Source organism: Citrobacter sp. CK202 (assembly GCF_030333225.1).
GTDB lineage: Bacteria > Pseudomonadota > Gammaproteobacteria > Enterobacterales > Enterobacteriaceae > Citrobacter_B > Citrobacter_B koseri.
Window position 1 is genome coordinate 415,606 of the sequence record NZ_JAOWGI010000029.1, and the last position, 115,343, is coordinate 530,948.

Below are 115,343 nucleotides of genomic sequence, written 5' to 3' on the forward strand. Positions count from 1 at the left end.
GCGATTAAAATTATCAATTTCCGCTAATGATTCTCTCGCGCTATAGTCTGCGCTTAAGAGAAATAGTTCGGAATAATTATCGTGATATCTTATTATTTTCAAGGTCTTGCGCTTGGCGCGGCCATGATTCTACCGCTCGGCCCGCAGAATGCGTTTGTGATGAATCAGGGGATTCGTCGGCAGTATCACATCATGATTGCGCTGCTTTGCGCGATCAGCGATTTAGTGCTTATCTGCGCAGGCATCTTTGGCGGCAGCGCATTGCTCATGCAGTCCCCCTGGCTGATGGCGTTAGTGACCTGGGGCGGTGTGGCGTTTTTATTGTGGTACGGTTTTGGCGCGTTAAAAACGGCAATGAGCAGCAACCTGGAACTGGCCAGCGCCGAGGTGATGAAGCAGGGGCGCTGGAAAATCATCGCCACGATGCTGGCGGTGACGTGGCTGAATCCGCACGTTTATCTGGATACTTTCGTGGTGCTGGGTAGCCTGGGCGGGCAACTGGATATGGAGCCGAAGCGTTGGTTCGCTTTGGGAACCGTCAGCGCCTCTTTCTTGTGGTTCTTCGGTCTGGCACTGCTGGCCGCCTGGCTGGCGCCGCGACTGCGTACCGCCAAAGCCCAGCGTATCATCAATACTCTGGTAGGGCTGGTGATGTGGTTTATCGCTTTTCAACTGGCAAAAGAAGGGGTTGCACACGTTCACGCATTGTTCAACTAAGCGTTGTCTGATGGACAACGCGCAGATACCCGCTAAGCTTGCCTGCATGCGCCCTGAGTTTCAGGGCGATTAACGTAACATGGAGGAGCGACAGTGAAGTTCAAAGTGATGGCCCTTGCGGCATTAGTCGGATTTAGCGCAATCCCGGTACAGGCAAATGAGTTGCCGAATGGACCGCACATCGTGACTTCCGGGACGGCAAGCGTGGATGCGACGCCTGACATCGCCACCCTGGCGATTGAAGTCAACGTGTCGGCAAAGGATGCCGCTTCCGCCAAGAAACAGGCCGATGAGCGTGTTGCGCAATACCTTTCTTTCCTTGAACAAAATCAGATTGCCAAGAAAGACATCAGCTCTGCAAACCTGCGCACTCAGCCGGACTATGACTACCAGAATGGTAAAAGTGTGCTGAAAGGCTACCGCGCGGTGCGAACCGTTGAAGTTACGCTGCGCCAGCTGGACAAACTCAACTCCCTGCTGGATGGCGCGCTGAAAGCGGGTCTGAATGAGATCCGGTCGGTGTCATTAGGCGTTGCGCAACCGGATGCCTATAAAGATAAAGCGCGTAAAGCGGCGATTGACGACGCGGTTCACCAGGCTGAGCAACTGGCAGCGGGCTTTAACAGCAAGCTGGGGCCGGTTTATAGCGTGCGTTACCACGTTTCTAATTATCAACCGAGCCCGGTGGTGCGAATGATGAAAGCGGACGCGGCGCCTGCGGTGTCGGCCCAGGAAACCTATGAGCAGCCGACAATTCAGTTTGCTGATCAGGTCGATGTGGTGTTCCAGTTAGAACCAGCAGCAGAGACAAAAGCACAGTAAGCGTTGTTGAAACGTCTTATCCGGCCTACAAAATAACCTGTAGGCCTGATAAGCGTAGCGCCATCAGGCACGGCGCGTTAATCCTGCCTTAAAACCTTATGCCCATACTCCAGCAGCGCGTCAGTCACGTTGCGCATCATACGGCTTTCCGGCGCAAAACGGTGCCAGTAGAGCATCCTACGCTGGAACAGGCCCGGCGTTAAATCGATCAGCTCACCGCTCTCCAGCTCTTTCTCGATCTGCAAATGCGGGATCATACAGCAGGTGGTGCCCTGACGCGCGAGCTGTACGAAGGCTTCGGAAGAGTTAACGATATGGCACGGCACGCTGCCCGGCGGTAAATCGAAGTTCTGCTGTAAAAAGGCCTGGTGCATGTCGTCCAGATGGTCAAACGCCACTGCGGGCGCTTTCAGCAGCGCGGAACGGGTGACGCCGTTGGGGAAGTAGCGCTCGGCGAAGGGTTTTGATCCCACGAACAGATAGTCGAGTGCGCCAAGTTTGTCTACCAGGCAGCTTGGCAGCGCCTGGTGCTGAATACTCACCGCGCCAACCACTTCGCCGCGACGCAGACGTTCCTGGGTGCGGGTTTCATCTTCCACCTGCAAATTGAGGCGAATAGGCGAGTCGGCCAGAACCGGCGCCAGCGCCGGAAGCAGCCAGGTCGCCAGACTGTCGGCGTTGACCGCCAGCGACAGCAGCAGCGGCGTGGAGCCGGTTTGCTCATCGCCAAGCCACTCATCTTCCAGTAGCTCTACCTGACGCAGCAACGCCAGCAATTTTTGTCCTTGTTCGGTAGGACGCGGCGGAACGGTACGTACCAGCAGCGGTTGCCCAAACATATTCTCAAGCTGTTTTATGCGTTGTGAGACAGCGGATTGTGTGATGCACAACTTCTGTGCGGCGCGTTCAAATCCCCGTTCACGAATCACCGCATCCAGCGCTTGTAGTGTTCTGTAGTCTGGACGTTTCATTGCTCTGAGGTACTCCTGAAATTTTTCTTATCCCGCACTATGACATAAATTTCACTCAGGTACAGACGAAATCCGCCGCTTGCGAGCGGGGCCGGAGGGATTTTTTCGCACAATGATCTATAATGCGCCTGAATTTTCACACCACAGGCGAAACGATCATGACGCAGGATGAACTGAAAAAAGCAGTAGGATGGGCGGCACTTCAGTATGTACAGCCCGGCACCATTGTGGGCGTAGGTACCGGTTCAACAGCCGCGCACTTTATTGATGCGCTGGGCACAATGAAAGGTCAGATTGAAGGGGCGGTGTCCAGCTCGGATGCATCTACTGAAAAACTCAAGAGCCTCGGCATTACCGTTTTCGATCTGAATGAAGTGGACAGCCTGGGCGTCTATGTTGATGGCGCGGATGAGATCAACGGCCACATGCAGATGATTAAAGGCGGCGGCGCGGCGCTGACGCGTGAGAAAATCATTGCTTCGGTGGCGAAGAAATTTATCTGCATCGCGGATGCCTCCAAAGAGGTCGATATTCTGGGTAAATTCCCGCTTCCGGTGGAAGTGATCCCGATGGCGCGCAGCGCTGTCGCACGCCAGTTAGTGAAGCTGGGCGGTCGTCCTGAGTACCGTCAGGGCGTAGTCACTGATAACGGCAATGTGATCCTCGACGTATACGGCATGGAAATTCTTGATCCGATCGCGATGGAAAACGCGATTAACGCCATTCCGGGTGTCGTGACCGTCGGCCTGTTCGCCAACCGTGGCGCGGATGTGGCGCTGATTGGTACGGCAGACGGCGTAAAAACTATCGTAAAATGATCTGGCGAGGGTGATTCATCCCGCGTTAAAAAAATTTGGCAGGGCAAATTTGGTGACTTGTGTCACGTTTTGGGTGTTGCCCTGCCGATCTCTCCAAAGAAAATCTTATCCCCAGCATTTTCCTCTGCCATTTCACGCTGAATGATATTTCTTCAGAGTGGCGACGCAAACGTTCATATTGCCGCAATAGTTTTTTTTGATATGTTGAAAGGCGGATACAAATCCACATACAACACATCAGTTTCGATAAAAAGACAGGGTCGGGGAAATGGCAAAGGTATCACTGGAGAAAGACAAGATTAAATTTCTGCTGGTTGAAGGTGTGCACCAAAAGGCACTCGAAAACCTTCGCGCGGCAGGTTATACCAACATCGAATTTCACAAAGGCGCTCTGGATACTGAGCAGTTGAAAGAGTCCATCCGTGATGCCCATTTCATTGGCCTGCGATCCCGAACCCATCTGACCGAAGATGTGATTGACGCCGCAGAGAAACTGGTGGCGATTGGATGTTTCTGCATCGGCACCAACCAGGTTGATCTGAGCGCAGCGGCAAAACGCGGAATCCCCGTGTTTAACGCGCCGTTCTCCAACACGCGTTCTGTTGCGGAGCTGGTGATTGGCGAGCTGCTGCTACTGCTTCGTGGCGTGCCGGAAGCGAACGCGAAAGCGCACCGTGGCGTGTGGAACAAACTGGCGGCCGGTTCGTTTGAAGCGCGCGGCAAAAAGCTGGGGATCATTGGTTACGGCCACATTGGCACGCAGTTGGGCATTCTGGCGGAATCGCTGGGCATGCACGTCTTCTTCTACGATATTGAAAACAAACTGCCGCTGGGCAACGCGACCCAGGTACAGCATCTTTCCGATCTGCTGAACATGAGCGACGTTGTGAGCCTGCATGTGCCGGAAAACGCCTCCACCAAAAACATGATGGGCGCGACGGAAATCGCACTGATGAAACCGGGCGCGCTGCTGATCAACGCGTCTCGCGGTACGGTGGTGGACATCCCGGCGCTGTGCGATGCGCTGGCGAGCAAACACCTGGCGGGCGCAGCTATCGACGTGTTCCCGACGGAACCTGCGACCAACAGCGATCCGTTTACTTCTCCGCTATGTGAATTCGACAATGTGCTTCTGACGCCGCATATCGGCGGCTCTACCCAGGAAGCGCAGGAGAACATCGGCCTTGAAGTGGCGGGCAAACTGACGAAGTATTCTGATAACGGCTCTACGCTATCTGCGGTGAACTTCCCGGAAGTCTCCCTGCCGCTGCACGGCGGTCGTCGTCTGATGCATATCCATGAAAATCGTCCGGGCGTGCTGACCGCGCTTAACCAGATTTTTGCCGAGCAGGGCGTTAACATCGCCGCGCAGTATCTGCAAACGTCTGCCCAGGTCGGTTACGTGGTGATTGATATCGAAGCGGATGAAGATGTGGCGGAGAAAGCCCTGCTGGCGATGAAAGCGCTACCGGGTACGATTCGCGCTCGTCTGCTGTACTAATTTGTATACTGTGCCGGGTGGCGGCTATGCCTCACCCGGCCTGTGAGATCGGTTCGTAGGCCGGGTAAGCGAGCGCCATCAGGCAATTCACTGCGGCCACTCCCACACTTTTGACGGCGTCACCACCGCAGGCAGCGGGATATCCCACTCTTCGACAGGCAACTTTTCCACTAACTGACAATCGTGCGCATAACCCACCGGTTGGATCTTATGCTGTCGCCAGTTCTGCAACGTTCTGTCGTAGAACCCGCCGCCCATTCCCAGACGCTGGCCGTCTTCGTCGAAAGCGACTAACGGTGTAACCAGCACATCTAACTGAGAGAGCGGCAGCACGTCGCGCACGTCCAGCTTCGGTTCCTGAATTTTCAGACGATTCATCACCAGAGAGCTTTGCGGATGATAATGCAGAAACAGCAAATTGCCGGGGCTGAACGGATGGAGAACCGGTAAATACACGCGTTTTCCCGCGCGCCAGAGCTGCTCAATCAAGGGTTGCGTGTCCAGCTCGCCATCAAATGAAAGAAACACCGCGACGGTGTGGGCAAGAACCACGGGAGGATAAGCAAGCATTCTGGTGGCGGCCTGTTGACCGAACGCAGTTTGCTGTTGAGACGTCAGCGTACGGCGACGTTGCCGAATCATCTGGCGGATTTCTTGTCGGGATAAAAGAAGTTCAGGAAGTTGCGTCATGGCTGTCGCCAGGTAGAAGGGGAATCTCCGAGATGCCGCCGCAGGCTGTAACCCTTGAACCCTTGGTTCAAGGTGAATGCGTCGTCACGGTTTTAAGGCTTCTCGGACTAGCCGAGCATGCTCACCAACCATGGAGCGCCACATTCTTGTGGTATGAAATATCGGCTCAGGGGACTGGCCCGCTTGCAAACATCTCAGAGAAATTTTGTCTTCACGGTCACTCTACCATAGTAAACCGAAAAGTGTTATTCAAAGTTTTGGCCCGTTTTTTCGGTTATGCGACCCTGATCAAGCAACGCCTGTTCAATGGTCTGTTGAAGCATCCGAATTCGTTGTTCCATGCTCGCCGCGTAGTCGCGGGTCTTCGCTTTTTCCTGAGTTAATTCATAGCTGATGTTCAATGCGGCAATGAAAACCAGCTGCTCAGTATTTGTGACTCTAGTGCGAACTTTTAGATCTTGCAACCGCTGATTCAGATCGTCCGCAGCCTGATTCAACGCATCCCTTTGTTCAGGCGGGCAATTCACGCGGAGTGAACGGCCAAAAATTTGGATATCGACGGGTTGTGCAGACATGCCACCTTCCTGCTGATTGACTGCGCTGCCTTCGCCTCCAGACCCTGGGTCGGCGAAGGGGCGACACTATAGCTACCCCGGTGTGAAGATACAAGCCCTTTTCTGGTTCACCAGGGTCCAAAGTGGTAGCATATCATGAATATCCTCCCTTTGATGACGAATGCTTATGTCTATACAGAACGAAATGCCTGGTTACAACGAAATGAACCAGTTTTTGAACCAACAGGGGACGGGGTTAACCCCGGCCGAAATGCACGGTTTGATCAGTGGGATGATTTGCGGCGGCAACAACGACAGCTCATGGCAGCCGCTGTTGCACGACCTGACGAACGAGGGGCTGGCATTTGGTCACGAACTGGCGCAGGCGCTGCGTAAAATGCACGCGGCAACCAGCGACGCGCTGGAAGACGACGGCTTCCTTTTTCAGCTTTTTCTGCCTGAAGGCGACGAGGTGAGCGTGTTCGATCGCGCTGATGCGCTGGCCGGCTGGGTTAACCACTTTTTACTGGGGCTTGGCGTCACGCAGCCTAAGCTGGATAAAGTGACCGGCGAAACCGGTGAAGCCATTGACGATCTGCGCAACATCGCCCAGCTCGGTTATGACGAAGACGAAGATCAGGAAGAGCTGGAGATGTCGCTCGAAGAGATCATCGAATATGTGCGGGTTGCGGCGCTGCTGTGCCACGACACCTTTACGCGTCAGCAGCCGACGGCGCCGGAAGTCCAGAAACCGACTCTGCACTAAGAACGTAAACGCAATGGAGAGTGTTATGAGCGATATATCTCAGCAGGAGTATCAGCGTCGCCGCCAGGTATTACTGGCGCAAATGCAGCCGGGCAGCGCCGCGTTGATTTTTGCAGCTCAGGAAGCCACGCGCAGCGCGGACAGTGAATATCCGTATCGCCAGAGCAGTGATTTCTGGTATTTCACCGGTTTTAACGAGCCGGAAGCGGTGCTGGTGCTGATTAAAAGTGATGACACTCATAACCACAGCGTTTTGTTTAACCGCGTTCGCGATCTGACGGCGGAGATCTGGTTTGGCCGCCGCCTGGGGCAGGACGCCGCGCCGGAAAAACTGGGCGTGGATCGCGCGCTGGCATTCAGCGAAATCAACCAGCAGCTTTATCAGCTACTCAATGGCCTTGACGTGGTTTACCACGCGCAGGGCGAATATGCGTATGCCGACGAGATTGTTTTCGCCGCGCTGGATAAACTGCGTAAAGGTTCCCGACAGAACCTGACTGCACCGGCGACGATGACCGACTGGCGGCCAATGGTGCACGAGATGCGCCTGTTTAAATCGCCGGAAGAGATTGCCGTCATGCGTCGCGCGGGCGAGATCAGCGCGCTGGCGCATACCCGCGCAATGAAAAAATGCCGTCCGGGGATGTTCGAATATCAACTGGAAGGTGAAATTCACCACGAGTTTAACCGTCACGGCGCGCGCTATCCGTCTTATAACACCATTGTTGGCAGCGGTGAGAACGGCTGCATCCTCCACTACACTGAAAATGAAAGCGAAATGCGCGACGGCGATCTGGTGTTGATCGACGCCGGATGCGAATACAAAGGTTATGCTGGCGACATTACGCGTACTTTCCCGGTGAACGGCAAATTTACGCCCGCCCAGCGCGAAATCTACGATATCGTGCTGGCGTCGCTGGAAACCAGCTTACGGCTGTTTCGCCCGGGAACGTCTATCCAGGAGGTCACGGGAGAAGTGGTGCGCATCATGATCGCGGGGCTGGTGAATCTGGGCATTTTGCAGGGTGACGTGGAGCAGTTGATCGCGGAAAACGCCCATCGTCCATTCTTTATGCATGGTCTTAGCCACTGGCTGGGGCTGGATGTACACGATGTTGGCGTTTACGGGCAGGATCGCTCCCGCGTGCTGGAGCCGGGCATGGTGCTCACCGTTGAGCCGGGTCTGTACATCGCGCCGGACGCCGACGTGCCGGAAGCGTATCGCGGCATCGGCATCCGTATTGAAGATGACATCGTCATTACGGAAACGGGCAACGAAAACCTGACCGCCAGCGTGGTGAAAAAGGCGGACGATATTGAAGCCTTAATGGCGGCGGCGCGTCAGCTATGAGCGTGATTATTGTTGGCGGCGGTATGGTGGGCGCGACGCTGGCGCTGGCCCTTTCTCAGCTTAGCCACGGCAAACTGGCCGTGCACCTGATTGAAGCAAGCGCGCCTGAAGCTGCCGCGCATCCCGGGTTCGACGCCCGGGCGATCGCGCTGGCGGCAGGCACCTGTCAGCAACTGGCGCGGATTGGCGTCTGGCAGGCGATTGCTGATTGCGCAACGGCGATCAACACGGTACATGTCAGCGATCGCGGCCATGCCGGTTTTGTCACTCTGGACGCGCAGGATTACAGCATCGCTGCGTTGGGGCAGGTTGTGGAGCTGCATGATGTCGGTCAGCGACTGTTTGCGCTGTTGCGCAAAGCGCCGGGCGTGACGCTGCATTGCCCGGATCGCGTTGCCAGCGTGGCGCGAACGCAAGAAAAGGTGAATGTCACTCTGGAAAACGGTGACGTGATTTCTGGTCATGTCGTGGTGGCGGCCGACGGTACGCACTCCGCTCTGGCGACCGCCTGCGGCGTGGACTGGCAGCAGCAGCCTTATGAACAACTGGCGGTGATCGCCAACGTTGCGACCGCTACCCTGCATGACGGACGTGCGTTTGAACGCTTTACCCAACACGGCCCGCTGGCGATGTTGCCGATGTCCGAAGGTCGCTGTTCGCTGGTGTGGTGCCATCCGCTTGAACAGCGCGATGAGATCATGCGCTGGTCGGATGAACGTTTTTGCCATGAGCTACAGTCGGCGTTTGGCTGGCGGCTGGGACGAATCACCCATGCGGGTAAGCGCAGCGCTTATCCGTTAGCGCTCACCACGGCGGCCAAAGCGATAACCCATCGCACCGTGCTGGTCGGCAATGCGGCGCAGACGCTGCATCCTATCGCCGGGCAAGGGTTTAACCTGGGGCTGCGCGATGTGATGAGCCTTGCCGAAACGCTGGTGCAGGCGCATGAGTCTGGGGCAGACGTCGGCGAGTACGGCGTGCTTTCTGAGTACCAGTCGCGCCGTCAGGCTGACAGAGAGGCGACGGTTGGCATAACGGATAGCCTGGTGCATCTGTTTGCTAACCGCTGGGCGCCGCTGATTGCCGGGCGCAACGTCGGCTTAATGGCGATGGAGTTATTGCCTCCCCTTCGCGACACGTTGGCAAAACGGACGTTGGGCTGGGTCGCACGATAATTTACCGGTAGGTCGGAATAAAGAAGTAGGCCTGATTAGCGCAGCGCCATCAGGCAATGCCGCGGAAGTAATATAATGCCGGATGGTGGCTTTGCCTTATCCGGCCTACGGTTTTTGATTGTCCTATTTTCAGGAGTACACAGTGCAAAGTGTTGATGTAGCCATTGTTGGCGGAGGCATGGTAGGCCTGGCTGTCGCCTGCGGTTTGCAGGGCAGCGGTTTACGCGTTGCCGTTCTGGAACAGCGCGTTCCACAGCCGCTGGCGAGCGACGCTCCCCCGGCATTACGCGTGTCGGCTATCAATGCCGCCAGTGAAAAACTGCTTACGCGTCTTGGGGTCTGGTCAGACATTCTTGCTCGCCGCGCAAGCTGCTACCACGGTATGGAAGTCTGGGATAAAGACAGCTTTGGCCGCATCGAGTTTGATGACAAAAGCATGGGATACAGCCACCTGGGGCACATCATTGAAAATTCGGTGATCCACTACGCGCTATGGCAAAAGGCGCAGCAGTCAGCGGATATTACCCTGATGGCGCCGGCTGAATTGCAGCAGGTCGCCTGGGGAGAAAATGAAACCTTCCTGACCCTGAAAGATGGCGCGATGCTGACGGCAAGGCTGGTGATTGGCGCAGACGGCGCGAACTCCTGGCTGCGCAACAAAGCGGATATTCCGCTGACCTTCTGGGATTACCGTCATCATGCGCTGGTGGCGACCATCCGCACCGAAGAGGCGCACGGCGCCGTTGCGCGTCAGGCGTTTCATGGCGAAGGCATCCTGGCGTTCCTGCCATTAAGCGATCCGCATCTGTGTTCCATTGTCTGGTCGCTGTCTCCGCAGGACGCTGAGCATATGCAGCAGGCGAGTGAGGATGCGTTCAATCGGGCGCTGAACGTCGCGTTTGATAACCGCCTCGGCTTATGCCGCGTTGAGAGCGAACGCCAGGTGTTCCCGCTGACGGGACGCTATGCGCGTCAGTTTGCCGCACACCGGCTGGCGCTGGTGGGCGACGCCGCACATACCATCCATCCGCTGGCGGGGCAGGGGGTGAACCTCGGCTTTATGGACGCCGCAGAGTTGATCGATGAACTCAAACGTCTGCAACGCCAGGGCAAAGACATTGGTCAATACCTCTATTTGCGTCGCTACGAGCGCAGCCGTAAGCACAGCGCCGCGATGATGCTGGCAGGTATGCAAGGTTTTCGCGAACTGTTTGCCGGAGAGAACCCGGCGAAGAAATTGCTGCGCGATATTGGTCTGAAACTGGCCGATACTCTCCCGGGCGTAAAACCGCAACTGATTCGTCAGGCGATGGGATTGAACGATCTGCCTGAGTGGCTCCGCTAAGCATTTCCCTCCTGCTTCTGAGAGTTTGAAACCCGTCACATTTTCCTCTCCCGGCCTTCGCGCCGGGACGCTTTCCTCATTTGAAATAATCTAATTTCACCTCTCTTTTCGCATTAGTTTTTTTAATATTACGATTTTCAACTATCGTCATTTTTGACATTTTTTCCACATTTAATATTGATATGTGCGGGATGGTTGCGTATTTGATTATCGTTTATGGAGGTTTTTTGTTTATTTCATGGTTTTTTATGCTGAGGCGGGTTTGGCGTTTTTTGGTCATAAGCTAATGTGATGGTTAATTTTGCCTTATGGTTTAGCGTCTGCTTCGGTGGTAAGTTCAGGTAAAAGAGAACGTTTGCGTCGAAGCCCTGGAGTGGCTGCGACGCCGGGTTTCGTGGCGAAGATTTCACCATGAAATGGTTGTAAGCCCCGCTTATTCAATGAGGACAAGATGGCTCAACAGACTCCTTTATACGAACAACACACGCTTTGTGGCGCGCGCATGGTGGATTTCCATGGCTGGATGATGCCGCTGCACTATGGTTCTCAACTTGATGAGCACCATGCAGTTCGCACTGATGCCGGTATGTTTGATGTGTCGCATATGACCATCGTCGATCTACGCGGCAGCCGCACCCGGGAGTTTTTGCGTTATCTGCTGGCGAATGACGTGGCGAAACTCACAAAGACCGGTAAAGCCCTCTACTCTGGTATGCTCAATGCCTCGGGCGGCGTGATAGATGACCTGATTGTCTATTACTTCACTGAAGATTTCTTCCGCCTCGTTGTAAACTCCGCCACCCGCGAAAAAGACCTCTCCTGGATTACCCAACACGCCGAACCTTACGCCATCGACATCACCGTTCGTGACGACCTGTCGCTGATTGCGGTACAGGGGCCGAATGCGCAGGCGAAAGCGGCCACGCTGTTTACTGAAGAACAGCGCAAGGCGGTGGCAGGCATGAAACCGTTCTTTGGCGTGCAGGCGGGCGATCTGTTTATTGCAACAACCGGTTATACCGGCGAAGCAGGCTATGAAATTGCAATGCCAAACGAAAAGGCGGCGGATTTCTGGCGTGCGCTGGTGGAATCCGGCGTGAAGCCGTGTGGCCTGGGCGCGCGCGATACGCTGCGTCTGGAAGCGGGTATGAACCTGTATGGTCAGGAGATGGATGAAGGCGTCTCTCCGCTGGCGGCGAATATGGGCTGGACCATCGCCTGGGAACCGGCCGATCGCGATTTTATTGGTCGCGAGGCGCTGGAAGTCCAGCGTGAAAAAGGCACCGAACAACTGGTGGGTCTGGTTATGACCGAGAAAGGCGTACTGCGTAATGAACTGCCGGTACGCTTTACCGATGCCCAGGGGAATCAGCTGGAAGGCATTATTACCAGCGGCACTTTCTCTCCGACGCTGGGTTACAGCATTGCGCTGGCGCGCGTTCCGGCGGGTATTGGCGAGACGGCGATCGTGCAGATCCGCAACCGCGAAATGCCAGTAAAAGTCACTAAACCTGTTTTTGTGCGTAACGGCAAAGCCGTCGCGTGATTCATCCTTTTTTGGAGATTTATTGATGAGCAACGTACCTGTAGAACTGAAATACAGCAAAGAACACGAATGGCTGCGCAAAGAAGCAGACGGTACTTACACGGTTGGCATCACGGAACACGCTCAGGAATTGCTGGGTGATATGGTTTTTGTCGATCTGCCAGACGTCGGCGCCACCGTTGCGGCGGGCGATGACTGCGCGGTAGCAGAATCGGTAAAAGCCGCTTCTGACATTTATGCGCCGGTGAGCGGTGAGATTGTGGCGGTAAACGACGCGCTCAGCGACTCCCCTGAACTGGTCAACAGCGAGCCGTATGCGGGTGGCTGGATCTTCAAAATCAAAGCCAGCGACGAAAGCGAAATCGACTCGCTGCTGGATGCAACCGCATACGAAGCATTGTTAGAAGACGAATAAATATGCTTCATCCTTCACGCAGCAGGTGTGTTGGCTTCCTCGCTCCCCCAGTCACTTACTTATGTAAGCTCCTGGGGGGTCTCTGCGTCGCCGCCGTCCTGCAACGTGAATGATTTTGCGTATTCGTTTTCGCACGCGTAGGCCCGGTAAGCGTTAGCGCCACCGGGCAATTGAGCCAGAGACAATCACGATTCACTGCACGTTTCAGGAACCATCGCCCATGACACAGACGCTAAGCCAGCTTGAAAACAGCGGCGCTTTCATTGAACGCCACATTGGACCGGACGCCGCACAGCAGCAAGAGATGCTGAATACCGTTGGCGCTGAGTCGTTAAACGCGCTGATCGGCCAGATTGTGCCGAAAGACATTCAGCTTGCCACGCCGCCGCAGGTAGGTGAAGCGGCGACGGAATACGCCGCGCTGGCCGAATTAAAAGCGATTGCCGGTCGCAACAAGCGCTTCACGTCTTACATTGGCATGGGTTATACCGCGGTGCAGCTGCCGCCGGTTATCCTGCGCAATATGCTGGAAAATCCGGGCTGGTACACCGCGTATACGCCTTATCAGCCGGAAGTTTCGCAGGGGCGTCTGGAAGCGCTGCTGAATTTCCAGCAGGTGACGCTGGATCTGACCGGGCTGGATATGGCCTCTGCTTCGTTGCTGGATGAAGCAACCGCTGCCGCAGAAGCGATGGCGATGGCAAAACGCATCAGTAAACTGAAAAACGCCAACCGCTTCTTTGTCGCCTCTGACGTTCACCCGCAAACGCTGGACGTCGTGCGCACCCGCGCGGAGACCTTCGGTTTTGATGTGATCGTCGATGACGCGGAAAAAGTGCTGGATCACCAGGATGTGTTCGGCGTGCTGTTGCAGCAGGTTGGCACCACCGGTGAAGTCCACGACTACAGCGCGCTGATTAGCGAACTGAAATCACGTAAAGTTATCGTCAGCGTAGCCGCCGATTTTATGGCGCTGGTGCTGCTGACGGCGCCGGGTAAACAGGGTGCGGACATTGTGTTCGGCTCTGCGCAACGCTTCGGCGTACCGATGGGCTACGGCGGCCCACACGCGGCGTTCTTTGCCGCCAAAGATGAATTCAAACGCTCCATGCCGGGCCGTATTATCGGCGTATCGAAAGATGCGGCGGGCAATACCGCACTGCGCATGGCGATGCAGACTCGCGAACAGCATATCCGTCGCGAGAAAGCGAACTCCAATATTTGTACTTCGCAGGTGCTGCTGGCCAACATCGCCAGCCTGTATGCTGTTTATCACGGTCCGGTTGGGCTGAAGCGCATTGCTAATCGCATTCACCGCCTGACCGACATTCTGGCGGCGGGCCTGCAACAAAAAGGGCTGAAACTGCGCCATGTGCATTACTTCGACACCCTGTGCGTAGAGGTGGCCGATAAAGCCGCCGTCCTGGCGCGCGCGGAGGTCGCAGAGATCAACCTGCGCAGCGACATCCACAATGCTGTCGGCATCACGCTGGATGAAACGACAACCCGCGAAAACGTGCTGCAACTGTTCTCTGTACTGCTGGGCGACGACCACGGTCTGAACATTGATACGCTGGATAAAGACGTGGCGCACGATAGCCGCTCTATCCAGGAGAGTATGCTGCGTGATGACGCGATCCTGACGCACCCGGTGTTCAACCGTTACCACAGCGAAACGGAGATGATGCGCTACATGCACTCGCTGGAGCGTAAAGATCTGGCGCTGAACCAGGCAATGATCCCGCTGGGTTCCTGTACCATGAAGCTGAACGCGGCGGCGGAGATGATCCCCATCACCTGGCCGGAATTTGCGGAACTGCATCCGTTCTGCCCGGCAGATCAGGCGGAAGGGTATCATCAGATGATCAACCAGCTTTCTGACTGGCTGGTGAAACTGACGGGCTATGATGCCGTGTGTATGCAGCCGAACTCCGGCGCGCAGGGCGAATACGCGGGCCTGCTGGCGATTCGTCATTATCACGAAAGCCGCAACGACGGTCATCGCGATATCTGTCTGATCCCGGCCTCCGCTCACGGCACCAACCCGGCTTCCGCACAGATGGCGGGTATGCAGGTGGTGGTGGTCGCATGCGATAAGAACGGCAACATCGATCTGGCGGATCTGCGCGCTAAAGCCGAGCAGGCGGGTGACAATCTCTCCTGCATCATGGTGACTTACCCATCCACCCACGGCGTGTACGAAGAAACCATTCGTGAAGTGTGCGAGATCGTGCATCAGTTCGGCGGCCAGGTATACCTCGATGGCGCAAACATGAACGCGCAGGTTGGCATTACCTCTCCGGGCTTCATCGGCGCGGATGTTTCACACCTCAACCTGCATAAAACCTTCTGCATTCCGCACGGCGGCGGCGGCCCTGGTATGGGGCCGATCGGCGTGAAATCACATCTGGCACCGTTTGTTCCGGGTCACAGCGTGGTGCAGATCGAAGGGATGCTGACCCGTCAGGGCGCGGTGTCCGCCGCACCGTTCGGCAGCGCATCCATTCTGCCGATCAGCTGGATGTACATCCGCATGATGGGCGCGGAAGGGCTGAAGCAGGCGAGCCAGGTGGCGATTCTGAACGCCAACTATATCGCCAGCCGCCTGAAAGATGCGTATCCGGTGCTGTATACCGGTCGCGATGGCCGCGTGGCGCACGAGTGTATTCTCGACATCCGTCCGCTGAAAGAAGAGACCGGCATCAGCGAGCTGGATATTGCCAAGCGTTTGATCGACTACGGTTTCCACGCGCCGACCATGTCGTTCCCGGTGGCGGGAACGTTGATGGTTGAACCGACGGAATCTGAAAGCAAAATGGAGCTGGATCGCTTTATCAATGCGATGCTGGCGATTCGTGCGGAAATCGATCGCGTGAAAGCTGGTGAGTGGCCGCTGGAGGATAACCCGCTGGTTAACGCGCCGCACACGCAGAATGAGCTGGTCGCGGAGTGGAACCACGGATACAGCCGTGAAGTCGCGGTGTTCCCGGCGGGGGTAGCGAACAAGTACTGGCCGACCGTGAAACGCCTTGATGACGTTTACGGCGACCGTAACCTGTTCTGCTCCTGCGTACCGATGAGCGAATATCAGTAATCTCTCTGCCATGCTGTAGGCCGGGTAAGCGCAAGCGCTACCCGGCTTTTTTTTATTCGGAGACAGAACTTGTAGGCCGGATAAGGTATTAGCCGCCACCCGGCAAAAAATTACAGCTTCTCGCCGTTGCTGGCGATAACCTCTTTATACCAGGTAAAACTTTTCTTCCGCGAGCGTGACATATCGCCGCTACCGTCGTCATGCTTGTTCACGTAAATAAAACCGTAACGCTTGCTGTATTGTCCGGTCGTGAATGACACGCAGTCGATGCAGCCCCACGGCGTATAGCCCATCAGATCCACACCATCATACGTCACCGCTTTCATCATCTCTTCTACGTGAGCACGCAGATAGTCGATGCGGTAATCGTCGTTGATGCTGCCGTCTTCTTCCACTTTGTCGTAGGCGCCAAACCCATTTTCCACAATAAACAGCGGCTTCTGATAGCGTTCATACAGCTCGCACAGGGAATAACGCAGGCCGACCGGGTCAATCTGCCAGCCCCAGTCGGAAGCTTTGACGTGCGGATTCGGCACGCTGCCCTCGAAGCCGGAAATGGCATCGCCGCTACCGCCTTCCGCTTTTACTGCGTTAGTCATGTAATAGCTGAAGCCAAGGTAATCGCAGGTGCCTTCGCGCAGAATCTCCGCGTCGCCAGCGTCCATGTTGATGTTAAAGCCGCGACGTTCCCATTCGTTCAGTACATAAGACGGGTAGTAGCCGCGTAGCTGAACGTCGGTAAACACATAGCGCTCGCGCATGGATTCCTGCGCGAACATGACATCTTCTGGCTTACAGGAAAACGGATAGAGCGCGACCATCGCCAGCATACAGCCGACCTTCATCTCCGGGTTGATGCGGCGTGCCGCCTTCACCGCCAGCGCGCTGGCGACGAACTGGTGATGCAGCACCTGATACATGGTTTCTTCCGGGTTTTCATGCTCGGTATACACCACGCCGGAACAGCAGTAGCCAAACAGCGGCGCGCGCCAGTTGCGCTGGTTGTTGATCTCATTGAAGGTCATCCAGTATTTGACTTTGTGCTTGTAGCGCTCAAATACCACCTCCGCGAAGCGGACGAAGAAATCCACCACTTTACGGTTGGTCCAGCCGCCGTATTGCTGTACCAGATGCAGCGGCATTTCAAAGTGGGAGAGGGTGATGACCGGTTCGATGTTGTATCTTAGCAACTCATCGAACATATCATCGTAGAATTTCAGCCCTTCTTCGTTCGGCTGCGTCTCGTCACCCTGCGGGAAAATGCGGGTCCAGGCGATGGAGGTGCGAAAGCATTTAAACCCCATCTCGGCGAACAGCTTAATGTCTTCTTTATAGTGACCGTAAAAATCGACCGCTTCATGGTTCGGATAATATTTACCCGCTACGACTTGTCGGGTGATTTCACGCGGTACGCCATGCGCTCCGCCGGTCAGCACATCACAGATGCTCGGCCCTTTGCCGCCTTTGTTCCAGCCGCCTTCAACCTGATGAGCGGCAACTGCGCCGCCCCATAAGAAATCTTTTGGTAAGGTGAGTTTTTTCATTGTTGCTCAATCTCAAATTAATACAATCTGATTTTGAGTCTAACAAAGGAAGGCAAAAAGTCACGATATAACAAAATAGCGCTGGTGTAATTTGTTACGCCCAAAAAACAATTTGTTTTTTTACGCTAATTTTTTCGCCAGCTTACGGCCTAATGATTCAAGAATATAGATAACGGGGATCTGCGTTGTAATATCATAAACGCCAGCAATACGGGTTTGTGGTACATGCCAGGAGAGATTAAAATCGGCCAGCTTTGCCAGCGCCGAATGTTCATGGCTGGTAATCGACAGCACTTTGCAGTTGTGCAGGCTGAACTGGCTGGCAAAGCGCAGGATCTCCGCAGTCTCTCCCGATACTGAAAGCACAATCGCCAGCGCGTTTTTTGCCATATCGTTGGTGACCGGAAAATAAGGATCATCAATATGATTACTGAATTTCCCGACGTTAGAGAAAAAACGTGCGCCATATTTTGCCAGCGCGCCGGAAGTTCCTGCGCCGACAAATATAATACGTTCGGAAGATAAAATGATATCGACAGCCTGATCGAGTAATTTATCAAACTCATCGTTATTGACGCTTTTAAAGAAACTGATAATTTCGCTGGCGCCAAAATTAGCCTGTTGCGGCTCATCCTGCTCTAAATATAATTTAAAGCGCACGCGGAATTCAGAGTAGCCGTCACAGTGAAGTTTGCGACAAAAACGCAGCACGGTGGTGGTGGAAACGCCCACGGCATCAGCCAGTTCGCGAATGGTCATGTACATGACTTTGTCACGGTTTTTGATGACATAGTTGTAGACCAGCATCTCAAGATTGTTGAGACTGGCGATGGCAGCGTGGGAGAACATACTCACAATGGCAAAACTCACTCATCAGACTTCATCTACAGGGAATAATAACATGCAGCCAAATGACATCACTTTTTTTCAGCGTTTCCAGGATGACATTCTGGCCGGACGCAAAACTATCACCATTCGTGACGAGTCTGAATCACACTTCAAAGCCGGGGATATTCTACGGGTTGGACGCTTCGAAGATGAGGGTTACTTCTGCACAATTGAGGTTGTTGGCACTTCAACCGTCACGCTGGACACGCTGACGGAAAAACATGCCCGGCAGGAAAACATGACGCTTGAAGAACTTAAACATGTGATTGCCGGGATTTACCCGGATCAGACGCAATTTTATGTGATTGATTTTAAATGCCTTTGATTTTAATGAACAACTGTTAGTTGAAAAATAAGTTTCAACATCATGATTTAAAAAGATTAATCTTAAGTTGATATTTATTTTAGCTAACAGGTGTTCACTGGAACCATTCTCAGTTACGCTAGAAACGCTATCACGATTGTGAACGTTCTTTGGAGTAAGCTATGGTGCAGAAACCATTAATCGCACAGGGATATTCGCTGGCAGAGGAAATTGCCAATAGCATCAGCCACGGTATTGGGTTGGTGTTTGGTATTGTCGGTCTGGTGCTGTTACTGGTTCAGGCGGTAGACGCGAATGCCAGTGCAACGGCCATTACCAGCTACAGCCTGTACGGCGGCAGCATGATCCTGCTGTTTCTTGCTTCAACCCTCTACCACGCGATTCCGCATCAGCGGGCGAAGATCTGGCTGAAAAAATTCGACCACTGCGCTATCTATCTGCTGATTGCCGGAACCTATACGCCGTTTTTGCTGGTGGGGCTGGATTCGCCGCTGGCGCGTGGGCTGATGATTGTCATCTGGAGCCTGGCGCTGCTCGGTATTTTATTCAAGCTGACTATTGCCCACCGGTTTAAGGTTCTCTCGCTGGTAACGTATTTAACGATGGGGTGGCTGTCGCTGATTGTGGTTTATCAACTGGCGATCAAACTGGCGGCGGGAGGCGTGACGCTGCTGGCGGTCGGCGGCGTGGTCTATTCGCTAGGCGTGATTTTCTACGTCTGCAAACGCATTCCCTATAACCATGCAATCTGGCACGGGTTTGTGCTGGGCGGCAGCGTGTGCCACTTTCTGGCGATCTATCTGTATGTAGGGCAGGTCTGACACACTGTTGCCGGATGGCGGCTACGCCTTATCCGGCCTACGAGGGATGGGGCCTGAAACCCAACTGCCGGATGGCGGCTAATACCTTATCCGGCCTGCATGGCGCACTGAACCGTAGGCCTGATAAGCGCAGCGCCATCAGGCGTTATTCTTTTCACTCTTCCAGCGAATAGGGCAGCGGTACGATGTGCAGAGTATTCGCATCATCGCGTACGCGAAATACGCTGTCAGCTTCCATATCGTTGTTCATGACCACCTGCACCAGAATCTGGCCGTCATCCAGTTGCACTGCCGCAAGAACGGTGCCGGTACGACGCCAGTTCTCACCCATCTGCAACTCCAGATCTTCTCCGGTTTCCGGTACGCGGCTGGCTTTACCCGCCAGAGACCAGAGCGCGCGTTTGTTCGCACCGCGGAATTTTGCCCGGGCGACCATCTCCTGCCCGCTGTAGCAGCCTTTCTTAAAGCTGATGCCGCCCAGCGCCTGTAGGTTGGTTGCCTGCGGTATAAATTGCCCGCTGTTCGCGGAGTCAATGACCGGAATGCCCGCTTCAATATCCAGCGCCAGCCACTGCTGGCTGTTGTTCAGCGCCGCTTCGCCACGCAGTTTTTCAGTCAGGGATTCAGCCGTGGCGACATCCGTAATCAGCAGAAAACGTTCCGCCGGATGTTCAAACCAAAGCAGGGTGGACGCCCCTTCGCTCACGACCTGTTTTTCGCTGTTCGGTAACTCGCTAAAGATATTCGCCAGCGCTGCGCGAGCCTGAAAACCAGCGATACCGAGCAGAACGCGCTCATCGTCAGGCGCGATCGCGACTTTAGAGAACACGGCGTATTTTTTCAGCTCGGTCAGTTGGGCCTCGCGCAGACTGCGGCGTTCAATCCAGGCAAAACCGTCGCCGTCGCGGAACAGACGCAGGTTGCTCCACATCTTCCCTTTTGCATCGCAATGGGCGACCAGTAAGTGTTGCTGTTCGGTAAGCTGGTTGACGTCCGCAGTGACCTGACCTTGCATATACTTCTCGCTGTCGGCGCCGGTGATCGAGGCCAGCGCCCAGTCATCGAGAGTGATCAGCGTCAGAGGCAAACGGGCTGACGCGGACGGTTGACGAGGAGGAAAAGGTGTAAAAGCCATAATAATGTCCTGATTTGCTTAACGCAGTAATAGTGACTAATGGTAAAAGAGCTATAGCCCATTGCAAGCGGTTTAAACATCCCATTTGTGCCTTATCGCCCGCTTTGCGAGGCGCGATGCAAAATCGATGAACCCTTTGACTTAATGTGGTTTTATTTGCCGATCATGCTTCCGTTTATGGAGATTCCCGTAAAAGAACATGAAAAACACGTTACAATAGCCGGGTACTTCATTTTCGCGAGACAGGAAGAAGAACATGGATATTAATAACAAAGCACGTATTCATTGGGCATGCCGTCGCGGTATGCGTGAGCTCGACATTTCTATCATGCCGTTTTTCGAACATGAGTACGATAACTTAAGCGATGAAGAAAAATGCATCTTTGTTCGTTTGCTGGAATGCGACGATCCTGATTTATTTAACTGGTTGATGAACCACGGTAAACCGGGTGATGCAGAACTGGAACAAATGGTGCAACTCATCCAGACACGGAATCGGGAACGTGGTCCTGTGGCAATCTGATTTACGCGTCTCCTGGCGCGCACAATGGCTCTCTTTGCTCATTCATGGGCTTGTCGCCGCATTGGTTTTATTGATGCCCTGGCCATTGAGCTACACGCCGCTCTGGCTGATATTGCTTTCGCTGGTGGTGTTCGACTGTGTGCGCAGTCAGCGGCGGATTAATACCCGGCAGGGCGAAATTAAACTGCTGATGGATGGGCGTTTACGTTGGCAAGGGCAAGACTGGACGATTCAGGGGCCGCCCTGGATGCTTAAAACTGGCATGATGCTGCGTTTGCGCGCCGACAGCGGGAAGCGTCAGCACTTGTGGCTGGCGGCAGACAGCATGGATGACGCCGAGTGGCGGGATTTACGGCGGTTAATGTTGCAACAGGCGACGCAGGGGTAACGCCAACGAAGGCCTGATGGCGCGCAGCTTTAAGGCCTACGGTTCGGTGCGCCATGCAGGCCGGACAGGGCGTTCACGCCGCTATCCGGCAAAACGGTCAGCAGGAATAGTGCTCTGCCATCTCACCGAGAATTTGCTCGCACCAGGCCTGGATGCGCTCATCGCTGAGATCGTACTGGTTGGTTTCATCCAGCGCCAGGCCGACAAAAAGTTGCCCATCGGCAATGACCGGTTTCGGGCTGGTGAACTCATAGCCTTCGGTAGGCCAGTAGCCGACAAATTTAACGCCTTTGGTGACAAGTTTGTCATGCAGCATACCCAGCGCATCCAGGAACCACTCGCCGTAGCCCAACTGGTCGCCCATGCCGTAGAGCGCGACAATTTTGCCTTCCAGCTTGAGATCGTCCAGTTGATTCCAGACGGCTTCCCAGTCTTCCTGTATTTCACCAAAATCCCAGGTCGGAATGCCTAAAATGAGCACATCGTACTGCTCCATTAAGGTCGGAGAGTCATCCTTGAGGTTGTGTAATGTGACCAGTTCCGGGCCAATAATGTCGCGAATTTTTTCCGCTGCCATTTCGGTATAGCAGGTGCTGGAACCATAAAAAAGGCCGATATTCATGACGTACTGCTCTCGATTCTTGCGATGACGATGCGGCTAGTGTACCAGAAAGGCGTCGGCTTCAGGCATAATGGTGTTGATTTAACACGCAGAGGGGCCCGAGATGGATAAGGATCTGGCGCGTATCGAGCAGTTTCTCGATGCCCTGTGGCTGGAGCGTAATCTGGCGGAAAATACGCTGAGCGCGTATCGGCGCGACTTGTCGATGGTGGTCGAATGGTTGCATCATCGTGGAAAAACGCTGGCGACGGTGCAGAGCGATGATTTACAAACGCTGCTGGCGGAACGTATGGATGGCGGGTATAAAGCCACCAGTTCCGCACGGTTGTTGAGCGCTACGCGGCGCTTCTTTCAGCATCTGTACCGTGAAAAATTTCGTGAGGACGATCCGAGCGCGCAGCTCGCGTCGCCCAAACTTCCGCAGCGTTTGCCAAAAGATCTCAGCGAAGCACAAGTTGAGAGATTATTACAGTCGCCAGTTGTTGACCAACCGCTGGAATTACGCGACAAAGCAATGCTGGAAGTGCTGTATGCGACGGGCCTGCGCGTTTCTGAGCTGGTCGGGCTGACCATGAGCGATATCAGCCTGCGCCAGGGCGTCGTGCGGGTTATCGGTAAAGGCAATAAAGAACGTCTGGTGCCGTTGGGCGAAGAAGCGGTGTACTGGCTGGAGACGTATCTGGAGCACGGGCGCCCGTGGCTGTTGAACGGTGTGTCGATTGACGTTTTATTTCCCAGCCAGCGGGCGCAACAAATGACGCGTCAGACCTTCTGGCACCGCATTAAACACTATGCCGTGCTGGCGGGAATCGACAGCGAAAAGCTGTCGCCGCACGTTTTGCGTCACGCTTTCGCCACCCATTTGCTGAATCATGGCGCTGACTTACGCGTTGTACAGATGCTGCTTGGGCATAGCGATCTCTCGACCACACAAATTTATACTCATGTCGCAACGGAGCGCTTGCGTCAACTTCATCAACAGCATCACCCGCGAGCGTGAGTGCTGACAGGAAAGGATAGGTTATGAAAAAACGTTTTATGATGTTCACCCTGCTGGCGGCGGCATTTTCGGGAATGGTCCATGCGGACGATGCAGCCATTCGCCAGTCGCTGACTAAGCTGGGCGTGCAGAGCACGGAAATTCAGCCCGCGCCGGTTGCAGGCATGAAAACCGTGCTGACCAACAGCGGCGTGCTGTACGTCACCGACGATGGTAAGCATATTATTCAGGGGCCGATGTATGACGTCAGCGGCGCGTCGCCGGTAAATGTCACCAATCAGTTGCTGATGAAACACCTGAATGCGCTGGAAAAAGAGATGATTGTTTACAAAGCGCCGCAGGAAAAACACGTCATCACCATCTTTACCGACATTACCTGCGGCTACTGTCACAAGCTGCATGAAGAGATGAAAGACTACAACGCGCTGGGGATTACCGTGCGTTATCTGGCCTTCCCGCGCCAGGGGCTGGAAAGCCAGGCCGAGCAGGATATGAAGTCCATCTGGTGCGCGAAAGACCGAAACAAATCCTTTGATGACGCGATGGCGGGCAAAGGCGTGAAAGCCGCCACCTGCGATATCGATATCGCCAATCATTATGCGCTGGGCGTGCAGTTCGGCGTGAGCGGCACGCCAGCGATTGTGCTGAGCAACGGCTATGTGGTGCCTGGCTATCAGGGGCCGAAAGAGATGAAGGCGTTCCTTGACGCGCACCAGAAACAGACCAGCGGTAAATAATTCGCGTGAAACAACAGATACAACTTCGTCGGCGTGAGGCCGACGAGACAGCTGAGCTGCCTGCTGACCTGCCGCCGTTGCTGCGCCGTTTATACGCCAGCCGGGGCGTACGCAGCGCGCAGGAGCTGGAGCGCAGCGTAAAAGGGATGCTGCCGTGGCAGCAGCTTAGCGGCGTCGAAAAGGCGGTTGAGATCCTCTATAACGCGTTTCGCGAGGGGACTCGCATCGTCGTCGTGGGCGATTTTGACGCGGATGGCGCCACCAGTACGGCGCTTAGCGTCCTCGGTATGCGTTCGCTGGGCTGTAACAATATCAGCTACCTGGTGCCAAACCGTTTTGAAGACGGCTACGGATTAAGCCCGGAAGTGGTCGATCAGGCGCATGCTCGCGGCGCGCAGCTGATTGTGACGGTGGATAACGGTATCTCTTCTCATACCGGTGTGGAACATGCCAGAGCGTTGGGGATTCCGGTGGTAGTGACCGATCACCACCTGCCGGGCGATACGCTACCTGACGCAGAAGCCATCATTAACCCGAATCTGCGAGATTGCGATTTCCCGTCGAAGTCGCTGGCAGGCGTTGGCGTGGCGTTCTATCTGATGCTGGCGCTGCGCACTTTCCTGCGTGATAAAGGCTGGTTTGATGAGCGTGGCATTACGCCGCCGAATCTGGCGGAACTGCTCGACCTGGTCGCGTTAGGCACGGTGGCGGACGTGGTGCCGCTGGACGCCAATAACCGCATCCTGACGTGGCAGGGGTTGAGCCGTATCCGCGCCGGGAAATGTCGCCCAGGCATTAAGGCGCTGCTTGAGGTGTCGAACCGCGATCCGCAGAAGCTGGCGGCCAGCGATTTAGGCTTTGCGCTGGGGCCGCGTCTGAATGCCGCAGGGCGGCTGGATGATATGTCCGTCGGCGTGGCGTTGCTGCTGTGTGATAACATCGGCGAAGCGCGGGTGCTGGCGAATGAACTGGATGCGCTGAACCAGACGCGTAAAGAGATCGAACAGGGGATGCAGGCGGAAGCGCTGACCCTGTGCGAGAAACTGGAACGCAGCCGTGAAACGCTGCCTGGCGGCCTGGCGATGTATCATCCAGAATGGCATCAGGGCGTGGTCGGCATTCTGGCTTCGCGCATTAAAGAGCGCTTCCATCGCCCGGTGATTGCCTTTGCGCCCGCCGGTGACGGTACGCTGAAAGGTTCCGGTCGTTCCATTCAGGGGCTGCATATGCGCGATGCGCTGGAGCGTCTGGATACGCTGTATCCGGGGATGATGCTCAAATTCGGCGGCCATGCGATGGCGGCAGGATTGTCGCTGGAAGAGGCGCAGTTTGAACATTTCCAGCAGCGTTTTGGCGAGCTGGTGACCGAGTGGCTCGACCCATCGTTGCTACAGGGTGAAGTGGTTTCTGATGGCCCGCTGAGCGTGGCTGAGATGACGATGGAAGTGGCGCAACTGCTGCGTGACGCAGGGCCGTGGGGGCAGATGTTCCCGGAACCGCTGTTTGACGGACGTTTTCGCCTGTTGCAGCAGCGGCTGGTCGGCGAACGCCACCTGAAAGTGATGGTCGAACCGGTTGGCGGCGGCCCGCTGCTGGACGGCATTGCGTTTAACGTTGATACTGCCTGCTGGCCGGATAACGGCGTACGCGAAGTTCAGCTTGCCTATAAGCTGGATATCAACGAGTTCCGCGGCAACCGTAGCCTACAGCTGATCATTGATCACCTCTGGCCAAATTGACAACAGTATATTAATGAGAGCGCGAATCCGGTAGAATTCCGCTCTTATCACTGCATTTTGACTAGTCCAATAAAAGAAATCAGACCATGTTTGAAATTAACCCGGTAAATAACCGCATTCAGGACCTCACGGAACGCTCTGACGTTCTTAGGGGGTATCTTTGACTACGATGCCAAGAAAGAGCGTCTGGAAGAAGTAAACGCCGAGCTGGAACAGCCGGATGTCTGGAACGAACCCGAACGCGCGCAGGCGCTGGGCAAAGAGCGTTCCTCCCTTGAAGCGATTGTCGACACCCTCGACCAAATGACTCAGGGTCTGGAAGATGTTTCCGGGCTGCTGGAGCTGGCTGTAGAAGCCGACGACGAAGAAACCTTTAACGAAGCCGTAGCTGAACTCGATACGCTGGAAGAAAAGCTGGCGCAGCTGGAATTCCGTCGTATGTTCTCCGGTGAGTATGACAGCGCGGATTGCTACCTCGATATTCAGGCAGGTTCCGGCGGTACTGAAGCGCAGGACTGGGCAAGCATGCTGGAGCGTATGTATCTGCGCTGGGCAGAAGCGCGCGGCTTTAAAACCGAAATTATTGAAGAGTCTGAAGGTGAAGTCGCGGGGATCAAATCCGTCACCATCAAGATTTCCGGCGAATACGCCTATGGCTGGCTGCGTACCGAAACCGGCGTTCATCGCCTGGTGCGTAAGAGCCCGTTCGATTCCGGCGGCCGTCGTCATACCTCGTTCAGCTCCGCGTTCGTCTACCCGGAAGTTGACGATGATATTGATATCGAGATCAACCCGGCAGACCTGCGTATCGACGTTTATCGCGCATCCGGTGCGGGCGGTCAGCACGTTAACCGTACAGAATCTGCGGTACGTATTACGCACATCCCGACCGGGATTGTGACGCAGTGCCAGAACGACCGTTCCCAGCACAAAAACAAAGACCAGGCCATGAAGCAGATGAAAGCGAAGCTTTATGAACTGGAGATGCAGAAGAAAAATGCCGAGAAACAGGCGATGGAAGATAACAAATCCGACATCGGCTGGGGCAGCCAGATTCGTTCTTATGTCCTTGATGACTCCCGCATTAAAGACTTGCGTACCGGGGTTGAGACCCGCAACACGCAGGCGGTGCTGGATGGCAGCCTGGATCAATTTATCGAAGCAAGTTTGAAAGCAGGGTTATGAGGAACCAACATGTCTGAACAACACGCACAGGGCGCTGACGCGGTAACCGATCTTAACAATGAACTGAAAACGCGCCGCGAGAAGCTGGCTAGCCTGCGCGAGCAGGGTATTCCGTTCCCGAATGATTTTCGTCGCGATCACACCTCAGACCAACTGCACGCTGACTTCGACGCGAAAGAGAACGAAGAACTGGAAGCGCTGAACATCGAAGTGTCCGTTGCGGGCCGTATGATGACCCGTCGTATTATGGGTAAAGCGTCTTTCGTTACGTTGCAGGATGTCGGCGGCCGTATTCAGCTGTACGTTGCCCGTGACGATCTGCCGGAAGGCGTTTACAACGAGCAGTTCAAAAAATGGGATCTGGGCGATATCCTCGGCGCGAAAGGGAAGCTGTTCAAGACCAAAACCGGTGAGCTGTCCATCCACTGCACCGAACTGCGTCTGCTGACTAAAGCGTTGCGTCCGCTGCCGGATAAATTCCACGGCTTGCAGGATCAGGAAGCGCGCTATCGCCAGCGTTACCTGGATCTCATCTCTAACGATGAATCCCGTAACACCTTTAAAGTCCGTTCACAGATTATGGCGGGTATTCGTCAGTTCATGGTGGGCCGCGGCTTTATGGAAGTGGAAACTCCGATGATGCAGGTGATTCCTGGCGGTGCGGCAGCTCGTCCGTTTATCACCCATCACAACGCGCTGGATCTGGACATGTACCTGCGTATCGCGCCGGAACTGTACCTGAAGCGTCTGGTGGTTGGCGGTTTCGAGCGCGTGTTCGAAATCAACCGTAACTTCCGTAACGAAGGGATCTCCGTTCGTCATAACCCAGAGTTCACCATGATGGAACTCTATATGGCGTATGCGGACTATAAAGACCTGATCGAACTGACCGAATCGCTGTTCCGTACGCTGGCGCAGGATATCCTGGGCAAAACTGAAGTGCCTTACGGCGATGAAGTGTTCGACTTCGGCAAGCCGTTCGAAAAACTGACCATGCGCGAGGCTATCAAGAAATACCGTCCTGAAACGGATATGGCCGATCTGGATAACTTCGACTCTGCCAAAGCGATCGCTGAATCTATCGGCATCAAGGTTGAGAAAAGCTGGGGCCTGGGCCGAATCGTAACTGAGATCTTCGAAGAAGTGGCGGAAGCGCACCTGATTCAGCCGACCTTCATCACCGAATATCCGGCAGAGGTTTCTCCGCTGGCGCGCCGTAACGACGTGAACCCGGAAATCACCGACCGCTTTGAATTCTTCATCGGCGGCCGTGAAATTGGTAACGGCTTTAGCGAGCTGAACGATGCAGAAGATCAGGCGCAGCGTTTCCAGGATCAGGTTAACGCGAAAGAAGCCGGTGACGACGAAGCGATGTTCTACGACGAAGACTACGTTACTGCTCTGGAGCACGGTCTGCCGCCGACAGCGGGTCTGGGAATTGGTATCGACCGCATGGTAATGCTGTTCACCAACAGCCACACCATCCGCGACGTGATTCTGTTCCCGGCGATGCGTCCGGTAAAATAAGACGTGAGATGCCGGATGGCGGCTTCGCCTTATCCGGCCTACGTTTTGCACCTCTGTAGGCCCGGTAAGCGTAGCGCCACCGGGCACAAAGCCAGTAAATTAACCCTGGCTGTACTCCCGCAACAACTCACGCGCCTTGTCGTCAGACGTCTGCAACACCATCCACGGACTGAACGCCCACGGCGCCGCGCTCAATGCTTGCAGTACGGTTTCCAGGCCGCTCCACTGGTAATCCATCACTTCATCCGGGTTTACCTGTAGCGCGCTGGTCACCTGCGCGGCGTATACCGGACAGACCTCATTTTCCACGATGCCATTCGGGTCAGTTGCCCGATAGCGAAAATCTGGATAGACGGGCGTCAGGTTGGTAATTTCGACGCCAAGCTCAAAACGGCTGCGTCGGATAATTGCCGCTTCAGTGCTTTCTCCCTGCTGTGGGTGTCCGCATACTGAGTTGGTCCAGACTCCTGGCCACGCTTTTTTACTGAGTGAGCGGCGAGTGACCAGCAATTGCCCCTGCGTGTTAAACAACCAGCATGAGAAGGCGAGATGTAAAAGGGTATCAGAGGTATGAGCCGCATATTTCTCCAGTATGCCGTCAGGATTACCCTGCTCATCCAGCAATATGACATGTTCCCCGGTCATAAAAACTCCTGAATATGAAAATAGCCGCATACTGCTGCAAGCCATATACTCTGGCAACTAGCGTAGTCTATATAGGGTGGAAAGGCATTACCAAAAGTAGCGGTGGCAAGAAGGAGATATCGTGACGTCGATGGCAATACATTGGGCATCTGGCTTTTGGCTGCTATGATAAGGCGTTTGAAATGTTGCGAGGAATAGTTTTGAGTGCAGGACGCCTGAACAACAAGAGCCTGAGTATTGTGATGCTGCTTTGTGCAGGCTTGCTTTTAGCGGGCTGCTCCAGCAATCAATCTTCTGATTCGGGTTCCGTCTATACCGTTAAGCGGGGAGATACGCTCTACCGCATTTCGCGCACGACGGGAACCAGCGTGAAAGAACTTGCCCGCCTGAACGGTATTTCCCCGCCTTACACCATTGAGGTCGGGCAAAAACTGAAACTGGGCGGCGGGGCGAAGCGTTCCGGTTCATCGCGTGCGACCACGGCGAAATCCTCTACGAAAACGGCGGCAGTCAGACCGTCCTCTTCTGTGCCGCAATCTTCCTGGCCTCCGGTAGGGCAACGTTGCTGGCGCTGGCCTGCCAGCGGCAAAGTCATTTTGCCTTATTCAACGGCGGAAGGCGGCAACAAAGGCATTGATATTTCCGCCGCGCGCGGCACGCCGATTTATGCGGCAGGGGCAGGGAAGGTGGTCTATGTCGGCAACCAGTTACGCGGTTACGGGAACCTCATCATGATTAAACATAATGAGGATTACATCACCGCTTATGCTCACAACGACACGCTGTTAGTTAACAACGGGCAGAGCGTGAAAGCCGGGCAGAAAATTGCCACAATGGGGAGCACTGATGCGGATTCCGTTCGATTGCACTTCCAGATTCGCTACCGCGCAACAGCGATTGATCCGCTGCGTTATTTACCGCCGCAGGGGAGCAAACCAAAATGCTGACGGTGAATTAATCGCCAGTCAGTGAGCAAGCACCTTGTCAATAAGAGCGTAAGGTTTATAATGCCTTACGCATCTCGAAGCGGGCGTAGTTCAATGGTAGAACGAGAGCTTCCCAAGCTCTATACGAGGGTTCGATTCCCTTCGCCCGCTCCAGCTTCAAGTTTCCTGAACTCCGCATTCAACTCCCAACAGGATTAACTGCCCGCTATTATGGCGTCCGTGCCAGTAGTGCGGTCATTAACAGTCGTATCAACAATCTTCAATAATCAGATATACCGCCTTAACCGGGCCATGCACGCCGACCACCTTGATCAGTTCGATATCCGCCGTTGAGCTGGGTCCACTGATGATGTTAATACACGATGGCATGCGTTCACCGGCCTGCGATTTCTGATGCAGTTTTTCCGCCAGTTGTGCCACGCGCGGCAGAATGGTGCTCTTGCGTAGCACGAAAATCGAGGACTCCGGCAGCAGGCTTAATGAACGCCCGCGCTCAGGCGCGGAAAACAGCACCACACCGCCCGATTCCGTTAAGCCATATTCGGCATACACTACGCCGACTTTCGCTTGTTCGGCTTGGGTAACATTTTCTGCTCCCCGGGCCGGGGCCCAGACCACGGCGTTGCATTCCTGTTGCAAGCGTTCGGTGATGCCCAGTTCAACCAGTCGGCTATCGCCGCTGAGCACCACCGATTTATGCCCCAGTTCTTCACACAGGCGTAACGCCGCTTCCGGCGCCTGCGCTTCGCTGGTCAGTTCGCAGCGTACCAGCATGACATCGCTCGCAAACTGGATAAACGCGTCGCAGCGCTGCTGCTGGCTAAGTTCGGTCAGTCGCTCGTTCGCATAGTTGTTAACCGGCAGCGTATCTGCCTGCGGTTCGAATCGCAGCGGGCGGCCCAGCGCCTGGGCGATAGTGTTTAAAAACGCGCTACGGTTATCCATTCTTTTTCTCCTCTGCCTGATGTTTCTTAAACCAGCTACGGAAACTCTCTCCGTCAGCATCAGGGAGATCTCGCGCCTCCATCCAGTCACCAATAGCGCCGACTTTAAGCGGCGTTTTACCGCCATTAATAAACCAGCTTGCCGCATGGGCGCCCGCCATCATCCCGACTTTCCACAGCCCAGGATGGCTATTGGCATAAGCGAACATTTTGATCGCCCGTCGCTCGGCTTTCGGGGTAATGCCCTCTTCGGCCATCACTCGGCGATGGCGCAGGATCAGTTTTGACAGCGGAATGCGCACCGGGCAGACGCTGTCGCAGGCCGTGCATAATGAACAGGCATACGGCAGATCTTTAAAATCCTTATAACCGCCGAGCAGCGGGGAAATCACCGCGCCGATAGGGCCGGGATAGATAGAGCCATAGCCGTGTCCACCAATGTGGCGGTATGCCGGGCAGGTGTTCATACAGGCTCCGCAGCGAATGCAGCGCAGCACGTCGCGAAATTCAGAACCGAGTACCTGGGAGCGCCCGTTATCCACGATAACCAGATGGAACTCTTCCGGCCCGTCAACGTGGCCCGCCTCGCGTGGGCCGGTCAGCCAGGTGTTGTAACCCGTCAAACGTGCGCCAACGGCGCTGCGCGCCAGCATAGTGATCAGTACGTCCACGTCGGCAAAGGTGGGGGCGATACGCTCCATCCCCATCACCGCAATGTGCGTTTTCGGCAGCGTGGTACACATCCGCGCATTGCCTTCGTTGGTCACCAGGCACACCGAACCGGTTTCCGCCACGGCGAAATTGCAGCCGGTAATACCGATTTCAGCGCTGAGGAAATCCTCGCGGATCTTCTGGCGGATGAATAAGGTCATTGCTTCTGGCGTTTCCGGGCCGTTATAGCCCAGACGTTCATGCAACACGCGGCGGATCTGATAGCGATCCTTATGGATTGCCGGAACCACAACGTGTGAAGGCGGGTCCTGATCCAACTGGAGAATATACTCGCCCAGATCGGTTTCGATCACCTGAATTCCGGCATCCTGCAACACATGATTGACGCCAATCTCTTCGGTCACCATCGACTTGGACTTCACTACCTTGCGCGCGTTTTTACTTTGGGCGACCTGTAAAATGTAGCGGGTGGCTTCTTCTTTGGTTTTGGCGAAATAGACGTGCCCGCCGTTTTCCGTCACTTTCTCGGTGAGTTGATACAGGTAAGCGTCGAGATTGCTCAGAACGTGATCGCGGATCTGGCTGGCACGGTCACGCCATTCGTCCCAGTGCCCTAACTCATCGACCATTTTTTGCCGATTCGCGCCGATACGCTCCTGCGCATTGGCCACGGCTTTGCGCATGATCGGATCTTCAATTTGCTGACGAATGCGCAGTTTAAATTCTACATCGCTGGTTTTTATCGACATCTCTTTCCCCTCAGCGGCTCATCAGCACTTCAGCAATATGCATCACTTTGACCGGCTGGCCTTCCCGTTGCAGTCGACCGCCAATGTTCAGCAGGCAACTGACGTCTGCGCCAATCAAATATTCAGGCCGGGCATCCATCAGGTGTAAGACTTTCTCTTTCACCATCTCGCCGGATATTTCGGCCATTTTGACCGAGAACGTCCCGCCAAATCCGCAGCAGGTATCCTGATCGGCAAACGTCAACAGCTCCAGCCCGCGCACATTTTTCAGTAGCGTGAGCGGTTCTTCCTTCACTCCCAGCTTGCGGGTCAGGCTACAGGATGGGTGATAGACAGCTCTGCCCTGAAGGCTGGCTCCCACATCCACCACACCCAGTTTATTAACGATAAAGGAGGTGAGATCCTGCATGCGCGCGGCGACCTTTTCCGCACGTAACGCCCATTCAGGCTCATCGACCAGATATGTTGGGTAGCTTTTTACCGCGTAGGTACAGGAGCCAGCAGGAGAGATAATCGGGTCGTCGTTGTCTTCCAGCGCTGCGATCAGGTTTTTCATCCCCGGGATCGCTTCTTTGATGTAGCCGCTGTTGATGGCTGGCTGGCCGCAACACCCTTGCTTCTCAGGGAAATTAACGCGGCAGCCCAGTTTTTCCAGCAGCAATACGGAGTCTCGGGCCATCCGTGATTTCAGCGCGTCACCAATACAGGTAACAAAGAAATTTACATTCACAATCAATGCTCCATTGCTTCACTTCTATTTAGCCCCGATGGCAACCGGCCACCGGGTCATAAATCAATAATAAAAACGACCATTGTTTTTCGGTTTATCCTACTCCACGTTCATTTGTATGACAAAATAGAATAATCCACCAATCAATACCCATATGCAATACCCGGGTTTATTTATTTCGGCATCGCTCACATTTTTATAATGAAAACCACAGCGATGTGAACGTCCGAAAAATAGTTTCAAGTGATTACTAATTTCGTCACTATCATTATTAAACAGGTTGTTAAATAACTATTTATAGGTATCTGTCTTGCTCTTAAGTATATTTGCCTGGCATTGAATTTTAATTAAAAGATTACAATAGTTACAAAACTACAAATCATAATTACTTTATTCACTGAAGCGATTCAGTTTACATATTTCATTTGACCAGCAATGTAGCCTCCCCACCATAAATATAAATCAGGTTTAATGAACCAATCAGGAATAGTAATGAACGAATATTTTATGTTTGCCCTGGCACTCTCTCCTTTGCTGCTTATGGTATTTTTAATTCTGAAATTGAAAATGCCCATCCATTATTCAGTTTTGATTTCGCTGGCATTCACTGCCGCGCTGTCTGCAATATTCTGGGACATGCCAGTACAAAATCTTAAAGCCTCGATGGGTTATGGCGCACTGAAAGGATTATGGCCGATCGTGATTGTGATCCTCGGCGCTATATTCAGTTATAACGTCATGCAGGCGACCAAAGCGCTGGATATTCTCCGCGATATTCTCGCCAGTATTAGCGAAGATAAGCGTATTCAGGTACTGCTGATTTCGTGGTGTTTCGGTGGATTCCTTGAAGCGGCTGCCGGGTACGGTACGGCGGTCGCGATACCTATCGGTATTCTCATCGCGCTGGGATTCAACCCACTGAAGGCAGCAATTGCTTCACTTGTGGCCAACACCGTACCCACGGCGTTCGGGGCGGTTGGTATTCCGGTCTCTATCCTGGCTGAACAGGTTAATCTGCCGGTTTACACCTTAGGCGGAACGATTATTCTGCAATTAGCCCTTTTTAATATCCTGCTGCCGTTTGTCATAATTTGCATTATTGGCGGTGGCCTGAAAGCCATTCGCGGCGTGTTCCTTATTACGCTGCTTTGCGGTATCACAACGCTTGTTCCGCAGTATTTTGTCGCCATACATCTCGGGGCAGAATTACCCGCTTTTGCCGGCAGCCTGGTCAGTCTTTTTGCCGTCGCAATTGCCAGCCGCCTGCGCAAAGGGAAAACAGATCCCGAGTGGCGCATTGAAGTCAGCCACACCCGTGAAACGACGCCGCGCTCGGCGAAAGTGCTGTTCCGGGTCGGTTCTATCTATCTGTTTATTTTTGTCTTTATTCTGCTGTGCTCGCCGTTATTCCCAACGATAAAAGCGGCGGCTTCTCAGTTGGCTTCGGTGCTGCATTTTACGCTGGCCGATGGCAAAACGCTGGCGCTGAAAGTTGAATGGGTCACCACGCCCGGAATGTTGATTATCTTTGCGACCATTATTGGCGGTTTTATTCAGGGGGCATCAGCACGCGGTATGCTGGAAGTGTTTGTCAAAACCGTATTCCAGCTTAAAAATTCCATTGTTGCGATTATGGCGATCGTCGCTCTGGCAACGGTAATGGATCTCAGCGGTATTATCTCCACGCTGGCCCAGTCGATTGTCGATCTGACCGGAAGCTCGTACGTTTTTCTCGCTCCGGTGATTGGTGCGCTGGGAACGTTTGTTACCGGCAGCGACACCAACTCGAATATTCTGTTTGGCAAACTACAAACCATTGCCGCCAGTAAATTAAATATTGATCCAAACTGGCTGGCTGCGGCAAATACCTCCGGCGCAACGGGCGGGAAAATGATTTCACCGCAAAGTATCGCCATTGCGGTTTCGGCAACCAAAATGGAAGGACAGGCGAATCAGATAATGTCCGGCACCATGAAGTACTGCTGTGCCTATATTGTGATCCTTGGATTAAAAGTTGGTCTCTTTTATTACTGGTTTATGACTTAACGTTATTTTGCGCAACGACGACTTTTCATCAACTGGCAAATGCCTCTGTTTTCCTGTAGCCACGCCACTTTGACGGGGCTATGCTTACTAGCGAAAACATAACAATTACAGAGGCAATGTCATGGATCAGGAACTACTGGATGCGGGTTACCGGGCCTATACCGGCGAGAAAATCGATGTCTATTTCAATACGGCCATTTGTCAGCACTCGGGTAATTGCGTGCGCGGTAGCGCGAAGCTCTTTAATCTGAAACGTAAGCCGTGGATCATCCCGGATGAAGTGGATGTGGCAACGGTTGTGCGTGTTATTGATACCTGTCCGAGCGGCGCGCTGAAATACCGCCAGAAATAAGTGAGGAAATGATGGAGATACTCGAAGGCCACAACAAATTTTATGTGAATGATGCTGCGGGTAATCAGGTCGCCGAAATCGTATTTGTACCGACGGGCGAGCATCTGAGCATTATTGAGCATACGGATGTCGATCCCAGCCTGAAGGGGCAGGGCGTCGGTAAACAGCTTGTCGCGAAGGTGGTTGAAAAGATGCGCGAGGAGAACCGCAAGGTTATTCCGCTTTGTCCTTTCGCCAAACATGAGTTTGATAAAACGCGCGAGTATGACGATATCCGCGCCTGATGCGTTTTACCGGTCATCGACGTGGGTTTCTGCCCACGGTATTTTCCGGCGCTCCGCTGTTTATTATCGGTTTCTCATAAACCCAGCGATTACCGTGGTCGTTGATAAGCTCGTACCTGACGGTACGACAATGTCCTGCCTTCCCGGATAACGCTAGCGGTTGTGAAGACAGCGGAGCGATCATCAGCGGCGTTGCGCTGGTGTTGTCGCACGCCAGCGCTGCCAGCGTGATGTACCACGGCGTCGGGTTATTAACATAAAGCTGCGCCTCCTGCGGCTGGAATGTGAAGGTCAGCCGTTCGCCATCCTGTTCTCTCAATGGCCCAACGCCCTGTGGACGAATAAACACTTTCATGCGGATGCGCAGCGGCAGCACGAGTTTTTGCCGCGTTTTCGCATCCTGATCGGTCATCGGCGGGATCTGGTAGATATTCAGCCAGTAAAGCGACTCCCGCTCGCGCACTAACTCAGGCTTCTCTGCGAGCTGTAACTTTACCGTCCGAATTTCCGTCGGCTGCATTTTGAATACGGGCGGTATCGCGACGATGGGCGTGATGGTCTCAGCAGGCTGACTCAGCGGATCGCCTTCATCCGTCCAGATTTGAACCAGGGCAGGGTGCTGCGCTGAATTTGCCAGCGCCAGCGAATAATGGCTCTCTCCGGCGTTAAAAATAACGCGAGTCACTTCCGTATTGACCACGGCCCGTGCGGGGGGCGCCGTCCATCCTGTCCAGACGATAAGAAGCGTGTATGTGGGCCAGTTACTGAAAACTGACCACCACCTGGAGCTGTGCATAGACCGTTCCTGCTGTTACGTTTTCCCCCGGAATCGCTTCCAGAGAGGCGGTAAAGTCGCCGCTGTAGAGGCTGGTTGAGCCGCTGGCGGTTTGCGTGGTCAGATCCTGATAGCCGTACCAGCCGCCCGCGTTGCCCGTGGCTGTGGCTATTTGGTTGGGCAGAAGATTCAGCGCATTGCCATTTTGCTTGTCGCTGTAGAGGCGAATGCCAACGCCTGATGCAACGCCGTTTACGCCATAATGATTGTCGAGTAGCCATGTATAGGCGCCGGAGCCGGTCTTGAGGCCCAACTGAGAGGCCGCATTGGCTGCGGTGGGATTGCTGACCAGGAATCCCATCGCCACATATGCTCTTAAGCTGGTGGACGCCGTCGTGCCGGACAACGCCCCGGTTTCGCATTCAACGCTAATGCTAAAAGGAGCCTGACTGCTGCCGCCGCTGATGAGTTCGCCAACGCTGGCTGGCGGTAACCTGACAATGGCGGGGTAGTCGTTGACCCGGCAGGCGGCGCCGCGCACGAACACGGTCTGGCTGGTTAACGTCCAGCCGCCGGGCCACTGCGCCGCGCCCCAGCCGCTATAGTTAGTTCGGCTGTCAGCGCCCTCGAAAAGCCCTGAACTCATGCCGCCGCCGTGGAAAGCGATATAGCCTGCCGGTCCCGCGTAGGGATAGGTATAACGGTTGGAACCATCAACGCCTCTGGCGCTGTCATCAACCCGAAACAGTTCAACAAATACGTCGCTAAAGGCGCTGGCTGGGACGTAGATATAGGTGCCGTCATTGAACATTTCACTTTCCGGGATTGCGCGCGCTTTCCAGTAACGGGAGTAATATTCTCCGGTTTTTAGATTGGTCAGCCTGACCGCCACGTTTTTAACGTAGGTGTAGTAAGCGCCGTCGATTCCCGGTACGTCGACCATGCCTCCCCAGTAATCGTCGCCGTTGGTGGCATAGTATTCATATACCTGGCCGATTTCGGAAACGGTACAGCGAAACATAATCTGATTGGCCGTGACGCCCTGCGTTCGTCCGTTGGGGACGAAACTGGCAGCGGCGCTGCCCAGCAACGTGCCTTCGCTCTGAAATCCCGTCCCGTTGCTTAAGGTAATGACGCCGGGCAAGCCTAGTTTCCCTTTTACATCGCCATCCCCCACGCCGCCCCAACTGGCGCCCACATAGCCTGCGTCTTTCGCCGCCTGAGAAAGGGGGCTGGCTGACGTGACTTTGATGCAGGCGGACAGGGCAGGATGCGCAACCATGCCGCTGAATAACAGGCCGTAAAAGAGCTGTCTGATTTTCATACGTTATTCCTGACGACAAGGTAGTGTGAGCTGATACAGCGGCGCATGCGTTTTAGCCGGTAGTTGATACCAGACCTGGCACCGCTGCGTGGATTTTTGCCCCCACTGTACGAACAGCACGCCGGATTGTTCCGCCAGTCGGGCGTAAATTTGCCCGCCCTGGCCGACCATTCCCACGGATTCGCCGTGGCCGTCCGTCACGTCAGCGCCCATCGGCGGCTGCTCGCCATCGGGAAGCGTTGTGTTGATGAGCGCCGCTTTACCGCTGGTGGTCGTGAATTTCACGCGGGAAATCGCGCCGGCGTAGGGCACGATGCGCTTGCTGCCGCTCTGTAGCTCAACTTCGGCATTCATGTTTCCGCTGTCCAGGCTTACGGTGTTATAGCGATAGGGGGTCATGGAAGGGAGCAGGGCATAGCCGAAATAATCAACCGTTGCGCCTTGCCCGTTACGTACCGCCGCGCCGCGTGCGCCTGGCGCTTCGATAAGCGCAAATGTATCGCTGGTGTAGGGGCCAGCGGTGATCCCGCCGCGGTGCGCAACCAGCGTGCCGGACATCCCCAGACCATATTGCTGGTAATCGCTGCCGCGGGAGGCAAAGCCGCGAAACGCGCCGACGGCGGTTCGTTGCTCCACGTTGCCGCCCCAGGTTGCGCTGCTGCCGTCGTGCTTATCTCGCTCCAGGCCGCTATAAACGGCCCATGATGTGGCGCTGTTCTCGCCCGTGGCACCGCTTATCCCCACCGTGGCGGTGCGAACGTCGCGGCTGCGATTCATATCCAGATTTAGCTGCGTGCGGCTGGCGCCAACATCGAAGGGGATGGAGATCCCCAGTGAAAGCGTGTTTTCGGTGTATTTACGCTGGTTTTCGCGGTCAAAATCCTGGTCGTTTACGCTGGTGTCGTAGCGGCTGGCATAACTGCTGCGCTGCCTGGCGGCGCTAAGATTAAAGGTGATGTTGCGCCAGCTGTTGCTGTAGCCAAACTGGAGTTGGGTGATGCGCGACGCGTCGCTGTAGTAATCTGACGTACTGCCGGTGAAGCTAACCATGCCCCAGTCGCCCATCGGCTGGCTGAGCGTAGCGGAAAAGTTATTACGCTGGTGCAGCGTATCCGAATAATACGCCACGCTGTTTTTCTGCTGACGGCGCACGCCCAGCACATCCTGTAAATCACGATAACCGCTGGTGGAGTAACGATAGGCCGCCAACACCAGATTTGTGCCGGTGGTAAACGTTTTGCTGTAGCTGGCCTCAATGCGCCAGCCCTGCTCGTTATCGTCGTTTTCGACTCTGGCGTTTGAGTAAACGGTATTGAGGCCGAATGCTCCGACGGATGTTGCCATCACCCCGCCCAGCAGAAACGCCTGATAATCATCGGCCAGCCGTGAACCCAAATTGGCGGTTAGCGTGTTGCTCATCCCGCGCTGCAAAACGCCTTCGACAAATTTATTCTCCACGCTGTAGTAGTGGCGAACGTAGCCCATTGCCAGCTCATAGTTCCAGTTTCCCGGTCGAACGGAATCAGGAACCGCCGAGTAGGGAACGGTAAAACTTGAGATTTGCCCGTTCGCTTCGATGACATCGACGGCCAGATCGCCCTGGCCACGGGTATTGTAGAGATCGTTAATAACAAAAGCGCCGGGCGCGACGGTGGTTTCGTAAATCACTTTACCCTGCTGGCGTACCACCACGCGGGCGGTTGTGGTCGCCACGCCGCGCACTTCCGGCGCATAACCGCGTTTGCCCTGCGGCCACATCCGTTGATCGGTGTTCAGTTTTATGCCGTTGAATGAGAGGCTGCCGAACAGGCTGCTGTTGGTGTAATTGTCCCCAAACGCTATCACGCTCTCAAACTGAGGAAGAGGGCGCTGAATCGCAGTCGCTACCGCATTGTATTTGTAGTGGCTACCCGTCTGGTTGTCATCGGCATAGCGGAGGTTCCCCTGATGGCGAAATTGCCACAGCCCGATGTTGAAACCGCCATTGATATTGCTCCACAGGTAGTCGTAGCGCAGGTGTGAGTCTGTATTTTCCGTATGATAAAAATTGGTATTGTGGCGCAAAAACAGCGCGGTCTCTCCGGCGTCCCATTCGGAAACGGGAATATACCCCCGGGGAGCGTGGTAAAGCCCGGCCTGAGGAATCATCATATTCAGGCGCAGCTTCGCTATATCCACTTGCCAACTGATTTTTTGCCCGGTCTCGCTGATGCGCAGACAGTGCGGCGTTGAAGACGCCGCAGAGGAGCGCGTGCGAATCGCGCTGGCGCGAACCACCTCAAACGGCAGACAGGGTTCGACGGCGTTATCCGGCGTGGTGGATGCGATAAGTTCGATCTTTTCCTGCTGGCGAATCAACTGGTTATTAAGATAAATATCCAGCACGCATTCACCCGCAGGCACACTGTCTTGGGTATGATTAAAGCGCTGGAGATCCAGACCATGACCGTATGCGGACCCCTGGAGCAGCGCGGGATCAAAATAGTAATCAGCCCTGGCCGCAGCGGAAAATGCCGTAACGCATACCATCAGGCCGAAACACGCCGGGCGATTAAAGAGGAAAATCTTCACTGATTCTGGCTCCCTGATCGTTAATCAACGTGATGCGAACACGCTGATTTGCAGCCGATCGGGCGTCGGTAAAGACATAACGCTCACTGCTGAAAGGGGCAATCATGCCTGCTTTTTGGGCGCGGGTTTCTGAGGCATTGATCAACTGTAGCCCGGCAATGGTGATGTAATAAGGCTGATTATTTTTAATGGTGATGCCGGTTTGACCTGTCCGCGTGACCTGAAGGTTCGCCAGCATTTTTTGTGGATTACCGTTTAATTCAGCCGGACGATAAAATAATTTCACCCGGTTGCGTAGCATGATCAGCAGGCTGTTTTGATTGCCCTGATCCGGGCTACGTTGGCCCACATTCGCGGGCGGAACCTGCATAAAATTAAAATAGAACAGAGATTCCCTGTCTTGTGGCAGGGACTGGGCCGCCGTAAAAACAATCCGAATAATTTGCCCTTCGCCGGGTTGAATACGAAATACCGGCGGCGTGGCGATAAAGGGAAGTTGAGCTGATTTCTCCGGCCCGTCTGCCATATTGCCGTTATCGAACCAGGTTGAGACCACATAAGGGAAGGAATCTTTATTCTTTAAATGAACATCGACAGAGTTGGCTGAACCATTATAAATAATTCGCGTCCCGGTCATGGTAATACTGGCGGCGACGTGTTCACTCCAGAGTGTAAAAAAGATAAACAGAAACCCCGCGAGAGAATACAGGGCGTCGCGAATGGGGTTCATTTATTACTCCCTGGTCGAAAGAGGGCGGGACGAAATTCCCGCCTGGGTTAAATTACTGGTAAGAAACCGCGTATTGCATGGAGGCCTGCACCGTACCGGTGGTTGCTGCGCCCCCTGAGTAATATTGGGCCTTGTAGGTTGCCGTGGCTGATGTCTCATTTGCCGCCAGCGCTAAATCTCCGCCGCCATTAAACGCGTTGCGAAAATCGATCTCTGTATCACTGGTGTCGAGGATCTGAATTTCAACATCGCTCGCCGAGCCATTGCTGGCCAGGTTTCCGGTCGTGGCGCTGATGTTATTTCCGACGAAGACGGTTGAAATATTGATCCCGGAGGCTGAGCCGGTGCATCCGCTGACGCCGATGTCGAAGGTCGTTTGTCCTGCAACCTGATTGGTGTTCAAGGTGTTTACCGTGACGGTAGGCAGTAAGACGACAGGTGAGGCCTCAGAACCATTTACCGATACGGAACAGGTTTCATCAGAAACTTCTCCCATAAATGTAATGGTATTATCAGAAGCCAGCGCGCCCGCAGAATAGATCGCGGAGATCACCAGCGCCGGAATTAGGGCACGATTCAGTTTCATAACTAAACTCCATTTTCATTCAGTCGTGTTGATTTACCCTGAGAATTCAGGGTGTTCCCAATGCTCAGGGACATTCATAAAAATGGCACTGTGCTGGAATGTTGCTGTATTAAGTCAGTGTTGGCGAAAATATTGGTATTAATCCTGGTGTTGAGGCGTTGAAATAGAAAAATGTGCTGCTGAACGCGCCTTCTCAGTTTTTATTCAGCAATGCGTCCCAGGCGACAAATATCCCATCTGAAAATATATCTTTTTTCTTATGCCTGAATTTTAACGACAGTAATCTTAAATATGAAAATCGTTTAAAACATCCGAATAAATCTTTTGTAATAGGTGGTGGCTATTAAAAACTGGAAATAGATCGGTTGCGTCGATATTAAGATAATTAGATATTCGCTTTATTGGTATTAATGATTTAGCCGTAAGGTCGTTCCATGTCGGTGTGTTAATTAATTGAATGTGTGATGTAAATAGATACCGGTTTTATAATAATCATCAGCATCACTATACTGTTTCTGTTGCTGACTATTAGGTGCGTACTCTTTACTTTAGGAATTTTATTTTATTTTGTTGGATCTTTTGGAGCTTAAAAGGCTTAGTTTCCAATAAACCCCATTTGATTAAGATCAACAATTGATGCAATCGTATTTAAGTTGCCAGTTGATATAGTGCGTTTTGTTCGCATAAAGCGTGTTTTCTGCGCGGAATTATGCCGATGCTGAGCGTGGGAGAGAACAATTTTTCCGCAATAAATCCGCAATGCCTGCGCGCTTGTCGCAAAAGCGCGGAACTGCAATACGCGCCGGGTAATAGCATCGAATTATACGGCCAGGCGACTTTCTGGAAAGATTTGTTAATGCGCCTCACTCATCAGAGCGGCTTACCGCTCGTCTACGGTCTGCTCATGGCTTGCGAAAAATTGATATGAACGGACGTGCAGCGCCCGGGTCGCTGCACGTTTGTGGAAACAGGCGGGGAACAATTAGTGGATAATGCCCAGATAACCATGCATTCCCATATAAAGCCCCACCAGACCGATCAGTATGCTGGAGAAATAGGGGGCTTTTCTCGCCAGGGTATTAAATCCGTTCCAGCGTTTTGCGGCCTGTTGCACGCTGATGGCTGCGCCTACGCCAACGGCTACCAGCGTTAACGCCAGACCAATGCTGAAGCACAGTACCATCGTGGCTCCCAGCGTGAAGGCTTTAAGCTGGATGCAGATCAGCAATACGGTGATGGCTGCCGGGCAAGGAATCAGGCCGCCCGTCAGGCCAAACAGTAAAATCTGTCCGTTTGTCACTTCCTGGTCGTGAAAGCGGCGCTGAATATCGGTCGCATGTGCCCGTTCATGGGCATCCTGCCAGGCGTGCGATCCGTCCGTTAGCCCCTTCAGGGAAATATGAACATGCTGGTGGTCGTGGTGATGGTCGTGGTCGTGATGGTGGTGCTCATGGTCGTGATGGTGGTGAGTGTGGGCAGGAAGCCTGTTAGCCAACCCGTCCCGCTCCCCTTTCCAGGTACGCCAGAACATCCAGAACGCCGTGCTCAGAATAATGATGGCGGAGACCAGTTGTAGCCAGGGTTCCACGGATTCTGCGGTAAACGCTCTGCTGATGTACATGCCACCCAGGGCGATAAGCCACACAACGGCGGTATGTGAAAGCGTGGCTGCCAGCCCCAGCATCACAGCCTGCTTAATCGTCCCTTTGATGGCGATGATAAACGCCGCCATCATCGTTTTGGAGTGCCCGGGTTCCAGCCCATGTAATACGCCCAACAGAATGGCGCTGGGAATGAAAAACCAGGCGTTTCCTTGCTGAAGTAATGTTGAAAATTCGCCCATGAGAATGATTCTTAGTTGTCTTATTTCCCCGCATTCTACTCCCCCCCAGTACCAAATACTACCCCCCAGTAGCGTCACAATGCTATAATCCATAATGATTTATGTTAATAAGGCGTTGCTATGTCACATACGATCCGGGATAAACAAAAACTTAAAGCTCGCGCCAGTAAAATCCAGGGGCAGGTTGTCGCACTGAAAAAAATGCTGGATGAACCTCACGAATGTGCCGCGGTATTGCAGCAAATCGCGGCGATACGCGGCGCGGTGAACGGATTAATGCGTGAGGTGATCAAAGGGCATCTGACCGAACACATTGTTCACCAGAGCGATGAAGTGAAGCGCGAAGACGATCTGGAAGTGATCCTGAAGGTGCTGGATTCCTATATAAAATAGCCGGGACCGGTGCCCGACTGTTGTCTTCAATGCTAACGCCGTCTTTGCAGATGAATAAGCGAGCCTTTGCATTCCTTTGTGATCATTGGGAATGCGGCTTTTTCATTGGAAAGTGGATGCGAATGAATAAACAGCGTGTTTATCTTCCCGCCCATTCTTTTCTCGATCCTCTGTTTATAAGCATAGACGCTGCGGATATCCATACTCAGTAACTCGGCGATTTGATGCGGATTTTTCCCTGCAACCATGTTACCCATAATGATGAATTCCGTCTGGGTCAGGGTATTCCCTTTTGTAAAAGACAGATGTCGCCCAATAAATACTTGTCTGATTTTTTCATTTGCAACCGCCAGTCCATCATCGTGATAAATGACGACAGAAACCGCCGGATGATGTTTACGCCAGTAGTTGGCTAACGACTGCATGTTCCGATCGCTCACCAGTACAATACCCATACGTGTGCTGGCGAGATAATCAATCCACTGTTTGTCGAGAAACAGCCGCAAAAAGCTGATAGAGAAATCGACAAAAATATAACCATTTAATCGGGCATTATGATTATTATTTAAAATTCCCTCAATAACACCTCTGTTAAAGTAGATACTTTCTTCCGGCCACATACAAAAACATGCGTTAGCACAATATTGTAAACGAGGTGATTTTTCTGGCATTATTTTACAATGTAAAGAACAACTACTGCACGTAAGGTTTTTTAATTTAACATCCAGCTCCATACAGGAACCTCCCTATCCGTAGATAATTTCATAATTTCATCCGTTTTTAAATATGTCAATACTTTGCCAGACGGCAATTAGCGTGCGTAAAAAATCGATGTATATCACTTATTGCTATTTTTCTTAAAGCCTTGCGATGTATTTATAATAGTGGCTATTTACATGCCACTTATTTTCCTGGAGTGGCATCTCGTCAGAGACAGAAACAATTTAGCATCCAGGACTTTTATAGCAAAATCCAGGAATAGTTATATTGCAAAAATGTTTAAGATATTTTGTTAAATGGCATTTATGGACAAAAGTTGCATCAATGTTAATTTTTGTATCTTAATTGTAAAATTGCTATTGTTTTTCATAATTAATAAATTATGTGTTTGTGTGCTTTTTAAGCTTATCGTAATAATATCAGGAGAGCATGAAAATGCTTTAAAAATAGTCTTAATTAAGAACAAATGATCTTTTTTGACTTAAGGTTTTTGATTTGTAAGTAATTTTACCACTGGCGTTTGACAGTAATCGCATAATCAAATATTTATAGTGATCTCGATATAAGAATTTTGTAGCATGGCATTCATCATGTGAATGCCAGAAGGAATACTGTGTCGGATTTGTTAAAACACGCCAGATGTTACACAATTAATAACCTGGTTGACTTTCACCCTGGAAATCGGGCGTTATCGAATAGCACAATGCAGAAGACCGTAACGTTACAAAGTCCTGCAAGCCTTATCCTTTTATATCTTATTCAGCATAACAACACGGTAGTTTCTCAAAACCAGCTGATTACAGCGGGTTGGGGAGAGAAGAATCATGTTACCTCGGCGAATACTTTTTATCAGACGATTCTCATTCTAAGAAATGCGTTAAGTGATATTGGGTTACCGCGCGATCTTATAAAAACCATTGCCCGTCGCGGTATGATGATTTCAGCGAATATTCAGACGGATGAGATAACCGCAAAAGCATCAGCGACCGAAGCGCCGGCGCAGATTGTTGCACCCCAAATGGAGCCGAAGGGAGACACGCCAATAAAAAAGCGCCATCTCTCGTTGCCTGCGGCGCTTTGCGGACTGGCGCTTCTGGTGGTGATGATAAGCATTGCCGCCAGCCTGTTTTATATGTCTCCAGAGTCGCTGCTGTCGTCTTATGAGGTTCTGGACTCCGAGACTTTTTCATCCTGTACCGTCCTGCAAAAAGGGAATGATGTGCTGGAGCTAAATTATATTCGCTTTATGCACAAACATCGCGAGATTTGCGATAACAATAACTATGTGTTTCTCTCAGGAATGAGCAGCGCAAAAAATATCACGGCGATTATATGCCCGGAGGATGCCAGAGAAAATCCGTCCGTAAAGTGTATAACCTACTATTCGATAAATGATGAAAATTAAAATACTGGCAGCGGCTATTATTATCACGATCTTCATTGTGGGTGGCGGAGGATTCTGGTATGCGCACAGCATTAATCCGAAAATTGATTGCAGTGGTTATGCCGTCTGGGATATTGATCATGAACTTTTTGCTGGTGATATTACCTACCAGATGCATAATCATCAGGGGATCGTGACATTAACCGGCGTGTTGAATACGCCCGATGCTCATTCTTATAAAATTAGCCGGATTATTTATTTTACGTACCAGAAGTTGCAGCAAAACTATATTATTACGACGCATAATCTGGTCCGATATCCGTCTGACGAATTGCAGGGCAGCCATGAACGCAAGGCCATGCCGCTTATTTATTTATCAAAGGACGCGACGTTCTCGTTTTTGATACAACCCTGGCGGGAAGGCTGGACGTTTACGACAGTCGGGTCGCCCTCACTATTATGCCGATAGATTAAAGACTGAGTAAAACGGCTCGCCCCTCTTCAGGTGGATGAGCCGTTTTGTATTGAGATTAGCCAAAAAACATCACGGACACGCAAAGCAGACCCACAATCAGGGTAAGCAGATTTCCCAGAGAGCGGTATGGTTTGAGCGCGGGGATCAGATAGGTCGACAGCGTCGGCATGATAAACAAAATCATGGCGATAAGCGGGCCGCTGATCGCATAAATCATCGAAATGGCGTTGGGATTAATGCAGCAAACGACAAAGGTAATCAGCGAGACCAGCATGATAGACAGGGCGCGATTAAATGCCCGGCTTTTCTTCACGCCAGTCTGAAGTAACGCCGTTCGTACTATCTCTGTTGCCCCTTCAATCACTCCAAAATAGGTGCCCAGAAACGATTTTGACATCGCGACAACGGCGACAATAATCCCTGAAATGGAGAGCCATGCCGGTGCGGCTGGCATCATAGACAGCGCTGACAGGATGGTCACGCCTTCATGTTTCGCGGCTTCAATATAGGATGGCGGAATGGAGAGCAGACAGCTGAAAACGAAAAACAGCACGCTCAGGCAAATGATCAGATAAGCCACCTTCATGATTTTTTTGCATTTACCCATGGCCTGCTCTCCGTATCTTTCACGTCTGTCGATAGCAAACGTGGAGATAATGGGCGTATGGCTAAAAGCGAAAACCATCACCGGAATGGATATCCATACCTGATGAAGTGTGTGCCGATCGAAAGACATCTGGCTGGTCAATAACGCGGGCTGCCAGCTTCCGGTCAAATAAAGCGACAGAAATAAGAAATAGGCGATAAGCGGAAACACTAAAAAGCCCATCACGCGGATAGTCGCATGTCGTCCCATCAGGAAAATCAGATTCAGAATCAATACGACGCCCAGGCTGACCAGAACACGCACCCGCAGGTCTACCGTCATCTGCTTTGCCAGCTGTTCCGTCAGGGAATTGGTTATCGCCACGGCGTAAATCAGGACCACCACGAAAAACGCAATAAAGTATAGCGAGGTGATGAGACTGCCGATCTTCTTGCCGTAATAATGCGTTACCGCACCGGTGATCCCTTCGCCAGCGGAGGTTTTCGAAGAGAGGATAAACTGGCACAGCGCTTTATGAGGCCAGTAAGTCAGAGGCCAGGCAACCAGTGCGGTAATAAACAGCACGATAGCCCCCGCGGAACCCAACTGAATGGGGAGGAAAAGGGTGCCTGCGCCGACCGCAGTCCCATATAGTGCAAAACTCCAGAGAGTTTCTTCTTTTGACCAAATTTTCGACATTATTTGAACGTATCAACTATAAAATAAACAAAAAGAAGCGCAATTTACCATAAATGGCATGGGGCTGGGGAAACTAAAGCGGTGTGCGAGGGTAGGCAGGAAGCGCCGGAACGGGGAATGTTCCGGCTAAACAGAGCATTATCAGGCAGTAACGCGCTGCTGGCGGCGTCTTACTACGCGAAGACGCAACGTGTCATAGGCCCAGTTGTAGAACATGGTGTATGGCAGGAAGAAAAGGAAGAAACCGATTTCCAGCGTGAAGGCCTGCAACAGGCTGACGTTCAGCGCCCAGGCGACAATACTTACACCAATAACGATAAAGCCGCTTTCAAATCCCAGCGCGTGCAGTGCGCGAACTTTAGCGGTGCGCGTCACTACGTGTGACGGCCAGAAGCGGTCAAACAGCGCGTTATAGATGATATTCCAGATCATCGCCGTGGTTGCCAGCAGAATGGTTAAGCCTCCCATTTCCAGCACTGAGCGCTGCATCAGCCAGGCGGTAGTCGGGGCCAGAATAGCGGTGGCAATGCCTTCGAAGCAGACCGCATGGAAAATGCGTTCGAGTAGCGAACGGCGTTGGACTAAGTCATGTTGCATAGGATCAAACCTTTTTTTCATCTCCGGGAAAACGGAATGTCAGGCATTTTATCGTTTAATATGATATCTAAAAGATAGAATCCATCGATAAAGTAGATAGTTTATGCGCTACTCTCCCGAAGCATTGATCGCATTTGTTGAGACGGTCTCCTGCGGCTCGTTTTCCGCTGCGGCGCGCCGGTTACGGAAAAGTCAGTCCACCGTCAGTACGGCGATTGCCCACCTGGAAGCCGATCTGGGGTTTTCACTGTTTGATCGCTCTTCACGACAGCCAGTGCTGACGGAAGAGGGCAAGCGGGTGCTCAGCTATGTGCAGGCTATTCTGTCCGCAAGCGATCGTCTGGATGAGGTGGCGTTATCCCTGTCTGGCGAAACGGAAACCCGTCTGACATTCGTGCTATCCGACACCCTGCATCCAGACGTTCTGGAAGAATTAATGGTGCAGTTCGACCGCCAGTTTCCCCATACGGAATTTGAATGTCTGATCGGCGAAGATGAAGATGTCATCGATCTCCTGCAAAAGGGACGCGCGCAGGTCGGGCTGATTGAAGCGCGCAATCATTACCCTACCGAGATGGGGGTGACGCGTCTGCCCATGCAGACCTGGATGGGACTCTACGTGGCGGCCTCACATCCTCTGGCCGCGCAGAAAACCCTGCAATGGGATCAGCTGCATACCTGGCGTGAACTGCGGCTGAATACCTATCTGGAAAGTGGCGCCAGCGTGGCGCGCGGCCCGGCCTGGTCTGCACCTAACTATTTGTTATTACTGAGTATGGCGGTGCAGGGATTTGGCTGGTGCGCATTGCCTTGCGCGCTGGTGGAAGAGTTCGCGGCTGAAAAACCGCTGGTGCAACTGGATGTGCCCGGCTGGCCGAAGGCGATCTCGATTGATCTTCTCTGGAACAAGAAGTCGCCGCCGGGTGCGGCGGGAAGCTGGCTCCGCGATCATTTACAGCAGGGGCGTATACCGGCTGATTAAAATAGCTGCAATTTCCTTTGTGATAAAACTCACCATTTTTAAACAAGCAGGATAATTATCTTTAACAATCCTCTACTATTGCGGTGTTATTTTGCGCTGAGGTGGTGATGAAAGAGGTTGTGATAGTTGGGGCTTTACGTACGCCGATCGGATGCTTCCAGGGAACGCTGTCCCGCCATTCTGCCGTTGAGCTGGGCAGCATGGTGGTAAAAGCGTTGATGGAGCGTACCGGCGTTGATGTACATGCTATCGATGAAGTTATCCTCGGTCAGGTGCTCACGGCGGGCGCAGGACAAAACCCGGCGCGGCAGTCAGCCATCAAAGGTGGGCTGCCCAACACCGTTTCTGCTATCACCATCAACGATGTCTGCGGTTCCGGCCTGAAAGCGCTGCACCTGGCTACGCAGGCGATTCAGTGCGGCGAGGCGGATATTGTCATTGCCGGCGGGCAGGAGAACATGAGCCGGGCGCCGCACGTTCTTACCGACAGCCGCACAGGAGCGCAGCTCGGTAACAGCCAACTGGTGGACAGCCTGGTTCACGACGGCTTGTGGGATGCGTTTAACGATTACCACATGGGCGTTACCGCTGAAAATCTGGCGCGGGAATACGGCATCAGCCGCGAATTGCAGGACGCCTATGCCCTCAGCTCCCAGCAAAAAGCGCGGGCGGCCATTGATGCCGGGCGTTTTAAAGCTGAGATTGTCCCGGTTGTCACCCAGCGTAACGGCCAGCCTGTCGTTGTCGATACTGATGAGCAGCCAAGAACCGATGCCAGCGCGGAAGGATTGGCCCAGTTGAACCCGGCATTTGATCTCCTCGGCTCGGTCACGGCGGGCAATGCCTCGTCAATTAACGATGGCGCGGCTGCCGTCATGATGATGAGCGAAGCCAAAGCGCAGGAACTGGATTTACCCATACTGGCGCGTATTCGCGCTTTTGCCAGCGTCGGCGTCGATCCCGCATTGATGGGCATTGCGCCCGTTTACGCCACCCGACGTTGTCTTGAACGGGTAGGCTGGCAACTGGCGGATGTGGATCTTATCGAGGCTAACGAGGCTTTTGCTGCGCAGGCGTTATCCGTCGGCAAAATGCTGGAGTGGGACGAACGCCGGGTGAACGTTAACGGCGGAGCGATTGCGCTCGGCCATCCCATTGGCGCATCCGGCTGCCGGATTCTGGTGTCGCTGGTGCATGAGATGGTTAAACGCGATGCGCGAAAGGGCCTGGCGACGCTCTGCATTGGCGGCGGGCAAGGTGTGGCGCTTGCTATCGAACGAGATTAAAACCGCTTTCATTTTCCGCTTCCCCCATACAGGCGCTGCCAACCGCGCCAGCCGCAATATGTGCTGATATTTCCCCTCCCTGACGCCGCGGGTTGCAGCAATCCGGCGTTTCTTTTCAGGAGCACACGCTGCTCCCATATCCACCTGATAAACCTATCTTATTGTTTTTAATTTTATTTTAAGTATCTCCGCCTGTGCCTGCTAAAGGGAAATCTCGCGCTGACGTGATCGCAATTACACTTTTGATAATAAGATGCAGAAAAACTGAAACAACGTTTTATTTGTAATTGAAAACCCGTTTCTGGAGGGATATCATTACCGCATAAAGTAAAACGGAACGGTGTTTCGCCTTCCGTTCTGACATTCACGGTCGGTTTATTATTGGAGGTTGATGTGGACGTAAGACAGAGCATCCACAGCGCGCACGCTAAAACGCTGGACACCCAGGGGCTGCGCAACGAGTTTTTGGTCGAGAAAGTGTTTGTTGCTGATGAATACACCATGGTTTACAGCCACATCGACCGCATTATTGTCGGCGGCATCATGCCGGTAGCGAAAACGGTTTCCGTTGGCGGTGAAGTTGGTAAACAGCTGGGCGTTACCTACTTCCTGGAGCGTCGTGAACTGGGGGTGATCAACATCGGCGGGCCGGGCACGATCGCTGTTGATGGCCAGTGCTATGAGATCGGCCACCGCGATGCCTTATACGTCGGTAAAGGTGCGAAAGAAGTTGTTTTCGCCAGCGTTGATGGCGCAAATCCGGCGAAGTTCTACTACAACTGCGCGCCGGCGCATACCACTTACCCGACTAAAAAAGTGACGCCAGCCGATGTCGCGCCGGTTACTCTGGGCGACAACCTCACCAGTAACCGCCGCACCATTAACAAATACTTCGTGCCGGACGTACTGGAGACCTGCCAGCTGAGCATGGGCCTGACCGAACTGGCGCCCGGCAACCTGTGGAACACCATGCCTTGTCACACCCATGAACGCCGTATGGAAGTGTACTTCTATTTCAACATGGAAGAGAACGCCTGCGTCTTTCATATGATGGGGCAGCCTCAGGAAACGCGTCATATCGTGATGCATAACGAGCAGGCGGTTATCTCCCCAAGCTGGTCTATTCACTCCGGTGTCGGCACCCAGGCCTATACGTTCATCTGGGGGATGGTGGGTGAAAACCAGGTCTTTGATGATATGGACCACGTTGCAGTAAAAGATCTGCGCTAGTCGCGGACGGCAATCATGTCTGTCCGTGACAGGCACTAAGAAAATAAGGATTAACAATGATTTTGAATGCATTCTCTCTTGAAGGTAAGGTCGCGGTAGTCACAGGTTGTGATACCGGTCTGGGTCAGGGGATGGCGCTGGGTCTGGCGGAAGCGGGCTGTGATATTGTCGGGATCAACATTGTTGAGCCGACGGAAACCATTGAACGCATCACCGCGCTGGGCCGCCGTTTTTTAAGTCTGACGGCGGATTTGCGTCAGATTGACGGTATTCCAGCCCTGCTTGAACGTGCGGTGGCGGAATTCGGCCACATCGATATTCTGGTGAATAACGCCGGTCTGATCCGCCGTGAAGACGCGATCGACTTCAGTGAAAAAGACTGGGATGACGTCATGAACCTGAACATTAAGAGCGTGTTCTTTATGTCTCAGGCTGCGGCGAAGCACTTCATCGCCCAGGGTAACGGCGGCAAAATTATTAATATCGCTTCTATGCTCTCCTTCCAGGGCGGGATTCGCGTTCCTTCTTACACCGCGTCTAAAAGCGGCGTTATGGGCGTAACGCGCCTGATGGCGAACGAATGGGCGAAACATAACATCAACGTGAACGCTATCGCGCCGGGTTATATGGCGACGAACAATACTCAGCAACTGCGTGCTGATGAGCAGCGTAGCGCGGAAATCCTCGACCGTATTCCGGCGGGGCGTTGGGGTCTGCCGAGCGATCTGATGGGGCCGGTGGTGTTCCTGGCGTCCAGCGCATCTGACTATATTAACGGCTATACCGTTGCGGTAGATGGCGGCTGGCTGGCGCGTTAATTCTGATGTCGTAAAAGCCTCGCCCCGGTGAGGCGATAACATCCGGCCTGCGCAGGGTTTCCTGTACAGGCCGGATGCGTATGGCTTACGCGTTGAGGAAATCTTCGCGTACTGGCGTGAAGGTATCCAGCAGTGTTCCCGGTTGTAAACACACGCAGCCATGCATGATATTGGGCCGTTTATATAGCGTGTCGCCGGTGCGCACCACATGCTTTTCTTCACCAATAGTAAACTCAAATTCACCGGACAAAACGTAAGTCAGCTGTTCATGAGGATGATTGTGCAACGGCCCGATTGCGCCTTTTTCGAAATTCACCTCTACCGCCATCATGTTGCCGTCGTGAGCCAGAATACGCCGGGTAACGCCATTTCCCAGATCCTCAAGCGTCGTCTCATTATGAAAAATAAACATGCGGTGATCCTGTTATTTATTGAAACAATGTTTCAACTAAATTAGTTCATACCGGGGAAAAAGAAAATGGCAGACCAAATGAACTGGAAACTTGATCACAAGTTTGCTTCACTGCTGTCATCAAGGTGAGAAGGAGAAGGTAATGAAAACGATTGGACTGCTGGGCGGCATGAGTTGGGAATCGACGATCCCCTATTACCGTTTGATTAATGAAGGAATCAAAGCACGGCTGGGCGGTTTGCATTCCGCCAGCCTGTTGCTGCATAGCGTTGATTTCCATGAAATTGAAGAGTGTCAGCGCCAGGGCGAGTGGGATAAAACGGGAGATATTCTGGCGCAGGCCGCACTGGGTTTGCAGCAGGCGGGCGCAGAAGCGATAGTGCTGTGTACTAATACCATGCATAAAGTGGCGGATACGATTGAGTCGCGCTGTTCACTGCCGTTTTTACATATTGCGGATGCGACAGGGCGGGCGATTGCGCGCAAAAACATGACGCGCGTGGCGCTACTGGGGACGCGCTACACGATGGAGCAGGATTTTTATCGCGGGCGTCTGGAGCAGCGGTTTGCGATTGAAACCCTGGTGCCGGAAACGGACGACCGCGCGCAGATCAACCAGATAATCTTTGACGAACTGTGCCTCGGCGAGTTTAGCGAACGCTCCCGCCAGTATTATTTGCAGGTGATCGAACGTCTGGCGGCGCAGGGCGCTCAGGGCGTGATTTTCGGCTGTACCGAGATTGGGTTGCTGGTGCCGGAAGCGCAGAGCGCGCTGCCGGTGTTTGATACTGCGGCGATCCATGCGGCTGACGCTGTGGAATTTATGCTTTCGTAACCGGCTCCAGAATGGCCTCCAGCGGATCGACAAGACGCGGAAGGCTGGTTTGCAGGTGCTCGCTGAACGCATCCACCAGCGCGGATGATGGCCGGTGCAGCGGGCGGATCAGACTGACGGTAAACGGAACGTCGATACTGAACCGCCGCACGATCACTCCGCTGGCGGCATAATCCAGCGCGGTGAGCGGGTTAACCACCGAGAGCCCGGCGCCCGCGCGCACCATCGCACAAACCGACGCTGCGCTGTGGGTTTCCACGACCATCCGGCGTTTAACCTGGTGTTCGTTAAACAGCGCATCCAGCAGCTGGCGATAGCTGTCGGTGCGCGACAGGCTGATGTAATTCTCTCCCTGAAAGTCGCCCGGCGTTAGCACGGATTTGGTCGCCAGCGGGTGGCCGGGCGGCAGCACGCACACTTCATTTAGCGTCAACAACGCGGTGCGTTCGGTGCCTGCCGGGGTATGCAACGTCTCCGTCAGGCCGAGGTCGTGGCGTTGAGCGGAAAGCCACTCTTCCAGCAGCGGCGACTCCTGCGGCACGATGTTTAGGCTGACATCAGGATAGCGGGCGAGAAACGGTTGCAGCAGCGTGGGTAAAAAGGACTGGGAGAAAACGGGCAGGCAGACAATCGACAGCTCGCCCTGGCGGAATTCACGTAAGCTCTCCGCCGCGTTTACAATGCGATCCAGCCCATACCAGGAACGCTGCACCTCTTCGAATAGCCGTAATCCTTGCACCGTTGGGTGCAGGCGTCCGCGCGTGCGCTCAAACAGTTTAAGCCCCAATACTTTTTCGAACCGCGCCAGCTCCCGGCTAACGGTGGGCTGCGAGGTATGCAGCAGGCGCGCCGCTTCGGTCAGGTTTCCGGCGGTCATCACGGCATGAAAGATTTCAATGTGGCGCAGGTTCACGGCTGCCATCGTTGGCTTTCCCCTCAGTGGATATCATCCATATCATTTTTGCATAGACTCGCCATAAAACGATATTTTTTATTCCCTTCAGTTTGTGGCGTAATCATAAAAAATGTCTTGCCCGGAGCCTGCTATGCCACATTCACTGAATTGCACTGATACTGACCTCAACGCTGAAAATCTGCTCAGACTACCGGCGGAATTCGGCTGCCCGGTATGGGTCTATGACGCGCAGATTATTCGCCGTCAGATCGCGGCCCTGCAACAGTTTGATGTGGTGCGCTTTGCGCAAAAGGCCTGCTCGAATATTCATATTTTGCGCCTGATGCGTGAGCAGGGCGTAAAGGTGGATTCCGTCTCGCTGGGTGAAATTGAGCGCGCGCTGGCGGCGGGATACGATCCGCAAAACCATCCTGATGATATCGTCTTCACGGCTGATGTCATTGACGCCGCCACGCTGGCCCGCGTCAGCGAACTGCGCATTCCGGTGAATGCCGGGTCGGTGGATATGCTGGATCAACTGGGGCAGGTTTCGCCAGGTCATCGCGTCTGGCTGCGTATCAATCCCGGTTTTGGTCACGGGCACAGCCAGAAAACCAATACCGGCGGCGAGAACAGCAAACACGGCATCTGGCATATCGATCTGCCTGCTGCGCTGGCGGTGATGCAGCGCCATCGGCTTCAGCTTGTCGGGGTTCACATGCACATTGGTTCCGGCGTTGATTACGGTCATCTGGAGCAGGTATGCGGCGCGATGGTGCGTCAGGTTATCGATTTTGGGCAGGATCTGGAGGCGATTTCGGCGGGAGGCGGGCTGTCGATCCCTTATCACGAGGGAGAAGAGGCGGTCGATACGCAGCATTACTTCGGACTGTGGAACGCCGCCCGCGAGCAAATCGCTCGCCATCTGGGGCATCGGGTGAAGCTGGAAATTGAACCGGGACGTTTTCTGGTGGCGCAATCCGGCGTGCTGGTGACGCAGGTACGCAGCGTGAAAGAGATGGGGCGCCGTCATTTTGTGCTGGTGGATGCCGGTTTCAACGACCTGATGCGCCCGGCAATGTACGGCAGCTACCACCATATTACGGCGCTGGCGGCGGACGGTCGCTCGCTTGAACATGCGCCACTGCTGGATACCGTGGTGGCGGGGCCGTTGTGCGAATCTGGCGATGTCTTTACGCAGCAGGAAGGCGGTAACGTGGAAACGCGTGCGCTGCCTGCGGTAGCACCGGGGGATTACCTGGTTCTGCACGATACCGGCGCGTACGGCGCGTCCATGTCATCAAATTACAACAGCCGACCGCTGCTGCCGGAAGTGCTGTTTGATAATGGTAAAGCGCGATTGATTCGCCGCCGCCAGACGATTGAAGAGTTGCTGGCGCTGGAAGTTTTTTAACCGGCAGGCCGGATAAGGTTCCTTTGCCTGATGGCGCTACGCTTATCAGGCCTACAGACGGCGCAATATCGTAGGCCGGATAAGGCGTCTTTGCCTGATGGCGCTATGCTTATCAGGCCTACAGACGGCGCAATATCGTAGGCCGGATAAGGCGCTTGCGCCGCCATCCGGCAAACCATCAGCAATCCGACTGAAAAAATGGCCCGGTGGTCACTGAATCACGCAGCACTAATGTTCCTGTAAACGGTGGGATCGGCTCCAGCTCCTCGCCGCTCGCCAGCCGAATCGCCTGATCGATTGCGGTGGTGATCATACTGTCGATCGGCAGATAAACGGTGGACAGCGCCGGTTCCAGCCACTTCGCGCTGGGCGCGTCATCGAAGCCAAACAGCGAAATATCCTGCGGTATCCGCAGCCCGGCCTGATGCAGCGCCTTTGATGCGCCAAGCGCCATATCGTCGTTACAGGCAAAGAGCGCGGTAAAGGCGATCCCGTCCTCCAGCAGTTCACGGCACGCTTCGTACCCGCGTGTCATGCTGGAGTCGCCGTATTTCACTTTCGCCGGGTCCCAGGCGATCCCGTTTTTCTCCAGCGCCTTGCGGTAGCCCGTCAGACGGGATTTTCCCGTTGGCGTGTGATTCGGTACGGTAATGCAGGCGATATCCCGATGGCCTTGTGAGATCAGGTAATCCACCGCCTGAAACGCGGCATCTTCCTGTTCAAAGAATATGGCGCGATCGCGGGCCAGACTGACATCGCGGTTGATCACGACCAGCGGCGTCTCTATGGTATTAATCAACGAGATGATCGTTTTTTCGCTCATATAGCGGGTATAGAGAATGATCGCGTCGCACTGCCTGTCGGCCAGCATTTGCACCGCCTCTTGCTCGCGTTCCGGCGTGTCATGGCCATCGGTCACGATAAGCTGCTTACCGTGCGACTCCGTCTGGCGTGACGCCTGTTGCAGCAAACGCCCGAAGTAAAATCCGTCAAAGGTCGAGACAACAAGCCCAATGCTGTTACTGGTGCGGTTCGCCAGCGATCGCGCCAAAAAATTGGGTCGGTAATCTAACGCCTGCATCGCTTTGAAGACTTTCTGGCGCGTGCTCTCTTTCACCTGTCCCGTTCCGTTCAGCACGCGAGAAACCGTCGCTTTTGATACGCCCGCGCGACGTGAAACATCCAGCATTGTTGTCATGACGCTATCCTGATTAATCGTTTGACGAAGAATTCCCGGTTTCCGACGGCGTCGAAACGGAATGCCGACGAACCAGAGTAGGGCTAAAGACATGGGTGATTTCGGGTACAGGCCGTTTTTCCGCCAGCGCGAGCGCCAGTTCGGCGGCCTGGGTCGCCATGGTCACGATCGGGTAGCGTACCGTGGTCAGACGTGGACGCACGTAGCGCGAGACCAGCACATCATCGAAACCAATCAGTGAAATTTCGCCCGGCACGTCAATACCGTTGTCGTTTAATACGCCCATTGCGCCTGCGGCCATCGAATCGTTGTAACAAGCGATCGCCGTGAAGTTTCTTCCGCGACCTAACAGTTCGGTCATTGCCTGTTCACCGCCGCTCTCATCCGGTTCACCGAACGTGACCAGCCTGTCGTTAGCCGGAATATGGCTCTCTTCCAGCGCGTCGTAATAACCCTTGAGCCGGTCTTCCGCATCAGAAATTGAATGGTTGGAACAGATATAGCCGATGCGGGTATGGCCCTGCTGAATTAAGTGACGCGTTGCCAGCCAGGCGCCGTAACGGTCATCTAACGCCACGCAGCGCTGCTCAAACCCAGGCAGGATGCGGTTAATCAGCACCATGCCAGGCATCTGTTTCATTAATGACGCCAGATCCGCGTCCGGGATCATCTTGGCGTGTACGACTAACGCCGCGCAACGATGGCGGATCAGTTGTTCAATCGCCTGATGCTCTTTTTGTTCATTATGGTAGCCGTTGCCAATCAGTAAGAAATTACCGGTGTGGTAGGCCACCTGCTCGACCGCTTTAACCATCGCGCCAAAGAAAGGGTCGGAGACATCCCCCACGACTAAACCAATTGTCTCCGTGGATTGCTGCGCCAGCGCTCGCGCATTGGCGTTGGGGTGATAGCTGAGCGATTCCATCGCGCTGGTGACCGCGAGGCGGGATGCTTCGCTGGCTTTCGGGGAATCATTAATAACGCGAGAAACGGTGGCGACTGAAACACCAGCCAGTCGGGCTACATCCTTTATGGTCGCCATGACAGTACCTATAGTGGGTAAACGCTTACATTTCGTCAGTGTTACGGAAAATGGCTATCTGTTCAAGCAGATTGCCTGACGGGAACGCGCAAATGTGAGCGCACGCCGGGGAAGTAAGACAGAAAAGGGAGAATGCAAACCTTTGGTTACACTTTGCGAAGCGCTGTTGCGATTGTTCGCTGGTGAGGGCGTCGGGCGGATTGCTAGAGTTGAGATCCCAGAGGTATTGATAGGTGAAATCAGCTTTCGGGTTGATCACAAGAATTACACCAACCTGCGCATCATGTGCAGGTTTTTTTTTGCGCTTACAGCAATCTGTAACAGTAACCGATAATTTACACAACTCGTTGCATTTGTGTTCATTCCTTTGCGTTTTGCTGGTGGCGCGCAGCGTCGCCGGAGACCACAATCAAGATCCCAGAGGTATTGATTGGTGAGATTATTCGGTACGCTCTTCGTACCTGTCTCTTGCACCAACCTGCGCGGATGCGCAGGTTTTTTTTCGTCCTTCCATTTACCTGTCGCGCCTGTTCCCCATCTCGTATAATCTGCAACCATGCATCTTTACCGAACTGTGAGCAAAGGGAGTTGACATGCTTTTTGGATTTTTTCGCAACCTGTTCCGCGTGCTTTATCGTGTACGCGTCACCGGGGATGCCAGGGCGCTACAGGGTGAGCGCATCCTGATCACGCCAAACCATGTCTCTTTTATCGACGGTATTTTACTCGCCCTTTTTTTACCGGTTCGCCCTGTTTTCGCGGTCTATTCCTCTATCAGCCAGCAATGGTATATGCGCTGGTTAAAGTCGCTGATTGATTTCGTGCCGCTCGACCCGACGAAGCCGATGGCGATTAAGCACCTGGTACGCCTGGTAGAGCAGGGCCGCCCGGTGGTTATCTTCCCGGAAGGGCGAATTTCGGTGAGCGGTTCGTTGATGAAAATCTACGACGGCGCCGGGTTTGTGGCGGCGAAGTCTGGCGCAACGGTGGTGCCGGTTCGTATTGAAGGCGCAGAGCTTACGCACTTTAGCCGCCTGAAAGGTCTGGTAAAACAGCGCTTTTTCCCGCGCATTCACCTGCATATCCTGCCGCCCACCCATCTGCCGATGCCGGAGGCGCCGCGAGCGCGCGAGCGCCGCAAACTGGCCGGAGAAATGCTGCATCAAATTATGATGGAAGCGCGCATGGCGGTGCGCCCGCGTGAAACGCTGTATGAATCACTGTTAGCTGCGCAGTACCGCTACGGGGCGGGTAAAAACTGTGTTGAAGATATTAACTTCACGCCGGACACTTATCGCAAATTGCTGACAAAAACGCTGTTTGTCGGCCGCATTCTGGAAAAATACAGCGCGCAGGGCGAAAACATCGGCCTGATGCTGCCAAACGCGGCCATCAGCGCCGCCGTCATCTTTGGCGCGGTTTCTCGTGGCCGTATCCCGGCGATGATGAACTACACGGCGGGTGTGAAAGGGTTGACCAGCGCCATTACCGCTGCGGAGATCAAAACCGTATTCACCTCCCGTCAGTTTCTTGAGAAAGGCAAACTCTGGCATCTGCCGGAGCAACTGACGCAGGTTCGCTGGATTTATCTCGAAGATTTAAAAGCTGATGTGACGCTCGCCGATAAGCTCTGGATTTTTGCGCATCTGCTGATGCCGCGCCTGGCGCAGGTCAAACAGCGGCCGGAAGAGGCGGCAATGATCCTCTTTACATCCGGTTCGGAAGGGCACCCGAAGGGCGTGGTGCACAGCCATAAAAGCCTTCTGGCGAACGTTGAGCAGATAAAAACCATTGCCGATTTCACGGCGAACGACCGCTTTATGTCAGCGCTGCCGCTGTTCCACTCCTTCGGCCTGACCGTCGGCCTGTTGACGCCGCTGCTGACCGGTGCTGAGGTGTTTCTCTATCCCAGCCCGTTGCACTATCGCATTGTGCCGGAGCTGGTCTATGACCGGAACTGCACGGTGCTGTTTGGCACGTCGACGTTTCTGGGCAACTACGCGCGGTTTGCCAACCCGTATGATTTCTATCGCTTGCGCTATGTCGTCGCCGGCGCGGAAAAATTGCAGGACAGCACCCGACAGCTCTGGCAGGACAAATTTGGCCTGCGCGTTCTGGAAGGTTACGGCGTGACCGAATGCGCGCCGGTCGTGTCGATTAACGTACCTATGGCGGCGAAGCCGGGCACCGTTGGGCGCATTTTGCCAGGCATGGATGCGCGCTTGCTGGCGGTTCCGGGCATTGATGACGGCGGGCGTCTGCAACTCAAAGGGCCTAATATCATGAATGGCTACCTGCGGGTTGAAAAACCGGGCGTGCTGGAAGCGCCTGCGGCGGAAAATGCGCTGGGTGACGTTGAACAGGGCTGGTACGACACGGGCGATATTGTGCGTTTCGATGAAAACGGTTTTGTGCAGATCCAGGGGCGAGCGAAGCGCTTTGCGAAAATCGCCGGAGAGATGGTTTCGCTGGAGATGGTCGAACAGCTGGCGCTGGGCGTCTCGCCAGATAAAATGCACGCCACGGCGATTAAAAGCGACGCCAGCAAGGGCGAAGCGCTGGTGCTGTTCACGACAGACGGCGAGCTGACGCGTGAAAGCCTGCTGCAATATGCCCGCACACACGGCATTCCTGAACTTGCCGTACCGCGTGATATCCGCTATCTGAAACAACTTCCGTTACTGGGCAGCGGCAAGCCGGACTTTGTGACGCTGAAAAGCTGGGTTGATGAACCGGAAAAACAACATGCGTGAGTCAGTACATACTAACACTTCGATCTGGTCGAAAGGGATGATGTCGGTTATCGCCGCGCAGTTTCTCTCTGCGTTTGGCGATAACGCGCTGTTGTTCGCGACGCTGGCGTTGCTGAAGGCGCAGTTCTACCCGGACTGGAGCCAGCCGATCCTGCAAATGGTGTTTGTAGGCGCTTACATTCTTTTTGCTCCCTTTGTCGGGCAGGTGGCGGACAGCTTTGCCAAAGGTCGGGTGATGATGTTCGCCAACGGCCTGAAACTGTTGGGCGCTGCGAGCATCTGTTTTGGTTTTAATCCCTTTGTCGGCTATACGCTGGTGGGGATTGGCGCGGCGGCTTACTCTCCGGCGAAATATGGCATTCTTGGCGAGCTGACCACGGGCGACAAACTGGTGAAAGCCAATGGTCTGATGGAAGCCTCCACCATTGCCGCGATTCTGCTGGGATCGGTGGCAGGCGGCGTACTGGCAGACTGGCATGTGATTGCGGCGCTGGTCGCCTGTGCGTTGGCTTATGCGGGCGCAGTCGTCGCTAACCTTTTTATTCCGAAACTCGCGGCGGCGCGGCCAGGCCAGTCCTGGCATTTGCGTAAGATGGTGCGCAGCTTCTTCTGCGCCTGCATGTCGCTCTGGCGTAACGGGGAGACGCGTTTCTCGCTGGTTGGCACCAGCCTTTTTTGGGGCGCGGGCGTCACGCTGCGTTTTCTGCTGGTGCTGTGGGTGCCGGTAGCGCTGGGAATTACCGATAACGCCACGCCGACTTACCTGAACGCAATGGTGGCGATCGGTATTGTTGTGGGCGCAGGTGCTGCGGCGAAGCTGGTTACGCTGGAGACGGTTGCGCGTTGTATGCCTGCGGGTATTCTGATTGGCGTGGTGGTGCTGATTTTTTCTTTGCAACACGCGTTGCTTCCGGCCTATGCGCTGTTGACGCTTATTGGCGTGCTGGGCGGCTTTTTCGTGGTGCCGCTCAATGCGTTATTGCAGGAGCGCGGCAAGAAAAGCGTCGGCGCGGGCAACGCGATTGCGGTACAGAACCTGGGGGAGAACAGCGCGATGCTGTTGATGCTGGGTCTCTATTCGCTGGCCGTACTGGTGGGCATTCCGGTCGTGGCGATCGGCATTGGTTTTGGCGGACTGTTTGCGCTGGCGATTGCGGCGCTGTGGATTTGGCAGCGCCGCCAGATGTGATTGTTGCGCCGTCGGTAGGCCTGATAAGCGCAGCGCCATCAGGCAGAAGTGCCGGATGAGCGCATTACGGTGCCGGGTAGGTATAAACCTGATGCACCGCTTCGATCTCCGCCAGCACCTCTTCGCTTAACTCCAGATGCAAACTCCCAACGTTGGTTTTTAACTGCGCCATCGTCGTTGCGCCCAACAGGGTGCTGGCGACGAACGGCTGACGACGCACAAACGCCAGCGCCATCTGGGCCGGATCGAGGTTGTGGCGTCTGGCGATGTCGACGTAGGCCGCAACCGCCTTTTGCGCCTGCTCGCCGCTGTAGCGCGTAAAGCGGCTAAACAGGGTGTTGCGCGCGCCGGCGGGTTTGGCGCCATTCAGATATTTACCGGTCAACGTACCGAACGCCAGGCAAGAGTAGGCCAGCAGCTCGACGCCTTCATACTGGCTGACTTCCGCTAATCCCACCTCATAACTGCGGTTCAGCAGGCTGTAAGGGTTCTGGATAGTGACAATGCGCGGCAGGTCATGTTTATCCGCCAGATGCAGATAGCGCATGACGCCGAAGGCCGTTTCGTTAGAGACGCCGATGTAGCGAATTTTGCCCGCGCGCTGGAACTCCGTCAGCGCATCCAGCGTTTCGAGCAGCGTGACAACCGGAGCCGAATCCGTCCAGCTGTAGCCCAGCTTGCCGAAGCAGTTGGTCGGGCGCTGCGGCCAGTGAACCTGATACAGATCCAGATAGTCGGTTTGCAGGCGTTTGAGGCTGTCGTGTAAGGCCTCACGGATATTTTTACGATCCAGCGCCTGATTGGGGCGAATTCCGCTGTCGTTATTACGCGATGGGCCGCTTACCTTGGAAGCGATAACCAGCTTCTCACGGCTGCCGTGTTTAGCAAGCCAGTTACCGACATAGGTTTCTGTTAGCCCCTGGGTTTCCGGGCGTGGAGGCACCGGATACATTTCGGCGACGTCGATCAGGTTAATGCCCTGATCCACGGCGTAATCGAGCTGTGCATGTGCGTCGGCTTCGCTGTTTTGTTCACCAAACGTCATTGTGCCCAGCCCCAGTGTACTTATTTCAAGCGAGCTGTGGGGTATACGGTGATAGTGCATAGCCGTTTCCTTCTTATTATGAAGTCAGTAAATCCCGACAAAGGAATATAAAAATGGCAGAGGGAAGAGAAAAGGGAAAGAGAAAATTCTAAGGCCAGCAGGGCTGCTGACCTCAACAATTAGCGTTCAATGATCTGAGAGACTTCGTCACGATTGATTTGCATCGCGTTGCCTTGCTGATCGTGGTAGCTCACCAGACCCGTATCATCGTCAATTTCTGGTTTACCGTCGGTCAGAATCATCCGACCATCTTTGGTCGCCATTACATAATCGCTGCTACATCCAGAAACAGCAAAAGCCAGTCCTACAGCGGAAATCACAACTGCCCATTTTTTCATCCATTTATCCTCACGTGGCCTGCGTCTGATAATAGTCTAGTAATAACCTGAAGTTATGTCTGATAAAAGCAGTAAAATCTTAAACTGTGAGGAACGGGAGCGGCATTGCGGGTATTCGCTCCCCTTACAGGGAGCGAAAGAGTGAATCAGAGAGGGTTCTTTTTATTGCGCATCAGGTTCAGGCTCTCTACCGCGATAGAGAAGAACATGGCGAAGTAGATGTACCCTTTCGGAACGTGTACATCGAAACTTTCCAGAATCAGGGTAAAGCCGACCAGAATCAGGAAAGAAAGCGCCAGCATTTTTACGGAAGGGTGGCGGTCAACAAACTCGCCGATAGGGCGCGCCGCGAACATCATCACGCCGACGGCAATCACAACTGCCGCCATCATGATAAACAGATGATCCGAGAGGCCCACCGCCGTGATGACGGAATCAAGGCTGAAAATAATATCCAGCATCATGATCTGGACAATTGCGCCCAGGAAGGAGGAGACGCGCGTTTTCAGCCCTTCTTCCTCGCCTTCAATCGATTCGTGAATTTCTTTACTGGCTTTCCAGATCAGGAACAACCCACCCAGCAGCAGGATCAGATCGCGGGCGGAAATCGCTTCGCCGAAAACCTCGAACAGCGGGTTTGTCAGGCGTGTGACCCAGGCGATAGAAGCCAGCAAAGCCAGGCGCATCACCATCGCCGCCGCCAGCCCAAGGCGTCGGGCGTGATTCCGTTGCGCTGTAGGAAGTTTCGCCACCACCAGAGAGAGGAAAATAATATTGTCGATCCCAAGAACGATCTCCAGCAGCGTCAGCGTACCGAGCGCGAGCCAGGCGTTAGGATCGGTTACCCATGCAAATAACATCGAACAAAGTCCTGCCAAAAAAAAGAAGCGCTAATTATAGGCGCGCAATGCGGCAGGTGAAAGTCCAGTCTGTGCCTGTTAGCCCTGTAACAGGAAATGGCGGGCCAGCAGCGTGCGAGTGAAGTTCTTTTTCAGATAAAAGCCGCGCGGCAACGTCAGAATGGTCTCTCCCTGCGCGCCAATTGCTTCGGTAAGGGCTTTGGCATTCGCCGCTTTTGGCCGCAGTTGTAAAAATTCGCCATGCCGGGCGGTGATCCGCTCAACCTGACCCAGCACAATCATGTCCATCAACTCTTCCCAGTCGAGGCGAAGCTGCTGATCTTCTTCTTCATTTGGGCTCCACAACAGTGGGGAACCGACGCGCCGATCGGCTAACGGAATACTGCGCTCCCCCTCTACGGGAACCCATAACACACGTTTTAATTTGTGGCGGACGTGACTTGTTTCCCACGTCACGCCGCTGTTGCCGGTTAGCGGCGCGACGCAGACAAACGTGGTTTCCAGCGGGCGGCCAAGGCTATCGACGGGAATTGTTTTCAGCTCCACGCCAAGCGCGGCGAAATCTTGTTCCGGTTTGCTACCGGCGCTGGCGCCGAGCCAGATCTCCAGCAGCACGCCAATCCAGCCTTTATCCCGTTTCAAATCTTTGGGGGCCACTAAACCGGCCAGCGCCGCCAGTTCGCCCAGCGAGTAACCTGAAAGCTGCTGCGCCTGGGCAAGCAAAAGGGCTTCAGATGCTGGCGGAGAAAGTAGCGGGCGGAGTCCGGGCATGACGTTATACCTTAGGCGAAAAAGTGAACAATGATTTTATACCGTATGAACAGAGTTTAACGATTTCCACACGCGATGTTCAATCGCATGATTTATATTGGTTTTTAGGATCTGATTCTGCAAGTTGCGCAACAGAGCAATGGGTTTTCCAAATCTGGTCACTGAAAATAAACAGGATCTTACACCATGTTATCCACAGAAAGATGGGATAACTGTGAAAAACCGCCACTACTGTTTCAATTTACAGCCTTGACGTGCGACGAAAATCGAATTTTTACACAAATTGTGCCTAACTTATTGGCACAATCTGTGGATAAAAGCGACGGTGGTTGATCTTTCATCAGCCTGACGATCTTCAATGTGATGGCTGTCACGATTTAGCACGAATGGTCGCAGGTTTTGCATTTAACTTAATGAATTTACGAGGCTATTTTTTGATGGTGTTTACCGCCCAATTCAGACTGTTCCGGGTTTTCCCGTAGTAATTCCGTACTTCTTCACAACTATATCCACAGAAAAGGTGAATAAAATCGTCTGTGAACACACCTCTCTGTTTATAACTCGGCTATTTGCTGTGAGTTATTCAATTGTTATTAGTAGCGCGTACGCCTAACAGAGTGGTTTACCGTCTCTCTGGAGTGTGAAACAATCATTCATATATAAGGTTTATGTTGAGGTAGTCCGGTGATTGATGACGATGGCTACCGCCCAAATGTAGGTATCGTAATTTGTAATCGCCAGGGGCAGGTTATGTGGGCCCGGCGATTTGGTCAGCACTCCTGGCAATTCCCGCAAGGCGGGATAAATTCAGGGGAGTCAGCAGAACAAGCGATGTACCGGGAACTGTTTGAAGAAGTCGGGTTGAGCCGTAAAGATGTGCGGATACTTGCTTCTACTCGCAACTGGTTGCGTTACAAGTTACCGAAACGTTTGGTGCGTTGGGACACGAAGCCGGTTTGTATCGGCCAGAAACAAAAATGGTTTCTTCTGCAATTGATGAGCGCTGATGCGGAAATCAATATGCAAACCAGCAGCACCCCTGAGTTTGATGGCTGGCGCTGGGTAAGTTACTGGTACCCGGTCAGGCAGGTGGTGTCATTTAAACGCGATGTCTACCGCAGGGTGATGAAAGAGTTCGCAAGTGTCGTGATGGCGCTTCAGGAGAGTACGCCGAAGCCACAAAACGCACCTGCCTGGCGACGTAAAAGAGGTTAAAGCTACGCAAATTATGCTCACCCGCCTGCGCGAAATAGTGGAAAAGGTGGCCAGTGCGCCGCGCCTTAACGAGGCGTTGAATATTCTGGTCACTGATATCTGTCTTGCGATGGATACAGAGGTCTGTTCGGTCTATCTGGCCGATCACGACCGACGTTGTTACTACCTCATGGCGACGCGAGGGCTAAAAAAACCGCGTGGCCGTACTGTCACACTCGCATTTGATGAAGGTATCGTCGGCCTGGTTGGCAGGCTGGCGGAACCGATCAACCTTGCCGATGCGCAGAAACACCCCAGCTTTAAATACATCCCGTCAGTAAAAGAGGAGCGTTTCCGCGCTTTTCTGGGCGTGCCGATTATTCAGCGCCGCCAGCTACTGGGGGTGCTGGTGGTACAGCAGCGTGAACTGCGCCAGTACGATGAAAGCGAAGAGTCTTTCCTCGTTACGCTGGCGACCCAGATGGCGGCTATCCTTTCTCAGACGCAGCTAACCGCGTTATTTGGTCAATACCGCCATACGCGCATCCGTGCGCTACCCGCCGCGCCCGGCGTGGCGATAGCGGAAGGCTGGCAGGATGCAACGTTGCCGCTGATGGAGCAGGTCTATGAAGCCTCCACCCTTGACCCGGCGCTTGAGCGCGAGCGGCTGACCGGCGCGCTGGAAGAGGCCGCTAACGAATTTCGTCGTTACAGTAAGCGCTTTGCCGCTGGCGCGCAGAAAGAGACGGCGGCGATCTTCGATCTGTATTCACACCTGCTTTCTGATGCCCGACTGCGTCGTGAACTGTTTGCCGAAGTCGATAAAGGCGCGGTGGCGGAGTGGGCCGTCAAAAAAGTCATCGAAAAGTTTGCCGAGCAGTTTGCCGCCCTGACGGATGGCTACCTCAAAGAGCGTGCCGGAGATTTACGCGCGCTGGGCCAGCGTCTGTTATTCCACCTGGATGACACCATTCAGGGGCCGAACACATGGCCCGAGCGTTTTGTGCTGGTGGCGGACGAACTCTCAGCCACCACGCTGGCGGAACTGCCGCAGGACAGACTGGCTGGCGTCGTGGTTCGCGACGGCGCGGCTAACTCGCATGCGGCGATTATGGTGCGCGCGCTCGGTATTCCGACCGTGATGGGCGCGGATATCCAGCCTTCGGTTCTCCATCATCGCACGCTGGTGGTGGATGGCTATCGCGGGGAACTGCTGGTCGATCCTGAACCGGTATTGTTGCAGGAATATCAGCGGCTTATCAGCGAAGAGAATGAACTAAGCCGGCTGGCGGAAGATGATGTCAATCTGCCCGCGCATCTGAAAAGCGGCGAACGCGTTAAGGTGATGCTTAACGCAGGGTTAAGCCCGGAACATGAAGAGAAGCTGGGCAGCCGTATCGACGGTATCGGGCTTTATCGCACCGAAATTCCGTTCATGTTGCAAAGCGGTTTCCCCTCGGAAGAAGAGCAGGTGGCGCAGTATCAGGGGATGCTGCAAATGTTTAACGACAAACCGGTGACTCTGCGTACGCTGGATGTCGGCGCGGACAAGCAACTGCCCTATATGCCGATCAGCGAAGAAAACCCGTGCCTGGGCTGGCGCGGCATTCGTATTACGCTCGATCAGCCGGAGATCTTCCTGATCCAGGTGCGCGCGATGCTGCGCGCCAACGCCGCGACCGGCAACCTGAGCATTTTACTGCCGATGGTCACCAGCATTGATGAAGTGGATGAAGCGCGACGCCTGATTGAGCGTGCCGGGCGTGAAGTCGAAGAGATGATCGGTTACGCGATCCCCAGACCGCGCATTGGGATCATGCTGGAAGTGCCGTCGATGGTATTTATGCTGCCGCAACTGGCGAACCGGGTCGATTTTATCTCCGTTGGCACCAACGATCTGACGCAGTATATCCTGGCGGTTGATCGCAACAATACGCGTGTGGCCAGTATTTACGACAGCCTGCACCCGGGGATGTTACGTGCGCTGGCGATGATCGCTCAGGAAGCCGAAAAACAGGGGCTTGATTTGCGGCTATGCGGTGAAATGGCGGGCGATCCGATGTGTGTGGCGATCCTGATAGGCCTGGGATTCCGCCATCTGTCGATGAACGGTCGCTCCGTCGCGCGGGTGAAATACCTGCTGCGGCACATTGATTATGAAGACGCGCAAACGCTGGCGCAGCGCAGTCTGGAAGCGCAAATGGCGACGGAAGTGCGTCATCAGGTGGCGGCGTTTATGGAGCGCCGTGGCATGGGCGGCCTGATACGCGGGGGGTTGTGACAGGCGCAGTGCCCTTGATTGCCGGATGGCGGCGCACGCGCCTTATCCGGCCTACGGCGCGGTGCCATTCGTAGGCCTGATAAGCGCAGCGCCATCAGGCAAAGATGTTGTGCCGTCTGTAGGCCTGATAAGCGTAGCGCCATCAGGCAAAGGTGTTGCGCGGTCCGTAGGCCTGATAAGCGTAGCGCCATCAGGCAAAGGTGTTGCGCGGTCGGTAGGCCTGATAAGCGTAAGCGCCATCAGGCAAAGATGTTGCGCGGTCCGTAGGCCTGATAAGCGTAAGCGCCATCAGGCAAAGATGTTGTGCCGGCTGTAGGCCTGATAAGCGTAAGCGCCATCAGGCATTCCTGGGATTGTCATTGATAGCCTATACAGATCTTTTACATCTTCCCGGCATCACCGATGCACCCCTTGTGCTATCATTCGCTCCTTTGGAGCGCCTGTGAACGGCTGGCGCGCATATCAATTGCTGTCTATTTTCAGCGAAATAACAAGAACTTGTGGTGACAGATGACCAGTAGCTATCTGCATTTTCCGGAATTTGATCCGGTCATTTTCTCAATTGGGCCCGTTGCGCTGCACTGGTACGGCATGATGTACCTGGTCGGTTTTGTCTTTGCAATGTGGCTGGCGATTCGCCGGGCAAACCGTCCGGGCAGCGGCTGGACCAAAAACGAAGTTGAAAACTTACTCTATGCCGGTTTTCTCGGCGTTTTCCTCGGTGGCCGTATTGGTTACGTCCTGTTCTACAACTTCCCGCTGTTCCTGGAAAATCCGCTCTATCTGTTCCGCGTCTGGGATGGCGGCATGTCCTTCCACGGCGGCCTGATCGGCGTCATTCTGGTGATGGTGATCTTCGCCAGACGCACTAAACGTTCTTTCTTCCAGGTATCCGATTTTATCGCGCCGCTGATTCCTTTTGGTTTAGGCGCAGGGCGTCTGGGGAACTTTATCAACGGCGAGCTGTGGGGGCGTGTCGATCCGAGCTTCCCGTTTGCCATGCTGTTCCCGGGCTCTCGCGCGGAAGATATCGCGCTGTTGCCGTCAAACCCGCAGTGGCAGTCGATCTTTGATACCTATGGCGTTCTGCCTCGCCATCCGTCCCAGCTGTATGAGCTGGTGCTGGAAGGTATCGTGCTGTTCATTATTCTTAACCTGTTTATCCGCAAGTCGCGCCCGATGGGGGCAGTCTCTGGCCTGTTCCTGATTGGCTATGGCGCGTTTCGTATCATTGTTGAATTCTTCCGCCAGCCGGATGCGCAGTTTACCGGCGCATGGGTACAGTACATCAGCATGGGGCAGATTCTCTCTATCCCGATGATTGTCGCTGGTGTGATCATGATGGTTTGGGCTTACCGCCGCAGCCCACAGCAACACGTTTCCTGAGGAACCATGAAACAGTATTTAGAACTGATGCAAAAAGTGCTGGATGAAGGCACACAGAAAAACGACCGTACCGGAACCGGAACGCTTTCCATTTTTGGTCATCAGATGCGTTTTAACCTGCGGGAAGGATTTCCGCTGGTGACGACGAAGCGCTGCCATTTACGCTCCATCATTCACGAGCTGTTGTGGTTCCTGCAAGGCGATACCAACGTCGCTTACCTGCATGAAAACAATGTGACGATCTGGGACGAATGGGCCGATGAAAACGGTAATTTAGGCCCGGTATATGGCAAACAGTGGCGCGCATGGCCTGCGCCGGACGGTCGCCATATTGACCAGATCACCACGGTCATGAACCAGTTGAAAAATGACCCGGACTCCCGCCGTATTATTGTTTCCGCCTGGAACGTCGGCGAGCTGGATAAAATGGCGCTGGCGCCGTGTCATGCGTTCTTCCAGTTCTATGTTGCGGACGGCAAACTCTCCTGCCAGCTGTATCAGCGCTCCTGCGACGTCTTCCTGGGGCTGCCGTTTAATATCGCCAGCTATGCGTTACTGGTGCATATGATGGCGCAACAGTGCGATCTGGAAGTGGGCGACTTCGTCTGGACCGGCGGCGACACGCACCTGTACAGCAACCATATGGAACAGACGCACCTACAGTTAAGCCGCGAACCGCGCGCGCTGCCGAAACTGGTGATCAAACGTAAGCCTGACTCTATCTTCGACTACCGTTTTGAAGATTTTGAGATTGAAGGCTACGACCCGCATCCTGGCATTAAAGCGCCGGTCGCTATCTGACCTGAGCTCATCCTGTCATAACCGACGCCTTTGTGCGTCGGTTTTTTTTATCCCGTACGCCATTCTTCGGCGCAGATTCCCGAATTTTTGCAACGTGCTGTAATACGATAACTATTTCTCGTAACGCGCCGAATAATCTGCATTCTTGCCTCGTCATTTTCTCCGCTCCCGGCATACTGCCGCTATGAAAAAACAACAGGGCTATACGCTCATTGAAACAATGGTCGCCATGCTTCTTATGGTTAGCCTTAGCGCCACAGGGCTCTATGGCTGGCAGCGTTGGCAACAGCAGCAACGGTTATGGCAAACCGCCAGCCAGCTGCGGGATTATTTGCTGCAACTGCGTGAGGATGCGAACTGGCACAACCGGGATCACATTGTTCAGGTCATCAGAGAACGCGGCGGCTGGTGCTTTGTCAGCACTGCTTCGGCGCAAGGTGCCTGTACGCCAGACGCGCCGTTCGTCTTTATTCCAGCATGGCGCGATATAGACATGGTGGAGATCACCCCCTCGCTGGCGTTTTTTGGTCTGCGCAATACCGCCTGGGCCGGTCATATCCGCCTGAAAAATGCCGCGGGCGAATGGCGTCTGGTGGTTTCGTCCTGGGGGCGAATCCGGCTCTGTGAGGGACGCGAGGCCGAAGCATGTCGATGAACGAGCGCGGTTTTTCTCTACTGGAGGTACTTATCGCGATGGCGATAAGCAGCATGCTACTGCTCGGCGCGGCACGATTTTTACCCGCGCTACAGCGTGAGATTCTACAGACCACGCGGCAACTGTTGCTGGAAGATGAGATCTGGCAGCGTGCTTATACCGTGGCAAAACACCTGCAACGCGCGGGATATTGCCGGGGAAACTGCGCAGGGAGAGGACTGGTGATTGCCGGGCAGGGGGAGTGCGTTATCGTACAGTGGGATGCCAATAATAACGGGCGCTGGGAGACTGCGCCGGGAAAAGAGGCCGAACAGATCGGGTTTCGTTTAAACAATAAAACGCTGGAAACACTGCGCGGGGCAACATCATGCGCAGATAAAGGGTGGGATAAAATGACCGATCCCGATACGGTACAGATTGAGGCATTTAACGTTGAGTGTCAGGAGATGCCCGGTTTTGCGCCGGTACTGACGCTGTCTCTTCAGGGGCGTAGTAAAGCGGCTTCTAAAACCGCTGTTGAGGCGCAATACAGCGTCACCGGGTTTAATCTGTGAAACGTGAACGGGGTGTGTCTTCTCTGGCGATGGTGCTTTTGCTGCTGGTATTAGGCAGCCTGCTGCTTCAGGGGGCAAACCAGCAGCAGGCGAGTTTTTCCACTCTGGTGGCGACAGAAAGCCGGGCCTTGCAGCGTCAGGCGGTGGCGCAGTCGGCGCTGGAATGGGGAAGGATGCAGTCATGGTCGGCGCAGGCTGCGGTTGAGTGTCGGCAATACACCACGCCGAATGCCCGCGTTTGCCTGCGCCTGCTCGGGAACAACACCGCTTTATTGATTGCGCAGTATGATGGCGCATCGGTCTGGCGCCTGGGTGCTCTGGAGGAAAGCGGCGTTGTATTTTCTCCGCATGGATGGAGCGATTTTTGCCCGTTGAGTGAGGTGGCGTTATGCCAGATACCCTGAACAGGCAGCGTGGTTTTAGTCTGCCGGAAGTGATACTGGCGATGGCGCTGCTGGTGATCACCGTCACCGCGTTATCGGGTTATCAGCGGGCGTTGATGACGAGTCTTGTCGTCAGGGCGCAATATCAACAGCTCTGGCAGTACGGCTGGCAGCAAACGGCGCTGTATTCATTTTCACCTCCCGAAAGCTGGCAGGCCAACCGAATGCAGACAACACAAGCGGGATGTGTCAGCATCAGCGTTAAACTCATTTCCCCTTTGGGCAGGCAAGGCCAGATGTCGCGCTTACATTGCCCGAAAAGTCAGTAGTCAGGAGTTGCTATGTTAAGGGTCTACCACTCCAACCGTCTGGACGTGCTGGAAGCGTTAATGGAATTCATCGTTGAGCGCGATCGGCTTGACGATCCTTTTGAACCCGAAATTGTGTTGGTTCAAAGTACCGGTATGGCGCAGTGGCTGCAAATGACCCTTTCGCAGAAATTTGGTATCGCCGCGAATATCGATTTTCCGCTACCCGCGAGTTTTATCTGGGATATGTTTGTACGCGTGCTGCCTGATATCCCGAAAGAGAGCGCGTTCAGCAAGCAAAACATGAGCTGGAAGCTGATGACGCTGCTGCCGCAACTGCTGGAGCGTGAGGATTTTACACTACTGCGCCACTATCTGACGGACGACGCTGACAAGCGCAAGCTATTCCAGCTTTCCTCGCGTGCCGCCGATCTTTTCGATCAGTATCTGGTCTATCGCCCCGACTGGCTTACCCAGTGGGAGGCGGGGCAGATGGTTGACGGGTTAGGGGAGGCTCAGATCTGGCAGGCGCCGCTGTGGAAGGCGCTGGTGGAATACACGGCTGAACTGGGGCAGCCGCGTTGGCACCGTGCGAATGTGTATCAGCGTTTTATCCAGACGCTGGAAAATGCGACAACCAGCCCGACGGGGCTGCCTTCGCGCGTCTTTATTTGTGGTATTTCCGCGCTGCCGCCGGTGTATCTCCGGGCCTTGCAGGCGCTGGGAAAGCACATCGAAATCCATCTGCTGTTCACTAACCCCTGCCGTTATTACTGGGGGGATATCAGAGACCCTGGCTGGCTGGCAAAACTGGTGGCTCGTCAGCGTCGTCACAGCTTTGAGGAGCGCGACTTACCGCTGTTTCGCGATAACCAACGCGCCGGGGAGTTATTTAATAGCGACGGCGAGCAGGATGTCGGGAACCCGATGCTGGCGTCCTGGGGGAAACTGGGGCGGGATTACATCTACTTGCTTTCCGAACTGGAAAACACGCAGGAACTGGATGCGTTTGTCGATATTCCCCCGGACAACCTGCTTCATAACATTCAGGCGGACATCCTTGAGCTGGAAAGTCGCGCCGTGGCTGGGGTGAACCTCGAAGAGTACGCCCGAAGCGACAACAAGCGTCTGCTTGACCCGAATGACGCCAGCGTGACCTTTCACGTATGCCATAGCCCGCAGCGTGAAGTGGAGATCCTGCACGATCGTCTGCTGGCGATGCTGGAGGCCGACCCGACGCTGATGCCGCGCGATATTATCGTCATGGTGGCGGATATCGACAGCTATAGCCCCTTTATTCAGGCCGTATTTGGCAGTGCGCCTGCCGAACGCTATCTGCCTTATGCCATCTCCGATCGCCGGGCGCGTCAGTCGCATCCTGTTTTGCAGGCGTTTATCAGCCTGCTGTCGTTGCCGGACAGCCGTTTTGTCTCTGAAGATGTGCTGGCGCTGCTGGACGTGCCGGTTCTGGCGGCTCGATTTAACATCAACGAAGAAGGGCTGCGCTATCTTCGCTTATGGGTCAATGAGTCGGGTATCCGCTGGGGGATTGATGATGACAACGTGCGCGAACTGGCGCTTCCTGCAACGGGGCAGCATACCTGGCAATTTGGCCTGACGCGTATGCTGCTGGGTTACGCGATGGAAAGCGCGCAGGGCGAATGGCAGTCCGTGCTGCCTTATGACGAGTCCAGCGGGCTGATTGCGGAGCTGGTCGGGCATCTGGCGTCCCTGCTTATGCAGTTGAACCTCTGGCGTCGCGGGCTGGCGCAGGCGCGTCCGCTGGAAGAGTGGCTCCCGGTTTGCCGCGACATGCTCAATGACTTTTTCCTGCCCGATGCGGAAACGGAAGCCGCAATGACCCTTATCGAGCAGCAATGGCAGGCGATTATCACCGAAGGGCTTGAGGCGGAGTATGGCGATGCGGTGCCGCTGTCTCTGTTACGGGACGAGCTGGCGCAAAGGCTGGATCAGGAACGCATCAGCCAGCGTTTTCTGGCGGGGCCGGTAAACATCTGTACGCTCATGCCTATGCGTTCTATCCCCTTTAAGGTTGTGTGTCTCCTTGGTATGAATGACGGCGTCTATCCGCGTCAGCTGGCGCCGCTCGGTTTTGACCTGATGAGCCAGAAACCGATGCGCGGGGATCGTAGCCGTCGCGATGATGACCGCTACCTGTTCCTTGAGGCCTTAATCTCTGCGCAGCAGACGCTCTATATTAGCTACATCGGGCGCTCTATTCAGGATAACAGCGAACGTTTCCCGTCAGTCCTGGTGCAGGAACTGATGGATTATATCGGGCAAAGTCACTATTTGCCGGGAGATGAAGAACTGACCAGCGATGAGAGCGAGGCTCGCGTGAAAGCGCATATCGCTCGCCTGCACACGCGGATGCCGTTTGATGCGCAAAACTATCTTCCCGGTGAACAGCAAAGCTACGCGCGCGAATGGCTACCTGCTGCAAGTCAGTCAGGCGAGGCCCACTCTGATTTTGTACAGCCGTTGCCCTATGAACTCCCTGAGACGTTGACGCTGGAAAAACTTCAGCGCTTCTGGGCGCATCCGGTGCGGGCGTTTTTCCAGATGCGGCTACAGGTGAATTTCCGCGCGGAAGAGAGTGAAATTCCCGATACGGAGCCGTTCATTCTGGAAGGGCTAACCCGCTATCAGCTTAATCAGCAGTTGCTTAATACGCTGGTCGAAGAAGAGGATGCCGGGCTTTTATTCCGTCGCTTCCGGGCGGCGGGCGATCTCCCGTATGGCGCTTTTGGCGAGATCCTCTGGGATACGCAGCGTCAGGAGATGCAGTCGCTGGCGGACAGGATTATCGCGTGTCGTCAGCCGGGGAAAAGTATGGAAGTTGATCTGCTCTGCAATGGCGTGCAGATCACGGGGTGGTTGCCGCAGGTGCAGGAAGACGGTTTGTTGCGCTGGCGCCCATCTTTAATAAGCGTTGCGCAGGGAATGCAACTTTGGCTGGAACACCTTGTCTATTGTGCCTGTGGCGGAAAAGGCGAAAGTCGTTTGTTCCTGCGTAAAGAGGGAGAGTGGCGCTTCCCGCCGTTAGAGGCTGAACAGGCGTTAACTTACCTCGCACAGCTGATTGACGGTTATCGGGAAGGGATGTCATCCCCACTGCTGGTTCTTCCTGAAAGCGGCGGCGCATGGATAAAAGCTTGTTATGACGCGACGAATGATGCCATGTTAGATGATGCTGACACGCTGCAAAAAGCCCGGACGAAGTTCTTGCAGGCTTATGAAGGTAACATGGTGATACGCGGAGAAGGGGATGATATCTGGTATCAACGGTTGTGGCGTCAGCTGGAGCCGAAGACGATAGAGAGCATTATTTCTCAGTCTCAACGTTATCTGTTACCGCTATTTCGTTTTAATCAGTCGTGAGGGCTGTATAAAAATTGCGCAATTAAATGGCTTCATTTATGATGCGTTTTCTGTCACGGACTGATTTTACAATAAGAGATGCTGACTCGTTTAGCACACAGTTTTGTCCTGCTCAATAAGCGCCAGCGTCGCGCTCGCGCTTCACCTGAGCGGGAAAGAAAGTTAATGATGAGGTTCGTGAATGCCCCGCAGCACCTGGTTCAAAGCGTTATTGTTGTTTGTCGCCCTTTGGGCACCCTTAAGTCAGGCAGATACCGGTTGGCAGCCTTTGGCGGAAACCATCCGTAAAAGCGAGAAAGATACGCGTCAGTATCAGGCGGTTCGTCTGGACAATGACATGGTGGTTTTGCTGGTATCCGACCCGCAAGCGGTGAAATCGCTTTCGGCGCTGGTGGTGCCTGTTGGATCGCTGGAGGACCCCGATGAACATCAGGGGCTGGCGCACTATCTCGAACATATGAGCCTGATGGGGTCTAAAAAATATCCCCAGCCTGACAGCCTTGCCGAATACCTTAAAATGCACGGCGGCAGCCATAATGCCAGCACCGCGCCGTATCGTACCGCCTTCTATCTGGAGGTGGAAAACGACGCTCTGTCAGGTGCGGTCGATCGCCTTGCCGATGCCATTGCCACGCCGTTGCTGGATAAAAAATATGCCGAGCGTGAGCGCAATGCGGTCAATGCCGAACTGACGATGGCGCGTACGCGAGACGGTATGCGTATGGCGCAGGTCAGCGCAGAAACCATCAACCCGGCGCACCCGGGTTCGCGCTTCTCTGGCGGCAATCTGGAAACCTTAAGCGACAAACCGGGCAATCCGGTTCAGCAGGCGTTGCAGGCGTTTCACGAAAAATATTATTCAGCGAACCTGATGAAGGCGGTGATTTACAGTAACAAACCGCTGCCGGAACTGGCGCGTATTGCGGCTGAAACCTATGGCCGGGTGCCGAATAAAAATATCAAAAAGCCGGAAATTACCGTGCCGGTAGTAACGGACGCGCAAAAGGGCATCATCATTCATTATGTGCCTGCTCTGCCGCGTAAAGTGCTGCGCGTAGAGTTTCGTATTGATAACAACAGCGCGCAGTTTCGCAGCAAAACCGACGAACTGGTGACCTACCTGATTGGCAACCGGAGCCCGGGAACGCTCTCCGACTGGCTGCAAAAACAAGGATTAGTGGAAGGCATTCGTGCGGACTCTGACCCGGTGGTTAACGGTAACAGCGGCGTACTGGCTATTTCCGCTACCCTGACGGACAAAGGACTGGCGAACCGGGACGACGTTGTCGCCGCCATCTTCAGCTATCTCAACCTGTTACGTGAAAAAGGCGTGGATAAACGCTACTTCGATGAGCTGGCGCATGTGCTGGATCTCGACTTCCGTTACCCCTCTATCACCCGTGATATGGATTACGTCGAATGGCTGGCGGATACGATGATTCGCGTTCCGGTGGAACATACGCTGGATGCGGTGAATATCGCCGATCAATATGATGCGGCGGCGGTGAAATCACGCCTGGCGATGATGACGCCGCAGAATGCGCGTATCTGGTACATCAGCCCGAAGGAACCGCACAACAAAACGGCCTATTTTGTCGACGCGCCTTATCAGGTGAATAAAATCGACGACAAAACGCTCGCCGACTGGCAGCAAAAAGCGCAGGGCATTGCGCTGTCATTACCGGAGCTTAACCCCTATATTCCAGACGATTTCACGCTGATCAAACCGGAGAAGGAATATCCCCACCCGGAGCTGATTGTCGATGAACCGGATTTGCGCGTGGTTTATGCGCCGAGCCGTTATTTTGCCAGCGAGCCTAAGGCGGATGTCAGCGTTATTCTGCGTAACCCGAAAGCAATGGACAGCGCCAGAAACCAGGTGATGTTTGCGTTAAACGATTATCTCGCGGGGATCGCGCTCGACCAGTTAAGCAACCAGGCATCGGTCGGCGGGATTGGCTTTTCCACCAACGCCAACAATGGTCTGATGCTTAACGCGAACGGTTACACGCAGCGCTTGCCGCAGCTTTTCCAGGCATTGCTGGAAGGGTATTTCAGCTACACCGCGACGGAAGAACAGCTGGAACAGGCGAAATCCTGGTATGCGCAGATGATGGATTCCGCAGAAAAAGGGAAGGCCTACGATCAGGCGATTATGCCGGCACAGATGCTTTCTCAGGTGCCTTACTTCCAGCGTGATGAACGCCGTAAGCTGTTGCCTTCGATCACGCTGAAAGAGGTCATGGCTTACCGCGATACGTTAAAAGCAGGCGCGCGACCGGAGTTCTTGGTGATTGGCAATATGCGCGAAGCGCAGGTGAAAACTATGGCGCGGGATATCCAACAGCAGCTTGGCGCCAACGGTTCAGAGTGGTGTCGCAATAAAGACGTACTGGTGGATAAAAAGCAGTCGGTCATCTTTGAGAAGGCGGGAAGCAGCACTGACTCCGCGCTGGCGGCGGTATTCGTTCCAACCGGTTACGATGAATATGCCAGTTCAGCCTACAGCGCGATGTTAGGGCAAATCGTTCAGCCGTGGTTCTATAATCAGTTGCGTACTGAAGAACAGTTAGGTTATGCGGTGTTCGCTTTCCCGATGAGCGTCGGGCGTCAGTGGGGGATGGGTTTCTTGCTGCAAAGCAGCGACAAGCAACCGTCTTATCTCTGGGAGCGTTACAAAGCATTCTTCCCAACGGCGGAAGCGAAGCTGCGGGCGATGACGCCGGAAGAGTTTGCGCAAATTCAGCAGGCGATCATCGCGCAGATGTTGCAAGCGCCGCAAACGCTGGGCGAAGAAGCGTCGAAATTAAGCAAAGATTTCGATCGCGGCAATATGCGCTTTGATTCACGTGATAAAATCGTGGCTCAGATTAAACTGCTGACGCCGCAAAAACTTGCCGATTTCTTCCATCAGGCGGTGGTTGAGCCGCAAGGCATGGCGATACTGTCACAGGTTTCCGGCAGTCAGAACGGGAAAGCAGAGTACGTGCGCCCGGAAGGCTGGAAAGTGTGGGAGAACGTCAGCGCGTTGCAGCAAACCTTACCCCTGATGAGTGAAAAGAATGAATGATGCCGCTGAGTCCCTTGATCCTTTACGCTTGCCCCTTACGGGCGAGCGTCTGATTGAAGCCTCTGCGGGCACTGGCAAAACGTTTACTATCGCCGCGTTGTATCTGCGCCTGCTGCTCGGATTGGGCGGCTCTGCCGCCTTTCCCCGACCGCTGACCGTGGAAGAACTGTTGGTCGTGACGTTTACCGAGGCGGCCACCGAAGAGTTACGCGGCCGCATCCGCAGCAACATCCATGAACTGCGCATTGCCTGTCTGCGTGAAACTACCGATAACCCGTTATATGCCCGCCTGCTGGAAGAGATCGAGGATAAAAAGCAGGCGGCGCAGTGGTTACTGTTGGCGGAAAGACAGATGGATGAGGCGGCGGTATTCACCATCCACGGTTTTTGCCAGCGCATGCTCAGCCTGAATGCGTTTGAGTCCGGCATGCTGTTCGAGCAGCAATTAATCGAAGATGAATCCCTTCTGCGCTATCAGGCCTGCGCCGACTTCTGGCGGCGTCACTGTTATCCGCTGCCACGCGAAATTGCCCAGGTTGTCTTTGAAGCGTGGAAAGGCCCCCGGGCGCTACTGAAAGATATCGATCGTTATTTGCAGGGCGAAGCGCCGGTCATCAAAGCACCGCCGCCGTCAGACGAGACGCTGGCGTCTCGCCACGAACACATTTTGTCGCGTATTAACGCCCTGAAGCAGCAATGGTGCGCGTCCGTTGATGAACTGGATGGGGTGATAGAGTCGTCGGGAATCGATCGCAGAAAATTCAATCGCGGCAACCAGACGAAATGGATCGAGAAGATCACGGCGTGGGCGCAGGCGGAAACGCAAACCTATCAATTACCCGACGCGCTGGAGAAATTTTCCCGGCGATTCCTGGAAGAGAGAACCAAAGCGGGCGGCATAACCCCGCAGCATCCGCTGTTTGTCGCCATTGAGGAACTGCTGGCTGAACCGTTGACGATAAAAGATCTGCTGATTACCCGTGCGCTGGCAGAAATCCGCGAGACGGTTGCGCAGGAAAAACAACGCCGGGGTGAATTAGGTTTCGACGACATGCTGAGTCGTCTGGATGTTGCGCTGCGTAGTAATAGCGGCGATGCGCTGGCAAGCGCAATTCGTGGCCGTTTCCCGGTGGCGATGATTGATGAATTTCAGGATACCGACCCGCAGCAGTACCGCATTTTCCGCCGCATCTGGCGGCATCAGCCGGACACCGCGCTGTTGCTGATTGGCGATCCGAAACAGGCGATTTATGCGTTTCGCGGCGCGGATATCTTCACCTACATGAAAGCCCGCAGCGAGGTCAGCGCCCATTATACGCTGGATACCAACTGGCGTTCCGCACCGGGCATGGTCAACAGCGTGAATACGTTGTTCAGTCAGATGAACGACGCCTTTATGTTCCGCGAAATTCCATTTGCGCCGGTTAAATCGGCCCAGAAAAACCAGTCGCTGCGCTTTGTGCTGAACGGCGAGACGCAGCCCGCCATGAACATGTGGTTGATGGAAGGGGAAAGCTGCGGCATTGGCGACTATCAGAGCTACATGGCGCAGGTGTGCGCGACGCAAATTCGTGACTGGCTGAAAGCCGGGCAAACTGGCGATGCGCTGCTTGTTAGCGAGAAAGCCTCACGCCCGGTTCGAGCCTCGGATATCAGCGTGCTGGTGCGAAGCCGCCAGGAAGCGGCGCAAATTCGTGATGCGCTGACGCTGCTGGCGATTCCGTCCGTTTATCTCTCCAACCGCGACAGCGTATTTGAGACGCTGGAAGCGCAGGAGATGCTGTGGATCTTACAGGCCGTCATGACGCCTGAGCGTGAAAATACGCTGCGTAGCGCGATGGCGGCCTCGATGATGGGGCTGACCGCGCAGGACATCGAAACGCTGAATAACGACGAAAATGCCTGGGATACGGTGGTCGAAGAGTTCGACGGCTATCGTCAAATCTGGCATAAGCGCGGCGTCATGCCCATGCTGCGCGCGCTGATGTCAGCGCGGAATATTGCTGAAAACCTGCTGGCGACAGCGGGAGGCGAGCGCCGCCTGACCGATATTCTGCACATCAGCGAATTGTTGCAGGAAGCCGGTTCGCAGCTGGAAAGCGAGCATGCGCTGGTGCGCTGGCTGTCGCAGCATATTCTTGAGCCGGACAGCAATGCCGCCAGCCAGCAACTGCGGCTGGAAAGCGATAAACATCTGGTGAAAATCGTCACCATCCATAAATCAAAAGGGCTGGAATACCCGCTCGTCTGGCTGCCTTTTATTACCCATTTCCGCGTGCAGGATCAGGCGTTTTATCACGATCGCAATTCGTTTGACGCGGTGCTGGATCTCAGCCACGCCGAGGAGAGCGTTGAACTGGCGGAAGCAGAGCGTCTGGCGGAAGACCTGCGTTTGCTTTATGTGGCGCTGACCCGTTCGGTGTGGCATTGCAGTCTCGGCGTTGCGCCGTTGGTGCGTCGTCGCGGAGATAAGAAAGGCGATACCGATGTACACCAGAGCGCGCTCGGGCGCTTGCTGCAAAAAGGTGAGCCGAAAGATGCCGCCGGGCTTCGCGCCTGCATTGACGCGCTTTGCGGGGAGGATATCGCCTGTCGGACGCCAGACGAACCGGACAGCGAACGCTGGCAGGTAACGGAAGCGTCGCGTGCGGCGCTAAGCGCCAGAGCATTACGCCGAATGCCTGCCGACAACTGGCGAGTAACCAGTTATTCCGGCTTACAGCAGCAAGGCCATAGCGTCGCCCAGGATTTAATTCCGCGTCTGGATGTGGATGCCGCCGGGGTAGGGGACGTGGTGGAAGAGCCGGAGCTGACGCCGCACCAGTTCCCGCGAGGGGCATCGCCGGGTACATTCCTGCATAGCCTGTTTGAAGACCTCGACTTTACGCAGCCCGTTGACCCGGCCTGGGTGCGGGAAAAACTGGAGCTTGGCGGTTATGACGCGCACTGGGAGCCGGTTTTAACGCAGTGGCTGGACGCTGTTTTGCAGGCTCCCCTGATCGAACGCGGCGTGAGTCTGCGTCATCTTTCCGCCCGTGAAAAACAGGTGGAGATGGCGTTTTATCTGCCGATCGCACAGCCGCTTATCGCCAGTCAACTGGATGCGCTGATTCGCCGGTTTGATCCGCTCTCGGCGGGCTGCCCGCCGCTCGACTTCATGCAGGTTCGCGGCATGCTGAAAGGGTTTATCGACCTGGTGTTTCGCCATGAAGGGCGATATTACCTGCTCGATTACAAATCAAACTGGCTGGGCGAAGACAGCACGGCCTACACTCAGGAGGCGATGGCCTCAGCGATGCAGACGCATCGCTATGACCTGCAATATCAGCTGTATACGCTGGCGTTGCACCGCTATCTGCGCCATCGCATCGCCGATTATGACTATGAACGCCATTTCGGCGGCGTGATCTACCTTTTCCTGCGCGGCGTTGACCGTGAATATCCACGGCAGGGCATTTTCTCGACCCGACCGGACGGCGAACTGATTGCGTTAATGGATGAGATGTTTGCAGGCGTTGTAGCGGAGGAGGCGCAATGACAATTCAGAAGCGATTACTGGAGGCCGTAGAACAAAAGCTGTTGCGGCCATTAGACGCTCAGTTTGCGCTGGCGGTTGCCGGGCAGGACGATCCGTGCGTGACGCTGGCCGTTGCATTGCTCAGCCGCGATGCGGGGGAAGGGCATGTCTGTATGCCGCTTTCGCGCCTGGCGATAACGGAAGAGTCGCATCCGCTACTGGTCTCCTGGTTTAGCGAGAGGGACGTGCCTGAAGACTGGGCATCGTGTCTGCTGGCTTCCGGGGCGGTCAGTCGGGGAGAGCGGCCAACGCCGTTGATTCTGCATGAAGATCGCCTTTACCTGAACCGGATGTGGAGTAACGAGCGCACGGTAGCCCGCTTTTTTAGCGAGGTTAACCAGGCGATCGCGGTAGATGAACAGCAACTGGCCCGTACGCTGGATGCGCTTTTCCCGCCGACGGATGACGTCAACTGGCAAAAAGTGGCGGCGGCCGTGGCGTTGACGCGCCGTATTTCCGTCATTTCCGGCGGGCCTGGCACCGGTAAAACCACTACCGTGGCGAAGCTGCTGGCCGCGTTGATTCAGATGGCGGACGGCGAGCGATGCCGTATACGACTGGCGGCGCCGACGGGGAAAGCGGCGGCGCGTCTGACCGAGTCGCTTGGCGCGGCGTTGCGCCAGCTTCCTCTCACGGATGAGCAAAAAAAACGCATCCCGGATGACGCCAGTACGTTGCACCGGCTGTTGGGCGCACAGCCCGGTAGCCAGAGGCTGCGCCATCACGCGGGAAACCCGCTGCATCTGGACGTGCTGGTGGTGGATGAGGCATCAATGATCGATTTGCCGATGATGTCGCGGCTAATTGAGGCGTTGCCGCCGCACGGACGCGTGATTTTTCTCGGCGATCGCGATCAGCTGGCTTCCGTTGAGGCGGGGGCGGTGCTGGGCGATATCTGCGCCTGGGTAAATGCCGGATTTACCGCCGGTCGCGCGCAGCAGCTGAGCCGACTGACGGGAAGCCCCATTCCTGCGGGCGCAGGCACGGAGGCGGCCTCTTTGCGCGATAGCCTGTGTTTGCTGCAAAAAAGTTATCGCTTCGGGCATGATTCCGGCATTGGTCAACTGGCGGCAGCCATTAATCGCGGCGATAAAGCGGCGATGAAAACGGTCTTTCAGCAGGGATTCAGCGATATTGAAAAACGAACGCTACAGAGCAGCGAGGATTACGCCGCCATGCTCGATGAGGCACTGGCCGGTTATGGGCGTTATCTGGCGCTTGTTCGCGAGGGTGCGGAGCCGGGGGCGATTATTCAGGCTTTCAATGAGTACCAGTTGCTGTGCGCGTTGCGTGAAGGGCCGTTTGGCGTTGGCGGTCTGAATGAACGCATCGAACAGGTTATGCTGCAAAAGCGCAAAATTCAGCGTCACCCGCACAGCCGCTGGTATGAAGGGCGCCCGGTAATGATTGCGCGCAATGACAGCGCGTTGGGGTTGTTCAATGGCGATATCGGCATTGCGCTCGATCGCGGCCAGGGGGTGAGGGTGTGGTTCGCCATGCCGGATGGCAGCATTAAGTCGGTGCAGCCCAGCCGTTTGCCGGAGCATGAAACAACCTGGGCGATGACGGTGCATAAATCGCAGGGATCGGAGTTCGATCATGCGGCGCTGATTTTACCCAGCCAGCGCTCGCCGGTTGTGACCCGTGAGCTGGTGTATACCGCCGTGACGCGCGCACGTCGTCGCCTGTCTCTCTATGCCGATGAACGAGTTTTGAGCGGGGCAATTGCGACGCGCACGGAGCGACGTAGCGGACTGTCCGCGTTTTTTAATAACGGGCTGTGAGGCAAGTTGCCGGATGGCGCCTGCGCTTATCCGGCCTACAGCATCCCCGTAGACCCGATAAGACGCTTTAGCGTCGCCGTCAGGCAAAATGGGTTATCCCAAATCTGCCATCAACACCTTTGAACGACGCTGATAGTTGTACATCTCTTTCTTGCTCTCGGGCAGCAGTTCGATATCCACCGGCGTAAACCCACGTTCCTGGAACCAGTGAATACTGCGTGTTGTCAACACAAACAGCTTGCTGAGGCCCATCTGTCTTGCCTGCACGGCGATCCGCTCCAGCAAGACTTCGCCACGCGATGAACTGCGATAATCTGGATGTACCGCCACGCAGGCCATTTCGCCGATTTTTTCTTCGGGGAAAGGGTACAGCGCGGCGCAGGCGATGGTCAGATTATCTCGCTGGATAATCGTGAATTTGTCGATCTCCATCTCCAGTTGTTCACGGGAGCGGCGCACCAGAATCCCCTGTTGTTCCAGCGGGCGAATCAGCTCCAGGATCCCGCCGATATCGTTAATGGTGGCGCGGCGAATCTGCTCGGCGCTCTCCATCACGATTTGCGTCCCGATCCCGTCGCGTGAGAACAGCTCCTGCAATAGCGCGCCGTCTTCCTGGTAGCTAATCAGATGGCAGCGACGCACGCCGCTGCGACAGGCTTTCACCGCGCCGCGCAGGAACCGCACGGTGCCTGAATTGTAATCGCCTTTTTCTTCCTGCGCTTCAACGCGTGCCTGCGCTTCGTTCGGGAAAAGTTCGGAAACGATGTCGCCTTCGTCGTTAGTTACCCCTTGCGACGAACAGAAGCCGATCATCTTCTCCGCCTTCAGTTTGATGGCGAGCTGCGTGGCGATCTCTTCTGAGGTCAGGTTAAAACTTTCGCCTGTGACGGAAACCGCGACCGGCCCCATCAGCACAATTGCGCCGCTGTCTAACTGGCGATGAATCGCCTCTTCATCAATACGGCGAATGCGTCCGCTGTGGCAGTAATCCACGCCGTCATCCACGCCCAGCGGCTGTGCAATAATAAAATTGCCGCTGACGACGTTGATGTGCGCGCCCTGTAAGGGGGTGTTGTTCAGGCTCATCGACAGACGGGCGGTGATATCCAGCTGCAACGTGCCTGCCGCTTGCTTAACCAGTTCCAGCGTTTTGGCGTCCGTCACGCGGGTATTTTTGTGGTACAGCGGCTCATGATGATGTGCGGCAAGGTTCGCGTCGATTTGCGGACGCGCGCCATACACCACCACCAGGCGAATGCCCAGACTGTGCAGAAGCCCGATGTCATTGACGATACTGGAGAAATTTTCATGCTCAATGGCCTCACCGCCAAGCATAATGACAAACGTTTTTCCCCGATGGGTATTGATATAGGGAACAGAATGGCGGAATCCCTGTACCAGTTCGGTTCTACGTTCCTTCACCACGGCACACCCTCATTGCATGATTATTCGAAATTAATGTATTTTTATTCTGTTTTTCCGTCGCACGCAAGCGCAAATTTTAATCCCGCTGAAGTTTTCTCCCAGTAATACCGTGAATACAAAAAGAAAGTTTACCCTTTTATAGATGACAGATTATGCGTCATTCGCTAAAGTTTCCGGTCAATTTAGACGTTTTGTACATCAGCACCGTTAAGTTTGTTTTGCTCGGGAGAAGCATGTCGGGATCCAACTCAGCAATCAGTCGCCGTCGTTTACTACAAGGGACGGGCGCCATGTGGCTATTGAGCGTAAGTCAGGTCGGTTTGGCTGCCGTCAGCCAGGTCGTCGCGGTACGCATCTGGCCTGCGTCCAGCTATACCCGCGTCACGGTGGAATCGAACCGTCTGCTGAAATACAAACAGTTTGCCCTGAGTAACCCTGAGCGCGTGGTGGTGGATATTGAAGGCGTGAATCTGAACTCGGTGCTTAAAGGCATTGGCGCGCAGATCCGCGCGGACGATCCGTATATCAAGTCAGCGCGAGTGGGGCAGTTTGATCCACAGACGGTGCGGATGGTGTTTGAGCTGAAGCAAAACGTGAAACCGCAGCTGTTTGCCCTTGCGCCGGTGGCGGGCTTTAAAGAACGCCTGGTGATGGATCTCTACCCTGCCAATGCGCAGGATATGCAGGACCCGTTGCTGGCGCTGCTGGAAGATTACAACAAAGGCGATCTGGATAAGCAGGTGCCGCCTGCGCAGAGCGGGCCGCAGCCGGGCAAGGCGGGACGCGATCGCCCGATCGTGATCATGCTCGATCCCGGTCATGGAGGAGAAGATCCCGGCGCCGTGGGGAAATACAAGACGCGCGAAAAAGACGTGGTGTTGCAGATTGCCCGCCGCTTGCGCGCGTTAATTGAGAGAGAAGGCAATATGAAGGTCTACATGACGCGTAATGAGGATATCTTCATTCCGCTGAAAGTGCGCGTGGCGAAAGCCCAGAAGCAGCGCGCCGACCTGTTTGTCTCTATCCATGCGGACGCGTTTACCAGCCGACAGCCCAGCGGTTCATCCGTTTTTGCGCTCTCGACGAAGGGCGCGACCAGTACGGCGGCAAAATACCTCGCGCAAACTCAGAACGCCTCGGATTTGATCGGCGGCGTGAGTAAAAGCGGCGATCGCTATGTCGATCACACCATGTTCGACATGGTGCAATCGTTGACCATCGCCGATAGTCTGAAGTTCGGTAAAGCGGTGCTCAACAGGCTGGGAAGGGTTAATAATCTGCACAAAAATCAGGTTGAGCAGGCCGGCTTTGCGGTGCTGAAAGCGCCGGATATTCCCTCTATTCTCGTGGAAACCGCCTTTATCAGTAATATTGAAGAGGAGCGTAAGCTCAAAACGGCGAAGTTCCAGCAGGAAGTGGCGGAGTCGATTCTGGCGGGTATTAAAGCCTACTTTGCCGATGGGGCGACGCTGGCGAGAAGGGGATAATAAAAAAGCGCTGAAAGGCGCTTTTTTTACGGGCCGCAGAAACGAAAAAACACCCGTTAAGGTGTTTAATATTGGTTGCGGGGGCCGGATTTGAACCGACGACCTTCGGGTTATGAGCCCGACGAGCTACCAGGCTGCTCCACCCCGCGTCCGTCTTTCTGCTTCGTATTTCAAACCACATCTGCGTTGGCTTTCCTCGTTCACCTCAGTCACTTACTGGAGTAAGCTCCTAAGGATTCACTGCGTCGCCGCCTTGTTGTGATTCGAACTACTTTGCAAAATATTACATCATATTTCAATTGGTTGCGGGGGCCGGATTTGAACCGACGACCTTCGGGTTATGAGCCCGACGAGCTACCAGGCTGCTCCACCCCGCGTCCGTCTGTTACTCTTCCATCGAGTAACTTTTTCTTCACATTGTATTGGTTGCGGGGGCCAGATTTGAACTGACGACCTTCGGGTTATGAGCCCGACGAGCTACCAGGCTGCTCCACCCCGCGTCCGTGGATGCGCACTATACTCTGCTAACATTTTCATGCAACCCTTTTTTCACCCGGATCACGAAATTGGGATGATTGTGTGCAAAAACAACGCGCTTTGGTACGTTTTTTGTGCGTAATTTGCGTCAGGGGAGCGCTTCGCATTTCATTAGGTTCGGGGGTTTGTTATCTTCATAGCGCAAGATTTACAGCTAAAAGACGAGAACTCATGAAAGGACGTTGGGCAAATTACCTTCTTATGGGGGCGGTGGTTGCAATGCTTGCCGCCTGTTCCTCTAAACCGACCGATCGCGGCCAGCAGTATAAAGACGGGAAGTTTACCCAGCCTTTCTCACTGGTGAACCAACCTGACGCCATTGGGGCGCCTATCAACGCAGGCGATTTTGCCGAGCAGGTCAACCAAATCCGCAGCGCGTCGCCGCGTCTGTATGGCAACCAGAGCAACGTCTATAACGCCGTGCAGGAGTGGTTACGTTCCGGTGGCGATACGCGAATGATGCGCCAGTTTGGTATTGATGCCTGGCAGATGGAAGGGGCGGATAACTACGGCAACGTCCAGTTTACTGGCTACTACACGCCGGTTATCCAGGCGCGCCATACCCGTCAGGGCGAGTTCCAGTACCCTATTTATCGCATGCCGCCAAAACGCGGCCGCTTACCGTCTCGTGCCGAGATCTATTCCGGCGCGCTGAGCGACAGCTATATTCTGGCGTACAGCAACTCGCTGATGGATAACTTCATCATGGACGTTCAGGGCAGCGGCTATATTGATTTTGGCGACGGCAGCCCGCTGAATTTCTTCAGCTATGCCGGGAAAAACGGCCATGCTTACCGCAGTATCGGCAAGGTGCTGATCGATCGCGGTGAAGTGAAGAAAGAAGATATGTCGATGCAGGCCATTCGCCACTGGGGAGAAACCCACAGTGAAGCGGAAGTGCGCGAGCTGCTGGAGCAAAACCCGTCATTCGTCTTCTTTAAGCCGCAATCTTTTGCGCCGGTGAAAGGCGCCAGCGCCGTGCCGCTTATCGGTCGTGCGTCTGTGGCTTCCGATCGCAGCATTATCCCGGCAGGAACAACCCTGCTGGCGGAAGTCCCGCTGCTGGATAACAACGGCAAGTTTAACGGCCAGTACGAACTGCGCCTGATGGTGGCGCTGGACGTGGGCGGCGCGATTAAAGGCCAGCACTTTGATATTTATCAGGGGATAGGCCCGGACGCCGGGCACCGCGCAGGCTGGTATAATCACTATGGGCGCGTCTGGGTGCTGAAAAACGCCCCGGGAACCGGTAACGTATTTAGCGGCTGATTGCCTGATGGCGGCTTCGCTGAAGATTTAAATCGTAGGCCTGATAAGCGTAGCGCCATCAGGCAAATCATGCCGGATGGCGTCGCAAGCGACGTATCCGGCCTACGATCGTATTACCCCTTTTTAATTCTGAGGTCGTATGTCTGTTGTAATTAGTGATGCCTGGCGCCAGCGTTTTGGCGGCACCGCCCGTCTGTATGGTGAAAAAGCGTTGCAGCTGTTTGCCGGTGCGCATATTTGCGTGGTCGGAATCGGCGGCGTCGGCTCCTGGGCGGCAGAGGCGCTGGCGCGTACCGGCATTGGCGCGATCACGCTCATCGATATGGATGACGTATGCGTCACCAACACCAACCGGCAAATTCATGCGCTGCGCGATAACGTCGGTCTGGCGAAAGCCGAGGTGATGGCCGAGCGTATTCGTCAGATCAACCCGGAGTGCCGGGTGACGGTGGTGGATGACTTTGTCACGCCGGATAATGTCGCGGAGTATATGAGCGCAGGGTTTTCGTATGTCATTGATGCCATCGACAGCGTGCGGCCAAAAGCCGCGCTGATTGCCTGGTGCCGCCGAAATAAGGTTCCGTTAGTCACCACCGGCGGGGCGGGTGGGCAGATAGACCCGACCCAGATTCAGGTAACGGATCTGGCGAAAACCATCCAGGATCCGCTGGCGGCGAAACTGCGCGAACGGTTGAAAAGCGACTTTGGCGTGGTGAAAAACAGCAAGGGCAAACTAGGCGTGGACTGCGTGTTCTCAACGGAAGCGCTGGTTTATCCGCAGGCTGATGGTTCCGTATGTGCGATGAAAGCGACGGCGGAAGGGCCGAAACGAATGGATTGCGCCTCTGGATTCGGCGCAGCCACGATGGTAACTGCGACCTTTGGCTTTGTTGCCGTGTCCCACGCGCTGAAGAAGATGATGGCGAAGGCGGCGCGTCAGGCTTGATTGTGTCGGATGGCGCTATGCTTATCCGACCTACGGTTCGTGCGGTGTTGTAGGCCGGATAAGACGCATCAGCGTCGTCATCCGGCTTGCTGGGCAGCCTCAAGAATCGCGTTATTCAGCGCATGCAGCCCCTGGCTGCGCGATGCGCTAAGTTGTGTTGTTAAGCCTAACTCATCAAACAACCCCAGCGGCGAGTGCGCCAGCAGTTCCGCCGGGGTCTTTCCCTCTACCGCCGTGAGTAAAACCGCCAGCAAACCGCGTACAATACGCCCTTCGCTGTCACCGAAAAAGTGCAGCGTTCCCTTCTCTGACAGGGTATGCCCCAGCCAGACGCGGTTCTCACATCCTGCGATCTCTTTTGCCTGCGTTTTTAGCTCATCCGGCAATGCCGGGAGTTGCTTACCCAACAGAATAAGCTGGCGATACTTGTCCTCCCACTGCGAGAGCGGGATAAAGAGAGCGCGTAACGTCTCTTCCGTTACGGTCGTGCCAAACGGGTGTCCGGCAAAAAGAGGGCTTGTCATTAATCCACCAGTATTTCCAGCGCGCGGTCAACGGCGCTGACCAACGCATCCACATCATGCTTTGTATTATACGGCGCAAAAGAGGCGCGCAGGGTGCCCGTTACGCCAAGCGCCGCCAGTAGCGGCTGCGCGCAGTGCTGCCCGGCGCGCAGGGCGATGCCGTATTCGGCCAGTAATGTCACCATATCGCTGTGATGAACGCCGGTAAAATCGAAGGCCAGCAGGCTGGAGTCCTGGCAACGGAAAGAGCGGAAACCCGGACGCTTCGCCAGCGCGTCTTCCGCCAGCGTCGCCAGACCGCGACTCCAGCTTTCGGCCTGCGCCATATCCACTTCCGCCAGCCACTCCAGCGCGGCGCTAAGGCCAATAACCCCAGCCACGTTTGGCGTGCCGGCTTCCAGACGCCAGGGAACGGCCTGGGTTGTGAATCCTTCAAAATTGACTTCAGCGATCATCTTGCCGCCGCCGAGCCACGGGGACATCTCTTCCAGTAAGGCCGGTTTACCGTACAGCGCGCCGATGCCCGTCGGGCCGTACAGCTTGTGGGCGGAGAAAGCATAAAAATCAATATCCAGCTGCTGTACATCGGCGGGGAAATGCACCGCGCCTTGCGCGCCGTCAACCATCACCACCATCCCTGCCGCGTGCGCCAGCGTGATAGCGCGCGCCAGGTCCGGGCAGCCGCCCGTGACGTTCGACATCTGTCCCAGCGCCAGAATCCGGCTGCGTGGCGTGATGAGTTCAGGCAGACGCTCCACGTCGGGGAGGAAAAGGGCATTCAGGGGCAGTTTGACGATTTTTGCGCCCGTCTGCTGAGCGACCATCAGCCAGGGAACGAGATTCGCGTGATGCTCCGCTTCACTGACGATTATCTCATCGCCGGGTTGCAGGCGCGGGCGGGCATAGCATTGCGCCACCATATTGATGGCTTCCGTGGTGCCGCGTGTCCAGACAATCGATGCATCATCAGGCGCGTTCAGCCACTGCGCCACTTTGCCGCGCGCCGCTTCATAGCGTGCGGTTAGCCGCTGTGCCTCGGCGAACTGGCTGCGATGGACGTTTCCGGCGCTCAGGCTGTAGAACTGATGCGTGGCGTCGATCACGGCCTGAGGCTTAAGCGCCGTCGCGGCGCTGTCGAGATAAACGCCCGCATCGGTAAGGGCAGGAAATTGCGCGCGAAACTGCGCAGGATTGAAAGCGTTCATGGTATTCCTCAATTCAGTATACCGATCGTGGCGCAAAAAGGGCTGTGATACAAGGTTTGTCCTAACCATCGGAATTGTCTGGTTATCCTGGTGAAGTCAGGGAAGCAGGTTATGCTAAATAGTGTTAGGCGAATGTTTTTGCCTGTTACGGAACCCGTTTTATTTAGCATAAACAGCTTTAAGGAGAAGAAGATGAAAATGAAAAAGACTGCCGCAATGATCTCTGCATGTATGCTGACTTTTGCCCTGAGCGCCTGTTCCGGTCCGAATTATGTGATGCACACAAATGATGGCCGTACTATCGTGTCAGACGGTAAGCCAAAAACCGATGATGAAACCGGCATGATTTCTTATAAAGACGCTAACGGCAACAAACAGCAGATCAATCGTACTGACGTTAAAGAGATGGTCGAACTGGATCAGTAACCGGTCGGTCATGGACAAAAAAAAGCACCGCAATTGGCGGTGCTACATTAATCACTATGGACAGACAGGGTAAATGTACAGGAAGTGAAAAAGGGTAGCTTCGCTACCATGGTCTGAATCGCAGACCAATTGCAAACACAACAACACAACATCACAACCGTAAGCCAAAAGCCCATCAGAACACGCATTCCGATAAAACTTTTCGTTCCGGCTCAGGAAGTGTCGCCACTATAGGTATTTGCTGGTAGAACCTCAACGGACAAATTATAATGGCTCAGATTAAAAAAACTAATAGGTTACACAAGGTTACCTAATTGTTAAATTTATTTAACATCAAAGTCTAAAAGCCATGTCAAAACGATTACCACCCTTAAATGCATTACGTGTTTTTGATGCCGCAGCGCGGCATTTAAGCTTCACTCGCGCAGCAGAAGAGCTTTTTGTGACACAGGCCGCAGTAAGTCACCAAATCAAGTCACTTGAGGATTTTTTGGGGCTAAAACTGTTCCGTCGTCGCAATCGTTCGCTTTTGCTCACGGAAGAGGGGCAGAGCTATTTCCTCGACATCAAAGAGATTTTTTCGCAATTAACCGAAGCGACGCGTAAACTTCAGGCGCGGAGTGCAAAAGGCGCGCTTACGGTTAGTTTATTGCCCAGTTTTGCGATCCAGTGGCTGGTTCCTCGACTCTCAAGCTTTAACTCAACTTATCCGGGAATCGATGTCAGAATTCAGGCTGTGGACCGTCAGGAAGATAAGCTGGCTGATGATGTCGACGTCGCTATTTTTTATGGGCGTGGCAACTGGCCGGGCTTGCGCGTCGAAAAATTGTACGCAGAATATTTACTGCCGGTGTGTTCACCGTTATTACTGACGGGCGATAAGCCGTTAAAGACGCCGGAAGATCTGGCAAAACATACATTACTGCATGATGCTTCGCGAAGAGACTGGCAGACCTATACGCGTCAGTTGGGGCTGAATCATATTAATGTGCAGCAGGGACCTATTTTCAGCCATAGCGCAATGGTGCTACAGGCTGCCATCCACGGACAGGGGGTTGCGCTGGCGAACAACGTCATGGCGCAATCAGAAATTGAAGCCGGGCGTCTTGTCTGTCCCTTTAACGACGTTCTGGTCAGTAAAAATGCTTTTTATCTGGTTTGTCATGACAGTCAGGCAGAACTGGGTAAAATAGCCGCCTTTCGTCAGTGGATTCTGACCAAAGCGGCCGCTGAACAAGAAAAATTCCGCTTTCGTTACGAACAATAATTTATTTAGGGTACTACCATGACCAGCCGTTTTATGCTGATTTTTGCCGCGATAAGCGGCTTTATCTATGTTGCTCTGGGTGCCTTTGGGGCGCATGTCCTGAGCAAAACTCTTGGTGTGGTTGAAATGGGCTGGGTCCAGACCGGCCTGCAATATCAGGCGTTTCATACGCTGGCCATTTTTGGCCTGGCGGTTGCGATGCAGCGACGCATTAGCATCTGGTTTTACTGGAGCAGCGTTTTTCTGGCGTTAGGTACGGTGTTGTTTAGCGGCAGCCTGTATTGCCTGGCGCTGTCTCATTTACGCCTGTGGGCGTTTGTTACTCCTGTCGGCGGCGTGAGTTTCCTGGCAGGCTGGGTGCTGATGTTAATTGGCGCCATCCGTTTGAAACGTAAGGGCGTTGGTCATGAATAAGGTTGTATTGTTGTGTCGCCCTGGTTTTGAAAAGGAGTGCGCTGCTGAAATAACGGATAAGGCGGCGCGTCGGGAAATCTTTGGCTTCGCTCGTGTTAAAGACAATGCCGGATACGTCGTCTTTGAGTGCTATCAGCCGGACGATGCTGAAAAAATAGTAAAAGAGTTGCCTTTTTCCTCGCTCATTTTTGCGCGTCAGATGTTCGTCGTCGGCGAGTTGCTGCGCGACCTGCCGCCGGACGATCGCATTACGCCGATTGTCGGGATGCTACAGGGCGTTGTGGAAAAAGGCGGCGAGCTGCGTGTTGAAGTCGCAGACACCAATGAAAGCAAAGAGTTGATGAAGTTTTGCCGTAAATTTACGGTGCCGCTGCGGGCCGCGCTGCGCGACGCGGGGATTCTGACAAACTATGAAACGCCAAAGCGTCCGGTGGTGCATGTTTTCTTCATCGCGCCGGGCTGCTGTTATACCGGGTATTCGTATCCTGACAACAACTCGCCGTTCTATATGGGGATTCCGCGGCTGAAATTCCCGGCCGATGCGCCAAGCCGTTCGACGCTGAAGCTGGAAGAAGCGCTGCATGTTTTTATTCCGGCCGATGAGTGGGATGAACGTCTGGCGAACGGGATGTATGCCGTGGATTTAGGCGCCTGCCCTGGCGGTTGGACCTACCAGTTAGTGAAGCGCAACATGTGGGTTTACTCTGTCGATAACGGCCCAATGGCGCAGAGCCTGATGGATACCGGGCAGGTGACCTGGCTGCGCGAAGATGGATTCAGATACCGTCCGAACCGTAACAACATCTCGTGGATGGTGTGCGACATGGTGGAAAAGCCTGCTAAGGTTGCCGCGCTGATGGCGCAGTGGTTAGTAAACGGCTGGTGTCGCGAGACGATCTTCAATCTCAAGCTGCCGATGAAAAAACGTTATGAAGAGGTGTCGCAGAACCTGGCGTATATTCAGGCGCAGCTTGATGAACACGGCATTAACGCGCAAATTCAGGCGCGACAGCTGTATCACGATCGTGAAGAAGTGACCGTGCATGTCCGTCGGCTGTGGGCCGCCGTGGGCGGGCGTCGCGACGAGCGGTAATACGATGGATTGCCGGATAGCGGCGTAAATGCCTTATCCGGCCTGCGCCGGGTATTTGTTGGCCTGATAAGCGGCAACGCTATCAGGCATGAATCACCCCCTGACGCTCATCGGAAATGATGTGCGTCACATCATCCAGATGCCCGATGCAGGCCTCTCCCGAGCGGTTGAGCTTACTCTTGTCGATCAACAATAAAGACTGTGATGCGCGCTTAAGCAGCGTGGATTTGAAATCCGCGTTGATCGTATTTGAGTCCCAGAGCGCGCCGCCGCGGTCGATCCCCTCGCAGGAAAAAATAAACAGGTCAATGTCGAGCGGCTTAAGCTGAGAGATAAGCGACGGATTGACGTAGCAGCCATATTTACGCTCAAGCTGGCCGCCGGAACTGATGAGCTGAATATGCTCGCGTTTGCCCAGCTCCTGGCAAATCGGGTGACTGTTGGTAAAGACGTGAATATCAATGTCCGGCAACTGGCGGGCCAGATACCAGCAGGTTGAGCTGGCGTCCAGAGCGATCACCATGCCCGGTTCTATCCATGCCAGCGCCTCCCTGGCGATATCCGCCTTATGCGCATAGTGGCTTTTCAGCCGGATGTGGAACGGGTCGCCGCTGTCCTGGTTTTCCCGGTGAATATACTTGGCGCGCCCGTGATTGCGCAGCACTTTTCCCTGCGCCTGTAGCTCGCTGAGATCGCGGCGAATGGTCTCTTTGCTGACGTTAAGCTGTACTGACAGCGCCTCGGTGGTCAGACTTTTATGGTTGATCAGCAGGTCTACTATCGCTTGTTGGCGTGCCGCTTTCATCTTTTCTCACCCCATCATTCGATGAACGCCCGCATCATGCGGGCGCACCGGCAAGAGATTACGGCGTTACCCCTTTTTTTAAAAGAATATTCCCGTACTTCGCGCACTCTCCTGTGATAACGATCGCAAAGGCTTTTTGCGCCCGCTCATAAAACGCATAGCGGTCGATGCGGACAATCTCCGGGCACGGCGTCTGTAATGAGAGCGCATCGCGATAACGCGCTTCAACCGTCGGGTCGAGCGAATCGCCCTCTACGGCGGCCATCATCACCAGCGGCGGCGCGTAGCTGTCCAGTTCAAACAGCGGGATAATTGCCCGGAGCAGATCGCTGACTTTCAGACCATCTTCGCGAATAACCTGCGGTCCCATGCTGTGCGCGGGAAAGTGGGCATCGGAAAAAATAATCTCATCCCCGTGCCCCATTTCAGCCAGCACTTTCAGTAACTCAGGGGATATTAATGGCGAAATAGTTTTTAGCATCTCACACTCCCTCAATAAATTCGGGTTCAGTTTGCGGCCAGAAATAGCGGTACTGATAGCGCACCTGGGCTCGGGCCTGTTCCGGGCTGGCAAATTCGCCTACGCCATACCAGCCGAACATGGCGGCCCCGGCGACGGTGGTTTCCGCGTCATCCAGCACCTTAATCGGTATATCAAGCAGATTGGCTTTGATTTGATTCCACAGTGCGTTGCGGCTTCCGCCGCCAACCAGCAGAAGCTCAGTTGCCTGGAAGTGACCAATCTTTTCCAGCGTTTGCAGATTACGTTGCAGTTGCGCCGTTAGCCCTTCCAGCGCGGCGCGGTAAAAATGACCACGCGTTGTGTTCAGCGTCACCCCCTGCCAGCCCGCGTTTTGACAGGTGAGGAGATCGCACTGCATCTTCACGCCTTCAGCACCCGGCGGAATGGCGTGCGCCTCGTCAATCAGCGTCTGCCACGGCGTTTCTGGCGTCCAGAGCAGTTTGCGCACCCATTCGAGCACGCCGGAAGCCAGCCACTGCATGCCCGGATTATAAAGTCCGGCCTGGCTGTCCAGTTCACAGGTGGAACCGGCGTAATGGCTGAGCAGCGGCGTGTTCACCTGCGCGCTGCGTACCATCAGGATTTCCCACGTACCGGACGAGAGTACCGGTTCATCCTGTTCTGCGCCGGCGCCAAAAAGGGCAAACTGCGTGTCATGCCCGGCGGAGATCACCGGAATACCCGCCTCAAGCCCAAGCAGGTTTGCGGCGTCGTTTTGCAGCGTGCCAATCCGTTCGCCCGCTTCAACTAACCGTGGAAACAGACGGCGGGGTAAACCCGTGGCCTGTAAAATCTCCGGGCTGAAATCCCGCTGGTGGATATCCAGCATCTGGCTGGTGCCCGCCATGGTGATATCCGTGGTGAATTCACCGGTTAAACGGTGGTTGATCAGCGATGAAATAAACAGCCAGGCGTGCGCCTGTTCGAGCAACTGTGGGTGGTTCTCTTTCAGCCACATCAGTTTATACAGCGTATTAAAGGCGAATGCGCCGACGCCGGAGATCGCCTGCAACAGCTGCGGCGGCATAAAGCGGCTGATGTTTTCCATGACGGCAAGGGTGCGGGGGCATTTCCAGCTGATGACCGGATAGCGTAACTGACCCTGTTCATCAACCAGCGCGCCGTCTACGCCGAACGTCGTGACGGTGATGCCGCGAACCCGGCAGGCCGCCAGTTCCGTCTTCAGTTGCTGACAGCAGTCCGCGAAGCGTTGCAGAATGGCCGCCAGCGACCACTGATGCCAGGCGCTATTTTCCGTGGCGATGTCGCTGGCATTCGCTGTTGATGCGCGGGCGACAATGTTTCCCTGACGGTCAACGGCCATTGCCCGTACGTTGGTGGCGCCGCAGTCGAGAACCAGAATGACGTCTTGTTTCATAGTAGCTCCGAAACGTTGCCGGATGGCGCTTCGCTGATCCGGCCTACAAAATGCGAAATTGTAGGCCCGGTAAGCTTACGCCACCGGGCAAAGAAGTGACGCATTAACGTTTGTACAGCGGCCCATAGTTCTGGCAGGCGCGATAATCCTGGCCTTCAATATCCATACCGTGCGCAGCCCAGGCGGAAGGACGGTAGATTTTCGCATCGTCCACGTTGTGCATGCAGACCGGAATACGCAGCATGGCGGCGAGCGTGATGAAGTCAGCGCCGACGTGGCCGATGGTCAGTACGCCGTGGTTAGCGCCCCAGTTCGCCATCACCGAGTAAACGTCGGTGAACGGGCCTTTACCGGTAAGACGCGGCGCAAACCAGGTGGTCGGCCAGGTCGAGTTGGTGCGGGCGTCGAGCTGATCGTGCATCTCTTTCGGCAGTTCCACGCTCCAGCCTTCAGCGATTTGCAGTACCGGCCCCAGACCCTTGATGATGTTCACGCGGGTCATGGTGAACGGCACGCCGCCTTCGGTCAGGAAGCGAGAGGAGTAGCCGCCGCCACGGAAGTATTCGTGGATCGCCGGGCACCATTCAGTAGCGGCCAGGCAGGCGTCCGCTTCCTGTTGGCTGATTTCCCAGTGCGGCTTCATGGTCGGTTTGCCTTCGCTATCGCGCTGTTTGCAGGAGCCGTCCAGCGCCGCAGAGCCGGAGTTGATCAGGTGAATGATGCCGTGCTCCGCAAGGCCGGTGAGCGGCTGGCCTGTGACGCGCTCTACCGCTTCCGGCGACCAGTAGGTTCGCACGTCGGCAAAGACCTGCGCGGTTCCGGTGAGTTGGTGGCCCAGCAGCATCGCTACGCCGTTGAGGCTGTCGTTTTCGGTAGCGACGACAAACGGTTCGCGCACGCCGTTCCAGTCAAAGGAGCTGTTCAGCAGCGCTTCGGCGGTGTCGCCGTTCGGGTATTGATCGGTCCAGTGGCGCTGGCCCTGGAAGCCTGCCGCAATAGCGTTATAACCCAGCGACTCTTCGACCAGCCCTTTTTCCGCCAGCTTGTTGTTGCCCTGCATCATGTCGCGAATGCACATTGCCATCAGCAGGCTCTCTTTCAGCACCGCGCGGCTTTGTTCTTCATTACGTTTGTACTGCTGCGCGTTCTGATCCTCGCCATAGCGGAAGTTTTTATCCGCCCACGCCAGCGCCATCTCCAGCTCGGCTTCGTCATAGATTTTCTGGTCGATGCGACGGCGCAGCTCGGTCATGTCCACCGCCTGCACTTTCATCCCCAGCCAGGACTCAAAGAAGTTATGATCGACGATGGAACCGGCAATCCCCATTGAGACGCCGCCCACAGAGAGGTAGCTTCTGCCTTTCATGCTGGCGACCGCCAGACCAGCGCGCGCAAAGCGCAGCAGTTTTTCTTCAACGTCGGCAGGGATCGAGGTGTCGTCGGCATCCTGTACGTCATGACCATAAATAGAGAATGCCGGAATGCCTTTCTGGCTGTGCGCGGCCAACGCGGCGGCCAGATAAACGGCGCCGGGACGTTCCGTACCGTTGAAGCCCCAGATGGCTTTCGGGCGCATTGGGTCCATATCGATGGTTTCGCTGCCGTAGCACCAGCACGGTGTCACGGTAATGGTTACGCCAACATTCTGGCTGCTGAATTTCTCTTCACAGGCGGCGGATTCCGCCATTCCGGCAATGCAGGTATCCGCAATCACGCACTCAATCTGCGCGCCGCAGGCATGGCGGAGTTTTTCGGTGATAAGCGCAGCGGTGGCTTTCGCCATATTCATGGTCTGTTCTTCCAGCGACTCGCGTACCCCCATGCGACGTCCATCAATAACCGGGCGAATGCCAATTTTCGGTAAGCTGATTTTTTTCATTACAGGTTCCTCACGTTATTCGGAAAAATGTTCAGTTAGTTGCCGCTTGTGAACGGAAACGGGCAAAGATGAAGATGACGGCAAAGCAGAGCGCCGGGACCAGCTCAGCCGTTGGGATGTTGCCCGCCGCATCGCTGACAAAACCCATGACCGGCGTGACGATGCCGCCGCCAATGATGGTCATGACGATGAACGACGAGCCGTATTTGGTGTCCTGTCCCAGATTTTTAATACCCAGCGAGAAGATAGTGGGGTACTGAATCGACATAAATGCGCTGCACAGCGTCAGGGCCAACAGACCGATATGGCCGCCGCTAAAGGCTGAAACCAGACACAGGATCATGGAGAGCAGGGCATAGGCCGCCAGCACTTTATGCGGCGCAAAGCGGCTGATAAGCCAGGTGCCGGAGAAGCGGCCAATAAAGAAGCACACCATCGTGCCGGTCAGGTAGTTGGCGGCAAAGCCAGGCGTCATGCCGGGGATCTCTTCGATAGCGTAACGGATCAGGTAGCTCCAGCAGGCGGTTTGCGCGCCAACGTAGCAGAACTGCGCCAGCACCGCCCAGCGCCAGTGGCGAATACGCACCAGGCGGGCAAGCGAAGCGGTGAATGAACTTTGTTGGGCGTCACTGTGATCGTCGCTCTGTAGCGCCGGGAATTTGGTCAGCATGATCAGCAGGGCAACCAGTAAAACGATAGCCACGATGATCATATAAGGCGTCTGTACCGACAAAACCAGGCTGTGTTTATACGTACTCAATTGCTCAGGCGTCATTTTATCGAGCACGTCCTGAGATTGATGTGGGACATTAGACAAAATAAGACTTTGCCCGAACACCACGGCGATAATAGCGCCGAAAGAGTTAAATGTTTGCGCCAGATTGAGACGGAAATGGCCACCGCTTTCTGGCCCTAATACCGTAACAAAAGGGTTCGCGGCGGTTTCAAGACAACCAAGTCCTGCGGCAATAATAAAAAGACCAATCAAAAACAAGGTGTAATTCATCACTTCAGCAGCCGGCCAGAATAATGCTGCGCCAAAAGCATATAAGAATAGTCCGGTAATTATCCCCGCTTTATAACTCAGCTTTTTCATCAAAATACCCGCGGGGATGGGAATAACAAAATAGCCGAAATAAAAAGCAGACTGAATCAAACCTGCCTGAAAATTAGTTAACGTAAAGGCTTGCTGAAATTGTGGTAATAAAATGTCATTCAGGTTATTGGCAACCGCCCAAAGGAAAAACAGTGAGCAGAGTAAAGCGAACGGAATGATATAGCGTTTGCTTTGCCCTGTATCCACCGCACGAAAACTCTGCGTCTGTATTGTTGTGTTTCCCATAGCATCCTCATTGGCTCAGAAGCGTGTTCAACATTTTAGAAGTACGACCGGTGTTTCTCACCAGATCGACAAACCAGGCGAGTTCCTGTTATCTGCCAGAGAAAATTGGCTGTTGATGGTGAACTCATGAATTCATTTTCAAATAAAAAACGCTGTTTAATATGATGGTGGTCACATTTAGCACCTGGAGGGTGGCTTTATGTGATTATCATCACTTTAATTTCTGAAAAATGATGCCCGTTTGAGTGAATAAAATTAAAAACCCACAGCGTTGATGACCGATTTAATTTATTACTGCGAAAACGGGCATTTGTTACAAATATTATGAAAATGCCCGTTTGGATAAATAATATTAAGAGCGGTCATTTTGGCGAGAGTGAATCCGGCGAAAACGGTATTTAACTGACGTGATTAATTGATGCGTATCACAAAATAAAGTCATGTAAATTCCTTTATCGCTATTCAATATGATGATGGTTACCAAATGTTCAATTAATTCAGCAGAGCAACGTGCTGTTCTGTTGTCGCGTTTTGAATGACTGAGAGAGGTAACTAATGGAACGAAACACACTGGCCCGCCAGATTATCGACACCTGCCTGGAGATGACCCGGCTGGGGCTGAACCAGGGGACCGCAGGCAATGTGAGCGTGCGTTATCAGGGCGGGATGCTGATCACGCCAACGGGCATTCCGTATGACAAACTCACCGAATCACATATCGTCTTTATTGATGCAGAGGGTCAGCATGAGCAGGGAAAATTGCCTTCCAGCGAGTGGCGTTTCCATATGGCGGCCTACCAGACGCGCCCGGATGCTAATGCTGTCGTCCATAACCATGCCGTTCACTGCACGGCGGTGTCGATCCTCAATCGTCCTATTCCAGCCATTCATTACATGATTGCGGCGGCGGGGGGGAACTCCATTCCGTGTGCGCCTTACGCCACGTTCGGCACGCGTGAACTTTCTGAATACGTTGCCGTTGCGCTCAAAAATCGCAAAGCGACCCTGCTACAGCATCATGGGTTGATCGCCTGCGAAGAGAACCTGGAAAAAGCGCTGTGGCTGGCGCATGAAGTGGAAGTGCTGGCGCAGCTGTACCTCAGTACGCTGGCGATTACCGATCCGGTGCCTGTACTGGATGATGAGGCTATCGCCATTGTGCTGGAAAAATTCAAAACCTACGGATTACGTATCGAAGAGTAATTTCGCACAGCGAAGGAGACGGGCTATGGCGAACAGAATGATCCTGAACGAAACGGCATGGTTTGGCCGGGGGGCGGTGGCGGCGTTAACCGATGAGGTTCAACGCCGGGGCTATCGCAAGGCGCTAATTGTCAGTGACAAAACGCTGGTGCAGTGCGGTGTGGTCAGAAACGTCACGGAGAAGATGGATGCCGCAGGGCTGGCATGGGCGATCTACGATGGCGTGATCCCAAATCCAACCATCGGCGTGGTGAAAGAGGGGCTGAACGTATTTCAACAAAGCGGGGCAGACTACCTGATTGCCATCGGCGGCGGCTCCCCGCAGGATACCTGTAAGGCGATCGGTATTATCAGCAATAACCCTGAGTTTGCTGACGTGCGCAGTCTGGAGGGGCTGTCGCCGACCCGTTATCCGAGCGTGCCGGTGATGGCGATCCCGACCACTGCGGGAACCGCAGCGGAAGTGACCATTAACTATGTGATCACTGATGAAGAAAAGCGGCGTAAATTTGTTTGTGTCGATCCGCATGATATCCCGCAGGTCGCGTTTATTGATGCCGACATGATGGACGGCATGCCGCCCGCGCTGAAGGCGGCAACCGGGGTGGATGCGTTAACCCACGCGATCGAAGGATACATCACCCGTGCCGCGTGGGCGTTGACGGATGCGCTGCATATTAAGGCCATTGAGATCATCGCCGGGGCATTGCGTGGTTCGGTTGCGGGCGAGCGTGAAGCGGGCGAAGCGATGGCGCTGGGGCAGTACGTTGCCGGGATGGGCTTTTCCAACGTGGGGCTTGGGCTGGTGCACGGGATGGCGCATCCGCTGGGCGCGTTTTATAACACTCCGCACGGCGTTGCTAATGCGATTCTTCTGCCGCATATCATGCGCTACAACGCGGAATATACCGGTGAGAAGTTCCGTGATATCGCGCGTGCGATGGGCGAGAAGGTCGAAGGGATAAGTTTGAGCGAGGCGCGTAATGCCGCCGTGGAAGCGGTATTTACCCTCAACCGGGACGTCGGTATTCCGTTGCATTTACGCGATGTCGGCGTGCGTAAAGAGGATATTCCGGCGCTGGCGCAGGCGGCATTTGACGATGTTTGCACCGGTGGTAATCCGCGTGAAGCGAGTATTGCCGATATCGTCGAGTTGTATCATACCGCCTGGTAATTTTGCCGGATGGCCTTATCCGGCCTACAGGATTGCACGAAATGTAGGCCGGATAAGCGCAGCGCCACCCGGCAACACAGCTACCGCGTCAGCCGTAGCTGCTGCAAGTTTCCGTCGATATGGAGATCCGTTTGCAGGCGCGCGATATCGCGGCACAAAAATGCCATCTCTTTATGCGCTTCAAGCTTCTTGCGCCACTTTTCCGCCACCTCGTCGAGGTGTGTATAAATCCCTTCCAGAGTCTGAAACTGAACCAACAATTGGGTCGCGCTTTTGGGGCCGATGCCCGCCACGCCGGGGACTTTTGAACTGCTGATCCCCGCCAGCCCCCAGTAGTCCGGCAACTGTTGGGGAAGGACGCCGAACTCTTTCTCAATGAATGGCGCATCCAGCCAGCGTTTCTGGAAATAATCGCGGATACGCAGCGTCGGGGAGAGCAACTGACAGTAGCCTTTGTCGGTAGAAACGATAGTGGCCTGATGCCCGGCCTGTGTGACCTTGACCGCCAGCGTGGCGGCTAAATCATCCGCCTCATTGCCGCTGGAAACCCAGCATTGCACGCCGCGCTGTTCGAAGGCGGCGCGTATTGCGGGCATTTCATTGTGCAACTCGTCAGGCATGGGAGGACGACCGGCTTTGTAGTCCGGGAGACGCTGATGACGCCAGCCGCTGTTGCGCGCTTCATCGTCAAATACGGCGACGGCGTGCGTCGGCTGACTGTGTACAATCAACTGCTCAAGCGCATGCAGGCAGGTCTCCGCGCAGGGCGAGCCTTGAACCGCATGAATACGGCGAATTAAATTCAGTGCATCGACGATAAGCAGATGGACGGCCACGGTGTTCTCCCTGACAAATTTGGGGACAGGGTAACATCCAGGGCGACAGGAGGCGAGTGTTGCGAAATAGCGCGATCCGTAGGCCTGATAAGCGAAGCGCCCTCAGGCAATAAATGCCGGATGGCGGCGAGCGCCTTATCCGGCCTACAGATCCTGAAACGTGGTAGGACTTAATCGCAGGCGACAATCTTCATCGCCAGGCCGCCGCGAGAGGTTTCACGGTACTTGGCGTTCATGTCTTTACCGGTTTCGTACATGGTCTCAATAACTTTATCAAGGCACACGCGCGGCTCGCTGGTACGACGCAGCGCCATACGCGCGGCGTTGACCGCTTTCACGGAGGCAATCGCGTTACGCTCAATGCACGGCACCTGTACTTGGCCTGCAACCGGATCGCAGGTCAGACCCAGGTTGTGCTCCATGCCGATTTCCGCAGCGATGCACACCTGTGTCGGGCTGCCGCCCAGCAGCTCTGCCAGACCCGCCGCCGCCATAGAGCAGGCCACGCCGACCTCACCCTGACAGCCCACTTCCGCACCGGAAATGGAGGCGTTCATCTTGTACAGAGAGCCGATCGCGCTGGCCACCAGCATGTAGCGAGCCAGTGAGTTGGCGTTAACTTCGCGGATAAACTTGTCGTAGTACGCCAGTACCGCCGGAACGATGCCGCATGCGCCGTTGGTTGGCGCAGTCACGACACGCCCGCCCGCCGCGTTCTCTTCGTTGACCGCCAGCGCGAACATGTTGATCCAGTCGACAACCGCCATCGGGTCGGTCGTGGTTTTATCCTGGCTGACCAGCATACGACGCAGCGCCGCGGCACGACGTGGAACGCGCAGTTTACCCGGCAGTACGCCTTCCGTCGTGATGCCGCGTTCAATACCGCCGCGCATCACTTCCCAGACGTTGGCAAAGTGCTGTTCCAGCTCTTCTTTGCTGTGCAGCGCCAGCTCGTTTTGCATCATCAGGCCGGAAAGCGACAGACCGGTTTCCTGGCAGTGTTTTTGCAGATCGGCAGCGGATTTGTACGGATACGGCACGTTGACCGGCGCACTGTTCGACAAACCGAAATGTTCTTCATCAACGATGAAACCACCGCCAATGGAGTAGTAAGTTTGGCTGTAGAGGACCTTATCGCCCGCCAGCGCGCTAATACGCATCCCGTTCTCATGCAGAGACAGGTTGTCGGCATGGAAATTCATGCACTTATCGACCGGAAACTCCACTTCATGCTGACCATTCGCCAGCAGTAAACGTCCGTGGGTGTTCACGTCCTGAATAAAGAACGGAATGGCGTCGATGTCGACGGTATCCGGCAGATTTCCCGCCAGACCCATAATAATGGCAATGTCAGTGTGGTGACCTTTACCGGTCAGCGACAGTGAACCATAGACATCCACCACGACGCGGGTGACATCGGTCAGGATATTGCGGGCAATCAGATCATCCGTGAATTGTTTGCCTGCTTTCATTGGCCCGACGGTGTGAGAGCTGGAAGGGCCAATGCCGATTTTGAAAATATCGAATACGCTAATCATAGGGCATCCATTGCTTAAATCTCAGGGAGGAAGCGCCGCCCGAAAGCGGCGCTACAAAACTTAGCTGAACAGGGAGTAGAAAATAGCGGAGATAGCGATCAGACCCATAACAACAACGAATACGTTGCTGATGTGGCCGCTGTACTTACGCATTGCCGGGACTTTCTGGATGGCATACATCGGCATCAGGAACAGAATCATCGCGATGATTGGGCCGCCCAGGGTTTCGATCATTCCCAGGATGCTTGGGTTCAGCGTGGCGACAATCCAGGTCGTAACCAGCATGAACAGCGCAGTGATTTTGTTCAGCTTGTTGATTTCGATGGATTTGCCTTTGCCGCGCAGAGACTTGATAACCATTCCGTTGAAACCTTCACGAGCGCCCAGGTAGTGGCCGAGGAAGGATTTCGTGATGGCGATAATCGCGATGATCGGCGCCATCCAGGCGATAACTGGCGCGTTAAAGTGGTTCGCCAGGTAAGACAGAATAGAGATGTTCTGCTCTTTCGCTGCCGCCAGGTCTGCTGGCGTCAGGCTCAGTACGCAACTGAAGACGAAGAACATAACGGTCAGCACCATCATGATGTGAGCGAATGCCAGGATCTTAGAGCATTTCTTCTCAGCCGCATCGCCGTACTCTTCACGCTTCGCGACCGCGAAGGAGGAGATGATCGGAGAGTGGTTGAAAGAGAACACCATTACCGGAATTGCCAGCCACAGCGTCATCCACAGACCATTGCCGGTAGAGGCAGCGGAATCAAAGGAGAGCGTTTCCAGCGCTGCGCCGCTCCACTGAGGGATCAGGTACAGGGCCAGCAGCATCAGGGCCGCAACAAACGGGAATACCAGAATACTCATCGCTTTAACGATCATCTGCTCACCGAAGCGCACGATGGTCATCATGCCGACAATCAGGATCAGAGACAGAATCGCGCGCGGCGGCGGGGTGATGGCCAACTGGTGGGTCATGAAGCTTTCCACGGTGTTGGTAATCGCCACACTGTAAACCAGCAGAATCGGGTAAATCGCGAAGAAGTAGAGCAGGGTGATCAGTTTACCCGCGCCAATACCGAAGTGCTCTTCAACCACTTCAGTGATGTCTTCGCCAGGGTTTTTACCGGACAGCACGAAGCGAGTCAGGCCACGGTGTGCGAAGAAGGTCATCGGGAAAGCGATAATCGCCATGATGATCAGCGGGATCATACCGCCGACGCCTGCGTTAATTGGCAGGAACAATACGCCCGCGCCGATTGCCGTGCCGTAAAGGCCCAGCATCCACATGGTGTCCGTCTTGCGCCATCCGCTTCGAGAATCAATCGAAGCAATAGTGCTGGTTTGAGTGGTTTCCATCTGTTTCTCCTGGAGGAAGCTAAAAGTCAGGTTTGTGGTCTAATCCAATGAAAAAAGACCTGACCGTAAAATGAAATTCGTTTAATGACGATTTTTATATAATTTTTCGCCGTAATAATTTGCGGGCGGAAAGATACATTTAACTTATGAATGTATCAGTGATCGCGATCCCAAATGCAATAATCCACCTGTTATGTGGATAAATTTGGACCATTAATCTGTTAAAAAAACATCAAAGCGAATTTACGGGCGCGAAGGCTACCATTAACGACATATGTCCTAAAAGATCGGGGCGCAATATACGGAGGTTTGGCTATAAAAAACAATGTTTTTGGAGGATTGTCGCGACTAATAAGAATTACGGCTGATAAATTACTATTGGTATTGTAAGGTAAACGTTTGCGCATTAATGCTTTTATTTTGAAATATAAGCGGCATTTATAAACTTAGCTTCACTATGTGACTGGTATCAATGAAAAAACCGGGCGGTGAAAACACCAGACCCGGTCTGAGAAAGCGGACGATCGTCTGACCCGGCGGATGTGCTCCACCGGGCGCTGCGCGTTATGCGCAGATTTCGTAGCAGGGAATGTAAGCCGAGCCGGGCAGTTTCATACGATGCTGCGCGACAAAGCCCTGGAGCAGGTCGTCCATGCGACGCATCATCTCGCGGTCGCCGTGGATTTTATAAGGCCCGAACTCCTCAATCGCACGGATGCCGACCTCCTTGACGTTACCCGCAACGATGCCGGAGAAGGCGCGCCGCAGATCCGCCGCCAGAATTTCAACCGGCTGATCGGGGTAAAGTTGCAGATTCGCCATATTCTCATGCGACGGTTCGAACGGAATTTGCAGATCCGGCGCGATGCGAATCGACCAGTTGAAGCTGTAAGCGTCGCCAGTGTCGCGGCGATTCTCTTTCACCAGCGGCATCGCTTTTTTCATCAGCCGCGCCACTTCCGTGGCGTCATCAATGATGACGCGGTAGTAACGGCGGGCGTCTTCTCCCAGCGTATGCACGATAAATTCGTCCAGCACGCGGAAGTAATCCGCACTCTCTTTCGGCCCGGTGAGGATCAGCGGCAGTACCTGATCTTTATTCGCCGGGTTCATCAGAATCCCCAGCAGATAGAGAAGTTCTTCCGCCGTACCGACGCCGCCCGGGAAGATGATGATGCCGTGGGCGATACGCACGAAGGCTTCGAGGCGTTTTTCGATATCCGGCATGATGATCAATTCATTGACCAGCGGGTTAGGCGGTTCTGCCGCGATGATGGAAGGTTCCGTCATACCGATAAAGCGGCTGTCTTTGTAACGCTGCTGCGCGTGGCCTACTGCCGCGCCTTTCATTGGCGCTTCCATTGCGCCTGGCCCGCAGCCGGTGCAAATGTTCAGCTCACGCAGACCCAGCTGGGTGCCGACGCGGCGGGCATAGAGATATTCGTTTTCGTTAATGGAGTGACCGCCCCAGCAGACGACCATGTTTGGCGCTTCGCCGACGTGCAGCGCCCGGGCGTTGCGCAGGATCGAGAACACCAGGTTGGTAATATGCACCGAGCTTTCGAGATCCAGATGCTGGAAACGGCCTGCATTGTGAATCTGACCGTTGACGAACAGGATGTCGCGCAACACGGCGAACAGGTTAGCCTGCAAGGCGCGGATGATGCGTCCGTCCACAAAGGCGTCTTCAGGCGGGTTAATCAGTTCGAGCTTCACGCCGCGTTCACGACGCAGCACGTTGATGTCGAAACTTTCAAAACGAGACAGCAATTCCTTGCTGTTATCAGTCAGACTGCCGGAGTTCAGTACGGCAAGCGAACAGTTACGAAACAGTTGATACAAGTCGCTGCTGGCCGTGCGTTTAAGCATATCGACTTCCAGCTGCGACAACATGTCCATTGAGCCAAGCGGGCTAATATGTGTAATCAAGTAAACTCCTTATGGGACGCAAGACGTCATTCCCTGTTGATTACAATAGCGCTGGCTTATGACCTTTCACAACCTTGCGCGCGGAATCCGGCGCGCAAAATTGAGAAAAAAAGATTACTGACGCACCAGTCTGCCCGTCGCAGGCACAAAATCGGTGTTGCTGCGCCACGGGTTGATATCCAGACCGCCACGACGCGTATAGCGTGCGTACACGCTCAGTTTTTCCGGCTGGCAGAAACGCAGAAGGTCGTTAAAAATGCGCTCTACGCACTGCTCGTGGAACTCGTTGTGATGACGGAACGAGACCAGATAACGCAGCAGCTTCTCGCGGTCAATTTTGCGCCCGCGATAACAAATTTGTATGGAGCCCCAGTCCGGCTGGTGGGTGATCAGGCAGTTTGACTTCAGCAGATGGCTGACCAGCGTCTCTTCCACGACTTTTTCGCCGCTGGCGGCATTCTCCAGATAGTCGGTGCTGAACTGATAGTTATCGATGGTGATATCCTGGTCATCAATGCAGGTGCCGTGAAAATGGGCGACAGGTTGCCCTTCCAGCTCATCAAGACGGTACAGCGCGACGCTGACTTCGCCTTGCGCACAGGCGCGCAGGTCGTTTTCCAGCGTCTGGCGCACGGCGTCCCAGGAGTCAAAACGGGTCTGGTTAAAGCTGTTCAGGTACAGCTTAAAACTTTTCGACTCAATCAAATTGACGCTGGTGTAGTCCAGTTCCACATGACCAACGGCGACCTGCGGCACGCCTTTCGCGTTCAGCCATGACAGTTCATACAGCGTCCAGATATCGGCGCCGTGAAAAGGCAGGTTGCCCGCTTTTAAATCCAGCGGATCGCGATTCAGGCTGCGCGGAACGCCCTGTAGCAGGCTGGCGTCATAATTATCCCGGTAATCCGTTGATTTTCCGAGAGTCAGGCCATCAAGCGCCTGATGGTTTTCATAAGAAGACATGTTTCACCGTCATAAACCAGATACACTATGCGTCAAGTGTATCCTGGCTTTTATGAAGAGAGAAATCGGTGGACGAACTGACATCGCAAGCCCTGACGGCATTTACGACGCGTTATTGCGACGCATGGCATGAGAAACACAACAGCTGGCCGCTCAGCGAAGAGCTGTATGGCGTGCCTTCCCCGTGCATTATCTCTTCGACCAGCGATGCCGTTTACTGGCAGCCGCAGCCGTTTGAAGGCGAGGCGAATGTAAACGCGGTTGAACGCGCATTTGATATTGTGATACAACCTGCGGTCCATGCTTTTTACACCACGCAATTTGCCGGGGATATGTACGCGCAGTTCGCGGATGAAAAGCTGACGCTGCTGCAAACATGGAGCGCAGATGACTTCAGACGCGTTCAGGAAAACCTGATCGGCCATCTGGTCACGCAGAAGCGTCTCAAGTTACCGCCTACGCTTTTTATCGCCACGCTGGAAAATGAACTTGAGGTCATTTCGGTGTGTAATCTCTCTGGTGAAGTTTGCAAAGAGACCCTGGGAACGCGCAATCGTACCGTTCTGGCTGCCTCTCTTGCGGAATTCCTGACTCAGCTTAAGCCGCTTCTGTAATCCACTTTGCCAGACACCGTGTGAGAGATCTCTTACATACCCTGTGAGAGATCGCCAGATAATAAGCGAATACTTATCTCATGGTGTTAACTATAATTCCTTTAATATTAATGAGTTGAGTTAACAATCCTGCCTTTCATATGAAAATATCCTTAAGGCATTGTCTGTAAGTGTCTTGTAAGACAAGGCGAAACAGGCGATTCTATACCTGTCGACAAGGAGTCGCACAACGAAGCGAACGTCAGGATGATGGCGCTTCAGCAGGACACGCTAGGATGGTGTTACAAGGACAGGCTTCAGGATGAAGCAAAGTGGAAAACGCCGGATGCGTTAAGGGACACCTCCAGGACGGAGAACGAGAGCCGGGCAGGATGTTCGGTGGGTCAGGATGGCCAGGATACTTCAGGATGAAGTCGATTCACATCGGGGTGATGTGAGCAGGATGCAAATTGTTCAGGATGAGCAGGTCGCAAGACCACAGGAAAAGTTGTCACGGATGAGCAGGGAGCACCAAAAGTAGCCGGAATGCTGCGAAACGAACCGGGAGCACTGTTTTTACAGTGCTCCCTTTTTTTTATTTCGTCTTCACTGATGCTATCCTTCGCGCCAGTTTTTCATCACTGAGGTTAATTTCATGACGACTCATGACCGTGTGCGCCAGCAACTCCACGCGCTGGAAGCCCTGCTGCGTGAACATCATCACTGGCGGATGGACGAGCCGCAGGCCCACCTGTTTACCAGCACGCAACCTTTTTGTATGGATACGATGGAACCGCTTGAATGGCTGCAATGGGTGCTGATCCCCCGTATGCACGCGTTGCTCGATAACGCGCAGCCGCTTCCGCAAGCCTTTGCTGTCGCGCCGTATTATGAAATGGCGCTGACGGCCGATCATCCTCAACGCGAGGTGATCCTGACGACATTGCAGGATCTGGACGCGCTGTTTACGAGCGATAACGTCTGATGCTGGAAATCCTCTATCAGGATGAATGGCTGGTGGCGGTGAATAAACCGTCTGGCTGGCTGGTTCACCGTAGCTGGCTGGATCGCGATGAAAAAGTCGTGGTGATGCAAACCGTACGCGATCAGATTGGTCAGCACGTCTTTACCGCCCACCGACTCGACAGGCCGACTTCCGGTGTTCTGCTGATGGGGCTTTCCAGCGAAGCGGGGCGCCTGCTGGCGCAGCAGTTTGAGCAGCATCAGATTCAGAAACGCTACCATGCGATTGTGCGCGGCTGGTTAATGGATGAGGCCGTTCTGGATTATCCGCTGGTGGAAGAACTGGATAAGATTGCCGATAAATTTGCCCGCGAGGATAAAGGCCCGCAGCCTGCCGTGACCCATTACCGGGGGCTGGCGACGGTCGAAATGCCGGTGGCGACCGGGCGTTATCCGACAACCCGCTACGGCCTGGTGGAACTGGAGCCGAAAACGGGCCGTAAACACCAGCTCAGACGTCATCTCGCGCATTTACGCCATCCGATTATCGGCGACAGCAAACACGGCGATTTACGTCAGAATCGCAGCGCCGCAGAGCATTTTGGTTGCCAGCGCTTAATGCTGCACGCCAGTCAACTGACGCTTACCCACCCCTTTACCGGTGAACCGCTGATCCTGCGCGCCGGTCTGGACGACGTCTGGATGCAGGCGTTATCACAGTTTGGCTGGCGCGGACTTCTCCCTGAGAATGAAAGGGTTGAGTTTAGTGCGTTGTCCCGGCAGGATGAAAATAATCAGGCTTAAATCAGGGAGAAAACGTTAATGGCGGAAATTGGTATTTTTGTCGGCACCATGTATGGAAACTCGCTGTTGGTTGCCGAAGAGGCCGAGGCGATCCTTACCGCGCAGGGGCATAAAGCAACCGTCTTTGAAGATCCGCAACTGAGCGACTGGCAGCCGTATCTGGATAAAGTTGTGCTGGTTGTGACATCGACGACGGGGCAGGGCGATCTCCCGGACAGCATTGTGCCGCTGTTCCAGGGAATAAAGGACAATCTCGGTTTTCAGCCAAATCTGCGTTACGGCGTGATTGCGCTGGGCGACAGCAGCTACGTTAATTTTTGCAATGGCGGCAAACAGTTCGATGCGCTGTTGCAGGAGCAAAGCGCGCAGCGTGTTGGGGAGATGCTGTTGATTGACGCCAGCGAACACCCGGAGCCGGAGAGCGAATCTAACCCCTGGGTCGAAAACTGGGGAACATTGCTCTCCTGAGCAAAACCCAGCCGGATGGCGACGTCCGGTCTACATGCGCAGTCTGTTGGCCTGATAAGCGTAGCGCCATCAGGCATGTGCCCTAAAACCCTTTCATACGGAAGGGTTTTCAGAGGCATTTTCATAGGGTCAAGCGACCCGTTTCACACTCCTCTTCTTTTGCTTCTCGCACCCTGTCTGTTTACCTCTTCGTTTTTCATTTCCGTGAAGTGGCTTCCATTGCCCTGGGCTTTTGCCACAAACATACGTGATACGCTGCCGAAATACTGTGTTGTTGCACGGTGAGAGTGCGAGGTGTGCTTTTTATACTTCTCGTGCCAGTTATTAAAAATGCAGTACACAAGGCAAACGACCTCATAAAAAGCTGCAAAAAAACACGAAACGTCATCTCTGATTCCCTACCGGTTGTGCAGTTCAGAGTGAGCGTAGATAACGCGAAAATTCAGGAGTGCAACAATGAGTTCATTAAGTCACGCGGTGAGCGGCGCGGAAAAACGCACCAATGCCCGCTACTGGATAGTGGTGATGCTGTTTATCGTCACATCCTTCAACTATGGCGACCGCGCCACATTGTCCATTGCCGGATCGGAAATGGCCAAAGATATTGGTCTCGACCCGGTAGGCATGGGGTACGTGTTCTCCGCTTTCTCATGGGCCTACGTGATCGGGCAAATCCCCGGCGGTTGGCTGCTCGACCGTTTTGGTTCTAAACGTGTCTACTTTTGGTCCATCTTTATCTGGTCCATGTTTACCCTGTTACAGGGCTTTGTGGATATCTTCAGCGGTTTTGGCATCATCGTGGCGCTGTTTACCCTGCGATTCCTGGTCGGGTTGGCCGAAGCGCCATCTTTCCCCGGCAACAGCCGAATCGTCGCGGCCTGGTTCCCGGCGCAGGAGAGGGGAACGGCGGTGGCGATTTTCAACTCCGCGCAATACTTTGCCACCGTTATCTTTGCGCCAATCATGGGCTGGCTGACCCATGAAGTGGGTTGGTCGCATGTCTTCTTCTTTATGGGCGGTCTGGGGATCGTGATCAGCTTTATCTGGCTGAAAGTGATCCATGAACCAAACCAGCATCCCGGCGTTAACAAAAAAGAGCTGGAGTACATTGCTGAAGGCGGCGCGCTGATCAATATGGATCAGAAAGATACGAAGGTGAAAGTCCCGTTTAGCGTGAAATGGGGCCAAATCAAACAACTGCTGGGTTCCCGCATGATGATCGGCGTCTATATCGGCCAGTACTGCATTAATGCGTTGACCTATTTCTTTATCACCTGGTTCCCGGTTTATCTGGTGCAGGCGCGTGGCATGTCGATTCTGAAAGCGGGGTTCGTCGCTTCCGTCCCGGCTATTTGCGGCTTCGTGGGCGGCGTGCTGGGCGGCATTATTTCCGACTGGCTGATGCGTCGTACCGGCTCGCTGAACATCGCCCGTAAGACGCCGATCGTGATGGGGATGCTGCTGTCGATGGTGATGGTGTTCTGTAATTACGTCAACGTCGAATGGATGATTATCGGCTTCATGGCGCTGGCCTTCTTCGGTAAAGGCATTGGCGCGCTGGGCTGGGCAGTCATGGCGGACACCGCGCCGAAAGAGATCAGCGGCTTGAGCGGCGGCTTATTCAACATGTTTGGCAATATTTCCGGCATCGTAACGCCAATTGCGATTGGCTACATCGTCGGCACGACCGGCTCGTTCAATGGCGCGCTGATTTACGTTGGCGTCCATGCGCTGGTGGCGGTACTGAGTTACCTCGTGCTGGTCGGGGATATTAAACGCATCGAACTGAAACCTGTAGCAGGACAATAAATATGACAACGCAATCAAGTCCCGTCATTACCGATATGAAAGTCATTCCGGTGGCCGGACATGACAGTATGTTACTCAACATCGGTGGGGCGCATAACGCGTATTTCACGCGCAATATCGTCGTCCTCACCGATAACGCCGGTAACACCGGCGTGGGTGAAGCGCCCGGCGGCGAGGTGATTTACCAGACTCTGGTGGATGCGATTCCGATGGTTTTAGGCCAGGAAGTGGCCCGCCTGAATAAAGTGGTGCAACAGGTGCATAAAGGTAATCAGGCTGCCGACTTTGATACCTTTGGTAAAGGCGCCTGGACTTTCGAACTGCGGGTGAATGCGGTAGCGGCGCTGGAAGCGGCGCTGCTGGATCTGCTGGGCAAAGCGCTGAATGTACCGGTGTGCGAACTGTTAGGGCCGGGCAAA

The 115,343-nt window shown here is 54.4% G+C and carries 104 protein-coding genes, 4 tRNA genes and 1 other RNA gene (1 of these 109 running past the window's edge); 64 read left to right on the forward strand and 45 right to left on the reverse strand.

Annotated features, from left to right (window positions below; all coding sequences use genetic code 11):
- Positions 1–81 precede the first annotated feature (81 nt).
- Positions 82–717, forward strand: coding sequence for an arginine exporter ArgO (argO, locus tag OGX84_RS21755; RefSeq protein WP_058668062.1), 636 nt, complete (start codon positions 82–84; stop codon positions 715–717).
- A gap of 93 nt (positions 718–810) precedes the next feature.
- Positions 811–1,539 carry an oxidative stress defense protein gene (locus OGX84_RS21760; protein WP_012135022.1) on the forward strand — a complete coding sequence of 243 codons (729 nt, stop codon included), beginning with the start codon at positions 811–813 and terminating at the stop codon, positions 1,537–1,539.
- 77 nt (positions 1,540–1,616) lie between these two features.
- On the opposite strand, the gene argP is transcribed toward OGX84_RS21760, so the two are convergent.
- Positions 1,617–2,510: a DNA-binding transcriptional regulator ArgP gene (gene argP, locus OGX84_RS21765; protein WP_012135021.1), complete on the reverse strand. Its 894-nt coding sequence runs from the start codon at positions 2,508–2,510 to the stop codon at positions 1,617–1,619.
- Between the two features lie 158 nt (positions 2,511–2,668).
- On the opposite strand from argP, the gene rpiA reads away from it, so the two are divergent.
- Both rpiA and serA read left to right on the forward strand, forming a co-directional pair.
- The gene (gene rpiA / locus OGX84_RS21770) at positions 2,669–3,328 is read left to right on the forward strand and encodes a ribose-5-phosphate isomerase RpiA (protein WP_024130929.1); all 660 of its coding nucleotides are present in this window, start codon (positions 2,669–2,671) and stop codon (positions 3,326–3,328) included.
- A 268-nt stretch (positions 3,329–3,596) separates the two neighbouring features.
- Positions 3,597–4,829 (forward strand): phosphoglycerate dehydrogenase, encoded by a 1,233-nt coding sequence (serA, locus tag OGX84_RS21775; protein WP_047461397.1) that lies wholly within the window; start codon positions 3,597–3,599, stop codon positions 4,827–4,829.
- 87 nt (positions 4,830–4,916) lie between these two features.
- On the opposite strand, the gene OGX84_RS21780 is transcribed toward serA, so the two are convergent.
- The 3 genes from OGX84_RS21780 to zapA all read right to left on the reverse strand — a co-directional run bounded on the left by OGX84_RS21780 (position 4,917) and on the right by zapA (position 6,094).
- Positions 4,917–5,519: a 5-formyltetrahydrofolate cyclo-ligase gene (locus tag OGX84_RS21780; protein ID WP_047461402.1), complete on the reverse strand. Its 603-nt coding sequence runs from the start codon at positions 5,517–5,519 to the stop codon at positions 4,917–4,919.
- Positions 5,520–5,539: 20 nt separating this feature from the next.
- A non-coding RNA gene (ssrS, locus tag OGX84_RS21785) (6S RNA) lies at positions 5,540–5,723 on the reverse strand.
- Positions 5,724–5,764: 41 nt separating this feature from the next.
- On the reverse strand, positions 5,765–6,094 hold the full coding sequence (gene zapA, locus OGX84_RS21790) for a cell division protein ZapA (protein WP_006686880.1): 330 nt from the start codon (positions 6,092–6,094) through the stop codon (positions 5,765–5,767).
- 166 nt (positions 6,095–6,260) lie between these two features.
- Here zapA and ygfB point away from each other — a divergent pair, with 166 nt between their 5' ends.
- From ygfB to gcvP, 7 genes are all read left to right on the forward strand, one after another.
- Complete coding sequence (gene ygfB, locus OGX84_RS21795; protein WP_024130926.1) at positions 6,261–6,839, forward strand: UPF0149 family protein YgfB; 579 nt, start codon at positions 6,261–6,263, stop codon at positions 6,837–6,839.
- Positions 6,840–6,864: 25 nt separating this feature from the next.
- Complete coding sequence (pepP, locus tag OGX84_RS21800) at positions 6,865–8,190, forward strand: Xaa-Pro aminopeptidase (RefSeq protein ID WP_024130925.1); 1,326 nt, start codon at positions 6,865–6,867, stop codon at positions 8,188–8,190.
- A complete protein-coding gene (ubiH, locus tag OGX84_RS21805) occupies positions 8,187–9,365 on the forward strand; it encodes a 2-octaprenyl-6-methoxyphenyl hydroxylase (RefSeq protein ID WP_112001573.1) in 1,179 nt (392 codons plus the stop codon). Before pepP ends, ubiH begins: the two co-directional genes overlap by 4 nt.
- Before the next feature lie 142 nt (positions 9,366–9,507).
- Entirely contained in the window at positions 9,508–10,710 is a 1,203-nt protein-coding gene (gene ubiI, locus OGX84_RS21810) for an FAD-dependent 2-octaprenylphenol hydroxylase (protein ID WP_047461414.1), read from the forward strand.
- A gap of 451 nt (positions 10,711–11,161) precedes the next feature.
- Entirely contained in the window at positions 11,162–12,256 is a 1,095-nt protein-coding gene (gene gcvT / locus OGX84_RS21815; protein WP_047461417.1) for a glycine cleavage system aminomethyltransferase GcvT, read from the forward strand.
- Positions 12,257–12,281: 25 nt separating this feature from the next.
- On the forward strand, positions 12,282–12,671 hold the full coding sequence (gene gcvH / locus OGX84_RS21820; protein ID WP_012135010.1) for a glycine cleavage system protein GcvH: 390 nt from the start codon (positions 12,282–12,284) through the stop codon (positions 12,669–12,671).
- Positions 12,672–12,891: 220 nt separating this feature from the next.
- Positions 12,892–15,765, forward strand: coding sequence for an aminomethyl-transferring glycine dehydrogenase (gene gcvP, locus OGX84_RS21825; protein ID WP_112001574.1), 2,874 nt, complete (start codon positions 12,892–12,894; stop codon positions 15,763–15,765).
- A gap of 110 nt (positions 15,766–15,875) precedes the next feature.
- On the opposite strand, the gene bglA is transcribed toward gcvP, so the two are convergent.
- Both bglA and OGX84_RS21835 read right to left on the reverse strand, forming a co-directional pair.
- Positions 15,876–17,309, reverse strand: coding sequence for a 6-phospho-beta-glucosidase BglA (bglA, locus tag OGX84_RS21830; RefSeq protein WP_012135007.1), 1,434 nt, complete (start codon positions 17,307–17,309; stop codon positions 15,876–15,878).
- A 120-nt stretch (positions 17,310–17,429) separates the two neighbouring features.
- Positions 17,430–18,158 (reverse strand): MurR/RpiR family transcriptional regulator, encoded by a 729-nt coding sequence (locus tag OGX84_RS21835; RefSeq protein WP_012135006.1) that lies wholly within the window; start codon positions 18,156–18,158, stop codon positions 17,430–17,432.
- A gap of 52 nt (positions 18,159–18,210) precedes the next feature.
- On the opposite strand from OGX84_RS21835, the gene yqfB reads away from it, so the two are divergent.
- Both yqfB and trhA read left to right on the forward strand, forming a co-directional pair.
- Positions 18,211–18,522: a N(4)-acetylcytidine aminohydrolase gene (gene yqfB, locus OGX84_RS21840; RefSeq protein ID WP_047461422.1), complete on the forward strand. Its 312-nt coding sequence runs from the start codon at positions 18,211–18,213 to the stop codon at positions 18,520–18,522.
- A gap of 161 nt (positions 18,523–18,683) precedes the next feature.
- Positions 18,684–19,343: a PAQR family membrane homeostasis protein TrhA gene (gene trhA / locus OGX84_RS21845; protein ID WP_012135004.1), complete on the forward strand. Its 660-nt coding sequence runs from the start codon at positions 18,684–18,686 to the stop codon at positions 19,341–19,343.
- A gap of 154 nt (positions 19,344–19,497) precedes the next feature.
- Here trhA and ygfZ read toward each other — a convergent pair whose 3' ends face one another.
- Complete coding sequence (gene ygfZ, locus OGX84_RS21850) at positions 19,498–20,478, reverse strand: tRNA-modifying protein YgfZ (RefSeq protein ID WP_104868221.1); 981 nt, start codon at positions 20,476–20,478, stop codon at positions 19,498–19,500.
- A 256-nt stretch (positions 20,479–20,734) separates the two neighbouring features.
- On the opposite strand from ygfZ, the gene sdhE reads away from it, so the two are divergent.
- Together sdhE and OGX84_RS21860 are read left to right on the forward strand one after the other, a co-directional pair.
- The gene (gene sdhE, locus OGX84_RS21855) at positions 20,735–21,001 is read left to right on the forward strand and encodes an FAD assembly factor SdhE (protein WP_112001575.1); all 267 of its coding nucleotides are present in this window, start codon (positions 20,735–20,737) and stop codon (positions 20,999–21,001) included.
- Positions 20,982–21,389, forward strand: a complete 408-nt coding sequence (locus OGX84_RS21860) for a protein YgfX (protein WP_024130921.1) — start codon at positions 20,982–20,984, stop codon at positions 21,387–21,389. The genes sdhE and OGX84_RS21860 overlap by 20 nt, the downstream gene beginning before the upstream one ends.
- A gap of 97 nt (positions 21,390–21,486) precedes the next feature.
- Here OGX84_RS21860 and fldB read toward each other — a convergent pair whose 3' ends face one another.
- The gene (fldB, locus tag OGX84_RS21865) at positions 21,487–22,011 is read right to left on the reverse strand and encodes a flavodoxin FldB (RefSeq protein WP_012134999.1); all 525 of its coding nucleotides are present in this window, start codon (positions 22,009–22,011) and stop codon (positions 21,487–21,489) included.
- A gap of 103 nt (positions 22,012–22,114) precedes the next feature.
- Between fldB and xerD the strand changes: the two genes are divergently transcribed.
- The 5 genes from xerD (at position 22,115) to lysS (ending at position 28,199) form a co-directional block, all read left to right on the forward strand.
- Positions 22,115–23,011 carry a site-specific tyrosine recombinase XerD gene (xerD, locus tag OGX84_RS21870; protein ID WP_012134998.1) on the forward strand — a complete coding sequence of 299 codons (897 nt, stop codon included), beginning with the start codon at positions 22,115–22,117 and terminating at the stop codon, positions 23,009–23,011.
- Positions 23,012–23,034: 23 nt separating this feature from the next.
- The gene (gene dsbC, locus OGX84_RS21875; RefSeq protein ID WP_112001576.1) at positions 23,035–23,748 is read left to right on the forward strand and encodes a bifunctional protein-disulfide isomerase/oxidoreductase DsbC; all 714 of its coding nucleotides are present in this window, start codon (positions 23,035–23,037) and stop codon (positions 23,746–23,748) included.
- Positions 23,749–23,753: 5 nt separating this feature from the next.
- Positions 23,754–25,487, forward strand: a complete 1,734-nt coding sequence (recJ, locus tag OGX84_RS21880) for a single-stranded-DNA-specific exonuclease RecJ (protein ID WP_049008966.1) — start codon at positions 23,754–23,756, stop codon at positions 25,485–25,487.
- Positions 25,488–25,573: 86 nt separating this feature from the next.
- Positions 25,574–26,672 (forward strand): peptide chain release factor 2 gene (gene prfB, locus OGX84_RS21885; protein ID WP_096753903.1). Its coding sequence is split into 2 segments (ribosomal slippage): positions 25,574–25,648 and positions 25,650–26,672, totalling 1,098 coding nucleotides; the frame shifts between segments, so codons are not numbered across the junction.
- A gap of 9 nt (positions 26,673–26,681) precedes the next feature.
- A complete protein-coding gene (gene lysS, locus OGX84_RS21890; RefSeq protein ID WP_012134993.1) occupies positions 26,682–28,199 on the forward strand; it encodes a lysine--tRNA ligase in 1,518 nt (505 codons plus the stop codon).
- Between the two features lie 99 nt (positions 28,200–28,298).
- Here the strand turns inward: lysS and idi are convergent, their stop codons facing one another.
- Positions 28,299–28,844: an isopentenyl-diphosphate Delta-isomerase gene (gene idi, locus OGX84_RS21895; protein ID WP_112001578.1), complete on the reverse strand. Its 546-nt coding sequence runs from the start codon at positions 28,842–28,844 to the stop codon at positions 28,299–28,301.
- 200 nt (positions 28,845–29,044) lie between these two features.
- On the opposite strand from idi, the gene actS reads away from it, so the two are divergent.
- Both actS and OGX84_RS21905 read left to right on the forward strand, forming a co-directional pair.
- Positions 29,045–29,791, forward strand: coding sequence for an amidase activator ActS (actS, locus tag OGX84_RS21900; protein WP_058668057.1), 747 nt, complete (start codon positions 29,045–29,047; stop codon positions 29,789–29,791).
- A gap of 79 nt (positions 29,792–29,870) precedes the next feature.
- Positions 29,871–29,944, forward strand: a tRNA-Gly gene (locus OGX84_RS21905).
- A gap of 96 nt (positions 29,945–30,040) precedes the next feature.
- On the opposite strand, the gene OGX84_RS21910 is transcribed toward OGX84_RS21905, so the two are convergent.
- The 3 genes from OGX84_RS21910 to OGX84_RS21920 are packed head-to-tail and all read right to left on the reverse strand — an operon-like array spanning position 30,041 to position 32,886.
- Complete coding sequence (locus OGX84_RS21910; RefSeq protein WP_012134990.1) at positions 30,041–30,736, reverse strand: LutC/YkgG family protein; 696 nt, start codon at positions 30,734–30,736, stop codon at positions 30,041–30,043.
- Entirely contained in the window at positions 30,729–32,156 is a 1,428-nt protein-coding gene (locus OGX84_RS21915) for a LutB/LldF family L-lactate oxidation iron-sulfur protein (protein WP_112001579.1), read from the reverse strand. Before OGX84_RS21915 ends, OGX84_RS21910 begins: the two co-directional genes overlap by 8 nt.
- 10 nt (positions 32,157–32,166) lie before the next feature.
- Complete coding sequence (locus tag OGX84_RS21920; protein WP_024130919.1) at positions 32,167–32,886, reverse strand: (Fe-S)-binding protein; 720 nt, start codon at positions 32,884–32,886, stop codon at positions 32,167–32,169.
- Positions 32,887–33,378: 492 nt separating this feature from the next.
- Between OGX84_RS21920 and OGX84_RS21925 the strand changes: the two genes are divergently transcribed.
- The 3 genes from OGX84_RS21925 (at position 33,379) to OGX84_RS21935 (ending at position 35,568) form a co-directional block, all read left to right on the forward strand.
- A complete protein-coding gene (locus OGX84_RS21925) occupies positions 33,379–34,932 on the forward strand; it encodes an L-lactate permease (RefSeq protein WP_058668056.1) in 1,554 nt (517 codons plus the stop codon).
- 121 nt (positions 34,933–35,053) lie between these two features.
- On the forward strand, positions 35,054–35,284 hold the full coding sequence (gene yjdI / locus OGX84_RS21930) for a 4Fe-4S mono-cluster protein YjdI (RefSeq protein ID WP_047461459.1): 231 nt from the start codon (positions 35,054–35,056) through the stop codon (positions 35,282–35,284).
- An 11-nt stretch (positions 35,285–35,295) separates the two neighbouring features.
- Positions 35,296–35,568, forward strand: a complete 273-nt coding sequence (locus tag OGX84_RS21935) for a GNAT family N-acetyltransferase (protein ID WP_058669118.1) — start codon at positions 35,296–35,298, stop codon at positions 35,566–35,568.
- 13 nt (positions 35,569–35,581) lie between these two features.
- Here the strand turns inward: OGX84_RS21935 and OGX84_RS21940 are convergent, their stop codons facing one another.
- The 6 genes from OGX84_RS21940 to OGX84_RS21965 form a co-directional block, all read right to left on the reverse strand.
- A complete protein-coding gene (locus OGX84_RS21940) occupies positions 35,582–36,364 on the reverse strand; it encodes a fimbria/pilus periplasmic chaperone (protein ID WP_112001580.1) in 783 nt (260 codons plus the stop codon).
- On the reverse strand, positions 36,330–37,667 hold the full coding sequence (gene stbD, locus OGX84_RS21945) for a fimbrial usher protein StbD (RefSeq protein WP_112001581.1): 1,338 nt from the start codon (positions 37,665–37,667) through the stop codon (positions 36,330–36,332). Before stbD ends, OGX84_RS21940 begins: the two co-directional genes overlap by 35 nt.
- 3 nt (positions 37,668–37,670) lie before the next feature.
- Positions 37,671–40,238 carry a fimbrial outer membrane usher protein gene (locus tag OGX84_RS21950; protein ID WP_286458403.1) on the reverse strand — a complete coding sequence of 856 codons (2,568 nt, stop codon included), beginning with the start codon at positions 40,236–40,238 and terminating at the stop codon, positions 37,671–37,673.
- Entirely contained in the window at positions 40,219–40,968 is a 750-nt protein-coding gene (locus OGX84_RS21955; protein ID WP_199971858.1) for a fimbria/pilus periplasmic chaperone, read from the reverse strand. Before OGX84_RS21955 ends, OGX84_RS21950 begins: the two co-directional genes overlap by 20 nt.
- A gap of 52 nt (positions 40,969–41,020) precedes the next feature.
- The gene (locus tag OGX84_RS21960; RefSeq protein ID WP_012134978.1) at positions 41,021–41,554 is read right to left on the reverse strand and encodes a fimbrial protein; all 534 of its coding nucleotides are present in this window, start codon (positions 41,552–41,554) and stop codon (positions 41,021–41,023) included.
- 982 nt (positions 41,555–42,536) lie between these two features.
- Entirely contained in the window at positions 42,537–43,397 is an 861-nt protein-coding gene (locus OGX84_RS21965; protein WP_115181196.1) for a nickel/cobalt efflux protein RcnA, read from the reverse strand.
- A gap of 120 nt (positions 43,398–43,517) precedes the next feature.
- On the opposite strand from OGX84_RS21965, the gene rcnR reads away from it, so the two are divergent.
- Positions 43,518–43,790 carry a Ni(II)/Co(II)-binding transcriptional repressor RcnR gene (rcnR, locus tag OGX84_RS21970; protein ID WP_012134972.1) on the forward strand — a complete coding sequence of 91 codons (273 nt, stop codon included), beginning with the start codon at positions 43,518–43,520 and terminating at the stop codon, positions 43,788–43,790.
- Between the two features lie 32 nt (positions 43,791–43,822).
- Here the strand turns inward: rcnR and OGX84_RS21975 are convergent, their stop codons facing one another.
- Complete coding sequence (locus tag OGX84_RS21975) at positions 43,823–44,524, reverse strand: helix-turn-helix transcriptional regulator (protein WP_024130913.1); 702 nt, start codon at positions 44,522–44,524, stop codon at positions 43,823–43,825.
- Positions 44,525–45,213: 689 nt separating this feature from the next.
- Here OGX84_RS21975 and OGX84_RS21980 point away from each other — a divergent pair.
- Both OGX84_RS21980 and OGX84_RS21985 read left to right on the forward strand, forming a co-directional pair.
- On the forward strand, positions 45,214–45,915 hold the full coding sequence (locus OGX84_RS21980) for a winged helix-turn-helix domain-containing protein (RefSeq protein ID WP_112001586.1): 702 nt from the start codon (positions 45,214–45,216) through the stop codon (positions 45,913–45,915).
- Positions 45,902–46,363 carry a YqeJ family protein gene (locus OGX84_RS21985; protein WP_071257892.1) on the forward strand — a complete coding sequence of 154 codons (462 nt, stop codon included), beginning with the start codon at positions 45,902–45,904 and terminating at the stop codon, positions 46,361–46,363. Before OGX84_RS21980 ends, OGX84_RS21985 begins: the two co-directional genes overlap by 14 nt.
- A gap of 61 nt (positions 46,364–46,424) precedes the next feature.
- Here the strand turns inward: OGX84_RS21985 and OGX84_RS21990 are convergent, their stop codons facing one another.
- Both OGX84_RS21990 and OGX84_RS21995 read right to left on the reverse strand, forming a co-directional pair.
- A complete protein-coding gene (locus OGX84_RS21990; protein ID WP_047461483.1) occupies positions 46,425–47,654 on the reverse strand; it encodes an amino acid permease in 1,230 nt (409 codons plus the stop codon).
- Positions 47,655–47,795: 141 nt separating this feature from the next.
- On the reverse strand, positions 47,796–48,251 hold the full coding sequence (locus tag OGX84_RS21995) for a multidrug/biocide efflux PACE transporter (RefSeq protein ID WP_024130912.1): 456 nt from the start codon (positions 48,249–48,251) through the stop codon (positions 47,796–47,798).
- A gap of 103 nt (positions 48,252–48,354) precedes the next feature.
- On the opposite strand from OGX84_RS21995, the gene OGX84_RS22000 reads away from it, so the two are divergent.
- The 4 genes from OGX84_RS22000 to kduD all read left to right on the forward strand — a co-directional run bounded on the left by OGX84_RS22000 (position 48,355) and on the right by kduD (position 52,567).
- A complete protein-coding gene (locus OGX84_RS22000) occupies positions 48,355–49,233 on the forward strand; it encodes a LysR family transcriptional regulator (RefSeq protein ID WP_047461486.1) in 879 nt (292 codons plus the stop codon).
- Between the two features lie 107 nt (positions 49,234–49,340).
- On the forward strand, positions 49,341–50,519 hold the full coding sequence (locus OGX84_RS22005) for an acetyl-CoA C-acetyltransferase (RefSeq protein WP_047461488.1): 1,179 nt from the start codon (positions 49,341–49,343) through the stop codon (positions 50,517–50,519).
- A 393-nt stretch (positions 50,520–50,912) separates the two neighbouring features.
- Positions 50,913–51,749: a 5-dehydro-4-deoxy-D-glucuronate isomerase gene (gene kduI, locus OGX84_RS22010; RefSeq protein ID WP_024130911.1), complete on the forward strand. Its 837-nt coding sequence runs from the start codon at positions 50,913–50,915 to the stop codon at positions 51,747–51,749.
- A 56-nt stretch (positions 51,750–51,805) separates the two neighbouring features.
- Positions 51,806–52,567 (forward strand): 2-dehydro-3-deoxy-D-gluconate 5-dehydrogenase KduD, encoded by a 762-nt coding sequence (kduD, locus tag OGX84_RS22015; protein ID WP_071257893.1) that lies wholly within the window; start codon positions 51,806–51,808, stop codon positions 52,565–52,567.
- Between the two features lie 85 nt (positions 52,568–52,652).
- On the opposite strand, the gene OGX84_RS22020 is transcribed toward kduD, so the two are convergent.
- A complete protein-coding gene (locus OGX84_RS22020; protein ID WP_275376019.1) occupies positions 52,653–52,979 on the reverse strand; it encodes a cupin domain-containing protein in 327 nt (108 codons plus the stop codon).
- A 142-nt stretch (positions 52,980–53,121) separates the two neighbouring features.
- On the opposite strand from OGX84_RS22020, the gene OGX84_RS22025 reads away from it, so the two are divergent.
- Positions 53,122–53,814, forward strand: coding sequence for an aspartate/glutamate racemase (locus OGX84_RS22025; RefSeq protein ID WP_012134961.1), 693 nt, complete (start codon positions 53,122–53,124; stop codon positions 53,812–53,814).
- Here the strand turns inward: OGX84_RS22025 and OGX84_RS22030 are convergent.
- A complete protein-coding gene (locus tag OGX84_RS22030) occupies positions 53,801–54,736 on the reverse strand; it encodes a LysR family transcriptional regulator (protein ID WP_200076173.1) in 936 nt (311 codons plus the stop codon). The two genes, OGX84_RS22025 and OGX84_RS22030, sit on opposite strands and share 14 nt — an antisense overlap.
- A gap of 124 nt (positions 54,737–54,860) precedes the next feature.
- Between OGX84_RS22030 and lysA the strand changes: the two genes are divergently transcribed.
- Positions 54,861–56,123, forward strand: coding sequence for a diaminopimelate decarboxylase (gene lysA / locus OGX84_RS22035; protein WP_286458404.1), 1,263 nt, complete (start codon positions 54,861–54,863; stop codon positions 56,121–56,123).
- 178 nt (positions 56,124–56,301) lie between these two features.
- Here the strand turns inward: lysA and OGX84_RS22040 are convergent, their stop codons facing one another.
- Positions 56,302–57,321: a LacI family DNA-binding transcriptional regulator gene (locus tag OGX84_RS22040; RefSeq protein WP_058668043.1), complete on the reverse strand. Its 1,020-nt coding sequence runs from the start codon at positions 57,319–57,321 to the stop codon at positions 56,302–56,304.
- A gap of 13 nt (positions 57,322–57,334) precedes the next feature.
- Positions 57,335–58,363 carry an HTH-type transcriptional regulator GalR gene (gene galR / locus OGX84_RS22045; RefSeq protein WP_012134956.1) on the reverse strand — a complete coding sequence of 343 codons (1,029 nt, stop codon included), beginning with the start codon at positions 58,361–58,363 and terminating at the stop codon, positions 57,335–57,337.
- 593 nt (positions 58,364–58,956) lie between these two features.
- On the opposite strand from galR, the gene aas reads away from it, so the two are divergent.
- Together aas and lplT are read left to right on the forward strand one after the other, a co-directional pair.
- Positions 58,957–61,116 carry a bifunctional acyl-ACP--phospholipid O-acyltransferase/long-chain-fatty-acid--ACP ligase gene (aas, locus tag OGX84_RS22050; protein WP_012134954.1) on the forward strand — a complete coding sequence of 720 codons (2,160 nt, stop codon included), beginning with the start codon at positions 58,957–58,959 and terminating at the stop codon, positions 61,114–61,116.
- A complete protein-coding gene (gene lplT / locus OGX84_RS22055; protein WP_047461510.1) occupies positions 61,109–62,305 on the forward strand; it encodes a lysophospholipid transporter LplT in 1,197 nt (398 codons plus the stop codon). The genes aas and lplT overlap by 8 nt, the downstream gene beginning before the upstream one ends.
- Positions 62,306–62,369: 64 nt before the next feature.
- On the opposite strand, the gene OGX84_RS22060 is transcribed toward lplT, so the two are convergent.
- From OGX84_RS22060 to mutH, 4 genes are all read right to left on the reverse strand, one after another.
- Positions 62,370–63,410 (reverse strand): NADP(H)-dependent aldo-keto reductase, encoded by a 1,041-nt coding sequence (locus tag OGX84_RS22060; protein ID WP_286458405.1) that lies wholly within the window; start codon positions 63,408–63,410, stop codon positions 62,370–62,372.
- A 119-nt stretch (positions 63,411–63,529) separates the two neighbouring features.
- A complete protein-coding gene (gene ygdR / locus OGX84_RS22065) occupies positions 63,530–63,748 on the reverse strand; it encodes a lipoprotein YgdR (RefSeq protein ID WP_012134951.1) in 219 nt (72 codons plus the stop codon).
- Positions 63,749–63,894: 146 nt separating this feature from the next.
- Positions 63,895–64,608, reverse strand: coding sequence for a TerC family protein (locus OGX84_RS22070; protein ID WP_049012027.1), 714 nt, complete (start codon positions 64,606–64,608; stop codon positions 63,895–63,897).
- Between the two features lie 78 nt (positions 64,609–64,686).
- Positions 64,687–65,379 (reverse strand): DNA mismatch repair endonuclease MutH, encoded by a 693-nt coding sequence (gene mutH, locus OGX84_RS22075; RefSeq protein WP_112001587.1) that lies wholly within the window; start codon positions 65,377–65,379, stop codon positions 64,687–64,689.
- A gap of 186 nt (positions 65,380–65,565) precedes the next feature.
- Here mutH and OGX84_RS22885 point away from each other — a divergent pair, with 186 nt between their 5' ends.
- From OGX84_RS22885 to recD, 13 genes are all read left to right on the forward strand, one after another.
- On the forward strand, positions 65,566–65,712 hold the full coding sequence (locus tag OGX84_RS22885; protein ID WP_047461519.1) for a hypothetical protein: 147 nt from the start codon (positions 65,566–65,568) through the stop codon (positions 65,710–65,712).
- Between the two features lie 351 nt (positions 65,713–66,063).
- Positions 66,064–66,594: an RNA pyrophosphohydrolase gene (rppH, locus tag OGX84_RS22080; protein WP_024130909.1), complete on the forward strand. Its 531-nt coding sequence runs from the start codon at positions 66,064–66,066 to the stop codon at positions 66,592–66,594.
- A gap of 13 nt (positions 66,595–66,607) precedes the next feature.
- Complete coding sequence (gene ptsP, locus OGX84_RS22085; protein ID WP_012134945.1) at positions 66,608–68,854, forward strand: phosphoenolpyruvate--protein phosphotransferase; 2,247 nt, start codon at positions 66,608–66,610, stop codon at positions 68,852–68,854.
- Between the two features lie 510 nt (positions 68,855–69,364).
- The gene (lgt, locus tag OGX84_RS22090; protein ID WP_047461522.1) at positions 69,365–70,240 is read left to right on the forward strand and encodes a prolipoprotein diacylglyceryl transferase; all 876 of its coding nucleotides are present in this window, start codon (positions 69,365–69,367) and stop codon (positions 70,238–70,240) included.
- A 6-nt stretch (positions 70,241–70,246) separates the two neighbouring features.
- Positions 70,247–71,041 carry a thymidylate synthase gene (gene thyA, locus OGX84_RS22095; RefSeq protein WP_012134943.1) on the forward strand — a complete coding sequence of 265 codons (795 nt, stop codon included), beginning with the start codon at positions 70,247–70,249 and terminating at the stop codon, positions 71,039–71,041.
- Positions 71,042–71,225: 184 nt separating this feature from the next.
- A complete protein-coding gene (locus OGX84_RS22100; protein ID WP_114848285.1) occupies positions 71,226–71,696 on the forward strand; it encodes a prepilin peptidase-dependent protein in 471 nt (156 codons plus the stop codon).
- Positions 71,687–72,250 carry a prepilin peptidase-dependent protein gene (locus OGX84_RS22105; protein ID WP_286458406.1) on the forward strand — a complete coding sequence of 188 codons (564 nt, stop codon included), beginning with the start codon at positions 71,687–71,689 and terminating at the stop codon, positions 72,248–72,250. Before OGX84_RS22100 ends, OGX84_RS22105 begins: the two co-directional genes overlap by 10 nt.
- Positions 72,247–72,654 (forward strand): DUF2509 family protein, encoded by a 408-nt coding sequence (locus OGX84_RS22110; protein WP_112001589.1) that lies wholly within the window; start codon positions 72,247–72,249, stop codon positions 72,652–72,654. The genes OGX84_RS22105 and OGX84_RS22110 overlap by 4 nt, the downstream gene beginning before the upstream one ends.
- Positions 72,639–72,962 (forward strand): prepilin-type N-terminal cleavage/methylation domain-containing protein, encoded by a 324-nt coding sequence (locus tag OGX84_RS22115; RefSeq protein ID WP_115614456.1) that lies wholly within the window; start codon positions 72,639–72,641, stop codon positions 72,960–72,962. Before OGX84_RS22110 ends, OGX84_RS22115 begins: the two co-directional genes overlap by 16 nt.
- 12 nt (positions 72,963–72,974) lie before the next feature.
- Positions 72,975–76,343, forward strand: coding sequence for an exodeoxyribonuclease V subunit gamma (gene recC / locus OGX84_RS22120; RefSeq protein ID WP_112001591.1), 3,369 nt, complete (start codon positions 72,975–72,977; stop codon positions 76,341–76,343).
- 181 nt (positions 76,344–76,524) lie between these two features.
- Positions 76,525–79,413: a pitrilysin gene (ptrA, locus tag OGX84_RS22125; RefSeq protein ID WP_112001592.1), complete on the forward strand. Its 2,889-nt coding sequence runs from the start codon at positions 76,525–76,527 to the stop codon at positions 79,411–79,413.
- Positions 79,406–82,951 carry an exodeoxyribonuclease V subunit beta gene (recB, locus tag OGX84_RS22130; RefSeq protein WP_112001593.1) on the forward strand — a complete coding sequence of 1,182 codons (3,546 nt, stop codon included), beginning with the start codon at positions 79,406–79,408 and terminating at the stop codon, positions 82,949–82,951. Before ptrA ends, recB begins: the two co-directional genes overlap by 8 nt.
- Positions 82,948–84,774, forward strand: coding sequence for an exodeoxyribonuclease V subunit alpha (gene recD, locus OGX84_RS22135; RefSeq protein WP_112001594.1), 1,827 nt, complete (start codon positions 82,948–82,950; stop codon positions 84,772–84,774). The genes recB and recD overlap by 4 nt, the downstream gene beginning before the upstream one ends.
- Before the next feature lie 93 nt (positions 84,775–84,867).
- Here recD and argA read toward each other — a convergent pair whose 3' ends face one another.
- Entirely contained in the window at positions 84,868–86,199 is a 1,332-nt protein-coding gene (gene argA, locus OGX84_RS22140) for an amino-acid N-acetyltransferase (protein ID WP_024130906.1), read from the reverse strand.
- Between the two features lie 233 nt (positions 86,200–86,432).
- Between argA and amiC the strand changes: the two genes are divergently transcribed.
- Positions 86,433–87,686, forward strand: coding sequence for an N-acetylmuramoyl-L-alanine amidase AmiC (gene amiC, locus OGX84_RS22145; protein ID WP_047461541.1), 1,254 nt, complete (start codon positions 86,433–86,435; stop codon positions 87,684–87,686).
- 72 nt (positions 87,687–87,758) lie between these two features.
- Here the strand turns inward: amiC and OGX84_RS22150 are convergent.
- The 3 genes from OGX84_RS22150 to OGX84_RS22160 form a co-directional block, all read right to left on the reverse strand.
- Positions 87,759–87,835, reverse strand: a tRNA-Met gene (locus tag OGX84_RS22150).
- 151 nt (positions 87,836–87,986) lie between these two features.
- Positions 87,987–88,063, reverse strand: a tRNA-Met gene (locus OGX84_RS22155).
- A 46-nt stretch (positions 88,064–88,109) separates the two neighbouring features.
- Positions 88,110–88,186: transfer RNA gene (locus OGX84_RS22160), tRNA-Met, on the reverse strand.
- A gap of 208 nt (positions 88,187–88,394) precedes the next feature.
- Here OGX84_RS22160 and mltA point away from each other — a divergent pair.
- The gene (gene mltA / locus OGX84_RS22165; RefSeq protein WP_012134931.1) at positions 88,395–89,492 is read left to right on the forward strand and encodes a murein transglycosylase A; all 1,098 of its coding nucleotides are present in this window, start codon (positions 88,395–88,397) and stop codon (positions 89,490–89,492) included.
- Between the two features lie 139 nt (positions 89,493–89,631).
- Complete coding sequence (gene tcdA, locus OGX84_RS22170; protein ID WP_012134929.1) at positions 89,632–90,438, forward strand: tRNA cyclic N6-threonylcarbamoyladenosine(37) synthase TcdA; 807 nt, start codon at positions 89,632–89,634, stop codon at positions 90,436–90,438.
- A 77-nt stretch (positions 90,439–90,515) separates the two neighbouring features.
- On the opposite strand, the gene csdE is transcribed toward tcdA, so the two are convergent.
- On the reverse strand, positions 90,516–90,962 hold the full coding sequence (gene csdE, locus OGX84_RS22175; protein ID WP_071257909.1) for a cysteine desulfurase sulfur acceptor subunit CsdE: 447 nt from the start codon (positions 90,960–90,962) through the stop codon (positions 90,516–90,518).
- Entirely contained in the window at positions 90,962–92,167 is a 1,206-nt protein-coding gene (csdA, locus tag OGX84_RS22180; protein ID WP_112001595.1) for a cysteine desulfurase CsdA, read from the reverse strand. Before csdA ends, csdE begins: the two co-directional genes overlap by 1 nt.
- Before the next feature lie 198 nt (positions 92,168–92,365).
- Here csdA and OGX84_RS22185 point away from each other — a divergent pair, with 198 nt between their 5' ends.
- The 4 genes from OGX84_RS22185 to rlmM all read left to right on the forward strand — a co-directional run bounded on the left by OGX84_RS22185 (position 92,366) and on the right by rlmM (position 95,367).
- Positions 92,366–92,593, forward strand: a complete 228-nt coding sequence (locus OGX84_RS22185) for a YgdI/YgdR family lipoprotein (protein ID WP_024130904.1) — start codon at positions 92,366–92,368, stop codon at positions 92,591–92,593.
- A 349-nt stretch (positions 92,594–92,942) separates the two neighbouring features.
- Positions 92,943–93,860: a glycine cleavage system transcriptional regulator GcvA gene (gene gcvA, locus OGX84_RS22190; protein ID WP_012134925.1), complete on the forward strand. Its 918-nt coding sequence runs from the start codon at positions 92,943–92,945 to the stop codon at positions 93,858–93,860.
- A gap of 18 nt (positions 93,861–93,878) precedes the next feature.
- A complete protein-coding gene (locus OGX84_RS22195; RefSeq protein WP_012134924.1) occupies positions 93,879–94,274 on the forward strand; it encodes a DUF423 domain-containing protein in 396 nt (131 codons plus the stop codon).
- The gene (gene rlmM / locus OGX84_RS22200; protein ID WP_012134923.1) at positions 94,267–95,367 is read left to right on the forward strand and encodes a 23S rRNA (cytidine(2498)-2'-O)-methyltransferase RlmM; all 1,101 of its coding nucleotides are present in this window, start codon (positions 94,267–94,269) and stop codon (positions 95,365–95,367) included. Before OGX84_RS22195 ends, rlmM begins: the two co-directional genes overlap by 8 nt.
- An 82-nt stretch (positions 95,368–95,449) precedes the next feature.
- Here the strand turns inward: rlmM and fucR are convergent, their stop codons facing one another.
- The 5 genes from fucR to fucP all read right to left on the reverse strand — a co-directional run bounded on the left by fucR (position 95,450) and on the right by fucP (position 101,294).
- A complete protein-coding gene (gene fucR, locus OGX84_RS22205; RefSeq protein WP_012134922.1) occupies positions 95,450–96,172 on the reverse strand; it encodes an L-fucose operon activator in 723 nt (240 codons plus the stop codon).
- Positions 96,173–96,230: 58 nt separating this feature from the next.
- Complete coding sequence (gene fucU, locus OGX84_RS22210; RefSeq protein ID WP_047461556.1) at positions 96,231–96,653, reverse strand: L-fucose mutarotase; 423 nt, start codon at positions 96,651–96,653, stop codon at positions 96,231–96,233.
- 1 nt (position 96,654) lies between these two features.
- Entirely contained in the window at positions 96,655–98,073 is a 1,419-nt protein-coding gene (gene fucK, locus OGX84_RS22215; protein WP_112001596.1) for an L-fuculokinase, read from the reverse strand.
- A 103-nt stretch (positions 98,074–98,176) separates the two neighbouring features.
- A complete protein-coding gene (gene fucI, locus OGX84_RS22220) occupies positions 98,177–99,952 on the reverse strand; it encodes an L-fucose isomerase (RefSeq protein WP_112001597.1) in 1,776 nt (591 codons plus the stop codon).
- A gap of 31 nt (positions 99,953–99,983) precedes the next feature.
- Complete coding sequence (gene fucP / locus OGX84_RS22225; RefSeq protein ID WP_012134914.1) at positions 99,984–101,294, reverse strand: L-fucose:H+ symporter permease; 1,311 nt, start codon at positions 101,292–101,294, stop codon at positions 99,984–99,986.
- Between the two features lie 555 nt (positions 101,295–101,849).
- Between fucP and fucA the strand changes: the two genes are divergently transcribed.
- Complete coding sequence (gene fucA / locus OGX84_RS22230) at positions 101,850–102,497, forward strand: L-fuculose-phosphate aldolase (RefSeq protein ID WP_012134912.1); 648 nt, start codon at positions 101,850–101,852, stop codon at positions 102,495–102,497.
- 25 nt (positions 102,498–102,522) lie between these two features.
- Positions 102,523–103,671 (forward strand): lactaldehyde reductase, encoded by a 1,149-nt coding sequence (fucO, locus tag OGX84_RS22235; protein ID WP_112001598.1) that lies wholly within the window; start codon positions 102,523–102,525, stop codon positions 103,669–103,671.
- An 80-nt stretch (positions 103,672–103,751) separates the two neighbouring features.
- Here fucO and xni read toward each other — a convergent pair whose 3' ends face one another.
- The 5 genes from xni to queF all read right to left on the reverse strand — a co-directional run bounded on the left by xni (position 103,752) and on the right by queF (position 110,287).
- Positions 103,752–104,507, reverse strand: a complete 756-nt coding sequence (gene xni / locus OGX84_RS22240) for a flap endonuclease Xni (RefSeq protein WP_112001599.1) — start codon at positions 104,505–104,507, stop codon at positions 103,752–103,754.
- Positions 104,508–104,677: 170 nt separating this feature from the next.
- Positions 104,678–106,045 carry an L-serine ammonia-lyase II gene (gene sdaB / locus OGX84_RS22245; protein ID WP_012134908.1) on the reverse strand — a complete coding sequence of 456 codons (1,368 nt, stop codon included), beginning with the start codon at positions 106,043–106,045 and terminating at the stop codon, positions 104,678–104,680.
- Between the two features lie 60 nt (positions 106,046–106,105).
- On the reverse strand, positions 106,106–107,395 hold the full coding sequence (sdaC, locus tag OGX84_RS22250) for an HAAAP family serine/threonine permease SdaC (RefSeq protein WP_049009488.1): 1,290 nt from the start codon (positions 107,393–107,395) through the stop codon (positions 106,106–106,108).
- A gap of 564 nt (positions 107,396–107,959) precedes the next feature.
- On the reverse strand, positions 107,960–109,324 hold the full coding sequence (ppnN, locus tag OGX84_RS22255; protein WP_024130903.1) for a nucleotide 5'-monophosphate nucleosidase PpnN: 1,365 nt from the start codon (positions 109,322–109,324) through the stop codon (positions 107,960–107,962).
- Between the two features lie 114 nt (positions 109,325–109,438).
- On the reverse strand, positions 109,439–110,287 hold the full coding sequence (queF, locus tag OGX84_RS22260; RefSeq protein WP_112001601.1) for an NADPH-dependent 7-cyano-7-deazaguanine reductase QueF: 849 nt from the start codon (positions 110,285–110,287) through the stop codon (positions 109,439–109,441).
- Between the two features lie 68 nt (positions 110,288–110,355).
- Between queF and syd the strand changes: the two genes are divergently transcribed.
- The 6 genes from syd to OGX84_RS22290 all read left to right on the forward strand — a co-directional run.
- Positions 110,356–110,901 carry a SecY-interacting protein gene (gene syd, locus OGX84_RS22265; protein WP_047461575.1) on the forward strand — a complete coding sequence of 182 codons (546 nt, stop codon included), beginning with the start codon at positions 110,356–110,358 and terminating at the stop codon, positions 110,899–110,901.
- A 634-nt stretch (positions 110,902–111,535) separates the two neighbouring features.
- Positions 111,536–111,865 carry a YqcC family protein gene (locus OGX84_RS22270; protein WP_071257913.1) on the forward strand — a complete coding sequence of 110 codons (330 nt, stop codon included), beginning with the start codon at positions 111,536–111,538 and terminating at the stop codon, positions 111,863–111,865.
- A complete protein-coding gene (gene truC, locus OGX84_RS22275) occupies positions 111,865–112,647 on the forward strand; it encodes a tRNA pseudouridine(65) synthase TruC (protein ID WP_047461581.1) in 783 nt (260 codons plus the stop codon). Before OGX84_RS22270 ends, truC begins: the two co-directional genes overlap by 1 nt.
- A gap of 18 nt (positions 112,648–112,665) precedes the next feature.
- On the forward strand, positions 112,666–113,115 hold the full coding sequence (locus OGX84_RS22280) for a flavodoxin (RefSeq protein ID WP_012134900.1): 450 nt from the start codon (positions 112,666–112,668) through the stop codon (positions 113,113–113,115).
- Positions 113,116–113,571: 456 nt separating this feature from the next.
- Positions 113,572–114,924 carry a galactarate/glucarate/glycerate transporter GudP gene (gudP, locus tag OGX84_RS22285; protein ID WP_012134898.1) on the forward strand — a complete coding sequence of 451 codons (1,353 nt, stop codon included), beginning with the start codon at positions 113,572–113,574 and terminating at the stop codon, positions 114,922–114,924.
- 2 nt (positions 114,925–114,926) lie between these two features.
- A protein-coding gene (locus OGX84_RS22290; protein ID WP_012134897.1) for an enolase C-terminal domain-like protein crosses the window boundary here: on the forward strand, positions 114,927–115,343 show its 5' portion. 924 nt of this gene lie beyond the right edge of the window; 417 of the gene's 1,341 nt are visible here — the first part of the coding sequence; its start codon is at positions 114,927–114,929; its stop codon lies beyond the right edge, outside the window.

Excerpts from the sequence above, each read along its gene's own strand:
- argP (WP_012135021.1), bottom strand. The coding sequence starts at position 2,510 with ATGAAACGTCCAGACTACAGAACACTACAAGCGCTGGATGCGGTGATT.
- rpiA (WP_024130929.1), top strand. The coding sequence starts at position 2,669 with ATGACGCAGGATGAACTGAAAAAAGCAGTAGGATGGGCGGCACTTCAG.
- serA (WP_047461397.1), top strand. The coding sequence starts at position 3,597 with ATGGCAAAGGTATCACTGGAGAAAGACAAGATTAAATTTCTGCTGGTT.
- OGX84_RS21780 (WP_047461402.1), bottom strand. The coding sequence starts at position 5,519 with ATGACGCAACTTCCTGAACTTCTTTTATCCCGACAAGAAATCCGCCAG.
- zapA (WP_006686880.1), bottom strand. The coding sequence starts at position 6,094 with ATGTCTGCACAACCCGTCGATATCCAAATTTTTGGCCGTTCACTCCGC.
- ygfB (WP_024130926.1), top strand. The coding sequence starts at position 6,261 with ATGTCTATACAGAACGAAATGCCTGGTTACAACGAAATGAACCAGTTT.
- pepP (WP_024130925.1), top strand. The coding sequence starts at position 6,865 with ATGAGCGATATATCTCAGCAGGAGTATCAGCGTCGCCGCCAGGTATTA.
- ubiH (WP_112001573.1), top strand. The coding sequence starts at position 8,187 with ATGAGCGTGATTATTGTTGGCGGCGGTATGGTGGGCGCGACGCTGGCG.
- gcvT (WP_047461417.1), top strand. The coding sequence starts at position 11,162 with ATGGCTCAACAGACTCCTTTATACGAACAACACACGCTTTGTGGCGCG.
- gcvH (WP_012135010.1), top strand. The coding sequence starts at position 12,282 with ATGAGCAACGTACCTGTAGAACTGAAATACAGCAAAGAACACGAATGG.
- gcvP (WP_112001574.1), top strand. The coding sequence starts at position 12,892 with ATGACACAGACGCTAAGCCAGCTTGAAAACAGCGGCGCTTTCATTGAA.
- bglA (WP_012135007.1), bottom strand. The coding sequence starts at position 17,309 with ATGAAAAAACTCACCTTACCAAAAGATTTCTTATGGGGCGGCGCAGTT.
- OGX84_RS21835 (WP_012135006.1), bottom strand. The coding sequence starts at position 18,158 with ATGTTCTCCCACGCTGCCATCGCCAGTCTCAACAATCTTGAGATGCTG.
- yqfB (WP_047461422.1), top strand. The coding sequence starts at position 18,211 with ATGCAGCCAAATGACATCACTTTTTTTCAGCGTTTCCAGGATGACATT.
- trhA (WP_012135004.1), top strand. The coding sequence starts at position 18,684 with ATGGTGCAGAAACCATTAATCGCACAGGGATATTCGCTGGCAGAGGAA.
- ygfZ (WP_104868221.1), bottom strand. The coding sequence starts at position 20,478 with ATGGCTTTTACACCTTTTCCTCCTCGTCAACCGTCCGCGTCAGCCCGT.
- sdhE (WP_112001575.1), top strand. The coding sequence starts at position 20,735 with ATGGATATTAATAACAAAGCACGTATTCATTGGGCATGCCGTCGCGGT.
- fldB (WP_012134999.1), bottom strand. The coding sequence starts at position 22,011 with ATGAATATCGGCCTTTTTTATGGTTCCAGCACCTGCTATACCGAAATG.
- xerD (WP_012134998.1), top strand. The coding sequence starts at position 22,115 with ATGGATAAGGATCTGGCGCGTATCGAGCAGTTTCTCGATGCCCTGTGG.
- dsbC (WP_112001576.1), top strand. The coding sequence starts at position 23,035 with ATGAAAAAACGTTTTATGATGTTCACCCTGCTGGCGGCGGCATTTTCG.
- lysS (WP_012134993.1), top strand. The coding sequence starts at position 26,682 with ATGTCTGAACAACACGCACAGGGCGCTGACGCGGTAACCGATCTTAAC.
- idi (WP_112001578.1), bottom strand. The coding sequence starts at position 28,844 with ATGACCGGGGAACATGTCATATTGCTGGATGAGCAGGGTAATCCTGAC.
- OGX84_RS21910 (WP_012134990.1), bottom strand. The coding sequence starts at position 30,736 with ATGGATAACCGTAGCGCGTTTTTAAACACTATCGCCCAGGCGCTGGGC.
- OGX84_RS21915 (WP_112001579.1), bottom strand. The coding sequence starts at position 32,156 with ATGTCGATAAAAACCAGCGATGTAGAATTTAAACTGCGCATTCGTCAG.
- OGX84_RS21925 (WP_058668056.1), top strand. The coding sequence starts at position 33,379 with ATGAACGAATATTTTATGTTTGCCCTGGCACTCTCTCCTTTGCTGCTT.
- yjdI (WP_047461459.1), top strand. The coding sequence starts at position 35,054 with ATGGATCAGGAACTACTGGATGCGGGTTACCGGGCCTATACCGGCGAG.
- OGX84_RS21935 (WP_058669118.1), top strand. The coding sequence starts at position 35,296 with ATGGAGATACTCGAAGGCCACAACAAATTTTATGTGAATGATGCTGCG.
- OGX84_RS21940 (WP_112001580.1), bottom strand. The coding sequence starts at position 36,364 with ATGCACAGCTCCAGGTGGTGGTCAGTTTTCAGTAACTGGCCCACATAC.
- stbD (WP_112001581.1), bottom strand. The coding sequence starts at position 37,667 with ATGAAAATCAGACAGCTCTTTTACGGCCTGTTATTCAGCGGCATGGTT.
- OGX84_RS21955 (WP_199971858.1), bottom strand. The coding sequence starts at position 40,968 with ATGAACCCCATTCGCGACGCCCTGTATTCTCTCGCGGGGTTTCTGTTT.
- OGX84_RS21960 (WP_012134978.1), bottom strand. The coding sequence starts at position 41,554 with ATGAAACTGAATCGTGCCCTAATTCCGGCGCTGGTGATCTCCGCGATC.
- OGX84_RS21965 (WP_115181196.1), bottom strand. The coding sequence starts at position 43,397 with ATGGGCGAATTTTCAACATTACTTCAGCAAGGAAACGCCTGGTTTTTC.
- rcnR (WP_012134972.1), top strand. The coding sequence starts at position 43,518 with ATGTCACATACGATCCGGGATAAACAAAAACTTAAAGCTCGCGCCAGT.
- OGX84_RS21975 (WP_024130913.1), bottom strand. The coding sequence starts at position 44,524 with ATGGAGCTGGATGTTAAATTAAAAAACCTTACGTGCAGTAGTTGTTCT.
- OGX84_RS21980 (WP_112001586.1), top strand. The coding sequence starts at position 45,214 with ATGCAGAAGACCGTAACGTTACAAAGTCCTGCAAGCCTTATCCTTTTA.
- OGX84_RS21985 (WP_071257892.1), top strand. The coding sequence starts at position 45,902 with ATGATGAAAATTAAAATACTGGCAGCGGCTATTATTATCACGATCTTC.
- OGX84_RS21990 (WP_047461483.1), bottom strand. The coding sequence starts at position 47,654 with ATGTCGAAAATTTGGTCAAAAGAAGAAACTCTCTGGAGTTTTGCACTA.
- OGX84_RS21995 (WP_024130912.1), bottom strand. The coding sequence starts at position 48,251 with ATGCAACATGACTTAGTCCAACGCCGTTCGCTACTCGAACGCATTTTC.
- OGX84_RS22000 (WP_047461486.1), top strand. The coding sequence starts at position 48,355 with ATGCGCTACTCTCCCGAAGCATTGATCGCATTTGTTGAGACGGTCTCC.
- OGX84_RS22005 (WP_047461488.1), top strand. The coding sequence starts at position 49,341 with ATGAAAGAGGTTGTGATAGTTGGGGCTTTACGTACGCCGATCGGATGC.
- kduD (WP_071257893.1), top strand. The coding sequence starts at position 51,806 with ATGATTTTGAATGCATTCTCTCTTGAAGGTAAGGTCGCGGTAGTCACA.
- OGX84_RS22020 (WP_275376019.1), bottom strand. The coding sequence starts at position 52,979 with ATGTTTATTTTTCATAATGAGACGACGCTTGAGGATCTGGGAAATGGC.
- OGX84_RS22025 (WP_012134961.1), top strand. The coding sequence starts at position 53,122 with ATGAAAACGATTGGACTGCTGGGCGGCATGAGTTGGGAATCGACGATC.
- OGX84_RS22030 (WP_200076173.1), bottom strand. The coding sequence starts at position 54,736 with ATGGCAGCCGTGAACCTGCGCCACATTGAAATCTTTCATGCCGTGATG.
- lysA (WP_286458404.1), top strand. The coding sequence starts at position 54,861 with ATGCCACATTCACTGAATTGCACTGATACTGACCTCAACGCTGAAAAT.
- OGX84_RS22040 (WP_058668043.1), bottom strand. The coding sequence starts at position 57,321 with ATGACAACAATGCTGGATGTTTCACGTCGCGCGGGCGTATCAAAAGCG.
- galR (WP_012134956.1), bottom strand. The coding sequence starts at position 58,363 with ATGGCGACCATAAAGGATGTAGCCCGACTGGCTGGTGTTTCAGTCGCC.
- aas (WP_012134954.1), top strand. The coding sequence starts at position 58,957 with ATGCTTTTTGGATTTTTTCGCAACCTGTTCCGCGTGCTTTATCGTGTA.
- lplT (WP_047461510.1), top strand. The coding sequence starts at position 61,109 with ATGCGTGAGTCAGTACATACTAACACTTCGATCTGGTCGAAAGGGATG.
- OGX84_RS22060 (WP_286458405.1), bottom strand. The coding sequence starts at position 63,410 with ATGCACTATCACCGTATACCCCACAGCTCGCTTGAAATAAGTACACTG.
- ygdR (WP_012134951.1), bottom strand. The coding sequence starts at position 63,748 with ATGAAAAAATGGGCAGTTGTGATTTCCGCTGTAGGACTGGCTTTTGCT.
- OGX84_RS22070 (WP_049012027.1), bottom strand. The coding sequence starts at position 64,608 with ATGTTATTTGCATGGGTAACCGATCCTAACGCCTGGCTCGCGCTCGGT.
- mutH (WP_112001587.1), bottom strand. The coding sequence starts at position 65,379 with ATGCCCGGACTCCGCCCGCTACTTTCTCCGCCAGCATCTGAAGCCCTT.
- OGX84_RS22885 (WP_047461519.1), top strand. The coding sequence starts at position 65,566 with ATGTTATCCACAGAAAGATGGGATAACTGTGAAAAACCGCCACTACTG.
- ptsP (WP_012134945.1), top strand. The coding sequence starts at position 66,608 with ATGCTCACCCGCCTGCGCGAAATAGTGGAAAAGGTGGCCAGTGCGCCG.
- lgt (WP_047461522.1), top strand. The coding sequence starts at position 69,365 with ATGACCAGTAGCTATCTGCATTTTCCGGAATTTGATCCGGTCATTTTC.
- thyA (WP_012134943.1), top strand. The coding sequence starts at position 70,247 with ATGAAACAGTATTTAGAACTGATGCAAAAAGTGCTGGATGAAGGCACA.
- OGX84_RS22100 (WP_114848285.1), top strand. The coding sequence starts at position 71,226 with ATGAAAAAACAACAGGGCTATACGCTCATTGAAACAATGGTCGCCATG.
- OGX84_RS22105 (WP_286458406.1), top strand. The coding sequence starts at position 71,687 with ATGTCGATGAACGAGCGCGGTTTTTCTCTACTGGAGGTACTTATCGCG.
- OGX84_RS22115 (WP_115614456.1), top strand. The coding sequence starts at position 72,639 with ATGCCAGATACCCTGAACAGGCAGCGTGGTTTTAGTCTGCCGGAAGTG.
- recC (WP_112001591.1), top strand. The coding sequence starts at position 72,975 with ATGTTAAGGGTCTACCACTCCAACCGTCTGGACGTGCTGGAAGCGTTA.
- ptrA (WP_112001592.1), top strand. The coding sequence starts at position 76,525 with ATGCCCCGCAGCACCTGGTTCAAAGCGTTATTGTTGTTTGTCGCCCTT.
- recB (WP_112001593.1), top strand. The coding sequence starts at position 79,406 with ATGAATGATGCCGCTGAGTCCCTTGATCCTTTACGCTTGCCCCTTACG.
- recD (WP_112001594.1), top strand. The coding sequence starts at position 82,948 with ATGACAATTCAGAAGCGATTACTGGAGGCCGTAGAACAAAAGCTGTTG.
- amiC (WP_047461541.1), top strand. The coding sequence starts at position 86,433 with ATGTCGGGATCCAACTCAGCAATCAGTCGCCGTCGTTTACTACAAGGG.
- mltA (WP_012134931.1), top strand. The coding sequence starts at position 88,395 with ATGAAAGGACGTTGGGCAAATTACCTTCTTATGGGGGCGGTGGTTGCA.
- tcdA (WP_012134929.1), top strand. The coding sequence starts at position 89,632 with ATGTCTGTTGTAATTAGTGATGCCTGGCGCCAGCGTTTTGGCGGCACC.
- csdE (WP_071257909.1), bottom strand. The coding sequence starts at position 90,962 with ATGACAAGCCCTCTTTTTGCCGGACACCCGTTTGGCACGACCGTAACG.
- csdA (WP_112001595.1), bottom strand. The coding sequence starts at position 92,167 with ATGAACGCTTTCAATCCTGCGCAGTTTCGCGCGCAATTTCCTGCCCTT.
- OGX84_RS22185 (WP_024130904.1), top strand. The coding sequence starts at position 92,366 with ATGAAAAAGACTGCCGCAATGATCTCTGCATGTATGCTGACTTTTGCC.
- gcvA (WP_012134925.1), top strand. The coding sequence starts at position 92,943 with ATGTCAAAACGATTACCACCCTTAAATGCATTACGTGTTTTTGATGCC.
- OGX84_RS22195 (WP_012134924.1), top strand. The coding sequence starts at position 93,879 with ATGACCAGCCGTTTTATGCTGATTTTTGCCGCGATAAGCGGCTTTATC.
- rlmM (WP_012134923.1), top strand. The coding sequence starts at position 94,267 with ATGAATAAGGTTGTATTGTTGTGTCGCCCTGGTTTTGAAAAGGAGTGC.
- fucR (WP_012134922.1), bottom strand. The coding sequence starts at position 96,172 with ATGAAAGCGGCACGCCAACAAGCGATAGTAGACCTGCTGATCAACCAT.
- fucU (WP_047461556.1), bottom strand. The coding sequence starts at position 96,653 with ATGCTAAAAACTATTTCGCCATTAATATCCCCTGAGTTACTGAAAGTG.
- fucK (WP_112001596.1), bottom strand. The coding sequence starts at position 98,073 with ATGAAACAAGACGTCATTCTGGTTCTCGACTGCGGCGCCACCAACGTA.
- fucI (WP_112001597.1), bottom strand. The coding sequence starts at position 99,952 with ATGAAAAAAATCAGCTTACCGAAAATTGGCATTCGCCCGGTTATTGAT.
- fucP (WP_012134914.1), bottom strand. The coding sequence starts at position 101,294 with ATGGGAAACACAACAATACAGACGCAGAGTTTTCGTGCGGTGGATACA.
- fucA (WP_012134912.1), top strand. The coding sequence starts at position 101,850 with ATGGAACGAAACACACTGGCCCGCCAGATTATCGACACCTGCCTGGAG.
- fucO (WP_112001598.1), top strand. The coding sequence starts at position 102,523 with ATGGCGAACAGAATGATCCTGAACGAAACGGCATGGTTTGGCCGGGGG.
- sdaB (WP_012134908.1), bottom strand. The coding sequence starts at position 106,045 with ATGATTAGCGTATTCGATATTTTCAAAATCGGCATTGGCCCTTCCAGC.
- sdaC (WP_049009488.1), bottom strand. The coding sequence starts at position 107,395 with ATGGAAACCACTCAAACCAGCACTATTGCTTCGATTGATTCTCGAAGC.
- queF (WP_112001601.1), bottom strand. The coding sequence starts at position 110,287 with ATGTCTTCTTATGAAAACCATCAGGCGCTTGATGGCCTGACTCTCGGA.
- OGX84_RS22270 (WP_071257913.1), top strand. The coding sequence starts at position 111,536 with ATGACGACTCATGACCGTGTGCGCCAGCAACTCCACGCGCTGGAAGCC.
- truC (WP_047461581.1), top strand. The coding sequence starts at position 111,865 with ATGCTGGAAATCCTCTATCAGGATGAATGGCTGGTGGCGGTGAATAAA.
- OGX84_RS22280 (WP_012134900.1), top strand. The coding sequence starts at position 112,666 with ATGGCGGAAATTGGTATTTTTGTCGGCACCATGTATGGAAACTCGCTG.
- gudP (WP_012134898.1), top strand. The coding sequence starts at position 113,572 with ATGAGTTCATTAAGTCACGCGGTGAGCGGCGCGGAAAAACGCACCAAT.